This is a genomic window from Rhizobium sp. 32-5/1 (assembly GCF_029537235.1).
GTDB lineage: Bacteria > Pseudomonadota > Alphaproteobacteria > Rhizobiales > Rhizobiaceae > Pararhizobium.
Genome location: NZ_CP120638.1, coordinates 2532501 through 2647843 on the forward strand (window position 1 = coordinate 2532501; position 115343 = coordinate 2647843).

Below are 115343 nucleotides of genomic sequence, written 5' to 3' on the forward strand. Positions count from 1 at the left end.
AAAGGATGGGTTGTAAAAGGTAACCCGTTCGTTTGTTCGTCCTTTATCGTTAGGGGCGCGCAGCCCATCAGCGGCAATCGCAAGGTTGTCCGGATGGCCGGATTTGGCACCCCTCTGAGCGCAAGCGAAGAGGACAAGGTTTACCAAATCAAACAGATGATGAGCATTGGCAATGAGAACGATCAAGTGAAATAAGGGCAATTGGTGGATGCCTTGGCATGCACAGGCGATGAAGGACGTGATACGCTGCGATAAGCCGTGGGGAGCTGCGAATAAGCTTTGATCCATGGATTTCCGAATGGGGAAACCCACCTTAAATACCTAGAAAGTTTAAGCCGTTCGCAAGAACGGTTTAGATTTCTAGGTATTATCATAAGGTATCTTACTTTCGAATACATAGGGGTAAGAAGCGAACGCAGGGAACTGAAACATCTAAGTACCTGCAGGAAAGGACATCAACCGAGACTCCGTAAGTAGTGGCGAGCGAACGCGGACCAGGCCAGTGGCAATGAGGAATAAAGTGGAACGGAATGGAAAGTCCGGCCGTAGCGGGTGATAGCCCCGTACATGTAGAACACTCATTGTCCTAGAGTAGGGCGGGACACGTGAAATCCTGTCTGAACATGGGGAGACCACTCTCCAAGCCTAAGTACTCGTGCATGACCGATAGCGAACAAGTACCGTGAGGGAAAGGTGAAAAGCACCCCGACAAGGGGAGTGAAATAGAACCTGAAACCGGTTGCCTACAAACAGTCGGAGGGCGCAAGCCTGACGGCGTACCTTTTGTATAATGGGTCAACGACTTAGTGTGACGAGCAAGCTTAAGCCGATAGGTGAAGGCGCAGCGAAAGCGAGTCTGAATAGGGCGTTCAGTTCGTCGCATTAGACCCGAAACCGAGTGATCTAGCCATGAGCAGGTTGAAGGTTGGGTAACACCAACTGGAGGACCGAACCCGCATCTGTTGCAATAGATTGGGATGACTTGTGGTTAGGGGTGAAAGGCCAATCAAACTCGGAGATAGCTGGTTCTCTGCGAAAACTATTTAGGTAGTGCGTCGATCGAATACCTCAGGGGGTAGAGCACTGGATGGGCTATGGGGACTCACCGTCTTACTGATCCTAACCAAACTCCGAATACCTGAGAGTACTAATCGGCAGACACACGGCGGGTGCTAACGTCCGTCGTGAAGAGGGCAACAACCCTGACCTCCAGCTAAGGTCCCCAAGTCATGGCTAAGTGGGAAAGGATGTGAGGATCCCAAAACAACCAGGATGTTGGCTTAGAAGCAGCCATCATTTAAAGAAAGCGTAACAGCTCACTGGTCTAAATAAGGGTCTTTGCGCCGAAAATGTAACGGGGCTAAAGCCATGCACCGAAGCTGAGGATCAACTGACTTGTCAGTTGGTGGTAGCAGAGCGTTCCGTAAGCCTGTGAAGGGGACCCGTGAGGGCCCCTGGAGGTATCGGAAGTGCGAATGTTGACATGAGTAACGATAAAGGGAGTGAGAGACTCCTCGCCGAAAGACCAAGGGTTCCTGCTTAAAGTTAATCTGAGCAGGGTTAGCCGGCCCCTAAGACGAGGCAGACATGCGTAGTCGATGGGAACCACGTTAATATTCGTGGGCCTGGTGGTAGTGACGGATTGCACAAGTTGTTCTTTCTTATTGGATTGGAAGGGCAGCGGAGCGGTTCCAGGAAATAGCTCCACCAATATAGACCGTACCCGAAACCGACACAGGTGGTCAGGTAGAGTATACCAAGGCGCTTGAGAGAACTATGCTGAAGGAACTCGGCAAATTGCACGCGTAACTTCGGAAGAAGCGTGACCTCTTTTTACGCAAGTGGAAAGAGGTGGCACAGACCAGGGGGTAGCGACTGTTTATCAAAAACACAGGGCTCTGCGAAGTCGCAAGACGACGTATAGGGTCTGACGCCTGCCCGGTGCTGGAAGGTTAAAGGGAGAGGTGCAAGCTTTGAACTGAAGCCCCAGTAAACGGCGGCCGTAACTATAACGGTCCTAAGGTAGCGAAATTCCTTGTCGGGTAAGTTCCGACCTGCACGAATGGCGTAACGACTTCCCCGCTGTCTCCAGCATAGACTCAGTGAAATTGAATTCCCCGTGAAGATGCGGGGTTCCTGCGGTCAGACGGAAAGACCCCGTGCACCTTTACTATAGCTTTACACTGGCATTCGTGTCGGCATGTGTAGGATAGGTGGTAGGCTTTGAAGCTTGGACGCCAGTTCAGGTGGAGCCATCCTTGAAATACCACCCTTATCGTCATGGATGTCTAACCGCGGTCCGTTATCCGGATCCGGGACAGTGTATGGTGGGTAGTTTGACTGGGGCGGTCGCCTCCGAAAGAGTAACGGAGGCGCGCGATGGTGGGCTCAGAACGGTCGGAAATCGTTCGTCGAGTGCAATGGCATAAGCCCGCCTGACTGCGAGACTGACAAGTCGAGCAGAGACGAAAGTCGGTCATAGTGATCCGGTGGTCCCGCGTGGAAGGGCCATCGCTCAACGGATAAAAGGTACGCCGGGGATAACAGGCTGATGACCCCCAAGAGTCCATATCGACGGGGTTGTTTGGCACCTCGATGTCGGCTCATCGCATCCTGGGGCTGGAGCAGGTCCCAAGGGTTTGGCTGTTCGCCAATTAAAGCGGTACGTGAGCTGGGTTCAGAACGTCGTGAGACAGTTCGGTCCCTATCTGCCGTAGGTGTAGGAATATTGATAGGATCTGCCCCTAGTACGAGAGGACCGGGGTGGACACATCTCTGGTGGACCTGTTGTCGTGCCAACGGCATAGCAGGGTAGCTATATGTGGAATGGATAACCGCTGAAGGCATCTAAGCGGGAAACCAACCTAAAAACGAGTATTCCCTTGAGAACCGTGGAAGACTACCACGTTGATAGGCCGGGTGTGGAAGTGCAGCGATGCATGAAGCTTACCGGTACTAATAGTTCGATTGGCTTGATTGTTCTCATTGCTAGTGCTCATCAGAGCGCCTCCGGCGCTTTAATGATCCCTTTCTTTATGTCCTGGCGCGTGAAAAACGCTCCGGACGGGCCGCGTCACGAGACGCGACGGCCGCTTGGCCTTGCGGAGCTTTCGCTCCGGATGGGCCCAAAGCAGCTTAGAAAAAGACGTGTTCAAATAGACTAGTCACTAACGACTAATCCCTAATCACTCCTAGAGTGAACCAGCTTCTCATTTGGTTTTGCGCTGTCGCCAGCGCAATTCTTGCCCTTAGTTGACCTGGTGGTTATTGCGGGGTGGCTGCACCCGTTCCCATTCCGAACACGGCCGTGAAACGCCCCTGCGCCAATGGTACTCCGTCTTAAGACGCGGGAGAGTAGGTCGCTGCCAGGTCTATTAAAGGCAAGAAAATACCAAACCATCTTCTCTTCATCCTCGGCCAAAGCCGAAACAACGGGCCGCCATCAAGCGGCCTTTTTGCTTCGGTACGTTAAGCCGGATCAGAAAATCTCAGGGAGAAGCCGTCGCATGCGTGACGGTGCCTCCCTAACATGAGACAAATCCCAAGGGATTTGCTCAGGTAGTAAGTGTAACTGCAAAGCAGTTACACAATCGCGACATTCGGCAATGCCGAATGCGCTTGGCGCGGGGTGGAGCAGCCCGGTAGCTCGTCAGGCTCATAACCTGAAGGCCGCAGGTTCAAATCCTGCCCCCGCAACCAGATTACAACGACTTAGCTTTGAAAAGGCGTCCTCCGGGGCGCTTTTTTGCGTTTCGGGCTACATTCCGGGCAACGTCCAAGGACTCCGGGCATACCGATATGGCGCTGCCGGTCAAGGAACTGGGCAATCCGACTGGGACCCGGCACCGCTTGGCGGACGCTCGGTTCGGCCTGGATCACTGCGATACGACCCGTCATTGCGATTCGTTGTTGGTTTCCACGCGGAACTGAGCCGGTGGGGGTGCGGACGAAAACTTGGACCACCAGGAGGTAGTTCATGTATTCCTACGCAGACAGACTTCGAGCCGTTGAGCTTTATATCAGGCTTGGCAAGCGACTTAACGGGACCATTCGGCAGTTGGGTTATCCCACAAAGAATGCGCTGAGGGGTTGGTACCGCGAGTACGTACAGCATCTCGACCTGCGTATTCAGCCGGTAGCTCGAGCGCCAAAGTATTCCAAGAGTCAGAAGCAGGCGGCACTTGAGCATTACCGCACCCATGATCGTTGCATCTCTGCGACGATGAGGGCGCTCGGCTATCCTGGTCGAGGAACTCTGACCGCATGGGTACGTGAGGCCTTTCCGGAGACGCGAACATCGATGGTGGGTCGATCGTGGCGCCCTGCCTATCCCGCAGCGGTGAAGCCAGCTGGTGTCATCGGACTATGTAGTGGAGATGAAAGCGCCCAACAGGTGGCTGACCGGCTGGGCGTCTGCAGGCCGACGTTGTACAACTGGAAAGACCAGCTACTCGGTCATGAGGCTCCTTCCTCCATGAAACGCCGCAAAACCACCCCGCAGGCGCCGGAACGCGAGGAACTCGAGCGCCAGCTTGAAGCCCTCCAACGTGATGTTCGCCAGTTGCAACTCGAGCATGACCTCCTGAAGAAGGCCAATGAACTCCTAAAAAAGAACTGGGCGTCGATCTGCAGATCCTGAGTAATCGGGAAAAAACACAGCTGGTTGACGCCCTTAAAGATACCTATCGCTTGCCAGAACTGCTCGCCCAGCTGCAAATTGCGCGAAGCTCCTACTTTTATCATCGCACGCGCATGTGTCTGGCAGACAAGTATGCCGCCGTCCGGCACAGCCTTGCGGAAATCTTTGAAGCGAACCGTCGTTGTTACGGCTACCGCAGACTACAGGCGTCACTGGCCAGGAAGAGCGTGATCATCTCGGAAAAGGTTGTCCAGCGCTTGATGAAGCAGGAGCACTTGGTCGTGGCCAGACCGCGCCGACGGCGTTTCGGATCGTACTTGGGAGAAATAAGTCCGGCACCCGAGAACCTGATCAATCGCGACTTCCATGCGAAAGCGCCGAACGAGAAATGGCTGACAGACATCACCGAGTTCCAGATCCCAGCCGGGAAGGTGTATCTCTCGCCCATCATCGATTGCTTCGACGGAATGGTCATCAGTTGGTCGATTGGAACGCAACCAGACGCGCGGCTGGTCAATACTATGCTGGATGCAGCTATTGAGACCGTGACCGACGGCGAAGAACGGCCAATCGTCCATTCCGATCGCGGAGCCCATTATCGCTGGCCAGGCTGGCTAACGCGGATCAGCGAAGCGAAACTGGTTCGCTCAATGTCCCGAAAGGGCTGCTCACAAGATAACGCCGCATGCGAAGGCTTCTTCGGCCGATTGAAAACGGAACTATTTTATCCACGAGATTGGAAGGCCATCACAATCAAAAAGTTCGTTGCCGAGGTAGACGCCTATATCCGCTGGTACAATGAGAAGCGGATCAAGATATCGCTGGGATCACTCAGCCCGGTCGAATATCGCAAGAGCCTCGGCCTTAACTTATAAAGCTGTCCAACTTTTTATCCGCACCCCTTATGCGCCTAACCGGCTCAGTTCTGCGTGGAAACCAACAATCAACGCGATTTTTGCAACAGAGTCGGCTGAAATGGCAGACGTCCACCGGCTATGCCAAGCGAGCTTTGGTTGAAACCGCGATGGGTCGATACAAGGGCGTCATCGGCCCGCGGCTACGTGCTCGTTCATTCAGTGCGCAGCAGACTGAAGCTGCGATCGGCGTCGCCATCCTTAACCGAATGCTTGCCTGCGGACGCCCGAAATCCGTTCGTTGCCAAACCTCGACGGGAGCAACCAAATAATCGGCCCATGAAAGACCGACTCCCGCACATTTGCTGATCCCCCCACCAACGCCCAACTGATTGGCTCGTTCAGGCTGTGATCCCCGAATACGTTTCTAATTAATTCCGTAAATTTTTGCCAAATTGAACAATATTTGCTACAATTTCATATCATTGGCGTTTCGCTAATAAATGGCAAATTCAAATGTCCGGAAAACACATCTTTCTAGTTGATGATGACAAAGATGACATCTTTCTGATGTCAACCTCGCTTAAGCGGCTTGAAATAGAGGCTGCTACGCGGGTTAAGATCACTGTTTTTTATAGTGGCCAGGATGCATTGGATTTTTTGATACATTAGGCGAACAAGAAAACGAACTTCCGGATTGCATATGCGTTGACATAAACATGCCGGGTATGAACGGCTTGGAATTGCTGAAGCGCCTTCGTAGAATGAGGCGTCTGGACGTCGTACCAATCTACATTGTAAGCACAACCAACAGCGACAAGACACAACAACAGGCACTGTCCTTTGGGGCAAGCGGTGCATTCGCAAAGCCGGAAACAATGCTGGGCATGCAATCAATTCAAAGGGAATTGCTCGGCATTCCCGAATAGGGGATGGGCGAGGGCATGCTAGAAAAGTTTCTCCAGTACTTCGAGACAAACTCGTTCTTGGCCCACGGTTATTGCATGACGTGGCGAACGGATCTTATAGCCCTTCACGCGATATCCGACCTCGTCATATTCTCCTCTTATTTCATAATTCCCACGGCCATTCTTTATATCACCATTAGGCGGCCAGACCTCGTTCCCAGCCGCATAGCGCTGTTGTTTTGCGTGTTCATTTTCGCCTGGGGGATGACACATCTGGTCGGATTTATCACGCTTTGGGAGCCTGTCTATAGCTTCGAAGGCGTGCTCAAGGCGGCCACAGCGGTGGTATCCGGCGCGACTGCGGTGGCCAGTTGGACGCTGATGCCGTCGGCGCTGAAGCTGCCAAGTACAGTCATGCTCGAGCAAAAGAACGATGCACTCGCGAGATCGGGCCAGGAGCAACAGCGTGCATATGCTGAATTGGAGCAGATAAAGTTGGAACTGGAACTCCGTATCCAGCAACGAACCCAGGAACTGCGGGATAAAGCCGATGCGCTCGAGCAAATGAACACGAGCCTGTCACAATATGCCCATTTCGCGTCTCACGATCTCCAGGAACCTTTACGCAAAATCGTCTCTTTCTCGGAATTGGCCATTGAGGAGGATACAGCCAGAGGTCCGGACCTCAAAATGTTCCTTGAGACAATCAACGAATCCGCAAAGCGGGCACGCAATCTTGTCCGCAACATCCTTCAACACGCTGAGCTAGATCAGCACACAGCCGTTATTCACCAATTGTCATTGAAGGAGGAAACGAAACACGCGTTGGAAACGCACGAACTGTCCATCCGTGACCGTAAAGGCGAAGTCAAAGTTGACATTCACGATATTCGCGTTCGCGCTGACCCAACGCTGGTCTCACAGATTCTCGAAAATCTCATCAGTAACGCAATCAAATACACACCCGTAGACCGCACGCTGAGGGTATCGATAATCACCCAATTGTCGGACGAAGGCATGGAATATGTCATAACGGACAACGGTATTGGCTTTGATCCGGTGTTTAAGGAGAAAATCTTCGAACCATTTACCCGTCTCAATCCGGGAAACGGTGTGATTGGCACTGGCATGGGGCTAGCAATCGTCGCCAAGGCACTGAAACAACTTGGTTGGAGCATCGTTGTCGAAACCGCACACATGCAGGGAACAAGTTTTAGAATTACAATTCCTGCTGATCAGATTGTTCAGGATGAACAAGAATAGGCTAGGCCGTAGACGGAACCGTAAAGTTAACCTGTCGGCGATCGACCTGTGCGATCTTTCAGCATGACCCAAGTCGCTCGTGATCGCCTTTATCCCGCCATCGGTATGGCTTTTACTTCCCGCTTTCAATAGAAGCGCCAGACTGAAAGTCCAGCCCGCAATTTTGATCTAACGAGTTTCACTCGGAGCAGGGAGGGAATGTCCAGAGCCCGGATGCCTTGGTGGTCTGCCCCCATGGGGTGATCCGGGTTTAATGTTAGTGCATGCTGGGTCTGGCCGCCACCGCTGGCGTTGACGTCGGGCCGTTTTGGCGAGGCCAGACAGCCGCTTCGGGTGCCGGTGACTTGTAGTTCAGTGACGAGTGCGGACGCACGGTGTTGTAGTGCCCCCGCCAGCCCTCGATGATGATCTTCGCTTCTTTGAGCGTGTAGAAGATTTCTCCGTTGAGCAGTTCGTCCCTGAGCTTCGAGTTGAAGCTTTCGCAATAACCGTTCTCCCATGGGCTGCCCGGCATGATGTAAGCCGTTTTGGCACCGACCGTTGCAATCCACTCCCTCAGCGCCTTGGCGATGAATTCCGGGCCGTTGTCGGAACGAATATGCGCCGGGACGCCCCGCAGGATGAACAGGTCTGAGAGGACGTCGATGACATCCACAGCCTTCAGCTTCCTCTCGACCCTGATGGCAATGCATTCCCGCGTAAACTCATCGATCACATCAGCGCAAATGCAAAGCGTTTGTCGCGAACATGCGTAGCTTTCTGCCGCTGTGGGTCCGGTCCTCGACAAAATCGTAGGACCAGACATGGTTGGGATATTCCGGCCGAAGCCGGATGCACGCGCTGTCGTTCAGCCAGAGCCGACCGCGTTTGGGTTGCTTGGATGGAACCTTCAGCCCCTCCCGTCGCCATATCCGCTCGACCCGTTTGACGTTCACGATCCAACCCGCCTGATGCAGCATCGCCGTGATGCGACGATAGCCATAGCGGCCATATTGGAGAGCGAGCGCCGTGATGTCGGCGGTCAATGCCGCTTCGTCATCTGGTGTCTTTGCGATTTTGCGGCTCACGTGGAACGATGCTGGCCGAGAACCCGGCATGCCCGTCGTTCGGACACGCCCAGTTCTGCGGTGACTTGGTCCACACAGGCACGACGGCGAGCGGGGCTTAGACGTTTCCCCTGGCAGCCTCCGCAAGGATCATCTTGTCCAGGGTTAGATCGGAAACAGCCCGCCGGAGCCGCGCATTCTCGGTCTCCAGCTCTTTTAGGCGCTTCACCTGATCGCCCTTCAGGCCACCGTATTCTGCCCGCCAGCGGTAATATGTAACTTCCGTCACGCCTATCGACCGGATCGCCTCCGCCATCGATTTGCCCTGCGCATTCAGCACGTCAACCTGACGAAGCTTCGTGACGATCTCTTCCGCCTTGTGTCTTTTCGCTGCCATTTCAATGTCCTTCCTCGGCTCAGGAGCCATACTTCAAAAAGGACCACTTTTCAGGGGGAAGACCAGATGAGGCATTGCACGTCATCGCGACCAACGTGACGGGTACCGTTGCGCTTATTCATAAAATCGGGAACGAGATGCGCGCGCGCGGTGCGGGCAAAATCCTCATCACGGGCTCGATCGCAGGTTTCATTCCTGGCACTTATCAGGCCGTTTATAACGGCACCAAGGCTTTTCTGAACTCCTTCTCTTTTACCCTGCGTCACGAGTTGAAGGACACTGGCGTCACCGTGACCTGCCTTATGCCGGGGCCAACTGAGACCAAGTTCTTCGAACGAGCGGACATGCTCGACACCGAGGTGGGACAGGCGGAGAAGGATGATTCCGCCGATGTCGCCAAGGTCGGCTTCGATGCCTTGATGAATGACGAGGGTGACGTCGTCGGGGGCTGGAAGAACAAGCTTCATATGGTGATGGCAAACGTCACGCCGGCAGGGTTGTTGGCCAAACGACATGCAAAGATGGCAGCTCCGGGAACGGGCAAAATGAATAGCCTGCCTTTGGCCGGTCGTCATCTACGGCCCGTTCGGGACCGGCCTCTCCCTACCGCGGGCAGATGCTGATAGTCGCAACGCGGCGCGCGGCTGTTTCGCGTCGCACGGCACAGGTCGAGCGACGACGTCTCCTGTCATTCTGTTAGAGGGCTGTTCGGCACGCGGCCGCTATGGTGGACCGGATTGTCGGTCCCTTCCGCTTCCACCGGCTTCTCTTCTTCAGCTGACATCCCGGATCTAGCTGGGGGAATGTCGTTGTCATCATTCCCAAGCTCGGCTTCATCAGGCAGTGGCTGCGAATCCAGATCGAGAGCCGCCGGGTCCGGTTTCCAGGTTGAAGACGTCATCGGTTGGTCGGTCAGATCTTCGTTTTTCGGTTTCGTCATAGCCATGTTCCCGAGCGGTTTCATAACGTGCGAAGGGACTGTCGGATCGACTATCCCCTGAACTCCTCATCATCCGCATCGCGGTCGTCACTGTTGATATCCCAGTCTTCCACCGCTTTTTTGCCGGGTGGTGTCTTGTGCAATGTCGCATCATCGGAGCCTGTGATAACTCGCGGCTTGGCGCTTGCGACGCCATTATTGTCACTGCGTTCCAGACCCTTCGCATATTGCCCCGCGGCGTCACGGTGGATCTCTGAAACGGATGATTTTTTTGATCCGTTCGACCCCATTATACATCTCCCTCGTCTTGCCCGCATCCGTTACTTTGCGCCGGTCCGGATCATTCAGATTTTCTCCAACGGCGTCACGATCGGTTGCCGGATCGTCAGTCGCCGGGAGGTAACCGCGGGGGCGGGTCTCTTCGGGTCCCTCCCAACGGGGAGACTGTTCTGTGGTGCCAGCAGTACCGGGTTTCGGGGTTTTCTGTTCCATGATCGATCTCCTGATTGATGTTCAGAAAACGACCTCAGTCTGTAGAAGTTCCCTCTAACCGCAACGCGGATCAATCGAGAATTACATTGCAACGCCCGTCATCCGGCGGCCCCAACCTCAAGGGAAGGTTCCTCCGCTTGCCGGTCTTTGCGCGATGTCGAGCAATGCCGCTACCGCTTCCTCTCGCGTCCAGCCGACCCGACAAGCCTCTTCAAGCACTTGTTGCACTTTGCTTTCCAGCGCATCGCGGCATTCACCTGCTCGCTTGGGATCGCCTTCATCATGCTCAGGTGGTTTCACTGGCTGCATAGTCTTTCTCCCTTGTGAGTGTATACGCGTTAGTTCGCATAGGAATCATTCCGGCTTCACATCCGGATGCTACAAAAATGTTTCGACAGACCTCACCGCCGATGACACCTTCCAGAGCTTCCATGCAGGCTGCTTTGCAATTAATAAGCTGCTCGCTGGTCTGATCGGGCCAGATGGTTGTCAGGTAATCGAGTGCTTCGCGAGGGCCGGCTACATACACTTTACCGCTTCCCGCGATATCAAGCTCAACGGGGGTCGCCAAACGGTTTGCATTCCTGCCCTCCTTCTTCGACTCTGACACGAGTCGCGATGCACACCGACCTTTTCCTCGGGTGGCGCATATCTCACGGGCGGGCCTCGCTCAGTGCATCAGATTTGCCTCTTTGGCAGCCCCGATGAACTGAACGCGAGCGTCCTCTGCATCTCTTCTCCCCGCAATCGCCGCTCGGCACATGCTGCGGGCGCGTACGTATCCTGCGCCACGCAGGTCGGGCCACTCGTCCATCAAAACCACCAGTGCTTCAAAGGGCCCTGTAACCTGTACGCGGCCACTGACTGGCGCATTGATGATGACGGGTTCGTTCCAGCGTGCCGGCATGCGTTTCTCCAAATGAAAACTATCTTTCTACGGCGCTATAACTGGAATCTTTTTAAATGGTTCCGATTAACTCTCCTAAGCAATGGGCGACCTTTAGCGCCTTAGAGCGGTGCCGGAAATTAAAGCGACATCGTCCAGAGCAAGGAGGTTTGCAAGCAAACCATGGCTACTCTCAATTCCCGCTTGTCCGGATATCACGTCAAGCGCGAGGCCCCGCATTACCAGGGGTATTTCCAGCCGGGTGTCCTCCCAAAATCCAGATGGAATCCGTTCGTTTTTTTCGTCGATATGTCCGAAAACCAATCTTGGTACGATTGTCACGCAGTAGCGACTTTCGAATACTCGCGCAAAGGCGACAACATTTTCTCTCCGTCGACCGACAACCGGGATGGGAAGGTAGTCACCAAGATCGAAGAGGGTCTTGTTTTCGTTACGAAACGCCAGCCCGTGCCTGATTATCTTTCTTTTTCGATGTTCGAACTTCAATCGTTCCGGTGAAGGAGTGTCCTCATCACAACGGGCGCAATTCGAATTGAGAGGATGGCGATTATCCGGATCAACAAGACTGAAGTCAGGTCCATCCGTACCCTGGTAGAAATCGGGCACCCCTGGAGCTGTCAGTTTTATCAGCGTTTGAGACATACTGTTCAGGAAGCCGCAACGGATGAACGGCCTAAGTGTGGCGCCGAAGTCTTCCCGGAATTGCATACTCTCTGCGGAAAGCAAATTTGCCGCAAATGCCATCACAGCTTTTTCGTAGGCTTCGTTCGGATTCGCCCAGTTGGTTCTGAGTTTTGCTTCTCGAAACGCCTTTTCTGTATAGCGCACGAACCTTTCCTGCAGGTCGGAGCAATCGCATTCCGTCATTCGCTCCGGCCATATTCCCGCCAGAGACTGATACAACATCCATTCGATATTGAGTTCGGGTGCTACGCCGTCGGAAAGATGGGATCGTGCGGATTTGTTCATCCTGTTCCAGCGCTTCACGCCTTCGACCCACAGGGGCGCGCCTTCCGAAATTGCATAGAGACGCGCTCGCGCGTCCTCTCCGCGTTTTGTGTCATGGGTTGCCGTAGCCGAGAGGCCGTTTGCCTGGCTTTCCAGGCGTTTCGACATTGTCGCGTGAAATGCCTCGATGCTTCCGCATGCTTCGTTTGGAGAGCCCCCAACTTCATTTGTCGCGAGGAAGCGATTGTACCGATAGAAAACTGTGTCCTCCAGCGATTTCGCCATCACTGGACCGCTCAGTTGCTGGAAGCGAACTTGAAACTCGGCCGCAGGGTCGCCGGTAATGTTGCCGAGCAAAATGTCCTCTACAAGGTTCAGGGCGTCGTTGTCCTGAACCTTGGGCCGTGCCCGATCGAGCGCGCCCGTCAGAATGTTCCTGTCGCGATCATTCAATGGGCCGCGGAAACCATAGGTCCGATAGACGTCAAATGCGATCAGAAGTTCCTGGATGGCATTCTGGATAATCTCTTGGCCAAATCCTTCATCTACCGACCGGCAAAGTTCGGATAGTTTGCGAACCTCACCTTCAAAATTCCTTGTAACCATCAGCTGCTTTGCTTCGCGCAACGCCGTTTTATAATCGGCTGCTGTCGGATCGATACCGGTATAGGCGGCATCGAGCTTTTTGAGCCCGGATTCCTCTACGAACAGCTGGGATAGCGCTGCGATGAACTCGTAACCTGTCGTGCCCGAGACCGGCCAATGGCGTGGAAGCTCTTCATCGGGGCCGAGGATTTTCTCAACGACAATGTAGGTGCCGTCTCCAACCGCGGCGCGAAGGCGATCTAGATATCCCGAAGGGTTGGCAAGACCGTCCACATGATCGATTCGAAGACCTTGCACCTGCCCCGATTTTACGAGTTCGAGGATGAGCCGGTGGCAATCCTGAAAAACGGCCTCGTCTTCCATCCTGACGCCGACCAGACCGGTCACCTCGAAAAAACGTCTGTAGCTGAGATGGGAGGGTGCATTCCTCCAGGGAATGAGTTGCCAATGCTGTTCGTCCAGCAGACGCCTGATCGCGAACTGCTCGCCCGGAGATTTGGCAGCAGCCGCGTCGAAAGCTCCCACTTCTTCCGAGCCTTTCTGCACACTTTCCGCCCTGAGAGGCAGCCTCAAACCCGAATAATCAAGCGCCAGAGAACCATCGGCCAGACTGCCTGAAATCTTGAGATCCCCGTCAGCGATGACGGTTTCGAGAGGTGCCCCGAGGATCGGCAGAGTGATTTTTTCCGACCAGTCGATATCGAAGTGGTTGGCAAAGGGGCTGGTTTTCCCCTTTTGCAAAACGTCCGTCCACCAGGCGTTCTCGACAGATGCGGCCATATGGTTGGGAACGATATCGAGGATGAGGCCGATATCTGCTTTCCGCAGTGCGTCGGACAGGCGGCTGAAGCCCCCGCGCCCGCCAATGGCGGGATCGATCTCATTGACATCTATGATGTCGTAACCGTGCGTCGAGCCTTCCGTCGCAGTGAAGATCGGTGACGCGTAGAGATGGCTGATGCCGAGGCCACGCAATTTTTCTATCAGCTCTATCGCAGTGTCGAATGTCACGCCGTTCCGAAATTGGAGACGGTAGGTTGCAGAGGGGATCATGGTTGTTTCCCGTAATGGACGCTGTAAACAAGGAGAAGATTTTGATCCCGTCTACGATGGGACAGGACTTGACATCGTCAGGCGACGGATCCCCTGTATAGGCGTGCATCCGACGCCACGTCTCTGTGAAGTTCGGAATAAAGATCCGCATAGCGGGCGGCGCTGCGATGCCATGAGAAGTCGGCCTTCATGGCCTGATTTTGGAGCCTTCGGCAAAAGGATGGGCGCTCAAAACCGGTCAATGCGCGATCAATGGCATGATAGAAACCTTCTACCGAACCCGGTTGGAACTGAAATCCGGTTGCCACGCGCGCAGCCATCGCGGCTTCGTTGGCATCAATGATCGTTTCCGCCAATCCACCCGTCCGCGCGACAATGGGTATTGCGCGACTAGATCATGATTTCTCCACCGGTGACGGGAATGACCGCGCCGGTCATGTAGCTCCCTTCATTCGAGGCCAGCAGGACGTAGGCGCCGGCAAGTTCCGCAGGCTGTCCTGCACGACCGAGCAACGTCTGTTTTCCGAAGGTTTCGGATTTTTCAGGCGGCATCGTCGATGGGATGAGAGGCGTCCAAATGGGGCCGGGCGCAACCGCGTTGACCCTGATGCCCTTCTCAGCAACCATTTCGGCAAGGCCCGCCGTGAAGTTCGATATAGCGCCCTTTGTGGCGGCATAGGCGAGCAGGTGGTACGAGGGCTGGCGCGACTGGATCGACGTCGTGTTGATGATCGAACTCCCAGGCCTCATATGGGGTATTGCGGCTTTCGAAAGATAGAATGGCGCGTAGATATTGGTGCGAAAGGTCTCGTCCCACTCCGTCGCGTCAATGTCTTGAATGGAGGAATAGGTCCGCTGAAACGCGGCGTTGTTGACCAGAATGTCTATCCGGCCCAACGCGCCCACAGCCTTTTGCACCAAGGCGTTGCAATGTGCCTCGTCCTTGATGTCACCCGGCACGGTAAGAGCTTTACGACCTGCGCGCTCGACCCAGCCGGCGGTGTCCTCCGCATCTTCATGTTCGTTCAGATAGGAAATCAGGACATCCGCGCCCTCACGCGCGAAGGCGATCGCAACCGCACGGCCGATCCCTGAATCGCCGCCTGTAATCAGGGCCACTTTTCCGCTGAGCCGCCCCGAGCCCTGATAGGAGTCTTCTCCATGATCCGGAATCGGCGTCATAAGCCCGGTCTCGCCGGGAGGCGTTTGTTCTTGACGGGGCTGCGGAGGCTTTGGATGGTGAGTGTCTGACATTGTTGGACTCCTGAAGTTTTCCAATGCAATGAACTTTCGGATGTCGGGGAAGTTCCGGAGGTCTTCACTTTATCCTTGGAAAGGACACGAGCCGAATTTTGGCGCGGGGCAAGCCCGTGTCGCTTTTAAAATCGAGCCGCGAACAGGTGTCGCCGCAGATATCGCTATGGGGCGCAAATATCGCTCCGGGATTTTTTGGAACAACATTACGGAACTCAAGTTTTACGGCCATCGAAACGGTTCGAAACAAGGAGCTGACATGGCTGAGAACGAAACACGCGATATTTTCATCACCGGCTTGCGCAATGCGCACGCCATGGAAAACCAGGCGCTCTCCATCATGAAGCCGCAACTCGAACGGATTGAAAACTATCCGGAAGTGGCCCAGAAGCTCCAGCAGCATATCCAGGAGACCGAGGGTCAAATTGATCGGCTCGATCAGATCTTGCAGGATCTCGGGGAGGACCATTCCGCGTTCAAGGATTGGGCTCTTTCCTTTGCCGGCGGAATGGCGGCGATGGGTCACACGATGGCTGGCGATGAAATCCTCAAGAATTCCTTGGCGAATTTTGCCTTCGAAAATTATGAGATCGCCGCCTACAAATCGCTTCTGACCATCGCTGACGCCGGCGGCTATGTCGCCGCCACGTCGGGCCTGCGCGCAAACCTCGCCGAGGAGCAGACCATGGCCGCCTGGCTTGACGAAAATTTAGCGCAGGTCACCACCAAATTCCTCTCGCTGAAAGAGGCCGAAGTTACGGCAAAAATCTGAGCGTGAACATCTTGTTGCGCCGGCCGGCACCGTCAGCCGGCTCTAAAACTGCATAGCGTCAAACACACCATACGCGAAGGATGATTGGCATTAGCGTTCGGTCAATGGCTCTGGAACTTTTTTCGAACGCCCAGCGGCCCAGGTTGCGGGGGCCTTGATCGGCGCGGAGTTCCTTGTGCAGGGGATTGGTGGCGTTATCGTGGAAACGGAAGCTTACGGCTCCGACGATCCGGCATCCCACAGCTTCAAAGGGCAGAACGTCCGAAACAGTGCAATGTACGGCTCGCCGGGGTCCGTCTACGTGTATCGATCCTATGGCCTGCATTGGTGCCTGAATTTTGTCTGCCTCCGCGGAAGCGCGGTTCTGCTTCGGGCTATCGAGCCCAAAGCGGGTATCGCGCTTATGATGTCCAGACGGAACATCGAAAATCCCTTGCTGCTCTGCTCCGGTCCCGGGCGCCTGTGTCAGGCCCTTGCTGTAGACGACAGGCTTAACGAGCAATCCCTGGCGCATTCCCCATTCCATCTCACCCTTCCGAAAGAGCCCGCCTCCTTGTCCGTGGGCACACGCATCGGCATTTCCAAGGCGATCGATCTGCCGTGGCGTTTCGGCCTTAAAGGTTCACCTTTTTTAAGCAAACGGTTCTGAACGGTGGAGCGAAAAGTGGGCATTTTCCGGATCACCTCTTTTTCCCCAAAACCATGCAACTCTTCACGGCTAAGTGAGTTCATGGGCTGCTGATAGCGAGGATTTTTATGATCGGTTACCACGCATCCCATGAGCAGTTCAGTCCGGCTGACCTTGCCCGTTTCGTCCGCGCCGCCGAGGCCGCAAATTTCGGGGCCGTCATGTCATCTGATCATTTGGCGCCCTGGAGTGTGCGTCAGGGAAATTCAGGCTTTGCATGGTCCTGGCTGGGTGCCGCGATGCAGGCTACCGCCCTGCCGTTCGGCTCGCTGGCCATTCCCACCGACGGCCGTTATCACCCGGCACTTATAGCACAGGCTGCGGCAACGCTCTGTGACCTGTTCCCCGGCCGGTTTCGCTGGATTGCTGCCGGCAGCGGCGAGGCTCTCAACGAGCGGCCTGTCGGAAAGGGCTGGCCCGACAAGGACGAGCGGAACCTTCGCTTGTTCGAAGGCGTATCCATGATCCGCAAGCTCTGGCGCGGGGAGACCGTCTCATCGACGTCGTTCATCAAGGCCGAAAATCTCAAATTGTGGTCCTTGCCTTCGACTTTACCGAAAATCTACGGCGCTGCGTTGAGTGCCGAGACAGCGAGGTGGATGGGCGAGTGGGCCGATGGACTGATCACCGTGCGAAGCTCGCCGGAAAAAACAAGGGAAATCATCGCGGCATTCAGAGAGGGCGGCGGCGAGGGTAAACCCGTCATTCTCCAGTTCCAGCTAAGCTGGGCCGCAGGAACACGGGAACAGGCTGTCAAGGATGGCTGGGACCAGTGGCGATGCTGCGCGCTTGATGCCGACCAGCTTGCCGATCTTGCAACGCCTGAACAGTTCGACGAAGCAACCGCGGCGGTGACGCTGGAAGCGTTCGATGAGGGTCTGTGTGCTTCGACCGATGCGGGCGATCATATCGACTGGATCCGGCAATATCAGGCCATGGGCTTCTCGGAGATCTACCTCCACAACCGCGGACGCAATCAGCTTGAATTTATCGATTTTTTGGACGCGAGGTGCTCCCCGCCCTTGCAAGGCCGACTCAGTGAAGAAGGTTTTGAACCCGCTCGAAATGCAACCCCGTTCCGGAACGCTTCTGGAAGAGAGATGAATGAACGACTGGCGACACATCTGCGTTGATATGCAACGTCTTTTTGCAGAAGACACACCCTGGCACGTTCCCTGGATGGCATCGGCACTGCCGCCCGTCGAGGAGATGGTTGGTCGCTTCCCGGATCGAACAATCTTCACACTGTTCACACCACCCGATGATCTCAGTGAAGCACCTGGAGCCTGGCGTGCGTATTACGAGAAATGGTCGGCCATGACCGGCGACCACTTGCCCGCTCAAATGACGGATGTCGTTCCGCCCTTGAAGTCCTTCATTCCGCCTGCTCGAACTTTCCGCAAATCCACCTATTCGCCATGGATCGATGGACGTCTCAACCGGATGCTGAGGGCCCAGCGTGTCTCTCGCCTGGTGATTACGGGGGCGAAACGGATGTTTGTGTTCTTGCCACCGTGCTTGGCGCCATCGACCTCGGCTATGCGACGACCGTGCTTCGGGATGCCGTCTGCAGTGGTGTCGATGAAACCCATGATGCCTGCTTGAAGCTTCTGGGCGATCGCTTTTCTGTACAGCTTAAAATTCAATATACCGAGGAGTTCCTGCGACATGGATAGCCTGCTGATACCCGAAACACGCGTAGTGCAAACCTGCGGCAATGCCTGGGGGCCTACTGTTACCGGCGAGGGTATATGTTTCCGGATTTGGGCACCGGCCGAAAAGAACGTCACCCTTCGCTTGTCAGATGATCATGTCATGACGCCCGTCGGAGACGGATGGTTTGAGGTTGTTGTCGAAGGGCAACCTTTCGGCTCGGCCTATGGCTTTGTATTAAGCGACGGCCGGGTGGTTGCCGACCCCGCCTCCCGGCAGCAGGTCTCCGACGTTTCCGGTTTGTCCGTCCTGACAGATCCGCGTGCCTACCAATGGCAGGACGGGGATTGGCTGGGTCGTCCCTGGCACGAGACCATTATCTATGAGCTCCATATCGGGACCTTCACGCAAGAGGGCACGTTTCAGGCGGCGGCGGGCAAGCTTGCACGTTTGGCCGAATTGGGATTTACGGCGATCGAACTCATGCCCGTGGCGCATTTTCCGGGCGACAGGGGATGGGGATATGACGGCGTCCTGCAGTATGCGCCGCACAGTGCCTACGGAACGCCGGACGACTTCAAGGTGTTTGTCGATCTCGCCCACGATCTGGGTCTGATGGTCTTTCTCGATGTTGTCTACAATCATTTCGGACCTGTCGGAAATTTCCTCGACCAGTATGCGCCCGGCTTTTTCCGTGAAGGCAAGGAGAACGACTGGGGTGCGCAAATCGCTTTCGAGGAAGAGCCGGTACGCCGCTTGTTTATAGACAACGCTCTGTACTGGCTTGAGGAATTTCATCTCGACGGCCTGCGCTTTGATGCCATCCACGAGCTCAAAGACGATAGCAAACCGCACGTTATCGAGGAATTATCGACAATCATTCGCGCGCGGATCACGGACCGCCATGTTCATCTTGTGACGGAAAATCCCCCGAATGGAACAGATCTGATGGCGTCGGGTCTGTTCACGGCGGATTGGAATGATGCTTTTCATCATGTCATCCACGTTATCGCAACCGGAGAAAATACCGGTCTTTTCGAGGATTTCGGTGATGCGTCTTTTGACAAGCTCAGAAAGGTATTGTCCGAGGGTTACCTGGAGGCTGGTCAATCCATCGTCGGTAAGCCGCTCCCGCCAAGCGCCTCGCTGCCTCCTGTGGCATTTGTGCATTTTCTGCAGAATCATGATCAGGTCGGAAACCGGGCGCTCGGCGACCGCTTGCACATGACGATCGACGAGCAGTTGCATAGCGTCCTGACAAGTACACTTTTGCTCTCACCGCAAATCCCGCTTCTGTTCATGGGCGACTGCTTCAAGGCAACAACCGCTTTTCATTTTTCTCCGATTACGAGGGCGAGATTGCCGACGCCATCCGCAAAAATCGTGCTCCACAGGCCGAAAACTTCGGTGGTTATCCCCGGGGATCTTCAGCGGCCGATATTCCCGACCCGAATGTCGAGACAACCTTCATTAGCTCGAAACTGGATTGGCGCCAGGCCGAAACCGAGCAGGGGAGGGAGTGGTCATCCTGGCTTCAGCGTTTGCTCAGCCTGCGCCGCGATAAAATCGTTCCGCATTTGTCATCTGCAAAAGGACACTCGGCAACTCTGTTGAAGTCGCCGGAGGAGTGCGTTTTCGTGGACTGGACGCTGGGCGAGCTTGTCCTCCAGCTTCGCCTTAATCTGTCTGCCCACGACGTGAAACTTGCAGGGCCGTTGGGCGAACGCATATGGGCGGAGCCCGAGGTGATCAGTTCACAAATTCTGACCGCAAGGTCGGTTCAGGTCTTCTGGCTGGAAAGCAGCGGGTTGTGATTTCCACGAAAGGGCATTGAGATATGGAGCCTCTGCAAGCAGAGGCTCTAATCGGCGGTCCATGTGTTGTTCATGGTCAAGCTTGCCCGAGAAACCGTCTTTCCCGTGTCGTCGCGCACGGTGACGGTCACGTTCATATGATCGATACTTCCCATCTCGTCCTGGGCAACGTCCAGCAGGATTTTTGCAATTTCCAGATTGATCGCCTTTCGTGAAGGAAGCTCTCTGCCTTCATCGTCCTTGGTAAATCCATCACCGTTTTGAAGATCAAAAAAAGCGTTGCATACGGCACCTCAGTTTCAAGCGACAATTCAAAGCCCCTGGATTTTGTTCCTGGTTTGCCCATGTGATAGGAGAGAAATCGAACCGGGAATTAGTGTATTGATCGAACCACCTGCAAGCCCGCGATTCAGTCTCTGCCCGGGAGGCTGAGGTTCTGCGCTCCATGATCGTCCGAGAGCATAGATTTGCTGTCGGCGAGGACATGGTCACTGAAGGATCAAGACCGAGCTATAGCACTTTGCTGCTCGACGGCATTGCAGCGCGCTATAAGGTTCTGGAGGACGGACGCCGACAGATCACGGCACTTCATGTGGCTGGTGATTTTGTCGATTTACATGCCTTCCGCTGAAAACGATGGATCACAGTATCGTGGCGCTGTCTGCGTGTCATGTTGGCTTCGCGGACCACGGTGATTTGAAACGGGTCACGGAAACCGAACCTCACCTGACGCGACTGCTTTGGCTTTTGACTGTGATAGATGGCGCAATTCATCGGGAGTGGATCGTGGCGATGGGCCGCCGTTCCAAGAAGTCACATATGGCGCACCTCTTCTGTGAAATTTTCATGCGGCTTCAGGTGGTCGGAAAAACCAACGACAACAGCTTTTCCTTTCCTCTCACGCAGGCAGAACTGGCCGATGTCCCGGGTATATCGCTGGTTCATCTCAGCAAGACCCTGCGACTGTTGCGTGACGAAAAGGCGCTGGACTGGGTGTCGCGCACGGTAACCATACACGACTGGCGCGAACTGGTGCGCCTTGCGGAGTTCGAGCCGACCTATCTCAATTTTCATGCGGAGCCGCGATAAGCGGCAGTCCTCAGGATTGTTCTTGGGCAGCAATTCTAAGCTCTCTAAGCCAAAACCGTGTCGCGCATGGCCCCGAGGTTTTGACATCAAGCGTAAGCAGCGAAAAGAACTCCAGGACAAAAGCGGCCGTCCTTATTTCTCGACCCAGTCTCCGGAATTTTCCTGTTTTGCCAGACGCAAAGCCCGCAGTCTTTCACTCTTGTGGCGCTGTTCCTTTTGAGCCGTCAGGATCAGTTCGGTCGCCACAGTCTTTGTCACCCCAAATTCGCCCCATGCCGATGTCCCCCGCGGGCGACGCGGTTCTTTCTTCTCAACCATGCAGTTCTCCGTTGCTGAAGTCTCCTCATGGTGAAAGCGACAGGCAGCATCGGCAATAAACTATTTAAAAAACTGGCAGGAAAATTGGTTTCGTGAACCGGCGGGATATTTCAGCTTTTCGCCGCCTCGAACGAAAGGTGGAACTTCAGGCCATCCGGTGCGAACTGGCTCTCGGTTTTCGGCTCCAGGCTTGCCGGAAAGGCGCTATGGATGAGCTTTGTCCCGAAGCCTTTCCCGGTCGGGGGAACAACAGCCGGCCCATCAAACTCTCGCCAGAAGAATTCAATCCGTCCCTTGGTGGTTTCCCATTCGATTTCGACGCGGCCTTTGGCCTCGGCCAGAGCGCCGTATTTCAGGGCATTCGTCGCCAGTTCATGGACGACCATGGAAAGTGCGCTGACGGCCTCGGCGTTTATCAGGCAATTTGGACCTGAAACGGAGATGGCGTTTTCCACACCGCCACAAACGGGACGGAGCGCCCGCTCCACCACTTTTCCAAGTTCGGCGGCGTCGTGGTCTTCCGACATCAATATGTCATAGGCGGTTCCAAGGGCACTGACCCGATCCGCAAACGCCGTATTTTGCTCGTTGAGGTTTTTATACGTCTGCCGCGCGATCGCCTGTACGACGGCCAGGGTATTTTTCACACGGTGAGAGAGTTCGTTTGCCATAAGCTTGCGCTTTTCCTCAGCGCGGACGCTCTCGCGTCGCCGCACCTCGAGTTCGTCAAGAAGACCGTCGACGGAAGCACCGACCTGTCCCAACTCGCCATGGCGTCCCTGCATTTGTGTCCGTGCGCCAGTATCGCCGTTTCGCCAGCGCTCAAGGACAGCAACAATGCGATTGATGGGATCGAGAATGAAGCGGTTCCCGACGAAGACCGCAGCGGCCAATGCAAGAACCGTCCCAAAGGCAGTCATTACAAGCCCTGTCAGGGTGGCGCGATTAATTGGCGCAAAAGCAATGCTTCTTGAAAACCCGGCGCTCACATAGAGCGGATTTTCCGCGGACACGGGAACATAGCCCATGATCCGTACGGTGCCATCCTGGCTGAGCACTTCCGTCGTACCGGGCTTGGCGGCGACGATCAGATGTTGATAGCCCTTGGGTATTGTGGTGCCTACAAATCTGCCCGGATCCGGATGGCGTGCAAGGATAACGCCTTTGCGATCGGCGATCGTTATCGCACCGCCAGGTTCTACGCCCCGTGCCTGTATCTGTTCGCCCAGCCAATCAAGCCTGACGCCCGTCGCCAGAACGCCGACGGTATCGCCATTTTCTTTAAGAGCCATCGCCAGTGGCAGAATAGGCACGCTCGAAACGCGGGCGACGGTATAGTCGCCGACGACGAGCCTGTCCGTCTTCAGTGCCCTCTGGACATAGTCACGATCAGCAAAGCTGGTCCCCGCTGCCCAGTCGTGGCTGTCACAGACCAGCTTTCCATCTCTGTCCAGCACAATGATATTGCCAATGTGTGCCAGCTTGCTCGCTACGGATTTGAGCACATCGTTACAGGAGGCTGGATCCCGTGCGGCAATCGCTGGAATTGCAGAGGTTGCGATCAGGATGCCCCTGATTCCGTCGATTACGCTCGCAATGTTGGATGCACCCTGACGGGCAATTTGCGCAGCATGCCGATGTACTTCCCCGCTACGTTCGGAGCGGGCCGAAAACTCGTTGTAGGCGATCATTCCCAGTGTGGGCGTCAGCGCAGTCAAAGCTACGGCAAAAAGTCGCTTTTTCACCTTCTCGCCTCCAGCTGAGACCGATTGCTTCCCCTCAATCGGTTTAATTCGCGCTCTTCCAAAGCATACGTCGTTGGCGAAAAACACTCTAGACAACTACTAACGACATAGGAATACCCGCCAAACGTACAATCCTCAGGGTTATAGAACCGGCCGAATTTTCTCCCCGCTTGGAACAAAGCGGTTGTTTTCAAGTTTTGTGACCTGAAGAAGAGTAACTGGGGAGAGAAAATGATGGCGTCCGGACGGTCCAAAACTTCAGCAAAGGCAAGATTTTCCGCCCCGACAGAGGCGGTTATCCACGACCAGACGCTTTTGCGGGGAAAAGGCGGCGAACTCCATCAGACGGCGGATGGTGGCGAGGTTCTGACCACGGCACAGGGCGCGCCGATTGCAGATGACCAGAATTCGCTTCGCATCGGTGCCCGCGGGCCGCTTGTCATGGACGACTTCCACTTTCGTGAGAAGATGTTCCACTTCGACCACGAGCGCATCCCCGAGCGGGTCGTTCACGCGCGTGGCTATGGAGCCCACGGCTATTTCGAGACGTATGAATCGCTTGCTGCTTACACCAAGGCAGACCTCTTCCAGCGACCGGGAGAGAAAACACCCGCCTTTGTGCGGTTCTCCACGGTGGCGGGAAACAAGGGGTCGGCCGATCTCGCTCGCGATGTCCGCGGGTTCGCGGTCAAGCTTTATACGCAGGAGGGCAACTGGGATCTCGTCGGCAATAATATCCCGGTGTTCTTCATTCAGGATGCCATAAAATTCCCCGATTTGATCCACGCCGCCAAGCAGGAGCCAGACCGGGCTTTTCCGCAGGCCCAGACCGCCCATGACAATTTCTGGGATTTCATTAGCCTCACCCCGGAAAGCATGAACATGGTGATGTGGATCATGTCGGATCGCACTATCCCACGCTCTTTCCGTTTCATGGAGGGCTTTGGCGTTCATACCTTCCGTCTGGTCAACGCGAAGGATGAATCCACCTTCGTCAAGTTTCACTGGAAGCCTAAGCTTGGCCTTCAGTCGGTTGCCTGGAACGAGGCGGTCAAGATCAATGGCGCCGATCCGGATTTCCACCGCCGTGACCTGTGGCAGGCGATCCAGTCCGGAAACTTCCCGGAATGGGAACTCCAGGTGCAGCTGTTCGATCAGGAGTTTGCCGACAGTTTCGATTTCGACGTGCTCGACCCGACAAAGATAATCCCAGAGGAAATCCTTGCGCCGAAGGCGATCGGGCGACTGGTTCTGGACCGCATGCCGGACAATTTTTTTGCTGAAACGGAGCAGGTGGCGTTCATGACGCAGAATGTGCCGCCGGGGATCGATTTTTCCAACGACCCGTTGTTGCAGGGCCGCAACTTCTCCTATCTCGACACCCAGCTGAAACGTCTCGGCGGCCCGAACTTCACCCATATTCCGATCAATGCACCGAAATGTCCCTTCGCCCATTTCCAGCAGGACGGGCACATGGCGATGAGAAATCCATCTGGCCGTGTCAATTATCAGCCGAACTCCTGGGGAGAGGGACCCCGCGAGGATCCTGTGCGGGGATATCGGCATTTCGAAGCGGAAGAGCAGGGTCCCAAGGTCAGACTTCGGCCGGAAAGCTTTGCCGATCACTACAGCCAGGCAAGGCAATTCTTCCACAGTCAAACATCGCCCGAACAGCGCCATATCGCGGCGGCTCTGACCTTCGAGCTGAGCAGGGTCGAAACGCCCGCCATCCGTGAACGCATGGTTGCTCATCTCCTCAATATCGATGAAACGCTTGCCAAAACAGTGGCCGAAAAGCTCGGGATCACCACAATGCCCGAACCGGCCGACGCTGCGGTACAGCCGCGGGACGACCTGGATCCGTCGCCGGCGCTGAGCATCATCAAGCGCGGACCAAAGAGTTTCGAGGGGCGCAAGCTCGGTATCCTCATCACCGACGGTGTGGACGGGGACATGCTCCAGGGTTTGATGAAGGCAGTCACGAAGGCCAAGGCACAGTTCGAACTGATTGCCCCCAAGGTGGGTGGCGTGACCGATTCCGGAGGCGAACACGTTCCGGCGCATTACATGATCGACGGCGGTCCATCCGTGCTTTTCGACGCAGTCGCGATTCTGCCTTCCAAGGCAGGCATCGCAGACCTCCTGAAGGAAGCGACCGCGCGGGATTTCGTCGCTGATGCTTTTCAGCACTGCAAGTTCATCGGGTATGCCGAGACCGCGATGCCGCTGCTCGAGAAGGCAGGAATAGCGCAAGACCTCGACGAAGGCACAATTCCTTTGTCCAGAAAGGCCGGCTTTGCCGATTTTGTGGAGAAGCTTGGAAAGCTGCGCGTGTGGGCGCGCGAACCTTCCGTGAAGCTCGGGAAGGCGTCCGTCCCATTGGACGACTGACCGTGATGCACATGACTTATCCCACCCAACCAGCAACAGGAGTTAAAAATGGCTGAGAAGACATTGAACGACCTTTTCCTCGACACGGTGAAGGACATTTATTTCGCTGAGCGTCAGATCCTGAAAGCGCTTCCCAAAATGGCGCGGGCGGCGCAGTCGCCGGAGCTGAAGGCCGCTTTCGAAAAACACAAAGACGAAACCGAAACGCACATCGAAAGGTTGCAACAGGTCTTCGATCTGCTCGGTAAGGCGGCCCGCGGCAAGACCTGCGAAGCGATTCAGGGCATCATCGCCGAAGGCGAGGAAATCATGGAAGAGTTCAAAGGATCACCGGCACTGGACGCCGGCCTTATTTCGTCTGCCCAGGCCGTGGAGCACTATGAAATCACGCGTTACGGCACCCTCAAGTCCTGGGCTCTCCAGCTCGGCATGAAGGAGGCGGCGCAGTTGTTTGAGCAGACGCTCAGCGAGGAAAGTGCCACCGACGAGGCACTCTCGTCTCTTGCCGAGGCTTCCGCGAATGTGAAGGCCAAGTCGAAGGCCGCGTGATCAGCCATCCTCGAGTGCTGTCGTCGCCGGCAGCACTCGTCATGGGGGCCCATTCAGCGTGGCGAGGTCGAAGTAATGAGGTTCCCGCGGCGACAACCGTTCGGCGATTAATCCCGTCTTGGCTTCTGTTTTGATGCTTGGCGGCATGCCGTTCACTGGTCGCTGGCGCATAATCAAGAGCGGCGGGAGCTTTTAGGTCTCGGACTGCGTCAAGCCGCGGGAATTGTTTGGGCAGGCAAAAGTCACCCAACCGACCATCGCTGCTGTCCCGACAGCCATCGTCAAAGGCTTGGGGAGGGCTTTGATGCCGAGGTTTATGAGCTTTGGCAAATGCGCAGTACTTCACCATACAGCTTACATGGTCAAATCCGCCACGACCATCTGATCCGGCAACCAAATTCGCCCCCCTGAAGTCCGTATTCGCGCCGCAGGGATGGTGATGGAACACGACAGCGCATCCCTCACGCTGGCCTGCTATCTCGATCACGGCCTATCGGACGCCGGGCACGGCGCAACACAGTCTTGAGGATCGAGATGCACCGGACGCTCAACCTGAACTAGTGTGCAGATATCATCACAAAACGGCATCGTGTCATCATATTCTTTCATTTATCGATCCACGCAATCGCTTGACCCTTGGCAGTTTTCGCTTCTAGATGATGTTGTCTGACATCTTACAAAACGGGAACGTTGGCAAAAGCTGACAAACGGAGGATAGCATGAGACGGTTTTTGCACATCTGGCACTCGGTGCAGCCAGCCTTGCGTTCATCACAACGGCGCATGCCGGCGAAACGCTTGATCGCGTGATGGAGAAAAAGCAATGGTCGTTGCCACCAACAGTGGTTGGCCACCCCAGAGCTATCTGGACGACAACAACGAGATGGTCGGGTTCGATATCGACGTCTCCCGCGAAATCGCCAAACGTCTTGGCGTCGAGGTAAGCTTCGATACGCCGGACTGGGCAACGCTTACTGGCGGCCGTTGGCAGGGACGGTATGATTTGGGCGTCGGTTCTGTCACGCCCACAAAGCCGCGTGCCCAGGTCATCGATTTCGTCGGCGTCTACTATTACAGCCCCTACGTCTATGTTGTTCACAAGGACAGCCCTGCAAAGACCGTTGCCGACCTCAACGGCAAGATCATCGGTGTTGAAACTGCAACGACATCGGAGGACTTCATCCGCCGCCAGCTTGAAATCGACGCGCCTGGTCTGCCGCCGATCGAATACAAGATCGAGCCCGGCGAAATCCGGACATTTGCCGATTCCATGCTGCCTTTCGACGACTTGCGGCTTGGCGCCGGCGTCCGTCTGGACTCCGTCATTGCGCCGGAACAGACAGCGCAAAACGCCATCAAGAACGGGTATCCGCTTCGCGTTCTCGAGGGCGAATATGCGTTCAAGGAGCCGCTGGTGGTCATCGCCGAGAAGGTCGATCCGGAATGGACCGCAAAGGTCGGTGCGATCATCGCGGATATGAAGACGGACGGCACCCTCAAGACCCTGACGACCAAGTGGTATGGCAAGGACTACGCAGCCGACTGAGTTCGACATGAGCGCGGACGAATCCTCGTCCGCGCTTTCTTCAAAGTAGCCCTGCACGAGCATCCGATGTCATATCCCGATACCTACTACAGCCGAACAATGAGCGACAAGAAGGTCAGACCTGTGCTTGAAGGTCGGGCAGATTGCGATACGGTTATCATCGGTGCAGGGCTCGCTGGTCTGACAACTGCAGTCCAGCTGGCGCGGGCCGGTCATTCCGTCGTCGTGCTTGAGGCCGAAAGCATCGGCTTTGGCGCTTCCGGACGAAACGGCGGTTTCGTCAGTCCCGGATTTTCGACCGGGGGTGAGGATATTGCCCGCGCGGTCGGCGCTGATCACGCTCGAAAACTGCATCATCTATCGATCGAAGGCGTCGATTTCATTCGAGATACCATCCGCGATCTCGGCATCGAAACAGCGCGTTCGCAGCCAGGCATCCTGAGTGTGTTGCGTCACGACGGCGGCCCCGAACTGAAGGCCCATGCCCAGCATATGGAGCGGACATTCGGCTATCAGCTCGAATACCTCGAACGCGAGCAGGTCCAGTCGGTTCTGAAATCCGACCGCTACTATCAGGGACTGCGGGATGCGAAGGCCTTTCACTTGCATCCGCTGAACTATCTGCGTGCGATTGCTGCGGAATTCGAGCGGTTGGGCGGTCGAATTTACGAAAACTCGCCGGCAACCGCGACTGCCTTGGATGCTTCGGATAAAGTGGTTCAGACCGCGACCGGCCGGGTTCAGGCACGCCATGTCGTGTTCACGACCGGGGGCTACACCGGTTCGCTCGATGGCCGCCTGAAGCGCGCATTTCTGCCCATCGCCACCTATGTGATGTTGAGCGAGGAAGCTCCGGATTTGATACGCGAGGCGATCGCGACGACCGATGCTATCGGCGACAACCGGCGTGCGGGCGACTACTATCGTCTTGTTGACGGTGGCAAGCGCATCCTTTGGGGTGGGCGCATCACCACGCGGGCTGCCTCAACCGCAGCACTTGCCGGTGAACTGCGTCGCGAGATGACAGGAACATACCCGCAGCTTTCCGGGCTGAAAACGGAACTCGCCTGGTCCGGCCTCATGTCCTATGCGCGCCACCTCATGCCCCAGATAGGCGAGATGCAGCCGGGCGTTTGGCATTGCACCGCCTTTGGCGGGCATGGGCTCAATACGACGGCGATCGGCGGCAAACTCGTGGCTGAAGGCATCCTCGGGCAGAGTGATCGGCATACTCTGTTCAAGCCGTTCGGGCTGAGCTGGGCCGGTGGCATTGCGGGCCTTGCCGTGGCGCAACTCACCTATTGGAAACTGCAGGCACAGGATCGGTGGCGCGAACGCGCGGCCTGACTGGAAAGAGTGAACATGATTGGCCGTTTGATACTCAGCTACCCCGATGCCGCAAGGCGCACGGGCGTCGCTTTCATCCTTTTCGCAATCACAGCGGGCCTCTATGCAATGGGCATAAGCTCTGCATGGATCGGCTATCTGATCCCCGCAAGTTCAGGGTGGCTTGCCGATAACAACGGTCTCGGACGCTTGCTTGCAGCCGGCATGATCGCACTCATCCTTGCTGCCAACTGGATTGCCCTTCGCCAGCTGACACGCCGACAGCAGATCATCGGCGTCTGGTTGGAGCTTTTCCTGCTGTTGATGCTTTTCTTCTATTCCTTCAACCTCTCTCTGCCGTTTATCGCCAAGAAAATCGGATACATGATCTCGCAAGGGGTCGTGACCACACTTTACATCTCTGCGATTGCCATCGTGCTTGCCACGGGGATCGCGTTGGCGGGGGCGATCGCGAAACTGTCGAAGAACGGCGTGATTTACGGACTTGCCACGTTCTACACATCGCTGTTTCGCGGCCTGCCGCTTTTGATGCAGATCTACATCATCTATCTCGGACTTCCGCAGGTCGGCTACGTCATCGGTGCGGTTCCGGCAGGCATCCTGGCGCTGTCCCTGTGCTACGGCGCCTACATGACCGAGATTTTCCGGGCGGGTATACAAAGCATTTCGCGCGGACAATCCGAAGGCGCGACTGCGCTGGGATTGAGTTCCAGCCAAACCATGGGGCTGGTCATTCTGCCCCAGGCAATGCGGGTCATCATTCCCCCGACCGGCAACCAGTTCATTGCCATGCTCAAGGATTCGTCACTCGTATCCGTCGTCGGTGTCTGGGAAATCATGTACTTGGCGCGGACGCAGGGGCAGACCGAATTCCGGCATATCGAGATGTTGATCACCGCATCGATGATCTACTGGATCCTGTCGATCGGACTGGAATTCCTGCAGTCGCGCATCGAAGAACGTTTTGGACGCTTCAATGTCCGTTGAGGCAACGGCGGATAGGACACAAAGCCTTCCGGACGCCCGGTCCAATCTGCGGGCCGTTCTGGTGGTCCTTGTGGCTTTCTGTGCATTCTCCGCCACAGACGCCTTGGTCAAACTCCTGGCGCAGCGCTTTGCCGTGCCGCAAGTCACCTTCATGGTGACGGCCGCGGCGCTGGCTTTGATCGTGGCGCAGGCAGGGCTTACCCGCAATGCCAACGTCCTACGGCCGCGCTACCCTGGTCTTGCTTTGCTGCGGGCGCTTCTCCTTGCGGCAGATACGCTTCTTATCCACTACGCCTTTGCCACTCTGCCACTGGCCGAGGCTTATCTTCTCGCTTTTCTTACGCCCGTCATGGTGGCCATTCTTGCCTTTGCCCTGTTGGGAGAACGTCTGTCGACGCTTGCCTGGTCGGGCGTGCTGATCGGTTTCCTAGGCGTGGCGGTGGCATTGAGGCCTGGCGTCGCGCCACTGAACCTTGGTCATGCGGCAGCCGTCGGATCGGCACTTCTCTTTGCGCTGTCGCTCGTTCTTCTAAGACGCGCGAGGACGGACGAGTCCGACAGCGCGCTTGTGGCGACGTTGCTCGCAATGCTGACGATGATCGCGCTCGCCATTGCGTTGATCAATGGAGGCCTTGCGCCGGTGAGTGGCAGGGACGTGGCGTTGGCATGCCTCGCCGGTGCCTTGATGTTTGTCGGTCATATGCTGCTCGTCCGGGCTTTTCGTATCGGCGATGCCTCGATCGTCGCTCCATTCCAATACAGCCAGATCATCTGGGGCATGGTGTATGGCGCCGTTCTGTTTGCGGCGCCGGTGGAGCTTCATACGCTGGCTGGCGCCACGATCATTATTCTGTCCGGCTGGCTTGTCCTGAAATAATTTTTGGAGGAACACCATGAACTCTCAGCTTCCCCTGGATAAAGCCGAAATCGTGCTGCGTGGCGTCCACAAATGGTACGGCCAGTTCCATGCACTTGACGACATCAACCTCTCGATAGCGCCCCGCGAAAAAGTGGTGATCTGCGGACCGTCCGGATCGGGAAATCCACGCTGATCCGGTGTGTCAATCGGCTGGAAGCCCATCAGCAAGGTCAAATCCTTGTCGGCGGCGTCGAAGTCGATGATGACGAACGAAAGGCTGACATCATACGGCGCGGCATTGGGATGGTGTTCCAGCAGTTCAACCTCTTTCCGCATCTGACCATTCTGGAGAACTGCATTCTTGCACCGATGTGGGTCAAGAAGCTTCCGCGTCAACACGCTATCGATATTGCAATGACCTTCCTGGAACGGGTTCGCATTCCCGAGCAGGTTCATAAATATCCAGGCCAGCTTTCCGGCGGTCAGCAGCAGCGTGTCGCCATTGCCCGTGCGCTCTGCATGAACCCGAAGGTCATGCTGTTCGACGAGCCGACCTCGGCGCTCGATCCGGAGATGGTCAAGGAAGTGCTCGATACGATGGTGGAACTGGCCGGAGAAGGCATGACGATGGTCTGCGTGACGCATGAAATGGGTTTTGCCCGCCAGGTCGCCGACCGGGTGATTTTCATGGATCAGGGCCGCATCGTCGAGGAAGGCAAGCCGGATGATTTCTTCGCCCGGCCGAATACCGACCGCGCCAGCCTCTTCCTCAGCCAGCTTCTGCACTAGGAACAATGATGCCGTCAGAGTGGCGCGGGGGCCTGCGGAAAGCCGCCGACATGCCCGCAGGTCAACGCGGCATGATCCCTTCCAGCCTCAAGGCAGGCCTCAAGCGTCATTCCGCCGATCCTGGCCGAGAGGAAGCCGGCGATGAAGCTGTCGCCGGCACCGGTGGTGTCGATCACCTCGACCGGCATGATGCCCGTTGAAGCGTGCTCGCGGCTATCGCCTGCGATGGACCCTTTGCACCTCTCGTGATCACGGCAAGGCCTGCGCCCTGTTCAAGGAAGTCGCTGACCATGCGTTCGGCAGGTCCATCCTCTTCGCCGGCCGAACCGAATGCGATGCTCAGGCCATCGACGCTGCGATTGACAGCTTCGGCATTGACGGAGATATCCTGGGAGACGCTCACCCCAGCGGCGGACAGGGCGCGCTTCAGCGCTCCGCCATCGTCCAGCCATCCGATATGGACGTGATCCATCGATTTCAGGGCTTCGACTTCCAGGGTAGAGGGCGCATAGCCGGCGCAGGCGCCGAAATCCTCATAAGCAAAGACACGTTCGCCTGATTCCAGAACGTCAATGTTGGTATAGGCCGTGACGCCTGGTCGCCCCTGCAGATAGTCAGTCCGAACCCCGTTCGACTGCAGGATGTGTCTTGTTCTCTGCCCATCCTGATCTTTTCCAACAGCGCCAAAATAGAAGGATACATGTCCAAGCCGCGCGAGCTGCACCGCAACGTTGACGGCATTTCCGCCGATCAGCGATTGGCCGACAGGCGGCTGGAAGCGGTCGATGCAGTTGTCGCCGACGGATGCGAAGCGGAGTTGTTTCATGCAGGCTTCCTGTCAGGGCAGTGAAGAGGGTAGAAGCGATTTCGCAGGCTGCTCAGTAGGCGACCTGCTTGTAATAGCGGCGCGTCGTGAGCGGATGATCGCGCAGCACTTCGAGATGGGCGCTGATGCGCTCCAGCACCGTGGCGAGAAGGACCGGCGAAATCATGGCGCGAACTTCGGAGGAAATGCCCGGCAGGTCGAACTGTGCCGTGTCCAGCACCGTCAGCTTGTCTGTATAGTTAGGGGCAAAATTCTCGATGCGTTCAGCCAGCGGACGCAGGGCATCCTCGCCCTTGAACAGGATGACGCTGACGTCCTTTTCGACAAGCTCCAGCGTTCCATGGAAAAAGTCAGAGGCGTGCACGGGGCGAGTGCGGATCCATTGCATTTCTTCCAGGATGCACATGCCGTAGTAGAAGGCCTGCGGCCAGACGTTTCCGGCACCGGTGACGATATGATAATCGGATGCCGCCAGCGTCCGGGCGAAGGCTTCAGCCTTCGGCTCGTATGCGCGCTTGACCTCTATGAGGAGCTTCGGGAGTTGCGAAAGCTCGGTCGCCAGTTGTTCGTAGTTTGCGATCTCACCGCGGTGTTTCATGATCGAAAGAGCGATGAAAAGCGACTGCAGATAGAAGGACTCGCAGGATGTGTCGTCCTCGGCAAAGTTGACGAAGACATGGTCTCCACCCTTGCCGAGCGGTGTTTCCGCGTGGCCGACAAGTGTCAGCACGGTCGCGCCGATCTCCTTGAGCTTGGCGAGAAGAGCGACGCTTTCCTTTGTCGTGCCGGATAGCGACGGCATGACGACGATCGACTTTTCGGTGAGGTTGGCCGAACCGGTGATCACGAGTTCGGCGGGCAGGCCGACGAACGCTGGAAAGCGGGACTTGGCCTGCAAAAGCTGGGCTGCCGGCTGCATCAGGATTGCCGCCCCGCCAGTGCCAAGGAAGAACACATTTTCCGCACCGGCCGAAAGGCAGGACGCGATCACCTGATCCAGGCGCGTCCGCAGTGAGACGGCTCCGGTCTGGATGCGCAGGAACCTTTGTTCGTCAAAATTCAGCATGGTCGTGTCTCGCTCGATTTGGGGCACCGATGCCCCGTTGCATTTGAAAATGTTGTAAGACAACTGACATCTTGTGTTTTTGTTGTCAACGATCGGGTTGTGCTGATTTTTCATAGCATCATGCCCGAGCGCCATCGACAGCAGACTAGGGCCTCAAGCGCCGATGGTTGACCTTCGTAAATTTGTCAGACAAGAACAATTAATGCCACTCAAGCTTCAGATGAGGTCACCGTTGGACGAGCCTATCCGCGATACACGCACATTGGTCATTCAGCTGCGCGATCGTATCGCCAACCTGATCAAGGATGACGGCTTGAAGCCGGGGGACAAACTTCCCACCGAAGCGCAATTGACGCAGCGCTTCAAGATTTCACGGCCCGCGCTGCGGGAAGCACTCAAGCTTCTCGAACAGGATGACATCATTTTTGTAGAACATGGCCGCGGCCGTTTTGTATCGGCAATGTCGGCGGTGACGGTCGAGCGGCCGATTACCGTCTTTGAAAGCGTCACGGACATGACGCAGCACTACGGCTACAAGACCGAGAACCGGGTCCTGTCCATCGCAGAGGAGCTTCCCGATGCGACGGTAGCCGGGCATCTCAAGCTTGCGCCGGGGAAAGAGTAATCCGGCTTGAGCGCCTGCGGCTGCTGAAAGACGAACCGATCATGTACTGCATCGACTATGTGCCGCGGGAAATCATTCCGGCACGATTGTTTGACGTCGACTGGAGCGGTTCGCTTCTGGCTCTGCTCGAGCGTTATCGCAACCGGCCGCGCATGTCGGCCGCCCGGGTTTCGTCTGTCATGCTCCCTGATGATGTTGCAGAGCGCAACGATCTGCGTGGTTTTGGTCCAGCGCTGCTCATTCAGGAAACTTGCTATAATGCGGCAGGCACCCCGGTGATCCACGCCGTGGACTATCACCGCGGCACACACTTCTCGTTCAGCCTGGTGCGGAAATAAGGGGTGCGATCACTCCTTTAATGGAATTTTCGACGAAATTCTCACGCGTTCAAGGTGGTTTATGGAACGAACTGAATACAGCGGGCCGGCGGAATGAAAATGAACTGGCCGTTGGACAATACGGGTTACAATAGTCGTCGTAGCGCCTACATCAGTTGAAGTCTCCCTCAATGATTGATCCGCGCCCAATGCTGCTGTCTATACGAAACGTCAAAAAATCCTATACGACCGCCGAGGGGCGCCTGGAAATACTCAGGGGTATCGATTTCGATCTCGACGCTGGCGAGAGCGTGGCACTGACCGGCGAGTCAGGCAGTGGCAAAAGCACGCTACTCCATCTGGCTGCTGGCCTTGATCATGCCGACGGTGGCGAGATCGTCTCCAGCGGACACGCGCTGGCCGATCTCGATGACAAAGGGCGGGCCGAATATCGGCGCACGTCGGTGGGGCTGGTGTTCCAGCAATTCAACCTCATTCCATCCCTCGATGTGGGCGCCAATATTTCCTTCCACGCCAAGCTTGCCGGTCGCTACGATCCTCGCTGGGAGCAAGAACTCGTGACACTGCTTGGCATCAAGATGCTGCTTTCACGTTATCCGGAACAACTTTCCGGCGGCCAGCAGCAGCGGGTCGCAATCGGCCGGACCTTGGCTGCAAAGCCGCCGCTGGTGCTTGCGGATGAGCCGACCGGAAACCTGGATGAAGCGACGGGAGATGCAGTCCTTGCCCTGATGCTGTCGCTGACGAAGAGTGCGGGGGCGGCATTGCTTTTGGTGACCCATTCTTCAAGGCTCGCGGCGGCTCTCGACCGGCGGGTTCACCTTCGCGGCGGAAAAGTCGTCTGATGCGCTGGACTGCCGCGACGGCCCTTCTCTCACATTGGCGGCGCCATCCCCTTCAACTTGTCACCCTGCTTTTCGGTCTCTCGTTGGCGACAGCGCTTTGGTCCGGCGTTCAGGCCATAAACGCCGAAGCGCGGGCAAGCTATGCACGCGCCGCTTCGGTTCTGGATCAGAACGAACTGACACAACTGGTGCCGCGGGATGGCGATGGCATACCGCAAGGTACCTATGCACGATTGAGACGAGCAGGCTGGGACGTGTCGCCGGTTAGTGAGGGCGAGTATCGCTTTGGTGCCGTGCGCTTGCGGATCATTGGTGTCGATCCCCTGACCATGCCTGCGACGGCAGGAGGTTTCGAAGAGGCAACATCTGATCTGACTGCGTTCATATCAGAGCCCGGTATGCTCATGGTTTCGCAAGCGACCGCATTGCGGCTTGAGGGAAATACGGACATGCGGCTGAAGGTGTCAGTTGACGTACCTGATGGAGCGGGATTCGTCGATATCAGCATCGCTGATCGATTGCTCAAAAAACAAGGCGAACTGACCCGTCTCGTCGTTGCCGCGGATCAAAGGCCCGATCTCCCGTCCATCGACAGCCTGGCACCCGAGATCGTCGTCCAACCTCCTGGCGAACGGCCCGACGTCGCCCAGTTGACCGACAGCTTTCACCTCAATCTCACGGCGTTCGGGTTTCTCGCCTTTGCGGTCGGTCTCTTCATCGTTTATGCCGCGATTGGTCTGGCCTTCGATCAACGACGGGCAACCTTCCGGACTCTGCGCTCCCTTGGCCTTTCGCTGTCTTCGCTCACTCTGCTGCTGATCACAGAACTTTTGGCGCTGGCATTCCTGGCCGGGCTCATCGGTGTCGTGATGGGATATTTCGTTGCTTCCTTTCTTCTTCCGGGCGTCGCGGCGACCCTTCAGGGCCTTTACGGCGCCAGCGTGCCCGGAACGCTTTCGATCCGGCCTGAATGGTGGGCAACGGGTCTCGGGATAGCGATCGCCGGCACGATCGTCTCCTCGGCGCAAGGCCTTTGGCGGGTTTACCGGATGCCCTTGCTGACGGCTGCGCAGCCGCGCGCCTGGGCGCGCGCTTCAGCCAATGGCATCAGGCTGCAGCTTCTCATGGGCTCAGGTCTGCTTCTTGCATCGGTCCTTCTCGCAACCTTCGGGGATGGTCTCGCGGTCGGCTTCGCCGTGCTGGGGTCGCTGCTTTTGGGGTCGGCACTGGTGCTTCCGGGTGTGCTGGCGGGCGGTCTTGTTATCATGCAAAGACGGTCGTCGGGTGCCTTGGCTGGCTGGTTCTGGGCCGATACGCGGCAACAACTGCCCGCCCTGTCGCTTGCCCTTATGGCCTTGCTGCTGGCGCTCGCCGCCAATGTCGGGGTCGGAACGATGGTCTCCAGTTTCCGCCTCACCTTTATCGGTTGGCTCGACCAGCGGCTTGCCGCCGAGCTTTACGTCACGGCCCGCAACGAAGAGGAGGCTGCGCGGCTACGGGCCTGGCTTCCGAACCATTCGATATCGGTGCTGCCGATCTGGAGTGTGGAGGGTGAGGTGCTGGGAGAGCGCCTGCAGATTTTCGGTGCGGCGGCAAACGACCCCACCTACCGCGACAACTGGCCCTTATTGTCGGGCACGGCGGATGTCTGGGATCGCGTCGCTATGGGTCAAGGTGCGCTGGCGAACGAGCAACTCTGGCGGCGCAAGGGACTAGCCATCGGCAACACACTCGCCTTGCCTGGTGGATGGAGCATCCCGGTCGTCGGCGTCTATTCGGATTACGGCAACCCCAAGGGGCAGGTTATCGTCGGTATCGATAGTCTGACGGAACGCTACCCCGATGTTTCCAAACTTCGATATGGCGTTCGCATCGCCCCGGCTAAGGCAGCCGCCTTGCAGGAAAGTCTGACGGCCGAATTTGGTCTTCCCGCGGAGAACATTGTCGATCAGGCCAGCCTGAAGCGCCAGTCGCGTGCGGTGTTCGACCAGACATTCGCCGTGACCGGCGCGTTGAATGTCTTTACGCTCGGCGTTGCGGGTTTTGCGATGTTTTCGAGCCTGTTGACGCTGTCAGGTATCCGGCTGCCGCAACTTGCTCCTGTTTGGGCGATGGGTATCCGGCGTCGCGATCTTGCCATGCTGGAAGTGTTGCGCACGCTCGTGCTTTGGCTCGCAACCTTTGCCGCCGCCATCCCCGTCGGCCTGGCGCTTGCCTGGGTGCTGCTCACAATCGTCAATGTCGAGGCTTTCGGCTGGCGCCTGCCGATGCGGATCTTCCCCATGGACTGGCTGATCCTTGGGCTGGTGGCACTCGCAGCAGCGATCCTGTCGGTTTTTATCCCACTGCGCCGACTGGCGACGATCGGTCCGGCGGAACTGCTGAGAGTGTTTGCGAATGAACGCTAGACAAATAATGGTCGTGCTTGCTGCCATCATGCTCACGGTGGCCTTCCCCGTTTCTGCAATTCCACAGGGTTTTGCCGGACTGGGCTCGACCGCTGACGGCTTCGCAATTCCGACGGCCGGCCGGCAGTTCCTGTTTCCCGCCGATCACGGCGCGCATCCCGATTACCGGATCGAATGGTGGTACGTGACAGCCAACCTGCAGGCCGAAGATGGAACACAATATGGTGTCCAATGGACATTGTTCCGTTCGGCGCTTGCCCCTAAAACAGAGCCCGGCTGGTCGGACCCGCAGCTGTGGATGGGCCATGCGGCGCTAACCACAAAAGACCGGCATTTCGTTGCGGAGAAGCTTGGCCGTGGCGGCGTCGGCCAGGCCGGCGTCGTGCTAGAACCATTCTCCGTCTTTATCGATGACTGGGAAATGAAAGGACTGCTTCCTTCAGGAAACGATCCGACCGCCAAAGTGAGCCTGAACGCCGCCGGCAAGGATTTCAGCTATTCGCTGACGCTGACAGCCAATGGTCCATTGGTCTTGCAGGGTGATCGCGGCCATTCGGTCAAGTCTGCCGAGGGGCAGGCCGGCTACTACTACTCGCAACCATTCTACGAGGCTTCGGGCACGCTCGACATCGGCGGAACGACCGTCCGCGTCACGGGCAAGGCTTGGCTTGATCGGGAATGGTCGTCGCAGCCCTTGGCCAAGGATCAGACCGGTTGGGAGTGGTTCTCGCTGCACCTGGACTCCGGCGAAAAGCTAATGGTATTCCGGCTGCGTGACGGCGGAGCGGGCTATACATCGGCAAACTGGATCTCCCTTGATGGAACGCCGACGCTTTTGCCGCCGGGATCTTTGGAAATTTCGCCTGTTCGTTCTGCACAGATCGGAGCTCGCACCGTTCCAGTTGCGTGGCGCGTCCGCATTCCGGAACGAGATTTCGATGTGACGACAACGCCGTTGAACGATCAGGCGTGGATGAACACTTTTACACCCTACTGGGAGGGACCCCTCACCTTTGAGGGTAGTTCCAAGGGCCAAGGCTATCTGGAGATGACCGGCTATGACTGAGACCGAGGCTTTGGTCTTCTTGGGATCACGCAGTCCCCCCAAACCAAGCTAACACCAGTTTTCCGGGGAAAAGCCGTCCATTCCATCCCGGACTCCGGTGAAATTCTCACAGGAGTCCGGGGGATGGACGAGCATGTGAGGCGGCGTCGCTGCTGGTTTGCGAAATCTGCCTCGACCGGAACCGGTTCAGCCTTGCGGTGCATCCGGTACGAATTTGCCTTCATACCGGACGCGAAAATTGCGCCGCTCAGCCTCTTCCCGGAAGCACACGAAAATCAGCTCGAGATCATCTTTGTTGTCGATACGTCCGAGCAGGCAAAGAGTGATGACGGCTGATTCGCGATAAGCGCTGCTCAACCTGATGGCTGCGTTTCTGATCTCGTTGATGCCAAGATCATTGCGGCTGTCGCTACGCTGGTAGACCAGCCAGAAACGTGCCTTCTGCCAGGCCGACCGCAAGGCGTCCGTCACCTGCTCCTTAAACTCCCCGGCACTTGTGGCCGGCGTCCAGGACAGGGTAATCTCGTCGTCTGCACCAAATACATTGAAGTATCCGTCGAAATCGGTGTCGCTCGAGAGCCGTTCCTCAATCATCTCGAATGCTGTGGTGTCGATGATGGACGTTCTGAAAAATACAGCCATGGACGCCCAAACGGTCGGTAGACAGGATTGCTACGATTGTGTCGCAATCGGCATCAAACCCGAGAAAAGACGGATGGTTCGAAGAAAAGAACGCTTATGGGGTCGGCTTCTTTTTGGAGCCGGCAGAAGGCCATCGCGCTGGAGTTGTTTGCGCGCAAGCTTGCGCTGACGGCTAATAGCCTCGGACTTCTGGCGCGCCCTCTTCACGGACGGCTTTTCGAAGGCTTCCCGCAAGCGCATTTCACGGAAGACGCCTTCGCGCTGGAGCTTTTTCTTCAGGACACGAAGCGCCTGATCTACATTGTTATCGCGAACCAATACCTGCATTTTAATCCTTTCGATGCTTGCAATTCCGCAAGGGCCGGCGGCAATTTATAGTTTTTCCTGGATTTTGCCAGCGGTTAGCGCCACGATTTTCGCAATCAAGGTGCAATGTTCGCCGAAATCAGGAAGATTGGACACTTTCTGCGTGCGCTCTGCTCAATCCATAAGGCGTTTTCTCTCGGTTTTCAGATTATAGCCGGCTCAGACGGCCTACAGAAATCGAGTGTCCTCAGCAAAACCCATTCAATTTAAGGATTTTATACGCCTCGATCGATGCGCGAAGCTCGTCCTCGGAGGTGCGGTTGCCCTGGTTGGCGTCGGGATGGTGCAGCTTGAGCCTTTCTTTATAGCGGCTCTTGATTTCCTCAGGTGTCGCCGCGCCTGAAAGACCAAGTGTTTCGAAAGCCTTGGCTTCGAGCACCTTGAGTTTTCGTTCTGGGAGATTGCTGTTTTGCGTCTGGCGCGTAGCAGCAGTTCTGCGGGCGTTTAATGTTTTGGCAGAGCCGGAGCGAACAGTGGACGGCAGCGGCATTTCAGTCGCTTGTTTTACCCTGCTGCCAATCGTCGGACGACTGCCGGTTGTCGCTTCCTTTTGATAGCGCGCAACGTCGGCGTTTGATGGAGCCGTCGTGTAACTGTATCCCTTGTTGTATTCTTTCACGTGTTCGATACAGAACAACAGATAAAGACCTTCGGCGCCGGGCCCGACAGGGGCGCGATGCGTGCCCACGCGATCACAACCGTCCCATTGGCATTTCGGGCCAGTAGGCTCGCTGGCGGAGGCCGACTTTTTGCGAGCGGATTTAAGACCCACGAATATTTTCGAATCAAGCGTCATTGCCCCTGTATGGAGGCCGTTCGTCGCCTCCGCAAGATTTAACACATCGCTGGCCAACTTCTGTGGATTACCTGTGGGCTTATCGCTGCATTAACACGGACCTGAAGACAAGAATGCGTCGAGTGCGTGGCTGAACCTTGGCTATTTCGGCGCATGCGGGAAGAGCTAAGGCCAGAGGGCTTTGATGTCGCCCGCCGCACCGTTTGAAGACTATGGAACCGGGCTGGCCGGAGAGGGTCTTCCCGGTCACGAGTAGCCGTTTTCCGGGGCCAGCACTGACAGGAAAAGCTACGTCCCTAATCCGCCAAGTCACCACGCAAAAAAGCGAATGTGAATTCTGGGTTATGACCCACCGAAACTTGCCATATCGGGTGCCGGTGTGAGTTGAAAACTCAGAGCCTTGTCCCAATTTGCATAGAGAACCGTAAGGATATCCTATGCAAACCAATATTGAATCTGAGGCTGACGCTATTCCGATCTCTTCCGGTGTGCCGGGGCTTGACCATGTGCTGCGCGGCGGTTTTGCCCGAGGCCGCTCGCATCTCGTTGAGGGTAGGCCGGGGAGCGGAAAGACGACGATTGGCTTGCAGTTTTTGATTGATGGTCGTGATGCCGGCGAACGATGCCTCTATATCACGCTGTCCGAGAGCAAACGTGAATTGCGTTCCGTTGCGTCCCGACACGGATTTGATTTAACCGGCATCGAAATATTCGAACTGATCCCACCCGAACTGAGCCTTGATCCCAGACATAGGCAGACCCTCGTTCATTCGTCTGATCTGGAACTCGGCGAGACTGTCGAGATGGTATTGGCGGAGGTTGATCGTCTCAAACCAGACCGTGTCGTGTTCGATTCCTTGTCGGAAATTCGGCTTTTGTCACAAGGAACGCTCAGATATCGACGCCAGGTTCTCGCCCTAAAAAGTTTTTTCCTTCTTGGCAGTAGCACCGTTCTGATGCTCGACGATCTCACTGGCGGGCAGGATGATCTCAATCTTCACAGCGTCTGCCATGGTGTCCTCCGGCTGGAACAACTTGTGCCAATCTATGGTGGGGAGCGGAGGCGTCTGCGCCTCATCAAAATGCGCGGTGTAGAAATCCGCGGCGGTTATCATGATTTCGTTATCCGCCACGGAGGGGTAACTGTGTTTCCGCGTCTTGTGGCCGCTGATCATTCTGTTGAGGAAGGGGGAATGACGCTCGCAGCAACACGGATCTGGATGTTCTGATGAAGAGTGGTCTGGCACGGGGCACGACCACGCTGCTCATGGGTCCATCGGGCACCGGCAAGTCATCGATTGCCCTTACCTATGTGTATGCTGCACTGCAGAGAGGCGAACCGTGCTACTTCATGGTTTTTGACGAAACTCTTCGGGTCGTGAAGAAACGCGCTGCAGGCATGGGGATGCCGTTAGAGGCGTATCTTGCAAGCGGTCTGTTGAAGCTCGATCAGATTGACCCGGCCGAACTAACGCCTGGGGAACTCGCGAGCCGCATACAATTTGCCGTCGAAGTTCAGGCCGCCAAAATCGTGGTCGTTGATAGCCTGACAGGCTACCTCAATGCGATGCCGGAAGAGCAATACCTCGTTTTGCAGATGCACGAAATCAGCACCTACCTGAACCAAAAGGGGATTGCAACGTTGCTGCTGCTCGCCAATCACGGCCTGGTGGGACAAATGAATACACAAGTGGATCTCACATACCTCAGCGATACCGTCATTTTGGTTCGTTACTTTGAGGCTCAGGGCCGGATTCGGCGCGCTGTATCCGTGATTAAAAAACGTACCGGCACGCACGAAGACACAATCCGGGAATTCACCCTGTCCGCGGCGGGCCTCTCTGTCGGCAAGGCGCTCGATGAATTTTCCGGCGTTTTGACGGGCGTCCCGAGATATCATGGAGCCAGAGATGATCTCATGGGAAATCGACAAAGCGATGCCTGAGATCAGCGACGCGATTATTTTGGCCCCCGTCGGTCGTGACGCAGCCGTTGCGGCTGGAATTCTGGCCGAAGAGGGACTGACCTCCGAGATCTGTAGCAGCGTCAATGAATGCATCGACCGGTTCAAGTCTGCCTTTTGCTTCATAATAACCGATGAAGCGCTCCTAAACGAAAATCGGGTTCGGCTCGCAGAATGGGTCAGCGTTCAACCGCCATGGTCGGATTTTCCAGTGATCCTTTTGACACACCGAGGCGGCGGACTTGTCGATCCTCGCCTGAGTTTTTTGAGCGAGTATGCGGTCACTCTTGAGAGACCGTTTAGTCCACAGGCCTTGGTAGCGGCCGTGCGTTCTGCCGTTCGCGCGCGTCGGCGCCAACTTGAAGTCAAGACCCTCCTCGATGAACGTGACCGCTCGGATGAGAGGCAGCGACTTCTTATCCGTGAGTTGCATCACCGCGTGAAAAACACGCTCGCCAACGTTCAAGCGGTGTTGGGTGCCACTGCGCGGTCGTCAGCGACGATTGATGTTTTCTACAAGACTTTTTCAGCCAGAGTTCAATCACTCGCACGGACTCATGCGTTTCTAACGGATGATTATTGGCAAACAGCTTCGCTGGGCGAAATACTCGCCGCGGAACTGGCGCACTACAACGACGGCGACAGAATTCAGCTACACGGCCCCCAGGTGGCGCTGAATGCCGATCAAGCTGTCCCGCTTGGCATGGCACTCCATGAGCTGGCGACAAACTCAGTCAAACATGGTGCTCTGTCCGTCGCAACGGGTGTGTTGGAAATCGACTGGACCGTCATGTCCGGTGAAGACAATGACCAGCTTACTCTAACATGGAGGGAGCGGGGAGGACCGCTGGTCGAAACTCCGACCCGAAAGGGGTTCGGCAGCATGCTTTTCGAGCGAGTGCTTGCGGTTCAACTCGCAGCAAAAGTCACGATGGACTTTTCGCCGTTAGGATTTAGGCTTGCCCTCACTCTCCCCTCACGCGTGATCGCCTCGTTCCACGGTACAACAATTAGCAGTTTCATTCCAGATTTCCCGAGCCAGCTCTCTACCTCGCGAGAGACGATCCGCCTTCAATGCTATAGCATATGCGCGCGCTCGACCACAAAACGGTGGCGGCCCAACATCGCTTACCTTGCACCGTTAGCCTCTGACCAAATCGGCTGCCCGCTCAGACGGGCAGGGGGCTCGCTAACGACTCGCGACCAAGACTCCGGCTCCCACCATCAGCGCCCCGGAACCTCGGTTCAAAAGACCGATTTTCTTCGGGTCACTTAGCGCATTCTTTGCCTTGAAGCCGATGAAGACATGCCCTCCGATGACGATCACTTCAATCAGAGCGATGATCACCAGCAATTCCACCGTATCGTAAAACGTGAGCGGGCGAATGCCCAGGACGCCGGGAAGAAGCGCCAAATAGAATATCGGCATCTTTGGATTGCTGATGTTGAGCAGGAACCCCGTCAGGAAGAGGCGAATCAGGCCGCCGCGCATAATCCGGGGCTTTATGTTCGGTTTCGCGCGCCACATCATGATGCCCGTATAGATCAGATAGATGGCGCCGACATACTGGATGAAGCGCAGGTTATCGTTCATGTACTGAGCCACGGCGTTGAAACCGATCGCGGCCAGAATGACGAACAGGAAGATGCTGAAAACGACACCAACGCCATAGGCAATTCCATGCGCGGGGCCGCTGGAGACCGTTTTCGACAGGATCGTGAGATTGTCGGGTCCAGGACTCGCTGCAAAAACGAAAAATGCAAAGCAAAATGTCAAAACGGTTTGTAGGTCCATCAGGCGCTCCTTTGCTCGGTCAGCATCATGGGTCGATAATCCTATAGTTGTGCAAAAATTCAGTTTCCCTCCGACGCCATAATATTATCATCTTCGCTCGGGGCCTAATTTCGCAGTCCCGCCTGCTTTAGGGAGAGAATTTTATGGCCAATCTTGCGATGCTGACGATAGCCCAATCACGGAAAGGCCTAAAAGATAAAGAGTTTACGTCTCGGGAACTCACAGAAGCGGTTCTTACCAACATTGCTTCGGCTAACAACGCCTTGAACACCTATGTGGCCGTGACTGGCGATCTGGCCTGTACCATGGCTAAAGCCTCCGACGAGAGAATAGAAAGAGGCAATGCTGGCGCTTTGGAGGGAATTCCAATTGGCATTAAAGATCTCTTTGCTACCAAACATGTTCACACTCAGGCCTGCAGTCGAATTCTGGCGGGCTTCAAACCACCCTATGAATCGACTGTCACGGCTAATCTCTGGGCCCAAGGCGCGGTTATGCTCGGTAAGCTTAACATGGATGAGTTTGCCATGGGTTCCTCCAATGAGACTGAATAGCCCCGAGTTTTGTAGACACCCTCGGGTTACGTTTTTTGCTGCTTTTCGAACTCGACGGGTGACAGCATCCCGTTCCTGACGTGTTTGCGTTTCGGGTTGTAGAACATTTCGATGTAGTCGAACACGTCCTGGCGAGCTTCATCGCGTGAACGGTAGACCCTGCAACGTATCCGCTCTCGCTTCAGAAGATTGAAGAAGCTTTCGGCCACCGCGTTGTCATGGCAGTTGCCGCGTCGGCTCATCGAGTGAACCAGATTGTGGTGCTTGAGGAATGAGGCCCAGTCCATGCTGGTGAATTGCGAGCCCTGATCCGAGTGGATTAGCACTTTGTCCTTCGGTTTACGTCGCCACACCGCCATGAGCAGAGCCTGCAATACGACGTCGGTGGTTTGGCGGCTCTGCAGTGCCCATCCGATGACCCGGCGGGAATAGAGGTCGATGACGACGGCCAGATAAGCAAAACCTTCGCAAGTTCGGATGTAGGTGATGTCCGTGACCCAGACCTTGTCCGGAGCCGCTACGTCAAATTGCCGGTCGAGCGTGTTGTCGATAGCGACGGCAGGCCTGCCGCCGTAGATGCCGGGACGGCGTTTGTAGCCAATCTGCGCCTTGATCCCGGCGAGGCGGGTCAGGCGCGCCACCCGGTTCGGGCAACATGTCTCTCCCTGATCGAGAAGGTCGTCGTGCAGCTTGCGATAACCGTAGACCTTGCCACTCTCTTCCCACGCCTTCAGGAGCAGATCGGTCTGTCGCCTGTCCTCGTTGGCCCGCCCGCTCTGCGGGTTCTTCAGCCAGGTGTAAAATCCACTGGGATGAACCCGCAGAAGGCGGCACATCGTCCGCACCGAAAATTGCAAGCGATGCAGGGCAATGAACGCGTACTTCACTTTGCATCCCTGGCGAAATACGCGGCCGCTTTTTTAAGATGTCGCGCTCCTCGGTGACGCGAGCTAGTTCCTTCTTCAGCCGCCTGATCTCGTCGACCTCGTCGTTGGCCTTGCCGTTCGATGTGCCGAACTTCTTCTTCCACTCATAGAGCGAATGCTGGCTGACCCCCAGCCGCTGCGAAACCTCCGTTACCGGATAGCCCCGCTCGGTGATCTGACGCACCGCGTCACGCTTGAAATCTTCTGTGAAATTGCCTTTGCCCATGTAGGCCTCCTGCCTCAAATTTAGGGGAGAAGGCGTCTATAAATCTAGGGGCTATTCAGACATCCTGTTATGGCGGCGTCATTAACCCATGGCGAAAAACGCGTTCAGATCAGAATTTGGTTCCCGGCGGTTCCTCCGGCGGCTCCGCCGCTGCAGTCGCTGCCCATCTTTGCATGGGCGCGATCGCCACTGATACCGGCGGCTCCATCCGGCAGCCCGCAGCCTTTACCGGTACGGTTGGAATCAAACCGACTTATGGTCGGTGTTCAAGATGGGGCATCGTTGCGTTTGCCTCTTCTCTGGATCAGGCTGGTCCGATCACTCGCACGGTACAAGACAGCGCAATCCTGCTGAAATCAATGGCTTCCGTTGATCCGAAAGATACCACGTCGATGGATATTGCCGTGCCCGACTACGAGGCTGCGATCGGCAAATCGATAAGGGGGCTGAAAATAGGAATCCCGACGGAATATCGCGTTGATGGCATGCCAGCAGAGATTGAAGAGCTTTGGCGGAAGGGCGCCGACTGGCTGAAGGATGCTGGCGCAGAAATTGTTGATATTGCTATGCCTCACACCAAATACGCTCTCCCTGCTTACTACATCGTTGCTCTCGCAGAAGCTTCATCCAATTTGGCCCGCTACGATGGTGTTCGTTTCGGTTTGCGCATTCCCGGCGCGGACGTTTTAGAAATGTATGAAAACACTCGCGCGCAAGGGTTTGGCGCGGAGGTGAAGCGGCGCATTCTGATTGGCACATATGTGCTCTCAGCCGGTTACTACGATGCCTACTACCTGAGAGCTCAGAAAGTTCGCACTCTTATCAAGAGTGACTTTGATCGTGCTTGGCAAAGTGGTGTCGATGTCATCTTGACCCCAACGACGCCGGTATTACCTTTTGCTCCCGGTGAAATCACCGACCCGGTCGCCATGTACCTGAACGATATATTTACTGTAACAGTGAACATGGCCGGTCTTCCCAGTATGTCTGTTCCATCGGCGTTAAACAAAGACGGCTTGCCCCTTGGCCTCCAACTTATTGGCAGGCCATTCGATGAATGCACTCTGTTTCAGGTGGGGCATATTCTCGAAAGCAATGCCGGGCACTTCAAGCCGACAAGATGGTGGTAATCTGAACGCCGTGATCTGGAGCGATGTGTTATCGACGGGGGCTTCATCTTCCGGTTGGTCTGCGCCGCATTTCCCGGGCGAGTTCGGCAAGTGGCCTGTTAGCCGGAGCGGCGGGGATTTTTCAATCTCGCCTGCCTATGGCTCTCCAGAGCGGTGAAAACCGTTTTCCGAGGACCGGACGATCTGGCACTGATAGACAACCAGAGCAACGGCAAGCTGCTGCACTGGCTACACGGCGACTTGCGTTTAGAAATGACCTTCCCGGCGCACACTGGCCTCGATTTCCATTTCAACCCGCGTGCGAGCCCCGGAACAAAGCCTCATTTTCTGCCGGCGATGATATTCTTCCGTCATCGCATTCAGGCCAGCCTTTCACCGGCTTTACCGAAGAAATGCAGGCTCTGCGCGCCGGCTTGTACGGTCATGACATCGTCGATGACGATGCGCGAGCGACCGGGCACACGGAAGGCGATCTGCTGCTGATCGGGCAGGATGGCGTGCACGTAGCTTTCGGCGCCGACCAGTTCGACGGCCAGGACTTTGACGTTTACGCTGAACGCGCTCTCCGGTGTTTCCGGTTCCGGCAGGTACAGGTCTTCCGGCCGGACCCCGAGCGTTATGGTACCTGATGGTACGGCAAGGCTGTCTGCGACCGACCAGTGTTTCGAGGTCTCCATCGGCAAAAGGTTCATCGAGGGCGATCCGATGAAAGTCGCGACGAAGGTCGTTGCCGGCTTTTCGTAGAGTTCGATCGGCGTTCCCACCTGCTCGATGCGGCCGGCGTTCAAGACGACGAGCCTGTCGGCGAGCGTCATGGCTTCCATCTGGTCATGGGTGACGTAAACGCTCGTGGTTGCAAGCGCCCGCTGCAGCCGCTTGATCTCGACGCGCATCTGCACGCGCAGTTTGGCATCGAGGTTCGACAGGGGTTCGTCGAAGAGGAAGGCGGCAGGTTCGCGGACGATCGCCCGACCCATGGCAACGCGCTGGCGCTGACCGCCGGACAATTGCCGCGGCTTGCGATCAAGAAAGGGCTCGATTTCCAGCGCCTTGGCCGCAGAGGCAATCCGCCGGTCGATTTCCGCCGGCGGCGTTTTGCGGTTCTTCAAGCCATAGGCCAGATTCTGGCGCACCGTCATATGCGGATAGAGCGCGTAGTTCTGGAAGACCATGGCGATATCGCGCTCGGACGGTTCGAGGTCGTTGACGGTGCGGCCGCCAATGGCGATCGTGCCGGCTGTGATGCTCTCGAGCCCGGCAATCATCCGCAGGAGTGTGGACTTCCCGCATCCGGACGGACCGACGAGCACCAGCATTTCACCATCGGCAATATCGAGCGAAATGCCTTTGATGACCTCCGTCGCGCCATAATTCTTGCGAACGTCTTTCAGGACGATATTGGCCATTATTTCTCCGTCTCCACGAGACCTTTGACGAACCATCGCTGCATGAGCACGACGACGAGAATGGGGGGATGATGGCGAGGATCGCCGTGACCATCACATAGTTCCACGGGGTGGAGGCATCGGTGAAATCGACCATGCGGCGCAGCCCGATAATGATCGTGTTCATCTTGGCGTCGTTGGTCACCATCAGCGGCCACAGATATTGCGTCCAGCCATAGATGAACAGGATCACGAACAGGGCTGCGATGTTGGTGCTCGACAGGGGCAGCAGGATATCGCGCATGAAGCGGAAGGGGCCGGCATTGTCGATGCGCGCGGCCTCGACCAGTTCGCCCGGAATGGTCAGGAAGAACTGCCGGAACAGGAAGGTCGCCGTCGCCGAGGCCATCAGTGGAAGCGTCAGGCCGGCATAGGTATCGATCAGCCCGAGATCGACGATGACCTTGTAAGTCGGCAGAATGCGGACCTCGACCGGCAGCATCAGCGTCAGGAAGATCATCCAGAAGAAGACCATGCGGAACGGGAAGCGAAAGAAGACGATGGCAAACGCGGACAGGAAGGAAATGACGATCTTGCCGACGGCGATCGCGATCGCGACGAAAAACGAATTGAAAAGCAGCCGCTCGAGGCTGACGCCGACAACCCGCTCGACGCCGCCCGACATCGCTTCCGTATAATTTTCCAACATATGCCCGCCGGGCAGGAGCGACATGGGCGGCCGGATAATCGCCTCCGACGTCGTCGTCGAGGCGATGAAGGTATAATAGATCGGAAAGGCAACGATGATGATGCCGATGATCAGGATGAAATGGCCAAAGAGCGAAGCGATAGGGCGTTTTTCGATCATGTCTTGCTCTCAACCATAATGCACGCGCTTCTCGACGAAGCGGAACTGGAAGGCCGTCAGGGCGATCACGATGATCATCAGGATGACGGACTGCGCCGCTGATGAACCGAGGTTGAGATTGACGAAGCCATCATTGTAAACTTTGTACACCAGGGTTTCCGTCGCCTTGGCCGGGCCACCGCCGGTGACGGAATGGATGATGCCGAAGGTGTCGAAGAACGCATAGACGGTGTTGACGACGAGCAGGAAGAAGGTCGTCGGCGCCAGAAGCGGGAAGACGATCGTCCAGAAGCGGCGATTTCCCCGCGCGCCATCGATCGAGGCTGCCTCGATCAGCGATTTCGGAATGGCCTGCAGTCCGGCGACGAAGAACAGGAAATTGTAGCTGATCTGCTTCCACGCCGCGGCAACAACGACCAGCGCCATGGCCTGATCGCCGTTCAGGAGCGGATCCCAGGCAAAGCCGTTGCGGCGCAAGAGATAGGCGAGTGTCCCCATCGCCGGATTGAACATGAAGAGCCAGAGCATGCCGGCGACGGCCAGGGCCACTGCGTAGGGCCAGATGAGAAGCGTGCGGTAGAAACCCTGGCCGCGCACGACCTTGTCGGCGGCGGTCGCAAGCAGCAGGGCAACAGCCATCGACACGAGAGCGGTCAAAAGGCTGAAAACGAGGGTAACCTGCAAGGCGTGGATATAGCTCGGATCGGCAAGCACGTTCCTGAAGTTTGCCAGACCGACGAAACCGCTTTTGAGACCGAAGGGGTCCTGTCGAACCATGGACTGGTACAGGGCCTGGCTCGCTGGCCAGAAGAAAAATATGACCGTCAGGATAATCTGCGGCGCAAGAAGCAGGTAGGGCAGAATCTTGTTCGGAAATGCGACGTTGTGCACGAAATTCTCCTCAGGCGGCACGGCCAAGCGGGGGTGTGGGCAGGATGCCGTGCGACACGGCATGCGAACGGCATCCTGCCCGTCCTACTTAGTTGCCGACTGCTTCTGCAATCGCCGCATTCCCGCGCTCGACGGCCTTGTCGAGGGCCGCCTTTGCGTCCTGCTGTCCGGCGAGCATGGCTTCGAATTCCTCGTTCATGATGTCACGAACCTGCGGCAGGTTGACGAGGCGCACGCCCTTGGAGTTTTCCGTCGGCGCCTTGCCCATCATCTGCAGGATCGGCGTTTCGCGGGCCGGATTCTTGTCGTAGAAGCCGGACTTCTTGGTTTCCTCATAGGCGGCATTGGTCACGGGCATATAGCCGGAGACCTCATGCAGGCGCACCTGGATCTTGGTCTGCGAGAGAAAATTGAAGAACTCGGCGACACCCTTGTATTCCGCGTCGCTCTTGCCGCCAAAGACCCAAAGGCTGGCGCCGCCGGGGATCGTGTTCTGCGGTCCGTTTCCTTCGTAATAGGGCAACTGGCCGATGCCATAATTCACACCTGATTTGATGATGTCGCCGAGGCCACCGGACGATTCGGTCAGGATGGCGCATTCACCGGACATGAAAAGCTGCTTGGCCTCGGAGGTGCGGCCGCCGTAACGGAACGTCTGGTCCTTGGCGAGGTCTGCGATCGCCTGGAAATGCTGGACGAACAGTGGGGAATTGAATTCGAGCTTGACGTCGCCGCCGCCCAGGCCGTTTTCATTCGTGGCATAGGCAACATTGTTCCAGGCCGCGAAGTTCTCGGTCTGGATCCAGGTCAGCCATGTCGAGGTCAGGCCGCAGGCGCCAGCGCCGCTTGTCTTGATCTTCTTGGCGGCTTCGAACACTTCCGGCCAGGTCTTGGGCGGGTTCTCGGCGTCGAGACCGGCCTTCGCGAAGACGTCCTTGTTGTAATACATGATCGGCGAGGACGAGTTGTAGGGGAAGGACAGCATGGTGCCGTCGGGCTTGGAATAATAGGCCGCGATGCCCGCGAGATATTGCGATTTGTCGAAGGTGTAACCACCCTTCTGCAGAACCTCCGCGGCCGGTACGATCGCGCCCTCGGCGCCCATCATGACGCCGCTGCCCGCGTCGAACACCTGAATGATGGCCGGGGCCTGCTGTGAGCGGAATGCGGCGATGCCCGCGTTCAACGTCTCCGGATAGGTGCCCTTGAAAACCGGCGTGATCGTGTACTCGCTCTGGCTTTCATTGAATTCCTTGGCCAACTGGTTGACGACTTCGTTGTTGGCGCCGGTCATCGCGTGCCACCATTGCAGCTCCGTGGCGGCGTTGGCGCCGGTCGGCAATCCGACGGACAGAGCAAAAAGTGCCGTCGATGCGGCCAAAGAACGTTTGAACATGATTTCCTCCAATGATGATGAATCGTGGTGATAGACCGCAGTACCGCGGTTTTTTATCGATTCGATGACAACCCTCCTCGTTGCATCGAATACCGGCTCCGGCTGTGCCGGAGGACGCCAACTCTCCTCAGAGAAGAACATAGAAGCGTTGTCATATTTGTCCAGAGCATCCGCGATAGCGGATGCGCGCATGGATTTCATCATCCTGTCGTCCTCCTGCGACGAAGCGGCGCGCGGTATGGATCGAAGGCGCGCCTGGTCAGCGCAAGGCTCGAAACCATGGTGCATGAACGCGCGCCGCCTGCTAAGGAATGGTCTCAATGAGAGTTTTTCTATTCGGTGCGGAATGTCCCATGAACGCGGCACGAGATTTCCTGGTCAGGCCACGGCTTTGAACGATGCAACGGCGTTGGCGGCTCTCGGCTGGTCGCGTTTTTTCGCCGAGCAGGTCGAGACGGATGAAGCGGGTTTCGTGCCGGCCAGGATTGCAAGGGTTCATCGCACGCGCCTGACGGCCCTGTCATTGGCCGGCGAGATCGAGCTCGAACTGCCAAAGCGCAGCAGCACGGCCGATTATGCCGTCGGGGACTGGGTCACCGTCGATGCGCAGAGCGGGATGCTGCTGCGTCGGCTGGATCGCCGAACACTTCTGCAACGGCGGACCGACGGGCGAATCGGGCAACAGCTCGCCGCCGCCAATATCGACACGCTCTTCATCGTCACCTCGTGCAATGCCGATTTCAATATCGCCCGTCTCGAGCGTTATCTCGCGCTTGCCAATCAGAGCGATATCGTGCCGGTCATGCTTTTGACCAAGGCGGATACGGTCGAGGATGCCGAGACCTACCGCATGGAGGCAATAGCGCTCCAGCGCGATCTTGACGTCATGGTGCTCGATGCCCGATCCGGGCAGGCGGGTGCCATTCTTGCGCCATGGTGCACGGCTGGCTCGACCGTCGCGCTTGTCGGGTCATCCGGCGTCGGCAAATCCACGCTTGTGAACACGCTTGCCGGATTGGAGCAGGATGCGCGCCAGAAAACCGGGGGCATTCGCGAGCACGACGCCAAGGGGCGCCACACGACCACGGCGCGCTCCCTTCATGCCATCAAGGGCGGGGGTGGGTCATCGACACACCGGGGCTTCGGACGCTGCATGTCAGCGATTCCGCCGAGGGGATCGACGCCTTGTTTTCGGAGATCACCGATCTTGCGCCCCAATGCCGGTTTCGCGATTGCACGCATGACCACGAACCCGGCTGCGCGGTCCAGGCGGCGGTTCGTGCGGGTACGCTCAACGCCGAGCGCCTCGAGCGCTGGCGCAAGCTGGGGCAGGAAAACCGCAGCAACACACCCGTGATGACAGGCCCCCGCGGCAACAAGACGAAAAAGCGCTAGGTGGGCACTCTACTTTGGTCTTGGCGATGTCCGATCTGGCAATCTGTGCCCGCGGAGTGATGGAAGGCCTGAGTGTCCAATACCTGCCGGTCGGACGCGTTCTCTTGGCTTCCCGAGGGTGGCGAATTGGTTGCAAGAGCAATCTTAGGCAGAAACCTGTCTGCAGAGTAAATATCGGCCTTAAGTCTTTCTTAGTGCGCGCGCCGTAATATCAATGGGTTAGCAGGTAAGGTTTTACCACTTTGACATGATGTCGGCTCGGAATGTCTTCTCAAGCCAGGGTTCTCCCATGCGTCATCTCGCGATTTCTCGCTTGCTGCTTGCTTTTGCCGTATTCGTCACCACCGGATTGATTGCTTCGATCGGCATCCAGTTTTACACGCTGGAGCGTTTGCGCGTGAATGGACCGGTCTATGGTATGATCGTGGACGGCAAGGACCTCATCGCCGACATTCTGCCGCCCCCGCTCTACGTTGTTGAAGCCTACATGCTGGCGAACGAAATCGTGGTAAGGCCGGAAAAGGCAGCGTTCGACATCGAAAAGATCGAGTCCCTGAAAGTGGACTATGACGCACGCCGGGCCTTCTGGGCTGCGTCGGATCTACCTGCGGACCTCAAGAGCAAACTGGCAACTGACGTGCTGAGCAAGGGCGACCTTTTCTGGCAGACATTCACGTCGCAGTTCAAAACGGCATCGCTCGGCGGCAATCTGGAGGAGATGCGGATCGCCCTTGGCAATCTGTCCACTCAGTTCTGGGCGCATGATGCGGCAATTCGCGAGCTTGTTTCGATGGCGACACTTCACCTTCAGAGCGAAGAAGCGATCGCCGACGAGACATCCTCCCGGCTTGGCCTGTTGGCAGGAATCGGAAGCAGCTTGTCGGTTGTCGCCTTTCTCGCCGGCATTTGGTTCATTCGCTTTCGGGCTATCGCCCCGCTTGGCAACATTACTCGTTATATGTCTGTCCTGGCGAGTGGCGACTTGTCGAAGGACGTACCCTTCTCGGGCCGGAATGATGAAATCGGGACCATGGCAAAAGCCGTCGAGGTCTTCCGCCAATCGGCGCTCGAGCGCAAGCGCCTGCGCCTCGAAGCTGAAGAGGCAAGGCTCGTCAGCGATGCCGAGAAGGCCGAGCGGCAACGTATGCGGCTGGAACAGGCGAAGTCTCTGCAGGTGGTCGTGGATACGTTGGGAGCGGGCTTGGGGCGCCTTGCGGAAGGCAACATCCGCATGACGATCGACGAACCCTTCGACTACCAGTTCGATGCACTTCGGAGAGACTTCAACAATGCGATTGGGGCATTTCAGTCGACACTGATCAACGTCCTCGACACCACAAAGGTGATCCATGACAACGGCATGGAAATGCGGACCGCCTCCGACAATCTCGCCAAGCGCACCGAACAGCAGGCCGCAGCGCTGGAACAGACATCAGCGGCTCTCGAACAAGTCACCGCGACCGTGAAGGGCTCTTCCGAGCGCGCGCAGGAGACAAGGGCCCTTGTGCTGGAAGCACGCGATTGCGCCGCCCAGTCCAGCGGTGTCGTCAACAGCGCGATCGAGGCGATGACGCGCATCCAGCGCTCGTCCGGAGAGATCAGCCAGATTATCGGTGTTATCGATGAAATTGCCTTCCAGACGAATCTGCTTGCCCTGAACGCCGGCGTTGAGGCCGCGCGTGCCGGGGATGCCGGCAAGGGATTTGCGGTTGTGGCCCAGGAGGTGCGTGAACTGGCTCAGCGCTCCGCCACCGCCGCGAAGGAGATCAAGACACTGATTGCCAATTCCGGGACCGAGGTCAATTCTGGCGTCAAACTTGTCGGCGAGACAGGCACGGCCCTTCAACGCATTGGAACCTATGTCACCACCATAACGCAGAATGTCGATGCGATCGCGAGAGCCTCAGCCGAACAATCGGTCGGTCTCCAGCAGATCAGTACGGCCGTCAACGAACTCGACCAGATGACGCAGCAGAATGCGGCAATGGTCGAGGAGACCTCTGCTGTCAGCCATACCTTGTCGGAGGGGTCGACCCGGCTGACAGAATTGGTGCAGACCTTCACCCTGAACCGTCGGACGGCCATTCGGGAGCCGGGATCGGAGCGACCCGGCAACCATGCGAGCAGCCAGCCGGTACGTCGGATTGCTTGAACTCGTCGTCCCGCCGGGCACCGCATCGGAACCACAGCACGGTTTAGTGGGGCGTCGTTTGCCGACATTGGGATATGTCGGCAAACACATTTCTGGTCCGGCCTTGATACAGATCAACGCGTCGGTGTGAGCAGAGACTATCCTGATGGGAAGCGGCAAGTCAGCCGTCGGAGGTCTCTATGGCATTCAAGTCAATTTTGGCTGTCCTTCGCGTCGGTCAGGCCGAAAATGATCTCGAAGCGGCTGTCGAACTGGCCCTCGAGTCTAATGTTCATCTCTCCGTTGTGGCTGTTCTGATTTGCTCGCCGCCGCCGACCTTCGACCAGCCATCCACCGTGCCTTTGTTCTGGGTGGAGGAAAGGGAAAAGGAGGCGCGCCAACTGGACGAATATGTGTCGAGGCTGTCGGCCTCCCTGGCCAGGAAACCTGTGCTTCACGATGTGCAGCGCCTGCACGTCGAAAGTGCTCTGGCCTCCGAGCGACTGAGCGAGCGAGCGCTTTATGCCGATCTGACGATCATCGGCGCCGACTTGCGACGGGATCTCGATCTGCATCGCATGGCGATTGATGGCTGCATGTTTCGTTCGGCACGCCCGATACTTTTCACGCCCGCCGAGATCGATACCTCCCTCAAGCCGCGAACCGTACTTCTTGCCTGGGATTGCAGTCTGGAAGCAGCACTTGCCGCCCGCGCGGCGACGGACATAATGGCAACGGCGCAAGCCGTGCATGCCACGCTCGTGGATCCACAGGCGATCGAGTCCGCCAGCGGCCAGGAACCGGGGGTGGATATTGCCACATATCTTGCTAGGCATGGGGTTAATGTGATCGTGGACCGTTTGCCATCCATGGGACGGCCGGTCGCGGATGTCCTGAAGCAGCATGCCGGGGACATCGGCGCGGATATGATCGTCATGGGCGCCTATAGCCATTCGCGTTTTCGCGAACGGCTCTTCGGCGGGGTCACACAATCGATGATCGAACATTGCGACGTTCCGGTCCTGATGATGCACTGACAATCGCAATGTTGTTTAGGCGTTCCGCATTTCCGGGTGCCCGTACATTCAACGCACTGCTCGTCGTTTTAATGCATTTTGCGTCGTCGCCATGCAGAATATCTGGATAAAATCAAAACGAATTATGGTGTGAATTTAATCTTATGCAATCTAAGATTGTCGACCTGCTTTCCAACAGATCGATCTTGGGTGCTTTTTTGTGTTATTTTTCGTTAATATGGTGTTAATCAATCCAAGCCAAATCTGCGGTTGCACAATTTCAACGGATGATCGATGCCTGTCAGCCCACTTTCACTTCTATCGCCCAACGCGCTTGACGCCTATATCGATCTCAGGTCTGTGCCGAAGCATCGTCATTTCGGACAGAATCCGATGGTGGACCGCCTTCGCCGGGCCGTACCGTTTGACTACATCGTGATCAGTGGTCTCGATGTAGAACATTTTCGCTTCGGCGAAGGGTTTTCTATCGATACAGATATACCTCCCGCGTTCCTTGAAGCTTATGAGGCTGATCGGCTTTATGAAGTTGACCCCTTTTTAATCGCGGCTAGATCGTCTTTGACGATGGTTGTCGAGAGCGATGCCTATGCAGCGAACGAGCCACCGCCGCGCCTCATCTATCTGCAACGCTTGTTCAATGTCCAAAACCGGGTTCTCATTCCTGTTTTGCGCGGCGAAACGATCTATGGCGCGATCAGTTTTTCGCGCTCGACAGCATTTTCGCCGGATGAACTTGCCTTCCTCAATCTCGTGTCGGAGCCGCTTCACTTTGCTTTTACGAAGCCGCTGATGGACCGTTTCGCAGCCGATCAGTTGCGGCTGACGAGGGGCGAACTTGCCTGCCTAGCCGAAGCGAGCCGCGGCCTGACCAGCGAGGCAATCGCTTTAGCGACAGGCTACCAGAATGACACGGTGAACAGCTATATCAAAGCGGCAATCAAAAAGCTGGGCGCCGCAAATCGCACGCAGGCCATAGCCGAGGCCATTCGCCGTAAGCTTATTGCGTAGAAGATGGAGCCGGTCCTGCGGGTTCTCATAATTGCCTGAGATGTAGGCGGATGAGGAAGCCGAGGCTGTCTATGCTGAAATATTCCCACCATCGGCCGCGTCGTATAGGGTATTTGCGTTGCCAGGATGGTCACTATCAGGGATGTATGGCCACCCCTGAAAACTAAGTGTACTGCCGCTTTTCGTGGGTTCCCCCATCAAGGCATTCAGCCGGTCGGAAGAACCCTGCGCTTCATCACGCCTTCGAGAAAACGTAATCCGTCTCCTGCTGCAGTGTTTCGCCCGGACGAAGAATGGCCTTCGGGAAACCCTCATGATTGATGGCATCCGGCCAGATCTGTGTTTCCAGGCAGAAGCCGGCGAAAGGGCCGTAGGTCCGGGCTTCCAGGCCCGGGACCGGGACATTCATCTTGAAGCCCGTGTAGAGCTGGATGCCGGGCTCCGTCGTGCGCACTTCCATCGAGACACCAGAATTGATGCTGCGCACCAGTGCGACGGTTCGTTTCGCTACTCTTTCCGCCGAGAGGCAGAAATTGTGATCGTAAGGGGCGCCGTCACTTTCCAGTTGGCGGCGCATCGCCGTCATAGTTCGCAGGTCGAAGACGCTTCCCTCTACCGGCGCCACTTCACCAGTCGGAATTTGTCGTGCGTCTGTCGGCAAATAATGATTGGCACCGATCATGATGTCGTGGCCAAAGGTGTCGGGCAGTCCGTCGAGGTTGAAATAGCTGTGCTGGCAGACATTGGCGATGGTGGTGCGATCGGTCGTGCTCTCATAGACGACGGACAGCACGCCGCCTTCACTCAGGCGGTAGGTGCAGGTGATCGTGCAATTGCCGGGATAGCCGGCGCGACCATCAGGATCGACGATCTGCAGCGTGACGCTGTTTTCGGACTGGCTGAGGATCGTCCAGTTTTGCCTGGCGATGCCGTTGCTGCCGCCGTGCAGGTGCGAGACGTCATTCTCGTTCAGTTCCAGCTGGTAGGCCGTTCCGTCGATGCTGAAGCGGCCACCGCCGATGCGATTGGAGTTGCGGCCCGGCGTTGCGCCGAAATAGGGCGAATGCTCGAGATAATCGGGGAAGGTTTCGAAACCGAGCACCAGGGGTGCCGCATGCCCATCAAGGCGCAGATCCTGGATGATTGCGCCCCAAGTGAGGACATTGGCGGTGAGCCCGCCGCTCTTGATAACGACGCGAAGGACCGGTTCGCCGGATGGCGTCTGCCCGAATGTTTCAGTCTTTGTATTCACGGCCTTGATCCTCCCGGTATCCGTCGCGCGGCAAACTGCGTCATTTCGAAGATTGCGGCAACAGAAAAGTCATACAATTCATGGTGCTGAGTCGGCCCGTCCCGTTCTTCTCACTCAATATTTGTGGCCAGCACGGCAAAACGCTCAAAAGGTTTTCTGGTAGATGATGAAAGGGGTCTTGTCGGCGATCCGGTCATAGAGTTTGCGCGCCGTGGCGTTGAAGTCCTGCGTCATCCAGTAGACTTCTTCGCTTCCTGCGTCTTTGGCTCTTGCATAAACCGCCTCGATTAGGGCCCGGCCAATGCCTTGGCCGCGGATCCCCGGATCTGCGAACAGGTCCTGGAGATAGCATATCGAATTGCGGTGCCAGCAGGACCGGTGGAAAAGAATGTGCGCGAGGCCGACCGGCCTTCCATCGAGGATGGCGAGCAGGCCGGCATATTCATTGATGTCGCCGCTCAGCAGCCGGGAAAAAGTGAGCGTGTATATGTCTTCGGGCAGGGTGGTTTCATAGAAATCGAGATAGGCCGTCCAGAGCCGGCGCCAGTCCTGCTCGTCGCTGGCCTGAACCGGCCTGATCTCAAGATTTCCGCTCATTGCTGATCCGTCCTCGTATCCTTGCCGATATCATCGAGATCATAGGGTGTCGTCTGGTAAATGGCGTTGATCCAGTTGCCGAACAGAAGATGCGCATGGCTGCGCCAACGGTTCTGCGGCGGCAGCGACGGATCATTGTGCGGGAAATAGTTGCGCGGCATCTTGATCGGCACGCCCGCATTTACATCGCGGAAATACTCGTCCGACAGCGAGGTCGAATCATATTCGACATGGTTGAAGATGTAGAGCCGGTTGCCCTTCTTCTCGTGCAGCAGACAAACGCCGACTTCATCGGATTCCATCAGCGTTTCCAACTCCGGCACCTTGTCGATGTCGGCACGGCGGACTTCGGTCCAGCGGGACACGGGAATCTGGAAATCGTCTGAGAAGCCGCTGAGATAGGCGGAAGAGGGATTGAGGTTGTGGTGACGGTAGACGCCGAAGGCCTTTTCCTTGAGCGCATATTTCGGCACGCCATGGAAGTGATAGGCGGCCGCCATCGCGCCCCAGCAGACGTTCAGCGTCGAATGCACATTGGTCTGCGTCCAGTCGAAGATCTGCTTCATCTCGTCCCAATAGGTGACGTCCTCGTATTCCAGCGTCTCGATCGGAGCGCCGGTGATGATGAAGCCGTCGAACTTGCGATCCCTCACCTCTTCCCAGGTGTCGTAGAAGGACAGGAGATGGTCCTCCGATGTGTTCTTGGCCTTGTGGCCGCCGACGCGCACGAGCGACAGCTCGACCTGCAGCGGCGAGGCGCCGACGAGGCGGGCGATCTGCACCTCGGTCTTGATCTTGTTCGGCATGAGATTGAGCAACCCGATCTGCAGCGGCCGGATGTCCTGGCGTATGGCGGCCGTTTCGGTCAGCACGCGCACACCCTCCTTGACGAGGGTTTCGACGGCGGGCAGAGAATCAGGGATCTTGATGGGCATGGCTTCACTCGAACGGACATGGACGCCGACCGAGGAAGGGATGCGGGTGCTGTGACACCCACGGCCCTTTAGCGATTTGTTTAACGTGGCTGCAAGCCGGCCGGCCAAATCACCACGATGTCTAGATAACGCCTGTCGGGGCGGGAATCAATATGTGATCCACTTCCGCTTGTATCCTGAAACTCTAAAGAGACATCAGCCGTTACCCTTCCATCTCGGGAGGATGCGCGATGTCGAGCTTGGCCTATCAAATCAGCCCCAAGGATTTCCGGCAGCGGCGTATGCTGCAGGCGACGATCGCCGTTCTGGCCCTGCTGCCGGTTTCCGCCGGACTGGCTGGCGTCCTGACAGGTGCGGGATTTCTCGGATTGAACGTTGTGCCTGTTGATCTCGACAGCCATATCCGTTTTCTGTCCGGATTGTTCCTTGCCTTCGGTATTGGCTGGTACAGCTGCATTCCGGCAATCGAGAAGAAGGCAGAGCGGCTCCACTTTCTGGCAGTTCTGACCTTTTGCGGCGGGCTGGCGCGTCTTGCCTCGCTGGTCATCGCCGGCCGGCCATCGACGGGGCATATGCTTGGATTGGGCATGGAGCTCGTGGTGGTGCCTTGCCTCGTGCTCTGGCATCGGCGGGTGGCGTCGCTTGTCAAAGGCCACATTTGATCGAAGATGAGCAGTCCTTCGAGATTGCAGTTAACTCTGACGTCATCAAAGTCCCGGTTTGCAGCGTAACCGGCAATTCCGGGCTTGACGGGGCTTGTGCGGGACATATTTCGATATCATATTCTATTCACGCATGCTGGAGCCCCGCAGCGGCGCCTGGTTCGTGAAGACGACGTGCTTGAACATGTCTCCGGTCCGCACCTGACACCGTAACCTAAATGGGGCTTGAAAGAGGAAACTATGGCTGATCTTCGTAACTACCAAACCCGAGTGTCGCCTGCCGGCGCGCAGGCGGGGGCAGTGATCGACCAGGGTCTGCGCACCTATATGCTGAAGGTCTACAACCTGATGGCGCTGGGTCTCGCGATCACGGGTATCGCCGCCTACGCAGCATTTCAATTTGCCTTTGCCGACGGACAACTGACGGCATTCGGCCAGGCGATCTATGTTAGCCCGCTGAAGTGGGTCGTGATGCTCGCTCCGCTGGCGCTCGTCTTTTTCTTAAGCTTCCGCATCAATTCCATGAGCGTTTCTGCGGCGCAGACAACCTTCTGGATTTACGCGGGTCTGATGGGTCTCTCGCTGTCGTCTATCTTCCTGATCTATACCGGCCAGAGCATCACCCAGACGTTCTTCGTCACGGCGGCCTCGTTCGGCGCCCTGTCTCTCTTCGGCTATACGACGAAGCGTGACCTGACGGGCATGGGCTCGTTCCTGATCATGGGCCTGTTCGGCCTGATCATCGCCTCGATCGTCAATATCTTCCTGGCCTCTTCGGCGCTAGAGTTTGCGATTTCCGCAATCGGCGTTCTGATTTTTGCTGGTCTCACCGCCTACGATACCCAGAAGATCAAGGAAATGTACTACGAGGCAGATAGCGTCGAAGCTGCGGGCCGCAAGGCCATCATGGGCGCGCTGACGCTGTATCTCGACTTCATCAACCTGTTCCTGTTCATGCTGCGTTTCCTCGGAAACCGCGAATAGTCTGAACCGGACGCGATTTGAAAAGGCGGCTTCGGCCGCCTTTTTTGTGGCCAGTGGAAAGCTTGAACCAAGAGCCCTGTCGTGTCAGAGAACAGGGATACTGAACATGTCTGGACAGATGCCGTGACCTTATCCCTGCGCGATGCCATCCTTGCCGATCTTCCTGTTATCACGGCCATCTATAGCGAATCGGTCATGAACGGGGTGGCGAGTTACGAGATGACGCCGCCGGACGAAACGGAGATGGCGGAACGTTTCGCGACGATTACCGGCAACGGCTATCCCTATATCGTGGCACAGGACGAAGCGGGCAAGGTTCTTGGATATGCCTATGCCTCGGCTTTTCGCACCCGCGCTGCCTATCGTTTTCTGGTCGAGGATTCGATCTACCTGGCGCCGGAAGCCCGCGGCAAAGGCGTTGGAAAGCGTCTCCTGGCGGACCTTATCGAACGGTGCACGGTTCTTGGTTTCCGGCAGATGGTTGCCGTTATCGGCGGCGCGCACCCCGCTTCGGTCGCCGTACACCTTGCTGCCGGCTTCGAGCATGGCGGACTGATGAAGGGCACCGGCTTCAAGCACGGCCGCTGGCTAGACACGATCATCATGCAGTTGGCATTAGGCGGGGGCACGCAGAGCGATCCGCAGCTGGACGTCTATCCCGATACGCTCCATCGTCGCTGAAGATTTGCGGCGAACAAGGCGCCACGGGCTGGTTCAGGTGTCGATCAGCTTTAAAGCCTTGTCGAAAACCTTGAGGACCTGGGGCAATTCCTGGCCGCGCTTCAGAATCCGGCCGTTGACGTCAATGACGCAAAAAGCACCTTGCTTGGCGGCGAGCTTCGGGTTTTCTCGATCCGGTACAGCGGGGTTTCCCCTGATCGCTTGAACACGGAGAAGACCGCCCGGTCCTTCAGGTGGTCGATGGCGTAATCGCGCCAGTCGCCTTCGCCGACCATGCGGCCATAGATCCGCAGGATAAGGTCCAGTTCCCGACGATGGAAGGTGATGGGCAGCGGGTCGCGGGCATGGCGGTATTCGTGCAGATCGACGACGACGTTCGATGCGGTCTCACGCTCCGACCGCGTATCACCACGCGGCAAATCCGGCTGATCTGTCATTCTTTTTCCGGCCTTGTATTGTGACAGGACCGTTACAGTGTGCCTGACCTTGACCGAAAATCAAGCCGCAAGCCCATTTGCTTTTTTACATCCGCCCTATTTCAGCCAAAACCATGCCCAGATTGACCGCAATATTGCGAGGTGTCGCCCGTGGACGGTCGGTTGCCACCCTGTCCATTGCGGCACCATAGCCTGTTGGAGGCATTCGCTCTTCAAGACTATGGTTGGTTCGGTCCGGTACCTTCGAACCCTCAGCCCCAGCCCCTCGTTGTTACCGGGCCGAACCGATTGTCATGCGAAGCAGCCGTCAGTTGGCCGTGTCACCGGCCAGGATGGTGGTCGCGCCGAGGATGGCTCTTGGCTTTTGGCCGTCCTCGACCGTTTGCAACAGGATCGCACAGCCCCCGCTTTCGCCCTGCTTCAGCACCGAAGCCGGCAGGACGAATTTCGATGCCTTGCCATTCCACATACCGATCGTCTGGACGTCGCGCACGGCATGCCAATAATCGACGCGCTTGCCGCTGTTTTCGCCCTTTTCGATATCAACGGTTTGCCGGCGATTAAAATAGACCACGACGACATCCGCCTTGCCTTCACCGGCTCCGACATCGATGTCGATCTCTTCGCGGCCGATCCGGGCGCCGATCTTGACCGTGAGGCCTTCGCCACCGGCAGCCATCGTTTCGACCCGCGTCTTGATGCCGGCAAGATCGGAGCCGTTGACATGGTCGCGTCCGTTGATCACCGCTTGCGGCGTATAAACGCCATTGCGACCGAGCGCCTTTGCATAGGCATATTGGCGGGCCGTGTTTTCTTTCGAACCGAGCGTGTCCTGCCAGCCGAGATAGTTCCAGTAATCGACATGATAGGAAAGGGCGACAACTTTTCCCTCTTCGACCAGGCGCTTCAGCGCGGCATCGGCCGGCGGGCAGGACGAGCAGCCCTGGCTGGTAAAAAGCTCAACCACGCCGGTTGGCGACACGTCATCGGCAAAGGCAGGCAGGGAGGCGGTCACACCGAAACCCAGGGCCATGAGCAGGCGACGGACGTTGCGCGTTCCAGACATCAGACGTTCCATTCCTTCGCGCATACCATCAAGAGGCGTCTGGAACATATATCCCAGCGCAGGTAAAAAATCGGTGAGACCGCATGGCTCTTCGAGCACGACGATCCTGTGTTCGGAGGAGTTCCCTTCTCGGCCCTGTCATACGCCGCATGCACTTCAACAGAAAGTCACGTTGGAGTGAGCCGGTGCGCTCTTTTCCGGAAACGAAAAAAGCCGGGGCGTTGGCACCCCGGCTTCATCAAGATATTACAAGGGTCGATCAGGCAGCGAGGTCGCGCAGAACGGTCTGCAGGATGCCGCCATTGTTCATATAGGTCACTTCGTCCAGCGTATCGATACGGCAGACGAGCGGCACTTCCTTCACGGATCCATCGCCATAGGTGATGACCGCGACGCGCTTTTCACGCGGCTGGACATTGCCGAGATTGTCGATCGTGACGCTCTCGTCGCCCTTGAGGCCAAGCGATTCCCAGGTTGTTCCTTCTTCGAAGACGAAGGGCACGATACCCATGCCGACGAGGTTGGAGCGGTGGATGCGCTCGAAGGACTGGGCGATCACGGCCTTGACGCCGAGAAGATTGGTGCCCTTGGCCGCCCAGTCGCGCGACGAGCCGTTGCCGTATTCGACACCGGCGAAGATGACCAGCGGAACGCCTTCGGCCTTGTACTGCATGGCGGCGTCGTAGATCGACATCTCTTCCTTCGAAGGATAGTGGATCGTGTAGCCACCTTCCTTGCCGTTCGGTCCCATCATGTGGTTGCGGATGCGGATATTGGCAAACGTGCCGCGCATCATCACTTCATGGTTGCCGCGGCGCGTGCCGTACTGGTTGAAGTCGGCAACGCCGACGCCATGGCCGATAAGGTATGCACCGGCTGGCGAGGCCGCCTTGATCGAACCGGCCGGCGAGATATGGTCGGTGGTGATCTTGTCGCCGAACAGGCCAAGAACGCGGGCGCCCTTGATGTCGGAGATGCCCGAACCGGACTTGCCCATGCCGATGAAATAGGGCGGGTTCTGGACATAGGTCGAGTTGTCATCCCAGGCATAGGTCTGGCCTTCCGGAATCTGGACGGCCTGCCAGTTGACGTCGCCCTTGAACACGTCGGCATATTTCGATGCGTAGAGTGCGCGGGTGACGTATTTCAGGATGTATTCCTGGATTTCCTGCGAGGTCGGCCAGATGTCCTTGAGGAACACCGGCTGTCCGTCGCTGCCGATACCGAGCGGTTCGGTCGTCAGGTCCTTCTGGACGGTGCCGGCGAGCGCATAGGCGACGACCAGCGGCGGCGAGGCGAGATAGTTCGCCTGGACGTCCGGCGAAATGCGGCCTTCGAAGTTGCGGTTGCCCGAGAGCACGCCCGACATGATCAGGCCTTTCTCGTTGATCGTCTTGGAAATCGGCGCCGGCAGCGGACCGGAATTACCGATGCAGGTCGTGCAGCCGAAGCCGACGAGGTTGAAGCCGAGCGCGTCGAGATCCTTCTGAAGACCCGACTTTTCGAGATACTCGCCGACCACCTGGGATCCGGGTGCGAGCGAGGTCTTGACCCACGGGGCCGACTTCAGGCCCTTGGCGACCGCGTTGCGGGCAAGAAGGCCGGCAGCGATGAGGACGCTCGGGTTGGACGTGTTGGTGCAGGACGTGATGGCGGCAATGGCGACGTCGCCATGGCCGATATCGTAGTCGGCACCTTCGACGGCGTAGCGCGCATCGAGCTGGCCCGGCTTCTTGTATTCGCCTTCCAGCGAACCGGCGAAACCGGATGCGATGTTTTCCAGCGGAATGCGGCCTTCCGGACGCTTGGGGCCGGCCATGGCAGGAACAACCTGGCCGAGGTCGAGTTCGAGCGTGTCGGTGAAGACCAGATCGGCGCCGTCGCCTTCACGCCACATGCCTTGAGCCTTGGAATAGGCTTCGACCAGCGCGATGCGCTGTTCTTCGCGGCCGGACATGGTGAGGTAGTTGATGGTTTCGCTATCGACCGGGAAGAAGCCGCAGGTCGCGCCATATTCCGGGCCCATGTTGCCGATCGTTGCGCGGTCGGCGAGCGTCATGTTGTCGAGGCCGGGGCCGAAGAATTCGACGAACTTCGAGACGACGCCCTTCTTGCGCAGCATCTGCACGACCATCAGCACGAGGTCGGTGGCGGTGACGCCTTCCTTGAGCTTGCCGGTCAGCTTGAAGCCGATGACTTCCGGCAGGAGCATGGAGACCGGCTGGCCGAGCATGGCCGCTTCCGCCTCGATGCCGCCGACGCCCCAGCCGAGAACGCCGAGGCCGTTGATCATCGTCGTGTGGCTGTCGGTGCCGACGCAGGTATCCGGATAGGCGGTGATCTCGCCGTCTTCTTCCTTCGTCCAGACCGTCTGGCCGAGATATTCGAGGTTGACCTGATGACAGATGCCGGTGCCCGGAGGAACGACGCGGAAATTCTTGAAGGCCTGCTGCCCCCACTTCAGGAAGCGGTAGCGCTCGCCGTTGCGCTCGTATTCGAGTTCGACGTTGCGGGCAAAGGCGGTCGGGGTGCCGAATTCATCGACGATAACCGAATGGTCGATGACGAGGTCGACGGGAACCAGCGGGTTGATCTTTTCCGGGTCGCCACCGAGATTGACCATGGCGTCGCGCATGGCAGCCAGATCGACCACAGCCGGAACGCCGGTGAAGTCCTGCATCAGCACGCGGGCGGGGCGATAGGCGATTTCGTTTTCAGCCGTGCCCTTGTCGGTCAGCCAGGCGGCGATATTGAGGATGTCCTGCTTGACGACGGAGCGACCGTCCTCGTTGCGCAGCAGGTTCTCGAGCAACACCTTCATCGAATAGGGCAGCTTGGAGACGCCGGCGAGGCCATTCGCTTCGGCTTTCGGCAGGCTATAGTAGACGTAATCGACGCCATTTACGGTGAGAGTCGAACGACAATTAAAACTGTCAAGGGATTTGGACACTGGTTACCCCGTTCCGTTTGATCGCCAAGAACTGACGTACGAACGCCCTTGCGCTTTGGGAGCGCGAATTGGGATGCGGGTACGGCCATTTCCGCTGTCCGTACGTGGAAAACTTCCATGTTCGGGCGCTAGGATGAAATTCACGCCGACCGCTGGCGTGTTGGGGCGTTTATAGATAATTTCTCAGAAACGTGCCAGACCAACTCTCCTCAAATTGAGACAATTTTTTCGCATTGCGACGAACGTCGTAAAGGGATCGTGAATGCCGGTGAAACTGCATGTGGAAGATTTGGCTGCCAGACGCGGTGAGGACCTGATTTTCCACGATATTTCCTTTGTTCTTAGGGCCGGCGAAGCGCTTGTCGTGACGGGTGCGAACGGGTCGGGAAAGTCGACGCTCCTGCGCGCCCTGTCGGGGCTTTTGCCGCCGGAAACGGGCAGGGTTCGGATCGAGGGTGCCGGGAGCCCCAACCTTGCCGAATCCAGCCACTATCTCGGGCATCGAAATGCAATGAAGCGCGAACTGACGGTCGGCGAGAACCTGGTTTTCTGGCAGGACTTCATGGGTGATTCGCCTGATGGTAACGGCCTGCCGGTTGACGTGGCGATTGAGGCTCTGGGTCTGTCCGGTATCGGCCACCTGCCATTCGGCTATCTCTCCGCCGGCCAGCAACGCCGCATGGCGATGGCGCGGCTGCTTGTCGCCTACCGTCCTGTCTGGCTGCTGGACGAACCGACGGCTGCGCTCGATGCCAGCGCCGACCGCATGTTTGCAGGCCTCGTCCGCATCCATCTCGAAAAGGGCGGCATCGTCGTTGCCGCAACGCACCAGCCGCTGGGGATCGACGGCGTTCGGGAGTTGCGGATGACGGGGTTTGCGGGTGTGGGGGACGTGATTTGATGTCCGTGTTTGCGGCGACTACCCCTCTCTGTCACTACGTGACATCTCCCCCACAAGGGGGAGATCGGCCGAGACTGTCGAGCGTCCCTCACCCTCAACACGGGAGCGGTTAGGGAAAAGAATAATCTCCCCCTTGTGGGGGAGATGTCGGCATGGCCGACAGAGGGGGCGAAACTTTCCGCGCGGGAGGAACCTACCGATGATCGCCCTTTTCCTCCGCGACCTCAAACTCTCCGTGCGCGCCGGTGGCGGGGCGTTGATTGGCGTCCTGTTCTTCATGACGGTGGTTGCCGTCATTCCGTTCGGGGTTGGCCCTGATCTCAATCTTTTGTCGCGCATCGGGCCGGCCATTCTCTGGATCGGCGCGTTGCTTGCCTGCCTTCTCGGGCTCGACCGGCTGTTCCAGGCCGAACGCGAGGACGGGTCGCTCGATGTGATGCTGATGCAGGAAACGCCTTTGGTGCTGACCGTTCTCGTCAAGTGCCTGGCCCACTGGACGGCCTCCGGGCTGCCGCTGGTGATTGCCTCCCCGCTGCTTGGGCTTTTCATGAACATGAACGAAGTGGCGATCGGCGCGACCATGCTGACGCTGCTGGTCGGCACGCCGGCGATCACCTTCATCGGTGCGGTCGGGGCTGCCGTGGCGGTGGCCCTGCCGCGCGGCGGATTGCTGGTGTCGATCCTGGTCCTGCCGCTTGCCATTCCGGTGCTGATTTTCGGCGTCAGTGCGGCCTATGCAGCAGTCGAGGATCCGGCGCCGTTCCTGCCGCCGTTCCTGATCCTGATCGCCATCACCCTGTTTTTTGCCGTCATCGGTCCGCTGGCTGCGGCGGCAGCGCTTCGCTCGTCGTCGGACTGACAAAAACGTGATCGTGCCGGGTTGATTGAAGATAAACCTCTTCCGCGTTAAAGAAGCATCATGAGCGAACAAAGCCTTGCCATCCGCAAATTCAGCGACCTTGCCAATCCCACCCGGTTCATCGGATTGGCGGAGCGTTTGCTGCCGTGGTTTTCCGGTTTGACCGCCCTTCTGTTTGCCGTCGGCCTCTATCTCTGTTTTACCACCGAGGGCGATTACCAGCAGGGCGAGACGGTGCGCATCATGTATGTGCACGTGCCGGCCGCCTGGCTGTCGATGATGTGCTACACCGTGATGGCGCTTTCGGCGCTGGGAACACTGGTCTGGCGCCATCCGCTGGCGGATGTGTCGGCCCGGGCGGCGGCGCCGATCGGTGCCTGCTTTACCTTTCTCGCATTGGTCACCGGTTCGCTCTGGGGCAAGCCGATGTGGGGCGCCTGGTGGGTGTGGGATGCGCGACTGACCTCCGTCTTTGTGCTGTTCCTGATGTATCTCGGCCTGATCGCGCTCAACCGCGCCATGGATGATCCGGGCAAGGCGGCAAAGGTCTCGGCGATCCTTATTCTCGTCGGCTTCGTCAATATTCCGATCATCAAGTTTTCCGTCGAATGGTGGAACACGCTGCATCAGCCGGCAAGTGTCCTGCGGCTTGACGGTCCGGCGATCGATCCGGAATTCCTGCGGCCGCTGCTTGTCATGGCGCTCGCCTTCACAATGCTGTTTTTACCCTGCACATCGCGGCCATGCGCAACGAAATCTGGCGCCGGCGGGTGACGTCGATGCGTCGCCAGGCCGCACGCGCGGTCGGCATGGCCGATGCCGGTGGTATGGAAGGACAGAAACGATGATGAGCCACACCGGTTATGTGATCGCCAGCTACGGTATAGCGGCCTTCACCGTCGCGGGATTGATCCTCTGGGTGCTCGCGGATGGCCGCGGTCGTCGGCGCGAGTTGAAAGCGCTTGAGGACGCGGGCATTCGCCGCCGGTCCGCATCAACAGCAGCCGGAGAGGCGCAATGACGACCGAAACGCCGGCTCTGCCGGAAGAGAGCCGCTCGGGCAAGATGCGTATTGTCTTTGCGTTGCTGCCCCTCATTATATTCGCAGCGCTCGCCGCCATCTTCTTCAGCCAGCTGCAATCCGGCAAGGATATCAGCGAGATCCCGTCTGCGCTGATCGGCACCAAGGCGCCGACGCTCGACATGCCGCCTCTTGCGGGTGCGATGTTCGGTACCACGCCGATGCCTGCGCTGACCGATGCGTCAATCAAAGGCAAGCTGACGCTGGTCAATGTCTGGGCATCCTGGTGCATTCCCTGCCGCGAGGAAAACCCTATTATCCTTGAACTTGCAAAAGACAAGCGGCTGACGGTGGTCGGCATCAACTACAAGGACGAGACCGCCAACGCACTACGGTTCCTAGGAGAACTCGGCAATCCGTTCTCCGCCATCGGCGTCGATCCGCGCGGCAAGGCGGCCATCGACTGGGGCGTCTACGGTATTCCGGAATCCTATCTGGTCGATGCCAACGGCATGATCGTCTACAAGCGCGTCGGCCCGTTCGACCAGCGCAGCCTGCAGGAAGGCCTGCTTCCGGCCATCGAAAAGGCAGCGGCAGGACAGGCGGCAGCGCCAGCTGCGGGCAGCTAAACGCCGCCCTGCCAGGCCTTGACTGCATCGAGCGGCCAGACCAGCATCAGCACGTTGAGCGTCAGGTTGTCGCGGATCAGCCAGCCGGTGAAAAGCTCGAAGATGATGGCGACGACGAGAGTCACGGCGACCGGCATGCGCGCGGCAAACAGGAAACCGAGCATCATGAAGATGGTGTCCATCGCCGAATTCAGGATGCTGTCGCCGAAATAATCGAGCGAGATGGTCGCTGCCCTGTAGCGATCGATGATCAGCGGCGTGTTTTCCAGAATTTCCCAAGCGGCTTCGATGACGGTGGCCAACAGCAGCTTGGCCGATAGCGGCTTGGCGCGCAGCAGGAGATGTCCAAGGCCGTAGAACAGGAAGCCATGGATGATGTGCGAGGGTGTGTACCAATCGGCGAGGTGCTGCGAATTGCCTGGGCCATTGGCAACGGGCTCGAACAGTTTGATGTAGCCGCATTCGCAGATGGGGACGCGGCCCATGAAATATTCGGTGACGATCTGGACCAGGAGGACGGCGAAACTCGCGATCAGGAAAAACCGCGAAGCCGAAGGCTGTTGTCCGGAAGAGGCGATATCGCTCACGGCTTGGCGGCTCCGTCTTCAGTCGTTTCGGTGCCGTGTTTCATGATCAGCGGCATCTGGGCCAGCGTGAAGAGGATGGTGATCGGCATGGTGCCCCAGACTTTGAAGGCGACCCAGAAATCGGTCGAGAAATTGCGCCAGACGACTTCGTTCAGAACGGCGAGGAACAGGAAGAACAGGCCCCAGCGGATCGTCAGCTTGCGCCAGCCGGCATCGTCGAGCTTGAAGGCGGCATGGAAGACGTAGCCGAGCAGCGATTTGCCGAAGAGCAGACCGCCGAGCAGGATGGTGCCGAACAGGGCGTTGACGATGGTCGGCTTGACCTTGATGAAGGTGTCGTTCTGCAGGTAGAGCGTCAGCGCGCCGAAGATGAAAACGACGACACCTGATATCAGCGGCATGATCGGCAGCGACCGGGTCAACAGCCAGGACGCGGACAGAGCAATCGCGGTTGCGATCATGAAAAGACCGGTGGCGATGAAGATCGGGCCGCCGAAATCGGTTAGCACCGGAAAACGCGCAGCCAACCATTCGCCGCGCGCATTGGCGAAGAAGAAGACGACCAGGGGCCCGAGTTCCAGCACCATCTTGAGCAACGGGCTGATTTCCTTGCGCGGCTTGACCGCTTCGATCGATGACATGATGTCGTTCCTAAAGTCATTGCGTTGCGTGCCCGGTGCGCGGCTTCATTCGTCTGTCTCGTCGTCATCCTCAGGTCAGGCCCTAGGATGACGGGTTACGGTCTCTAAAACACCAGCAAAATGGCAAAACGATATCCGGGTCAATGGGCAAGTCCGGCGATGGCTTCGGCGAAATCCTTGGCTTCGAAGGGTTCGAGGTCATCGATGCCTTCGCCGACGCCGATGAAATAGACCGGCAGCTTGTGCTTGGCGGAGATGGCGACGAGGATGCCGCCGCGCGCGGTGCCGTCGAGCTTGGTCATGATCAGTCCGTTGACGCCCGCGACATTGCGGAAGATTTCCACCTGGTTCAGGGCGTTCTGGCCGGTCGTCGCATCCAGCGTCTGCAGCACGGTATGGGGCGCATCGGGATCGAGCTTGCCGAGCACGCGCACGATCTTTTCAAGCTCGGCCATCAGCTCCGTCTTGTTCTGCAGGCGGCCGGCCGTGTCGATGATCAGCACGTCGCTTTTTTCAAGCGCGCCTGCTCGAAGGCCTCATAGGCAAGGCCGGCCGCATCGGCGCCGAGCTTGGAAGAGACGATGTCGGATTTCGTGCGTTCGGCCCAGATCTTGAGCTGCTCGATGGCCGCGGCGCGGAAGGTGTCGCCTGCCGCCAGCATCACCTTCAGCCCCGCGCCTGAGAGCTTTGCGGCCAGCTTGCCGATGGTCGTCGTCTTGCCGGTGCCGTTGACGCCGACCACGAGAATGACATGCGGCTTGTGGCTGAGATCAAGCTGCAGCGGCTTGGCGACCGGTCCAAGAACCTTGGTGATCTCGGCGGCCATGATCCGCGTCACGTCCTCGCCGCTGACATCCTTGCCGTAGCGCTCGGATGACAGGGTGTCGGTGATACGCAATGCCGTCTCAAGCCCAAGATCCGCCTGGATCAGAAGATCCTCCAGATCCTGCAGCGTTTCTTCATCCAGCTTGCGTTTGGTGAACAGCGCGGTGATCTGGCCGGTCAGCTGCGACGATGTGCGGGCAAGGCCTTGTCGCAGGCGCTGGTACCAGGTGAGTTTTTGTGCTGGTGCAACGGGTTCCGGTTCGAGGTCCGGGCCGGTGGCGAAGCCCTTGGGGAGGATGGGGGCTTCAATCGGCGTGTCTGAGATTGAGGACGCTTCACCCCCTCTGTCGGTTGCACCGACATCTCCCCCACAGGTGGGGAGATTGGACTCGCGGCCATCTCTGGCGCTTCTCCTGACAGTGCTTGTCCGGTGGAAGGTTCATCAACCTCGATTTGATCTCCCCCTTGTGGGGGAGATGTCCCGGAGGGACAGAGGGGGTATCTCAATGTCAGAAACTTCCGCCGCTTCGGCTTCAGCCTCCAGCAGCGACAGCGGAATGAGCCCGAGATCGCCAATCTGCTCGGTGGCCGGGAGGATTGCCAAGGTTTCGTCTTCCGCGGTCGGCGCCGTAGATCCGTCGTCCTCGATGTCGGCGGAAGGCCCACCTGCCGTTTCCATTTCCTGCGGATGCACCGGATCGGAGGCCAGGGGCAGGGTCTCGCTGCGGGAATGGGGTTCGAGTTCGGCTTCTATGGCGCGCGTTTCCGACGGGCTGAAGGCGGATTCGGCAAGATCCATCACCTCATCGACAATGGGCGTTGCGGCGGGCTCCGCTTGCGCCGGCTTGTCCTTGCCGAAGGTGAAGACCTTTTGAAAAAGCTGAGCGCCATTTGGAGTCCGTAAGCTCGGGCCGCTCAAGCGGCCGTCTGTTGCATCGTAAGGTGCCGGCCATTGTGACCGGTGATTGTTGCCTGCAAAATGGCACGCGGCGCGAGCCCGGGAACGGCGACCAGTGTGAAATTTTCGGTATGCGCCAGGCCGTTGTTCTCGACGAGCAGGCTTTGCTGGGTTCCGACCATGCTGTCAAGATGGGCTTCGTGCAGCCGAAGTCCAGTGGCGCGCAACCTTGCGGCCCGTTCCTTCACCAGCGCCCGGTCGAGTTGCGGCATCCGGGCTGCCGGCGTTCCTTCACGCGGCGAGTAGGGAAACACATGCAGATGGGCGATGCCGGCTTCTTCCGCGAGATTGGCGGCATTTGCAAACATCTCTTCGGTCTCGGTCGGGAAACCGGCGATCATGTCGGCACCGAAGCTCACCTCGGGACGTAGTTTTCGTACATCCTCGATGAAACGCAGGGCATCCGTGCGGCTATGGCGGCGCTTCATGCGCTTGAGGATCATGTCGTCGCCATGCTGAAGCGACAGGTGCAGATGCGGCATGAAGCGCGGCTCGTCGGCGATCAGGTCCATCAGATGGCTGTCCACCTCAATGCTGTCGATCGAGGAGAGACGCAGACGCAGGATTTCCGGCACCTGTTTCAAAAGGGTCTTGGCCAGTAGCCCGAGCGTCGGCGTTCCCGGAAGATCGGCGCCATAGCTGGTGGCATCGACGCCGGTCAGCACGATCTCGCGATAACCGTTTTCGGCAAGCTTGCGCGCCTGATCGACCACCGCACCCATCGGTACCGAGCGCGAATTGCCGCGTCCATAGGGAATGATGCAGAAGGTGCAGCGGTGATCGCAGCCGTTCTGGACCTGGATGAAGGCGCGTACATGGCCTTCGATCAGCTTCACCATCTGCGGCGCGGTTTCCCGCACGCTCATGATGTCGTTGACGCGCAGCTTTTCCTCGGCCGAAACGCCGAAATCGGGCAGGGCGCGGTAGGAGGCACTTTTGAGTTTTTCTTCGTTGCCGAGAACCGTGTCCACTTCCGGCATGTCTGCGAAGGCTTGGCTTTCGGTCTGCGCCGCGCAGCCGGTGACGATGATGCGGGCATGCGGGTTTTCGCGCCGTGCACGGCGAATGGCCTGGCGGGCCTGGCGCACGGCCTCACCGGTGACCGCGCAGGTGTTGACGAGGATGGCGTTGTTCAGCCCGGCCTTTTCGGCCTCGCTGCGCATCACTTCCGATTCGTAGGTATTGAGCCGACAGCCGAAGGTTATGATGTCGACGCCGCTCAAAGCGCGCGGGCCTGTTCGCTCGCTGTCGCATCACTTCGCATCCAGGCGCCGGTCGAGGGATCGACCGTGCCGGACCATTCCCATTCGGCGGGGCCGGTCATGACGACATGATCGTCACTTTCACGCCATGCAATCGACAGCATGCCGGGCGGTGTTGCGCTGGCAACCTTGATGTCAACGGTGCGGCCGGTTCTGCCCGTGCGCGCGGCAGAAACGGCGGCAGCGCAGGCGGCCGAGCCGCAGGCAAGCGTCAGCCCGGCGCCGCGCTCCCAGGTGCGTGTGGTCAGCGACGTTGGCGAAGTGACCTGCGCTAGCGTGATATTGGCGCGCTCGGGAAACATCGGATGGTTTTCGAGCAATGGGCCGAAGCGTTCGAGATCGAACGACATGACGTCACGATTGACCCAGAAGATCGCATGGGGATTGCCCATCGACATGACCGAGGGCGAATGCAGGATCGGCGCATCGATCGGGCCGATCTGCAGCTCGATACGGCTGGTATCGTAGAATTCTTCCGAGAGCGGAATACGGTCCCACTCGAACACCGGCTTGCCCATGTCGACGGAAATCGTGCCGTCCTCATGCTCCTGCGCATTGAGGATGCCGGCGACCGTCTGGAAGGTGAAAGCCTTGCGGCCGGTCTCCGCCGAAAGCGCCTGGACGACGCAACGCGTGCCGTTGCCGCAGGCCTGCGCCTTGGTGCCATCGCAGTTGAGGATGTCGATCCAGGCATCGGTGCCGTCGGCCTTTGGATCGTGGATCGCCATGATCTGGTCGAAGGCGGTATCGGGATGGGCGTTGAGCACGATCGCCGCTTCTGGCGTCACACGATCCTTGCGGCCACGCATGTCGATCACCAGGATCTTGTTGCCAAGTCCATTCATCTTCGCAAATTCGACCGTATCGCCCATGACGCCCATTCCACTGCCTGTTGCGGTGTATATGGCGGAAAAGCGCGGAAATTACCAGTGGGGCGGCGCGTGGCTAGGGGGCCGGAACCTCAAACACGTCGCCCGGCGACAAGGCGCGGAACCGGTCGCGGGCGATGCCCTTTTCGTCGAGGGCGGTTTCCAGGGCCCGGGCAGGGTCGTGCATGCCCTCGTTGGTCAGGCGGAATGTGCCCCAGTGATGGCCGACGGCGTATTCCGCGCCGCAGGCGATCAGGCCCTCGACGGCCTCTTCAGGGTTCTGGTGCTGGGCTTTCATGAACCAGCGCGGCTCATAGGCGCCGATCGGCAGATTGGCGAGGCGGAAGGGCCCGTATTTCTCGGCCGCTGCGCGATAGTTGATGGCATCGTGAAAGCCCGTATCGCCGATGTGATAGATCTTGCCGGCGGGCGTGGTCAGGATAAAGGCGCTCCACAGCGCCATGCTGCGATCGAAGGAGCCTCTGGCCGACCAGTGATGGCAGGGTTCACAGTAAAGCGCGACACCATCGATGACATTGATGCCGTCGCCCCAATCCATTGTGGTGATTTCCGCATCGGGGAGAGCCGGATCGATGATCGCGTCATTGCCGAGTGGTGTGATGATGCGCGGCTTGAAGCGGGCATGCAGGGCGCGCAGCGTTGCGATATCCAGATGGTCGTAGTGATTGTGCGTGACGAGAACGACGTCGATCGGCGGAAGGTCGTCGAAGCGAATCCCGGCTTCCGTGGCGCGCTTCGGGCCGGCGAAGGAGACGGGGCTGGCACGTGTTGACCAGACCGGGTCGGTGAGGATGTTCAGACCCGCGACCTGGATCAGCAGTGTGGCATGGCCGACCATGGTGACGCGCAGGCCGGCGCCGCCGATCATCGTGTCCGGCTTTGTTGGCAGGGCTGTGAGTGCGTGGGACTTGGGCCAGGCGATCTTGCCGCCGCCAAACTGCCAGCGCAGAAGGTCGCGAAAGCCCTTCGGGGCCTCGCCGCCCGGATTGAAGAAGCGCACCCCATCGAAATGGTCGGAAACAGGGCCTTGGTAATAAGGATTGCCTTGCTTCGCCATTGACCACCTGTCCTGAGTGGCCGCCTCAATTGCAGCCCAACGCAAATCCCTGAGGTAATCTACACAGGCCGTTTCCGTCTCGCCAGAGCCTGCCGAAAACGTGATCGCGCCGATTACGACAGCAGGGTTGACACAATCCGGTTAGCATCCAATGAAAGTGGATGGTAAATTTGGCAATGCCGGCCATTGTCCCGGTGCGGAAATGGCCGCGGTCTTGACTTATCCGCCATTTTCCTGTTTACCGCCGCCATCAGCTGACAAGTGAACAGACTTGAAGCCGCCGACCGGGACCCGTCAAAGGTATAAAGAGATCCCGGAGGTCAACACCCGACAGCGCGCTGCGCCCTCGGGTGCTTTTTGGCTTTGCGTCTTGTTTTCGAAGCTGGTGATACCAACGTTTCGGGATACGCGAACGCACCCCGAAAAAGGATGAACGGATGTTTGAAAGTCTCCAGGACCGCCTTGGGTCAATCCTGAATGGATTGACCGGCCGTGGCGCGCTGTCGGAAGCCGATGTCTCGGCTGCCCTGCGCGAAGTGCGCCGTGCGCTGCTGGAAGCCGACGTCGCGCTCGAAGTGGTTCGCCAGTTCACCGATAAGGTGCGTGAAAAGGCCGTTGGCGCTGCCGTCCTGAAGTCGATCAAGCCCGGGCAGATGGTCGTCAAGATCGTCCATGACGAGCTGATCGAGATGCTCGGCTCGGACGGCGTGGGCGTTGATCTCAATGCCGCGGCCCCGGTTGTCATCATGATGGTCGGTCTGCAGGGCTCGGGTAAAACCACGACGACCGGCAAGATCGCGCTGCGACTGACAACGCGCGAGAAGAAAAAGTCCTGATGGCGTCGCTCGACACGCGCCGTCCGGCAGCCCAGGAGCAGTTGCGCCAGCTTGGCGTGCAGACCGGCGTCGATACACTGCCGATCATTGCCGGCCAGTCGCCGACCGATATCGCCGCGCGCGCCGTGCAGGCCGCCAAGCTCGGCGGCCATGATATCGTCATCCTCGATACGGCCGGCCGCACCCATATCGACGAGCCGCTGATGATGGAGATGGCGGAGATCAAGCGGAAGTCCAATCCGCACGAAATTCTGCTGGTGGCGGATGCGCTGACCGGTCAGGACGCTGTCAATCTCGCTCGCAATTTCGATGAGCGCGTCGGCATTACCGGCCTTGTGCTGACCCGTATGGACGGCGATGGCCGTGGCGGTGCCGCCCTTTCGATGCGTGCCGTGACCGGCAAGCCGATCAAGCTGATCGGTGTCGGCGAAAAGATGACGGAACTCGAGGAGTTCCATCCGCGCCGCGTCGCCGACCGCATCCTCGGCATGGGCGACATCGTCTCGCTCGTCGAGAAGGCTGCCGAGAACATCGATGCCGAGAAGGCGGCGGCCATGGCCGCCAAGATGAAGACCGGCAAGTTCGATCTCAACGACCTTGCCGACCAGTTGCGCCAGATGCAGAGCCTTGGCGGCATGGGCGGGATCATGGGCATGATGCCCGGCATGGGCGGCATGAAGGACAAGATGGCGTCTGCCGGTCTCGACGACCGCATGTTCGGGCGTCATCTCGCGATCATCTCCTCGATGACCAAGGCCGAGCGCGCCAATCCCGATATGCTGAAGCATTCGCGCAAGAAGCGCATCGCGGCGGGTTCCGGAACGGATGCGAGCGACATCAACAAGCTTTTGAAAATGCACCGCCAGATGGCCGACATGATGAAAATGATGGGTGGCAAGAAGGGCGGCGGCATGATGAAGCAGATGATGGGCGGCCTTGCCGGCAAAATGGGTTTGGGTGGCGGGATGGGCGGAATGAGCGGCATGCCTGACCTGTCGAAGTTGGACCCGAAACAGCTCGAAGCCCTGCAGAAGCAGGCGGAAGCCGCCGGTCTCGGCAAAGGCATGCCGGGCATGGGTGGTGGCGGACTGCCTGGGCTTGGCGGCATGAAACTGCCTGGTCTCGGCGGATTGCCGGGCCTTCCCGGCCTGCCGAAGAAGAAGTGAGGGTTTGGGGACGATGATTGATCCCGAGATCAAAAGAGAACTTTCGGGCTACCGCCAGTCGATCGACAATATCGATGCGGCGCTCGTGCACATGCTGGCTGAACGGTTTCGCTGCACCAAGGCGGTGGGCGTGCTGAAAGCCAAACATAATTTGCCGCCGGCGGACCCGGCGCGCGAGGAATACCAGATCGCCCGTCTCAGGCAGCTTGCCGAGGACGCACATCTGGACCCGGATTTCGCGGAGAAGTTCCTGAACTTCATCATCCACGAAGTTATCCGGCATCATGAAGCCATTGCTGCCGATCTCAAGGATTGACCAGCTTTAAAACAAACGAACTTGCCGCTCAACGCGGTGAAATTATCTCAAGGAGTACATGACATGGCACTGAAAATTCGTCTCGCCCGCGGTGGTTCCAAGAAGCGCCCGTTCTACCAGATCGTTATCGCCGACGCCCGTTCGCCGCGCGACGGCCGCTTCCTCGAAAAGGTCGGTTCCTGGAACCCGATGCTCAAGAAGGACGATGCAAAGCGCGTTGAACTCAACAATGAGCGTATCGCCTACTGGATGTCGAACGGCGCGCTGCCGACCGACCGCGTTCTGCGCTTCCTCAACGAAGCCGGCATTGTGACCCGCGAAGCCCGCGTCAATCCGACCAAGGCGCTGCCGGGCAAGAAGGCGCAGGAGCGCCTCGCGGAAGCCAAGCAGAAGGCCGAAGACGCCGCTGCAGCCGCTGCCGAGTAATCGCTCGAAAAACTGATATTGCGAACGGGCAGCGTTTCCACGCTGCCCGTTTTCGTTTATGAGCCTTTGCAATTGCGAAAACTGGACCCGGACTTATGAGCAAACTGACGAATCCCGTCCTGATGGCGACGATAGGTGGTGCCCAAGGACTGCGCGGTGAAGTGCGGGCCAAATCCTATGCAGAGGATCCGGTTGCCCTTGGTGACTACGGCCATCTGCACAGTCTGGACGGGCGCTCTTTCGAAGTGCTGGAAATCCGTGAAGCCAAGACTGTCGTCGTCGTCCGCTTCCGCGGCGTCAACGACCGTAACGCGGCCGAGGCCCTGAATGGTCTCGATCTCTACATCGAGCGCGACAACCTGCCCGATGACGATCTGGACGAGGATGAGTTCTTTTATGCCGACCTCGAGGGGCTGGAAGCCATCGATGGCGAAGGCAAGAGTTATGGCACAGTCACCGGCGTTTTCGATTTTGGTGCCGGCGACCTTCTGGAACTGAAAGGCCCCGGTAAGCGTCCGGTACTCATCCCGTTTACCGAATGGTCGGTGCTCGAGATCGACCTTGAGGCCGGCACGATGCTGGTTGATCCCCTGGCCGCCGGCCTGATCGACGATCCGAACGACAAGCCGGAAAGCCCCTTCACGGCTCAGGGTTCGAAGCCGCCGAAGGGCAAGTGAGCGCCAGGCTATGGTCTTTCGTGCAACAGTCCTGACGCTTTATCCGGATATTTTTCCAGGGCATCTGGCGCAGTCGCTTTCGGGCAGAGCGCTGGAGCGCGGGGACTGGGCGATCGATACGCTTCAGATCCGCGATTTTGCCGAGGACCGGCACCGCACGGTCGATGATACGCCGGCCGGCGGCGGCGCCGGCATGGTGCTGAAACCCGATATTCTCGCAAAAGCAATCGACCATGCCTCCGCCGGGGACGATCGTCCCCGTCTTTTGATGAGCCCGCGCGGCAGGCCGCTGACGCAGGCGCGCGTGCGCGAACTTGCGGCCGGGCCGGGCGCCATCATCGTCTGCGGCCGCTTCGAAGGCGTCGATCAGCGTGTCATCGACGGGCGAAAGCTCGAAGAGGTCTCGATCGGCGACTACATCCTTTCCGGGGGCGAGCCGGCGGCGCTGATCCTGCTCGATGCCATCGTCCGCATCCTTCCGGGCGTCATGGGCAATGATCTGTCCGGGGTGCATGAGAGCTTCGAGGGCGGACTTCTGGAGCATCCCCACTATACGCGACCGCAAGTCTTCGAAGAGCAGGAGATCCCGGCGGTGCTGACCTCGGGCAATCACGGTGCGATCGAGAAATGGCGCAACGCCGAGGCCCGCAAGCTCACAGCCGAGCGGCGGCCGGATCTGCTGAAATCCTGACTTCTGTCATCGCAGACGACCTGTGAGTTGCGCGGCTGGCCTAAGTTCGCCACGCTAAAAATGCTGCTTCCGTCTTTTAGACGTCTCAAATGTTGGCCTTGCGGATCAAGTCTTCGTTAACCGGTGTGAAGCATCCTTCATGCGGTCCCGTTGGGAGGAATACAGGAACATGACCAGCAGGGTCTTTGGAAAATCATCCGTAGAAGCGCAGCAGCGCGAAACCGAGCGCTTGGCAGCCTTGGAAAGCCTGGATCTTCTCGACACACCACGGGATGCGGGTTTTGACCGGATCGTCAATCTGATCAAGGAAATCTTCACGGTCGATATCGGTCTCGTCACGCTGATCGATGCACATCGCCAGTGGTACAAGTCCTGCTCGGGACTGCCATCCGACGAGGTCCCGCGTGGCGATACGTTCTGCCGTCACGTCGTTGACTGCGAAGAAGCGGTGGTCGTGCAGGATGCCAGCAAAGACCCGCGCTTCTCGCAACATCCGGCCGTGACGGGTGATACGCATATTCGCTTTTATGCGGGCGTACCGCTCACGACGAAGGACGGACATATCATTGGAACTGTCTGCGCGATCGATCGCCGGCCAAGATCGTTCAGCGACCGCGATGTTGGCTTGCTCCACGAACTAGCCGCTCTGGCGATGGACCGGATAGAGTTGCTGCAATCAGCGGCAACCGACAGCCTCACCGAAGCTTTGACACGGCGCGCCTTCAAGCAGGAGGCCGAGCAGCTTATCTCGCTTGCGCTGCGCCACCAGCATGATCTGTCCTGCCTGACGCTCGACATTGATTATTTCAAGAAGGTCAATGACACCTATGGCCATGCCGCAGGGGATGCGGTTCTCAAAAGAGTTGCGGCAACATGTAAGGCTGCGTTGCGGGCAGGGGATCTGTTCGGCCGTCTCGGTGGCGAGGAATTCGCGATCATTCTTCCACATGTCAATCGGGAGAGTGCAGCCGCGGTGGCTGAAAAGATCAGAGAGTTGATTGCGTCCCGCCCGATCGACGGTGATTTTGGCGCGCTCGATGTGACGGCCAGTTTCGGCGTTTCGACCCTCACGTTGGTCAGCAAGGACATCGAGACATTGCTGGCGCAGGCGGATGCGGCCATGTACCAAGCCAAGCATGAAGGCCGCAAGCGTTGCGTTTCCTGGGCCTCGCTTCAGGCGGCGCAGGGAACAGGGTCGCGGCGACGCGTCCTGAAAGCCGGTACGATCGTTTTCAACGATCGGCGCTCCAGTATCGACTGCACCGTCAAGTCTTTTGGCTCCGACAGCGCCGGCCTTCAGGTTTCCAGTTCAGCTGGCATACCCTCAGAATTCGTTCTGTCGATCAAAGGCGAGGGATTTGAGACGCGGTGCCATGTGATTGCCCAGGACCGTCAACATCTGGAAGTGGCTTTCAGGTAGCGTTTTGAATGTCACCGTCCGCTGTTCGGCTTGCAGTCCCGCAGGCAGGATCATCCCGTCACGAAATAATAGACCGCCAGCAGCAGCCCTACGGCGACGACCAGCGCGCGGATGATCGCCTGCGGTACGCGGCGGGCGAGCCAGACGCCGGCATAGCCGCCAAGCGCGCCGCCCGGGATCATCACCGCAGCTTGCAGCCAGGCGACGACATTGCCACCAGCAAAAACCACGATGGCGACGGCGGCGATGACCATGGCCAGCACGTTCTTCAGCGCATTCAGCCGGTGATAGTCGCCGCCCTTGGAGAGCCCGAGCCCCGCCAGCATCATGATGCCCATGCCGGCGCCGAAGAAGCCGCCATAGATTGCGGTAACGAACTGGATCGCCCAGCCGAGCGGGCCGGATGGCGTGTCCTGTGTCGAGGCCTTTGGACGCAACAGCGGGCCAGCCGCGAAGATCGCTGTGGCTGCCAGCAAAAGCCAGGGCACCATGGCGCGGAAGGATGGATTGGAGAGCGACAGGAGAATCAGCGCGCCAGCGAGACCGCCGACCAGGGAGATGGCGCCGAGCACCAGCACCTCGCGCATGTCCTTGCGGATTTCCTTGGCATAGGCGAGTGCGGAGGTGACATAGCCGGGGAACTGCACGATCGAGGAGGTGGCATTGGCGACGATCGGCGGCAGGCCGGCCAGCGTCATGGCGCCAAAGGTCAGAAACGTTCCGCCGCCTGCGATCGCATTGACGGCGCTCGACAGGAAGCCGGCCAGAAACAGCATGATGATGGTGGATATGGACACGGCGCTCCTCCAGCGTTAGAATCGGACATAGCCCGCAGGCCTGTCGGCGGCAAGACGCGTGAAGGACATTCCGCGGTCTTGGCGGACGAGAATTTTTGCGGCCTGGGGATGACAAAGCCTGCTGTTTGGTGTATTCGCCCGACCGGTTCGGGAAAAATCCCGTCACCTTAAAACAAAGAATAGTGAATTCGCTCCTGTCCTTTTGCCGGGACAACGCTTGGAGGCATCCTTATTGGGATGGTCCAAAAAGCTGCCGGGCGCTCTGGCTGTTTCAGAAGAACTTGAAAAGGTTAGACAATGAACATCATTCAGCAGCTGGAAGCCGAACAGGCCGCCAAGATCGCCGCCAAGCGTACGCTCCCGGAATTTTCCGCAGGCGACACTGTGCGCGTCAACGTCCGCGTTACGGAAGGCACCCGTACCCGCGTTCAGGCCTATGAAGGCGTTTGCATCGCCCGTTCCGGCGGCGGCATCAACGAGAGCTTCACCGTTCGCAAGATCTCCTACGGCGAAGGCGTCGAGCGCGTATTCCCGGTTTATTCGCCGATGGTCGAAGGCGTTGAAATCGTTCGCCGCGGTAAGGTTCGTCGCGCCAAGCTCTATTACCTGCGCGATCGTCGCGGCAAGTCGGCTCGTATCGTTGAAGATACCGGCACGCGCGCCCGCAAGCTGAACGACGCAGAACGCGCTGCCGTTGCCGAGGAAAAGGCACGCATTGAAGCTGAAAAGGTCGCAGCAGCGCAGGCGCTGGCCGCCGAAAAGGCAGCAGCCGATGCCGCAGCCGCAGAAGCAGCAGCCGCCAAGGCCGCTGAAGAAGCAGCCGCTGCAGCCGCAGCCGAGCCGGCAGCAGAATAAGCTTCATTCCTTTTGGATTGACGGAAAAGGCGGTCTTCGGGTCGCCTTTTTTGTTTTTGGCACACCGGGAGCTGCGCGGTCGGCCCGCGGTCTCCGGGGTGATGATTCGCTCGGCAGCGGGGTTTCATTGGAAGGGCATGAGCGGGTAGCAGATCAATCTCTGCTGCCTCGCCTGACCTGCATTCACGGAGCGTGATTTAGCTTACGGCTTGGTTGCCGGGTCCCAATGTTCGTCCGCTTTTCCGTCTTTTATCCGCCAGGTGTCGTACCAGGTGGTCGTGTAGGACTTGGCGGGATCTTTCTCATCCTTCACTTCCCGAACAAGGCCGACTGTCACGAGGTCGCCTTCTGCCGTCACAAAGGCAACAGGCGTCTTGATCTTTTCGGGAATGGGCGATGGTGTGGTCTTAAGGACCTGTGTGAAGTACGCCACCACGCCGGCCCGGCCGGAGGCGGCGTTCGGATTGTGTTGAATGTAGCGCTCGGTCAGATAACGATCGGCCTTGTCCCAGTGATTGGCTTCGAGCAGATCGCGAATGATGCCGTAGACAACCTGCTTGTTGGCATGGAGCTTTGGGTCGGGGCTTGTAAACAACGATTCCGGGTCAGATGCCGCGACCACGGCTTCCTGCGCGCGAACAGGCATTGCTGCCATTGTCGATCCCATCAGCAAAAGTGCGAATGCAGTCGAGATTGTGGTTTGGTTCATCAAACTTCCTTTCAGGCGATGCGGGAACCGCGGGGCGGAGGTTGGCCAGAGCGCCCTCCCGTGGAGAGGACCGTACGGGCAAGCGCGCCGGGCGGAAAGGAGGCAGTTTTTCCGCTGATGGTGCCCAAAAGATAACCATGTTCCGTGCGCGCTGTTCCGCTGTTCCGCTATTTTGAAATTGTGACTGTGAAACAGGCCTGTAGAGCAGCTCATCTCTTGCCAGCCCGTCAGAATTTGTGACAGGTTCCAACCGCCATAATTCAGGAGCTCGCCATGTTTTCCCGCCGCCTTGTTCTCGCCGGTCTGACCGCCATTGTTCTGTCGCCCTTGAGCGCTTCCGCCGCCGATCTGCCTGATCTTGCCGGAAAGAGCGTTGTCGTGGTCACCGAAAATGCCTATCCGCCGCTGCAGTTCGTTGATCCGAAGACCGGCCAGGCAATCGGCTGGGAATATGATGCGATGAACGAGATCGCCAAGCGGCTGAACTTCAAGGTCGAATACCAGAACACCTCATGGGACGCGATGATCCAGTCGGTTTCCGACGGCCAGTACAATATCGGCATGACCGGCATTACCATCAAGGACGAGCGCAAGGAAAAGGTGGATTTCTCCGATCCCTATATGCGTTCCGAACAGTTCATGCTGGTGCGCGGCGATGAGACCCGCTTTACCGATGCCAAGAGCTTCAAGGACTTTGCCGATGGCCTCGTCGGCGCGCAGCCGGGCACGACGCCGTTCTACACGGCTGTCTATGAAGTGCTTGATGGCAACGAGCAGAACCCACGCATCAAGCTGTTCGAAACCTTCGGCGCGACCGTTCAGTCGCTGAAGACGGGCGATGTCGATGTCGTGCTCACGGACGGTACGGCCGGCAAGGGCTATGTCGATTCGTCCAATGGCGAGCTGAAGCTCATCGGCGGACCGCTCGGCACCGAGGATTTCGGCTTCATCTTCCCGAAAGGCTCCGACCTCGTCGCGCCCGTGAATGCCGCCATTGCCGCGCTCAAGGCGGACGGCACGCTGGATGCGCTGAACAAGAAGTGGTTCGTCGATTACAAGATGGGTCAATGATCGTCCGTCGATGACGCCTGCCCATCCCCAAAATTCCACGCCGAAGGGCGACTATCCCTGGTGGCTGGTCGCCCTTGTCGTGATTGCCGTGGTTCTTGCCGCGGTCATCATCGCCAATGACGTCTATTCCCAGGTCTTTGCCGTCGTTTCTGCCGGCATCGGCATCACCGTCTTCGTGACGCTTGTGGGCTTTCTACTGGCAACGGCCCTTGGGTTGGGCATTGCGCTGATGGCGCTGTCCGACAGTGCCTTTCTGCGGCAGACGGCACGCTTCTACACGGAGGTGATCCGCGGCATCCCGGTGCTCGTGCTGCTGTTCTATATCGCCTTTGTCGGCGCTCCGGCGGTTGTGACGGTGATCAACTTCCTGCTGACGCCGCTGATCGACAGCGGCTATATCGAGCCGATGCTGGTGCGCGATGTATCCTTGATGTGGCGGGCGATCATCGCGCTGACGATCGGCTATTCGGCCTTCATCGCCGAAGTGTTTCGCGCCGGCATTCTGTCGGTCGACAAGGGACAGGTCGAGGCGGCCAAGGCGCTGGGGCTTTCGCGATACCAGCGCTTCCGACTGGTGGTCTTTCCGCAGGCGGTGCGGGTCATCCTGCCGCCGCTCGGCAATGATTTCGTGGCCATGGTCAAAGACTCGTCCCTCGTCTCGGTGCTGGGCGTCGCCGATATCACCCAGATGGGCAAGGTCTATGCCTCCGGCTCCTTCCGTTTTTTCGAGACTTATTCGATCGTGGCCTATGTCTATCTGCTCCTGACCATAGGTCTTTCGCTGGGTTTGAGAAGGCTGGAGCAGAGGCTGCGCAAGGGGCGCGGGCATACTTGACCCCGCTGCAAAGCGGCGTGACGGCTTTGCCTGACTGCCGTTTCTGACGAGCGATCACGAAAACCGTACAAGCCCTTATATCCCTGCTCTCATCGGAAAAGATATGCTTTGCGCGTCAGTTCACCGAAAGAATCGGGGGAGAGGATTTTCCTGTTGTAGCAAATGAAATTTCTGATTTACTGGAACTTCGCTTGATGGCTTTAGGGGATATTGCCGATGGTGGGGACCCGCAGGGATATTCTGCTTGGTGGTTTGGCATTGCTTGGCGCCGGCGCGGTCAAAAGCCCGGCATTGGCGCAGGCGGCTTCGTATTTTTCCGGCACCATCCTCGACAATGGCGTGACCTTCCGGGCAACCAACTTCGCCAAGATCGACAGGAAATGGCACCGGCAGGTTGTCAAATATTTCAGCAGCGAGCCGATCGGCACCGTTGTCGTCGATACAAGGCATCATTTCCTCTACCTGATCATGGAGAACAAGACGGCCATCCGCTACGGCGTCGGCGTCGGTCGCGAGGGCTTCAAATGGTTTGGCCGCGCCACGATCGACCGTAAATCGCTCTGGCCGCGCTGGACGCCACCGCCGGAGATGCGCAAGCGTCATCCCGAACTGCCGGAATTCGTGGAGGGGGCTCCGCCAAAAATCCGCTCGGGCCTCGCGCCATGTACCTGCTTCGCGATGGTGTCGATACAGGCTACCGCTTCCACGGTACGCTGGAGCCAGGCAGCATCGGCAAGGATGCCTCCAGCGGCTGCATCCGCATGTTCAACGAAGACGCGATCGATCTTTACCAGCGTTGCCCCATCGGTACCGCCGTGCAGGTTCTGCCGCATATTGCCGACCAGGCGGGAAATACCGCTGAGGTCAGCGCCGCAACTCCGGTCGAATAGGAAAATCATCTGATGTCTTCTACGACCGGATATACAAAATGCCTTGCGGCTACAGCCATGCTTTTGGTGCTCACCTCTTGCAACACCACGGACATTGCCTCCGTGGAGGAACCTGCCGCCGTACCGATGACCGGCCAGACGAATGACCCCGCGCCGGGTTTCGAGAACGTCAAGCTTGGCAGCGAGGAAGACTTCATCCTCAATGTCGGCCGGCGGATCTACTTCACGCAGGACTCTGCCACGCTTGATTCCGTGGCCAGGGTAACCCTGGATAGCCAGGCCAGTTGGCTGAACAACAACCCGAATTGGCTGCTCAAGCTGCAAGGATTTGCCGATGATTCCGGCTCGGAGGCACAAATGAAAGCGCTGTCGCAAAAGCGCGCCGATGCAGCGATGGCCTATCTCGCCTCGAAGGGGTGGATGCAAGGCGCATGTGGGCGAAGGGTTACGGCAAGGACCGCGAGGTCCGCGACTGCGAGGATCGCTCCTGCAAGGTGCAGAACAGGCGTGTCGTTTCAATCTGCGCGCCCAGCGCGACGCGCTCTGATCGCAGATTGGGACAATAATTCTCAATCCCGGCCGATATTGCCGGTAATTCACAAAACTGCTATATGCCCGACCATGGAATCCAAATTCGGATGTTTACCGCAGAATATCGTCGTGCTGCAGGACCACAAGCGTCTGCCGGCACGCTTTTTGCGTGCGTTTCCGGCGCGCTCAACAACCGACTTCGGTAGTTTCCGGGGCGCAAGTCCCGAGTGGGTTTCCGGCGCCCCTTGGCCGGCAGTTTTCCTGATTTCCTTCTTCAAAATGGATGCACAGCCATGAGCGCACCGCGTACCCTCTACGATAAAATCTGGGACGACCATCTGGTCAATCAGCAGGATGACGGCACCTGTCTTCTCTACATCGATCGCCATCTCGTCCACGAAGTGACGAGCCCGCAGGCGTTCGAGGGCCTGCGCATGACCAACCGCACGGTGCGCGCGCCGCAGAAGACGCTGGCCGTCGTCGACCATAACGTTCCGACCTCGCCGGATCGCCATCTCGGCATCAAGAACGAGGAAAGCCGCATCCAGGTGGAAGCGCTTGCCCAGAACGCGGCTGATTTCGGCGTCGAATATTATTCGGCAAGCGATATCCGCCAGGGCATCGTCCACATCGTCGGACCGGAGCAGGGCTTCACCCTGCCGGGCATGACCATTGTCTGCGGCGACAGCCACACCTCGACCCATGGTGCCTTTGGCGCGCTGGCCCACGGCATCGGCACGTCCGAAGTCGAGCATGTGCTTGCCACCCAGACGCTGATCCAGAAGAAGGCCAAGAACATGCTGGTGCGTGTCGACGGCGTTTTGCCGGAACATGTCACCGCCAAGGACATCATCCTTGCCATCATCGGGGAGATCGGCACCGCGGGCGGCACCGGAAGTGTCATCGAGTTTGCCGGCGAAGCCATCCGTGCTTTGTCGATGGAAGGCCGCATGACCGTCTGCAACATGACGATCGAGGGCGGTGCCCGCGCCGGCCTGATCGCGCCTGATGAAAAGACCTTCGAATACATCAAGGGCAAGCCCCGCGCGCCGAAAGGCGAAGACCTCGAAAAGGCAATCGCCTACTGGAAGACGCTGCAGACGGACGAGGGCGCTCATTATGACCGCGTCGTCGTGCTGAACGCCGCCGATCTGCCGCCGATCGTTTCCTGGGGCTCCTCGCCGGAAGACGTCATTTCGGTACAGGGCATCGTTCCGAACCCGGACGAGATCCTGGACGAGAACAAGCGCACCTCCAAGTGGCGGGCGCTCGACTATATGGGCCTGAAGCCGGGCACGAAGATCACCGATATCGCGATCGACCGCGTCTTCATCGGCTCCTGCACCAATGGCCGCATCGAGGACCTTCGCGAAGTTGCCAAGGTCGTCGAGGGCAAGACGGTGGCCTCCACTGTGTCGGCGATGATCGTGCCTGGTTCCGGCCTCGTCAAGGAACAGGCGGAAGCCGAAGGTCTCGACAAGATATTCAAGGCGGCCGGTTTCGACTGGCGCGAGCCGGGCTGCTCGATGTGCCTTGCCATGAACGACGACCGCCTGAAGCCGGGCGAACGCTGCGCCTCGACCTCCAATCGCAATTTCGAAGGCCGCCAGGGTTTCAAGGGCCGCACGCACCTGGTGTCGCCGGCCATGGCTGCTGCAGCAGCGGTATCGGGGCACTTCGTCGATATCCGCGAGTGGAAGTAAGACGTTCACCCTCCCCTTGAGGGGGAGGGTCGGACCTGATGGTCCGGGGTGGGATGATCTGCGGCAGATGCGGTTTGCATTGCAGGTCGCGGCTGTCACCCCCACCGCCGTCATGCGGCGACCTCCCCCTCAAGGGGAGGTGCTAGCCAACCACCCGCACCAGCGTCCCTCGTCGCATGAACCGTAACAGCCGCCGCATCGCCGGCAGGCTCACGGCGACACAGCCCTCGGTCGGTTTGTATCCTGGCTTGGCGAGGTGGAAGAAAATCGCGGAGCCGCCGTTGCGTTTGCGGCTTTTGATGTTCCAGTCCATCACCAGGCAGATATCGTAGAGCCCATCGTCGCGCATCATTCGCTCGTGGCTCGGCTTGAACGGCGCGGAGATGGGCCTGTTGTAGGCGGCATGCCGCGGTTCGTCGCACCAGAGCATGGTGGGCTGGATTGCTTGAAGGCTCAAGGCAGTGGCCGGCGGCGTGATGCGGTCGGCGCGGATATAGCCGTGCAGAAGCTGCATAGCGGCGATCGGGGTTGCGCCGTCGCCTTCGCGTTTGCGTGAAGACATGCCGCTGCGGCCGATGGCGGCCTGCTCGGTGCGTCCGCTGAACGAGACGAGGGCCTTGCTGCGATGGCCGGGCTTTGCCCTGACGACCACCATCTGCGATTTTTTCCGCTTTCCGTCCGTCTTGACGCGCATTTTACTCACAGTTTTTTGCGTTGTTCGTGATCCGAAACCCCAGCATAGCACTACACAATATGTAACAAGCGGGTGAAGAGCGGCATTGCTTGTTTAAGGCGGCGATTTCGCTAATGTTAGGCCGTACGACAGGAGGACGTTTCCCATGACCACGCGCACCATTCTTCTGGTCGATGACGACACTGATCTGCGCGAAACTCTGACGGAGCAGCTCTCCCTCTACGAGGAGTTCAACATCCTGCAGGAGCCGACAGCAGCCAAGGGCATCGCCACCGCCCGTGCCCAGCAGATTGCGCTTCTGGTCATGGATGTCGGTCTGCCGGATATGGATGGTCGCGAAGCCGTCAAGCTCCTGCGCAAGGGTGGTTTCAAGCCGCCGATCATCATGCTGACTGGCCATGATACGGATAGCGATACGATCCTCGGGCTCGAAGCCGGCGCCAATGACTATGTCACCAAGCCCTTCCGCTTCGCCGTGCTTCTGGCGCGAATCCGCGCGCAGTTGCGCCAGCACGAGCAGAGCGAGGACGCGACCTTTACCGTCGGTCCCTACACCTTCAAGCCCGGCCAGAAGCTCTTGACGCTGGACAACGGCCAGAAGATCCGGCTGACCGAGAAGGAAGCGGCGATCATCCGCTATCTCTACCGTGCCGACCAGAAGGTGGTAACCCGCGATGTGCTACTGGAAGAGGTCTGGGGCTACAATTCCGGAGTAACGACGCACACGTTGGAAACCCATGTCTACCGGCTGCGCCAGAAAATCGAGCGGGACCCTTCCAATGCCGAGATTTTGGTGACAGAGAATGGCGGTTACAAAATCGTCCCATAATGACATGGGGCAGGGTGCCGCGCAGGATCGATGCCGGTATCACGTCCATCCCGGGGTTTCGCTTTGGCGCTGAATGACGACATTGCCCTGCTTTCCATCGTCCCGCTGTTTGCGGAAATCGGTGAGGATAAGCTGCGTCTGATCGCCTTCGGTGCCGAGCGCCGGCGTCTCAGCCGCGGCCAGCAGTTGTTTCGCGAGGGTGCACCGGCCGATTGCGCCTTTGCCGTCGCCAGCGGTGCGATCAGCCTGAGCCGAACGGTTCGTGACGGCAGTGTCGAGGTGGTGCAGACCGTTGGGCGCGGAACGCTCCTGTCCGAACTCGCGATGATCTCCTTCGTGGAACGAAAGTTCACTGCGACCGCCGAGGAAGAAAGCGAAGTCATTCGTATCAACCGCCAGCTCTTTCGCCGCATGCTGGAAGAATATCCAGAGGTCGCAGCCATCGTCGAATCCCGCATCCGTGACAATCTGCAGACGATGATTGCCCGGATGGAGAAACTGGCGCCGAAGTTCGGCTAGTTGTTTCTTCCCGGAGACAGTGTGTTTCGGCGATGCCCGCAATGCGGCCCTTCCATGCGTTGAGCTCGGCTGCCATATCAGTGGCACGATATTGCCCGCACCCATCATCAGGATAACACGCAATGAAGAACATCGGCTTCCTATCCTTCGGGCACTGGAACCCTTCGCCGCAATCGCAGACCCGCTCCGCCGGTGACGCTCTGCTTCAGTCGATCGACCTTGCCGTGGCAGCCGAGGAACTGGGTGCGGATGGCGCCTATTTCCGTGTTCATCATTTTGCCAGGCAGCTTGCCTCGCCCTTTCCGCTTCTGGCGGCTGTCGGCGCTAGGACATGCCGGATCGAGATCGGCACAGCAGTCATCGACATGCGCTATGAAAACCCACTCTACATGGCCGAGGATGCCGGTTCCGCCGACCTGATATCGAAGGGCCGCCTTCAGCTTGGTATCAGCCGCGGGTCTCCCGAGCAGGTGATCGATGGCTGGCGCCATTTCGGCTATGCGCCGCAGGACAGCACCTCGGACGCGGATATGGCCCGCAGTCATACGGAAGTCCTGCTTGATGTGCTCAAGGGCCAAGGGTTCGCGGCGCCCAATCCGCGCCCGATGTTTCCCAATCCGCCAGACCTTCTGCGCCTGGAGCCACACTCGGAGGGCTTGCGCGACCGCATCTGGTGGGGCGCCAGCTCAAACGCAACGGCGGTCTGGGCAGCGAAGCTCGGCATGAACCTGCAGAGCTCAACACTGAAGAACGACGAAACCGGTGAACCCTTTCACGTCCAGCAAGCCGCACAGATCCGCGCCTACCGGGACGCCTGGAAGGAAGTGGGCCATGCGCGGGCGCCGCGGGTGTCCGTCAGCCGCAGCATCTTCGCACTGGTGAACGACCGCGACCGCGCCTATTTCGGCGGGGCCAGCAAGGAAAGCGATTCGATCGGCTACATCGATGACCAGACGCGGGCTATCTTCGGGCGATCTTATGCGGCGGAACCCGATGCTCTTGTCCGGCAGTTGGCTGAAGACGAGGCAATACGCGAGGCCGATACGCTCCTACTGACCGTGCCGAACCAGCTGGGTGTTGAATACAACGCCCATGTCATCGAGGCGATCCTGAAGTATGTCGCGCCGGCGCTTGGCTGGCGTTAATTCTTCGACGGTATTCGATCCTTAGAGATCGAAGTGCGCGATCACCGGTACATGGTCCGACGGCCGTTCCCAGCTGCGGGCCTCCTTGAGGATCTCGACTTTCGTGAGATGCCAGGAGAGGTCGGCGGACGACCAGATGTGATCGAGACGGCGGCCGCGGTCGGCGGCCTCCCAATCCTTGGCGCGGTAGCTCCACCAGGTATAGAGCTTTTCCGGTGACGGCCTGTGCTGGCGCATCAGATCGACCCAGGCGCCACCGGTCATGACTGCGGTCAGCCCTTCGGTTTCGATGGGCGTATGGCTGACGATTTTCAGGAGTTGCTTGTGCGACCAGACATCATGCTCCAGCGGAGCGATGTTGAGGTCGCCGACAAGGATGGACGAGATGCCGGCGTCTGCCTCGGCATGCAGCAGCTTCATTTCCTCGACGAAATCCAGCTTGTGACCGAATTTCGGATTGATCGTCCGGTCCGGCTCGTCGCCACCGGCGGGCACGTAAAAATTGTGCAGGCGGATCGTCTTCCCGCTCTTCTCGAACATCACCGAGAGATGCCGGGAATCGCCGACGCCGCAGTAGTCGCGGCGGTCGGTGAGTTCATGCAGAGGCAGTCGCGAGACCGTTGCGACGCCGTGATAGCCCTTTTGGCCGTGGATGGCGATGTGTGCGTAGCCAAGTGCCCGCAGCGGATCAAACGGGAAGAGGTCGTTCGTCACCTTGGTTTCCTGAAGGCAAAGGATATCCGGCGCCCAGGTTTTCAGGAAATGCTCGACGAGCGGCATGCGCAGTCGCACCGAGTTGATGTTCCAGGTTGCGATCGACAATGCCATATTCGGGAAGCCTTTTAAAACTGTGTTTGCGCCTGCATCACGGGATGCGGCAAAGCTCTTTAGCAGTTTTTCCATTTCCGGCCATGCTGAAAGAGACAGGCAGACATCAACTGCGAAGGCGCGAAATAATGTCTGCAACACAGTCTTCGGCGGCTCTTCCAGCGGTGTCGATGCTGATCGGCGGCCTGTCCCAGGGATGGAAGTCCCGGCCGATCACCTGCTGCCATGTCGGCTGCACGAGACCTTCGATATCGTTGTGACGCGTCTCGATCCGGTTTCGATGCTCATGCCGGTCGGAGCAGGCGATTTCGATCTCGTTCAGTGTAAGAGACGCACGATCCGCCACCTGCCGCCAAGCATTTCTGGTTATCTGCAGAGGGTTGACGGAATCGGCAATCACCGTCTGGCCGTTGCGGAGGTTTTCCGCAGCCAGTGCATAGCCGATCATGTAGCCGGCTGGCCCGACATCGGCCTTGAGCATGCCGGAAGCGCGCAGCGTCTGTTCGATCGTGTCGATGCGCAGATGTGTCGCGCCGAGCTTTTGCGCGAGAAGACGGGCAATGGTCGATTTGCCGGCGCCGGGCAGTCCGGCGAGTGCAATCAGCATCTGATTTCCCCAACAGTTTCGAAAGAGCGAAAGCGGCGATCAACCGCCCCTGTTGTGAACCTGGTCGTAAGGGATCTGGAAAACCTTCTCGTCGAGCTCGAGACCGTTCTTGACGTTGAAGATCATTACCGACGTATCCTTCTTCTGCGCATCGGTGATCGTCCACTGGCGCAGGTCGTAGGTTTTCGGGTCAAACATCATGGTGATCGTCGAATCGCCGAAGATACTCTTGTCGCCGAGAACGATGGTGATCAGGTCGGCCTCTTCCTTGACGTCGCGGACCATCTTTCCGGAGAGATCGATCTTGTTGGACAGAAGCAGATTGAGCGGCGTCTTTGACAGCGGATAGATATCCCAGGTCTTCAGCTTCTGGTTTCCGATCACCACCGACTTGCCGTCGGCGATCACCCGCATGGGGGAGGGGGCCTCATAGTTGAAGCGGATCTTGCCGGGACGGCTGATATAAAACTTGCCGCCGGTCTGCTCGCCGCGCGGACCAAACTGTACAAACTCGCCACTCATCGTTTTCACAGATGCGAAATGGTCGGCGATCTTCTGTGCGGCGCCCGTTGCCTGCGCTTCAGCCCGGTCAAGCGGCAGGCCGGTCATTGCCAGTGCCGCAATAAGGGTAAGACCGCAAACGAAGGAACGTCGGGACATCGCTGAGGAGCCGTTGCCCGCATGCGGTTGGCGTGTCTGGTTGTCGATCATCGCAGTCTCCTTCAAACTTAGTGTGATGTGGAGCGCAAGTACGGCACCTTCAAGGCCTTACGCCCGGGGGCACTTGCATTTGCTCCAGAAGCGACGCGAACGCCCCTCAGCGTCCGCTGATCTCGTCTTCCGTCGGGACGAGGATTTCGCGTTTTCCGGCATGGTTTGCCGGGCTGATGACGCCTTCCTGTTCCATGCGTTCGATCAGTGACGCCGCCCTGTTATAGCCGATGCCAAGGCGGCGCTGGATGTAGGAGGTCGATGCCTTGCCGTCGCGCAGCACGATGGCGACCGCCTGGTCGTAAGGGTCGTCCGAATCGGCGAGGTTGGACGTGCCGGCCGGGCCGCCGCCTTCGTTGTCCTCGTCGTCATCTTCCGTGATCGCCTCCAGATATTGGGGCGATCCCTGCGTTTTCAGGTAAGCAACCACTTCCTCGACTTCGGTGTCGGAAACGAAGGGACCATGGACACGCTGGATGCGCCCGCCGCCGGCCATATAGAGCATGTCACCCATGCCGAGCAGTTGTTCGGCACCCTGTTCGCCCAGGATGGTGCGGCTATCGATCTTCGACGTCACCTGGAAGGAAATGCGGGTCGGGAAGTTGGCCTTGATCGTGCCGGTGATGACGTCGACGGAGGGGCGCTGCGTTGCCATGATGACGTGGATGCCGGCGGCACGGGCCATCTGGGCAAGGCGCTGAACGGCGCCTTCGATATCCTTGCCGGCGACCATCATCAGGTCGGCCATCTCGTCGATGATCACGACGATATAGGGCATCGGCTGCAGGTCGAATTCCTCGGTCTCGTAAACGGCCTCGCCGGTCTGGCGGTCGAAGCCGGTCTGTACGGTGCGGCTGATCTGCTCGCCCTTGGCCATGGCCTGTTCGACGCGGCTGTTGAAGCCGTCGATGTTGCGCACGCCGATCTTCGACATTTTCTTGTAGCGCTCTTCCATCTCGCGCACGGTCCATTTCAGGGCGACGACGGCCTTCTTCGGATCGGTGACGACGGGAGACAGCAGGTGCGGGATGCCGTCATAGACGGATAGTTCGAGCATCTTCGGGTCGATCATGATCAGGCGGCACTGTTCCGGCTTCAACCGGTAGAGGATCGACAGGATCATCGTGTTGATGGCGACGGATTTGCCCGAGCCGGTAGTGCCGGCCACCAGGAGATGCGGCATTTTCGCGATATCGACGATGACAGGCTCGCCACCAATGGTCTTGCCGAGCGCCATGGCAAGCTTGGTCTTGCTGGTTTCGAAATCGCGCGAACCGATGAGTTCACGCAGGTAGACGGTTTCGCGGCGGTCGTTCGGAAGTTCGATGCCGATGGCATTGCGACCAGGCACGACGGCGACGCGGGCGGCGATGGCGCTCATCGAGCGGGCGATATCGTCGGCGAGGCCGATGACGCGCGACGATTTGATGCCGGGGGCTGGCTCCAGTTCGTACATGGTCACGACGGGGCCTGGCCGGACATGGATGATCTCGCCCTTGACGCCGAAATCCTCAAGCACGCCTTCGAGCATGCGCGCGTTCTGTTCCAGCGCATCTGCCGAAAGGGTGGAATCGCGGGCGACGTTCTTCGGCTCGGCGAGGAAATGCAGCGGCGGCAGGATGAAGCTTTCATCGTCGGCGACCAGCGAGGCCTGCGCTTCACGCTCGATGCGCTGGCCGGTCTTCGGGCGGGGTGCCGGCGGAACAACGCGGGTATTGCCTGACGTCACCGGTGCCGTCTTGCGCGGGGCGGGTACGGGCGCCCAATCGGCAGCCACATCGTCCTCATCCTCTTCGTCCGCCAGGATGCCGGCCGGTCGGCGCGCTTCCATATCGAATGCGGCATCGTCGTCGTCATCTTCATCGACCGACATCGGTGGTGCGGAAACGATCCGGCGCTCGCTGCGATCAAGCGACGGCTCGACGCGGGTCATGGGAGCAGCGGACTTTGCGCGTGTCGGTTCGTTCAGCGTGCCGAACTCGTCGCCGTTGAAATCATAGGGCTCGTCGAAATGGCGCGGTGCACTTTTGCGGCGACCGGTGAGGCCGAACAGGCGTCGGATGCGGGCTTCGGCGGTAAACCGCATGTGCGTGAGCGCGCCGATCATCAGCATGATCGCGCCTTCGCTGTCGTCGTCCTCGGCTTCGTCGCCGACGGTGCGCGCCTTGCTCTGGACGACGGGCTCGTCGATTGCCATGTCATCAGGATCGCCGACGCCGATGAGGCCGGAGCTGTAGATCAGCATCCAGGCCGCAGGCACGGCGAAGATGGCGCCAAGCACTGTTGCGAACGTGCCGGTGGGATAGGTTCCGGTGAAGAGTGCGGGAAAGCGCAGGATCATGTCGCCGAAGACGCCGCCGAGACCGTTCGGCAGCGGCCAGGTCACGGGTCCCGGTATGCAGCTGAGAGCCGCGGAGGCCAATACGGCGCCACCGAACCAGGCGGCTGCACGCTTAAGGATACGGTCGAAGGGTTTGCCGGTGATCAGCACCAGTGCCCAGGCAACCACCGGCAGGAGCGCCACGACGCTGGCGATGCCGAAAAACTGCATGAAAATATCGGCGAAGGCAGCACCGGTATAGCCGAGGATGTTTCTCGGTTCGTTGGCCGTTGCAAAGGAGAAGCTCGGATCGGCGACGTTCCAGGTCGAGAGGGCGGCAACCGCAAAGCCAAGGGCAATGAAGATGGCAAAGCCTGTCAGCGCCGCGATCTGGCGCCAGACAAAGGTCGATAGCACGAACCGGTTGGGCCGACTGTCATATGCCGCCTGATTGCTTCTGCTCATGATACGCTGCCCGCTGATTGTCGTCATCGCTGAAGGGGCGCACAGAGCGCCCATGCCAGCAAACTAAACGCAATGGGGTTAATGTGACATTAACCATGGCGGCGGATCGGCCGTCGTCGCATCGCTAAATTTAACCAATCCATCGTCGGGGCCTTAGCAAGGCTAAACGAAAAAGGCCCGAACCATAGGTCCGGGCCAAAACGCAACATAAAGTTCTGAATTTGGTGCCGGCGGCCAAGGCCGCCGGACCGAACGGCTTAGGAGTGGTAAGCGGCTTCGCCGTGCGAGGACAGGTCGAGACCTTCGCGTTCCGCTTCGACCGGGACGCGCAGGCCGACGATGACGTCGACGATCTTGTAGAGGATTGCCGAGCCGATACCCGACCACAGCAGGGTGACGATAACACCCTTTGCCTGTGCCCAGACCTGTGTTGCCGTGCCGGCATATCCAGCTGCGAAGTCTGCCGTCGAGTAGTCCACGATGCCTGCGCCACCGAGAGCCGGGTTGACGAAGACGCCGGTGAGCAGCGCGCCGATGATGCCGCCGATGCAATGGACGCCGAAGACGTCTGCCGTGTCGTCATAGCCGAACTTGTTCTTCACCGTCGCGACGAAGAAGTAGCAGATCGGGGAGACGATCAGACCCATGACGATTGCGCCCATCGGACCGACGAAACCAGCTGCCGGCGTGATGACGACGAGGCCGGCGACGGCACCCGAAGCGGCGCCGAGCATCGAAGCCTTGCCGCGGGTGAAGGTTTCGAGGATCGACCAGGAGACGATCGCAGCAGCGGTTGCAACGAGCGTGTTGATCATGGCGAGGACGGCATAGGCGTTTGCTTCGAGGTTGGAGCCGGCATTGAAGCCGAACCAGCCGACCCAGAGAAGCGAGGCGCCGATCATCGTCATGGTCATGGAGTGCGGAGCCATCATGTCCTTGCCGAAGCCGGTGCGCTTGCCGACCATGATCGCGCCCACCAGACCGGCGATGCCGGCATTGATGTGAACGACCGTGCCGCCGGCGAAGTCGATTGCGCCGAAGCCGAAGATGAGGCCGGTCGGGCCGTCAAAGGCGCTCGGGCCACCCCAGAACCAGACCATGTGGGCCATCGGGAAGTAGATGAAGGTGAGCCACAGGATGGTGAAAAGGATCACGGCCGAGAACTTGATGCGTTCGGCGAAGGCGCCGATGATCAGGCCGGGGGTGATGGCGGCAAAGGTCATCTGGAAGATGACGAAAACCAGCTCCGGAATGGCAACGCCCTTCGTGAAGCTTTCTGCCACGGTCGTCACGTCGACGCCCGACAGGAAGGCCTTGGAGAAACCGCCGACGAAGCTGTTCAGCGAACCGCCATCGGTGAAAGCGAGCGAATAGCCATAGGCGACCCAGACGATCATCGCGACAGCGGCGATCATCAGAACCTGCATCAGGACGGAGAGCATGTTCTTGGTGCGCACGAGGCCGCCGTAGAACAGGGCGAGGCCCGGTACGGTCATCAGCAGCACGAGGATGGTGGACAGCATCATCCAGGTGGTGTCGCCCTTGTCGACGGTCATGGCAGGTGCTGCTGCGACGGCTTCGGCAGCAGCGGGTGCGGCTTCCTGCGCGAACGCGATAGCCGGGGCGAGGAAAGCTGCAGCAGCAGCGCCCAGGCGTCCGAGAGAGGTGGAAAGTTTAGTTGAGGACATAGAAAATAGCTCCCTGAACGGCCGTGACTTACAGCGCTTCTGAATCGGTTTCGCCGGTACGAATGCGAACGGCATGGTCAATCGAATAGACGAAGATCTTGCCGTCGCCGATCTGGCCGGTCTTGGCGGACGTGGCGATGGCCTCGACGGCCTTGTCGACGATCTCTGTCGGAACGGCGATCTCGATCTTGAGCTTCGGCAGGAAGCTCACCGCATATTCGGTACCGCGATAGATCTCCGTGTGTCCCTTCTGGCGCCCGTAGCCTTTGACTTCGGTCACCGTCAGGCCTTGGATGCCAACAGCGGTGAGGGCTTCGCGAACCTCATCGAGCTTGAACGGCTTGATAATGGCCATCACAATTTTCATCTGGTTTCCCATCCTTCGTGTTCATGTGCGGCTCGGCGGCCGTCTCCTCGCCGCCTGGCACTTTTCCCCGGCGACGTGCTATCCTATTCAAGGCGCGTGCCAGTTCGGAATGGGCGAAGTAACGTTATGAAAAGACACGGAAAAGTCATATTCTCGCGCGGCCCGTCGCGGGAATATTAAAAAATCGTCAATATTGCAGGCTAAAAATTAGGCAAATTCAAAAATTTGCATATTATTTATTCAGATGCCTTTTTCCGAATCAAACCTTCTTGTGCGACGGAGGCAATCAGCACGCCGGAGCGGTCAAAAAGGCTGCCGCGGGTCATGCCGCGTGCACCAAATGCGCTCGGGCTGTCCTGCGTGTAGAGCAGCCAGTCGTCCATGCGGCAGGGCCGGTGGAACCACATGGCATGGTCGAGACTTGCCACCTGCAGGTTGCGATCGAAGACGGAGGTGCCGTGCGCGTAGAGCGAGGTGTCGAGCAGCGTCATGTCGGAGATATAGGCAAGCACCGCCGCCTGGATATGGCGCTCGTCCGGCACGCTGCCGACCGCCTTGACCCAGACGTCCTGCGCCGGCTCCAGCTTGTCGCGGGAGAAATAATGCTTGAGCGAGACTGGTCGGATTTCGATCGGCCGCGGCCGCTCCCAATAGCGCCGGATGGCCTCCGGGGCGTTGATCAGGAATTTCTCCTTGATCTCCTGCTCGCCCAGAAGTTCTTCCGGCGGTGTCACCCGCGGCATGGCGATCTGGTGCTCGAAGCCGTCCTCGTCGAACTGGAATGATGCCGAAAGCGAAAAGATCGCCTTGCCATGCTGAACCGCGACAACCCGGCGCGTGGCAAAACTTGCGCCGTCGCGGATACGGTCGACGCTGTAGACGATGGGCACGGAGGGATCGCCGGGGCGCATGAAATAGGCGTGCAGCGAATGCACGAAGCGGCCTTCACCGACGGTGCGTTGGGCGGCGACCAGCGCCTGGCCGATGACCTGGCCGCCGAAGACGCGCTGCCAGCCGACCTGCGGGCTGCGGCCACGAAACAGGTCTTCCTCGAGCTTTTCGAGGTCCAGTGTTTCGAGCAGGACATCCATTGGTGCGGGCATCGGCGCGGGCATCGGGGCGGTGGCATCAGTGGGGCGCGACATTTTCGGCAGTCTCCGATGGTAGGAACACGAGCATTGATGATCTATATAGAGGACAGGAAATGCTCAAGAGCGATGGGAGAAGGCAGATGGTCGATGTGCTGATTGCGGGCGGCGGTTATGTCGGCCTATCGCTCGCCGTGTCGCTCAAAAAGCTGCGCCGCATCTGGATGTGATGGTCATCGATGGCGCGCCTGATGGCGTCTGGCAGAAGGACGAACGGGCTTCCGCGATCATCGCCGCCGCTTCGCAGATGCTCGACGTCATGGGCGTCTGGAGCGAGATCGAGCTGGAGGCCGAGCCGATCAAACGCATGATCGTTACCGATTCGAAGACGTCCGATCCGGTACGGCCGGTGTTCCTGACATTCGAGGACCAGGCGGTCGATGGACGTCCATTCGCGCATATGGTGCCGAATGTTGCGCTTGTCGGCGCGCTGCGAAAGGCTGCATCCGCACTTGGTGTGGCCATACGGCAGTCGACGGCGGCGCAGGGCTTCAAGAGCGGCGATCATGCTGTGGACGTGACACTGGCCAGCGGCGAGGCATTGCAGGCCCGCCTGCTGGTCGCCTGCGACGGCGTGCGCTCGAAGCTGCGGGACGCGGCCGGGATCAAGACGGTCGAATTCGATTATGGCCAGTCGGGAATCGTGACCACAGTGGAGCATGAGCGACCGCATGACGGAACGGCCGAAGAGCATTTCCTGCCTGCGGGCCCGTTTGCCACCCTGCCGCTGAAGAACAACCGTTCGTCGCTTGTCTGGACCGAGCGCACTGCAGATGCCGACCGGCTGGTGGCGGCCGACGATCTGGTGTTCGAGGACGAACTGGAGCGCCGCTTCGGCCATAAGCTCGGCGACCTTAAGGTGGTCGGCGGACGCCGGGCCTTTCCGCTCGGGCTGACGCTGGCGCGCGATTTCGTGGCACCGCGCTTTGCGCTTGCCGGCGACGCCGCGCACGGCATCCATCCGATCTCCGGCCAGGGGCTCAATCTCGGCTTCAAGGATGTCGCGGCTCTTGCCGAAACCATCGTCGAAGCGGACAGGCTCGGCCTTGATATCGGATCGCTGGCGGTTCTGGAGCGTTACCAGAGCTGGCGTCGCTTCGACACCTTCCGCATGGGGGTCACGACCGATGTGCTCAATCGGCTGTTTTCCAATGATATTACGCCGCTGCGGGTGATGCGCGATTTCGGGCTCGGCATCGTCGATCGCCTGCCGTCGCTGAAATCCTTCTTCATCCGCCAGGCATCCGGCCTTGCCGGCCAGACCGAGCCGCGCATGCTGTCCGGTCAGGCGATCTGATTTCAGAAGAAGGTCATGTTGTTCAGTCGATCGAGAAAAAGCGCCCAGAGCCATCCGGGTGCAGCGTCGACCAAACTTGTGAACCACTCCCAGCCGTTCGGAACGGACAGAATAATCGCCATCCCGCAAACGACCGTCCAGGTGCAGGAAATGCGCAGGTTCTTCAGGCTGAAGAACTCGTAGTATCCGTCGCTGTCATATTCCGTGCCGGCCACCATGTCCCAGAAGCCGTAATTGGCGCTCAACATATCGTCGATGGCGTGATTAGCCCAAAAGCGTCCCGGTGCCGCATTGAACCGGTCCGGGACGAAGTTGAAGGATGCGCGGAACACATGCGATGCGGTGCCAAGCACCATCAGCGTGAGAATAGCTGCAATGATGTGCCAGACGATCATGACTTCTCCCATGCGGCGAGACGTCAAATCCTAATGGAAAATCCTTGAACGATGATGAATCGAGAAGCATGAGGCTTCAAAAATAGCCTCAATCCTCGATCTTGCGGGCCTCGGAGATCAGCATGATCGGTATGCCGTCGCGGATCGGGTAGGCAAGGCGCGCCTTTTCCGAAACCAGTTCATTGTCCGCCGCGCGATAGCTGAGGCGCCCCTTGGTCAGCGGGCACACCAGAAGTTCGAGCAGCTTGGGATCGACCTTGCTGGTCTTGGCGTCCATTCTTGGGTGTCCTACTGCAGCCGGGTTTCGAAATCGCCGAAACTGCGGGCCAGCACGATCTCGGTAATCGCAATCAGTGTTTCGGCCCGCGTCTTCAGATCCGGTGCTTCCAGCAGCGCCTGCTTTTCGGCCGGGCCATAGGGCGACATCATCGCCATGGAATTAACCAGCGTCGTGTTGCTGGCGCGCCCGACACTTTCCCAGTCGGCTTCCAGCTTGTTGGCATCCAGATAGGCTTTGAAGGCAGCCAGAAGCGCTTCCCGATCGACCTGAGCCTCTTCGTCGGGTGTCGTCAGGTCCGCGGCAAACGGCGCGATGCGGAAGGAGCGATACCCTTTTGTCACATGCGCCTCTTCAAACAGGCGGAACCGACAGATACCGGTCAGCGAGACGATGTAGCGGCCATCCTCGATCTCGGTGAACGAGGTGATGCGGCCGACGCAGCCGATCTGGCAGAGCGCGACGAGCGAACCTTGCGGGCTCTCCACATGGCCTTCGCTGAAGGATGGTTGAACCATGCCGATCAGCCGGTTGCCGGCAAGCGCGTCATCGAACATGGCGAGATAGCGCGGTTCGAAAATATTCAGCGGCAGTTGCGCCCCGGGCAGCAGCAGGACGCCGGTCAGCGGCATGACCGGCAGGATGTCTGGCAGGTCCTGGGGCTTGAGGTAGCGCGCATTGCCCACTTGCATATTGGTTACTTTCCCCTCGCTTCAAGGCTTCCGGCATTTGGCCTTGTCTGGCCATTGCTCTCAACAGAGATGGTGCGCCATACCGAAATCTCAAGAGAGCGGATAACCCGCTTAAAAGAAGAGTTCCTCAGGAGAAAAGGCCCGCTCAGGAGAAGAGGATGGAAGAAAGCTTGCGCCGGGCCGCGAGCGTTGCCGGGTCCATTGGCCCCCAGACCTCGAAGAACTGCAGCAGTTCGCGCCGCGCACCATCATCCTGGAAGGTCCGGTCGCGCTTCATCACCATCAGCAGATGATCGGCCGCGGCCTGACGATCGCCTTCGACGTTTCGGATCTTGGCAAGCTTGATGCGCGCCTCGTGATCATCAGCATTGAGCGCCAGTTGCTGTTCGAGCGCGACAGGATCGCCGAGCTTGCGGGCTTCCTCGATCTGGCCGAGTTTCTTCAGGACAGCCACAATAGCCGCGTCCTTGGCGGTTTCTTCGGGAAGGTCGCTGAGAATTTCGCGCGCCTGCTCTATATCGCCCGCCTGGATCATGCACTCGGCAAGGCCGGCGATTGCTGCGGCATTTTCCGGATCGGCCTGCAGCACGGCGCCATAGAGGCCGGCGGCATTTTCAAGGTCGCCTGAAGCGAGGAAGGCCTTGGCATCGACAAGGGCGGCCTCGATCTGCGCCTTTTGGTCATCGACAACCGGCCCGGCGATTTTTTCGATGAATTGTTTGATCTGGCTTTCCGGAACCGCACCCATGAAACCATCGACCGGGCGTCCGCCGGAAAAGGCGACGACGGCCGGGATCGACTGGATGCCGAGCTGGCCGGCGATCGACGGATGGTCGTCGATGTTCATCTTCGCCAGCTTGACGCGACCGCCAGCCTCGGTGACGACCTTTTCGATAACCGGCGTCAGCTGTTTGCAAGGGCCGCACCAGGGTGCCCAGAAATCGACCAGAATAGGCTGTTCGCGCGAGGCTTCGATAACGTCGCGCGCAAAGGTCGCCGTCGTCGTATCCTTGATCAGGTCTGTTACGGGTGCCTTGGTGGCCGCCTGTGCCGGGGTGGCACCGTAGCTCGCCGTCGCCGTCATCTGGCTGCCATAGGCGCCTGCATAGGGATTGTCGCTGCCGCTCATCGTATCTCCTCGCGGACAATCGCGTCCGCCCGTCCTGTCTTCGCTGGGCTATGCCAGACCGCCGGATTTGTCCAAAGGATTGCCCGGCGTCGTCCCAAAGATCGTATGTCAGGCCGTCACTTTCAAGACAAGCGGTTCATGTCCGGTCGCCTCGATAAAGCGCAGCAGATCCCTGGACGCAATGGACGTGGTCGCGTCGTTCGTCAGCGGATGGCAGTTGATGATCTCGTCCCGCATCAGATCGGCGTCGATGATGATCTTCACGTTTCGGCCCGTATCGTTGAAGACGCCGAAGGCGGTGACGGCGCCGGGAATGACGCCCAGATATTCCATCAGCTTTTCCGGGCGCCCGAAGGAAACCTTGCTCGCCGCGCCGATGACCGTGTGCACGGTCTTCAGGTCTACCGTCGCATGCTCCTCGACGGTCAGCAGGAAATAATTGTCCTTCTTGTCCTTCACGAAGAGGTTTTTGGTATGCCCGCCCGGAATCTCATCCCTCAGAGCCACCGATTCGGCGACCGTGAAGACCGGCGCGTGACGCTTGGTCGTGTGGGGAATGCCAAGTCCGTCGAGAAACTGGAATAATTCGTCCTGCGTCTTCGGCTGCACAGCTGCTGGCGTGTCGTTCATGGCGATTCCTTATCCTTCGAAATATGCTTTTTCCTTACGGCTAAGGGCAGACAAGCGCAATATTCACGGCTGCACGCGCGGCAAAACGCCTTGTTTTCAGGGGCTTGCGACATTCTCAGCAAAATTTCTTCGATCCCGCGTCATTTCCCTGTTGCATTTGGAAAATGGCTGGGCCATATAGCGCCCGTCGCCGCAAGTTAGCGGGGACGCCACGGTCCACCGACTACCCCCGGACCGAGGCTGATGAGCGGGTGTAGCTCAGGGGTAGAGCACAACCTTGCCAAGGTTGGGGTCGAGCGTTCGAATCGCTTCACCCGCTCCATTTTTTCTCAGTAATATCAGATAGATACCGACAAATGCGAGTTCTCATCGCTGCAAGCTTTGCGGAGCGGGTAGCTCTGGGGCAGCACGCTTTTTTAGCTTAAATGGCGAGAAGTTTTACTCGGAAAATGCTCCGAGCGCGGCCATTGACCGTTTCATGGAGACTATAAGGGCCGCAGCCTTTCGTGCGGATCGCCGATCGAGTTATGCGCGATCCCTTACGTCGCCTAGCGCTACGGTTTGGCCTTCTGGCGTCAGCCGTTCGTACGGTATATCTAATCGGGGATGTATGCCCGTCATCTCTCCGATATTTTGCACCGTGCGCTCGCCCTGCCGGAAACGTTTGATAACACCCTCAAGCGTTTCGAAAAGTTGCGAGGATATAATCTAATACCGCGTGGACGTGGAAAAGCAGCAGTTAGGCTCACGGACACCGAGATCGCAAGCTCGGTCTTGGGGTTTGTCCCAACCTTGCCTGGATGGGCCGGACATGTATCGCTCTGCCTTGGCGGCTTGGTTGCAGTCGGCGGACCAAGGGCTTCCTTCCAGCAAACCAAAACTCTGTTGGAAACCGTTGCCGCCGTGATTGCGAGCGATGAGGCGTGCCAGTCGATCGTCAGCATTTCACTCTCCATTGCACGCGAACAGAACGGCGACGAGTACTACGCTAAGGCAATTTTTGACGCTGACGGCGCGCGCCAGACAGTTTCCTACGTCTCCGAAATGGCGCTAATGCTACAGAGAGAAGCCGCGGAAAAGGGCTACGACCACGAAAAGATTCATGCGCCTTCCGCGCGGCAGCTCGTGCTGGCTAGCCAGTTTTTTGTGCGCCTTCGGGGAGAAATCGTTTTGTCCCGAGAACTCAATCTGCCGCTGAAGACTGATTGGCAGGAATATGAAACCGAGGAAGAACGCGACGCTTTTCATCTCAGATTAGGCGCACGTCCCAACTCCCGCTTCTTAAATCTGAGGGTTGACGCTCAAGTCACGTGGCCGAGCGAGCCGACACGTGTGCATTTCGCCGGGCATCACTTCGTGATGTTTCCCAGGACCAAAGACAATTCCACGTCAATTAGTATCGATCTGGCTAATGAGCGCCTCGCGATAGAAGATGCAAAGACACTATTAAATCGCTTCCTCACTCTATTGAGCTGGTGCGACGACAGCCCCGCTATGCTTGAAGACGGGTGGTCGGGTAATCCAATACCGGTCCCTGTCCGGCGTAACGAGAGCGCGTTCTCCACAGCCGCACAATGGATATTCTCGCGATCTATTCCCGCCGATCCAGAACTACTTCAGCGCCTCGCGTATTACCGCGAGGGGCTTAACGCCCGCCAGGCGGGACTTGTGGCTTTCGCAGTGATAAGCTTTTACAAGGTATTCGAAAACAGAACGGCATCAGCGAAGGGGCAGCCCAACCTGACAAAGCTCTGGCTGAGAGATGTTTTCTCAACGGTCGCTACGTCCCTCAGCCCCGATATCATCAAGCGATTCGATGCTGATCGCAATGGGAAAGATGTTGAGAAATATGTGTTCGATAACTGCCGGGTCGCGACAGCCCATGCGTCAGCGTCTTTCCCTTCTGACGCGGACGCGTCCCCCGAAATCCGTCGGCTTTATTCGGCGGCGGAGGTGATCCATGCACTCGCTCGCCACTTTATTCAAACTGAATACAGGCTTTCCGACCTATATTACTCGGATGAACTGGCGAATGTCGATGAGTAGCCCTCGGAGGGCGCCTTCGCGCGCTGATCCCTGTTGCTGCTGTGAGAGAGCCGGCGAGCGGGTAAATGGCCGCCTCTAGGGAGTCTTACCGCGACCGACATTCTTTTAATCATTCGTTTTCGACAGCTCCGGACTGTGCGGCACTGCGCTGAAAGGCTTCCCGGTAAGCCACGCCTGGCCGCCGGTTCATTGCCGATCGTATCATCTCGACGGAGTTGGGTTCGGTAAACAAGTCGGCCAGCTGACGCATGTTGTTGCGTTGGGTCGCTTGCGTCATCGCGTTGCCGATATTTGTGCCGAAGCTCGAAATGGTCTTTGCGCCGGTCCGGAAAGGTGTTGCCAACATCGAACCGGTTCCCAAATCGCTCTGCAGTGTGCTGTTGAAAGCGGTGGCGCTGCCGATCGGCTTTCGCCGGCCGGTGGCCTGCAGCACGTCCAGGAGCTCGGGCATCGTCGTGGCCGCGCGCTGATCGGGCAGGGCGGACATTGCCGCGTCCAGCGTCTGGCGGCGGGGCACGTTGCCGGCAATGTCCTTGTGGAATTTTGCGCCGACAAATTCGTTCGCGCCTTCCTGCGTTTCTGTGGCCGCGCGGTGGAACCGATCGGCCAGGTTCTGCCGGATAAGCCCCGTCGTCGTAGCGGGGTCCTGGTCAATCAAACGAGTAATTGCGTCGATCGTCTCGTCGCGTGATCCCGTGAGCGGGTTCAGGGGCAACAGTGCATTGCCTGCGCCAGCTGTGTCCGTCGCACTAGCGACCCGCCCAACAGGCCCTTGCTGAAGCGGCTCCAAGATGTCGCGGCGCATTCGTGCTTGCTGCTGCAATGCTGCGTCGTAATCGGCCGATCCGCCGCGGGCTGGGTCGCGGGCGATGTCTCGCGCGTTCGCCGCACCGGACGTGTTGCGCGCACCAGCCTCGGGACCGTAGAGCGGGTTAGCCCTATTTGCGAGTGCTTCGCCGCGTGAAAACATATCCTTCGTTACCGCGTCGACGACGCCAATCGCGTTGTCGGGCAGCGCGGCATAATCCGGCGCCAATTCAGGATTGGCACGCAAACGGGCCAGCGCGGTCTGAAAACGTGGATCGCTGTTGATCTCAATAAACCGGGCGTCGGGAATGGTCTGCGTCGCAGCGGCATCGTAAAGCGGCCGTGTGGTCGCGTTGATGCGTTGTCGGGCCCGATCGATGACACCCTCGGCGGCCGTAACCGCACGAGGCCCGAGCAAGGACGGGTTGTCGCTCTGCGCGGCGATCAGGTTCAAGACCTCGTCGACAGCGTTGTGAACTTGGCCAGGGCGTGCGCTGAAGAACGGGGCGGTTCTCGCACGGCCGTCGGCAGATCCTTCGACGACGCGCTGCAGGTTGGGGAGGGCGGTCCCTCCATTGGTAGCCTGTGTGATCGCCTCCGGACCAGTCAGCGTGACGCCGCGTCCATTGTTCTGCAGCTGGACGGCACGTTCCCAATCGATGGCTTCGGGATCGCCGACAGCTCGCCGGATAACCGCTTCCGGCGTGCTGGCGGACCGGGCAGCGGCCACGCCTGCATTCCCCATCACTGCGCCGGCAATACGGGCCGCCGGCTCGTAGGCCGTGCCCTCGGTCATCTGTCCAGCCGCTTCTGAGGCAAGGCCTGGAACGGCTGCGTTGCGCGTGACGTTAAACAGGCCCTCGCTGATTTTCCGCCCGAGCGTAGGCATGGCCCGCGCCGCCCGCGTCGGAAATCCACCAGGCGCAACGAATTCGCCGACGGTCTCGGCGTACTCACCCGCTGTCGTCTTCGGTGCATACAGATTGTCATCCATGACGCCGCGAATGGCGTCCTGGCCGCTGTTGATCGCCGTTCCGGTCGGGTCGTATTTCGCCATGTTGGCGCGGGCCTCGGCCGCACGACCGATCGGGCGCTGTTCCGCGCCGACGGCCGAGCGAATGAGGCCTTCGCCCTTATCGACGAGATAGTCCAGGCCGCTTTCAATCATTCGCTTGCCCGTCATCGGCAACATGGCCAGTTCCGCAGCCCCGCGCACGACGCCAGACGCGCCGCTGTAGAGCATATCAGTCGCTGTCGATGGCGCGTCGGAGTTTGGTGTCGCGACGTTCAACGCGTCCCGCTTGGCCAACGTCTGTTCCTTGGCAACGCGTGAAATCACTTCAGGGGGCGTGTTAGCGGGAAACGTCAAAATCGTTCCGTCAAACAGCTTCGCGTGAAGTTTTCCGTCAGGCTGCACGACGCCGGTGGTCTGTCCACTAATTGCAGTCTCGGCAGCGGCGCGACGCATGCGTGCCCGAGCTAACGCCAGCGCTTTTTGTTGCTCTGGATTGAATTGGCGCGCTGTTTCGCCTTCGGTTCCGACCTTCTCCGCTTGGCTGCGTGCCCTTGCTCGCGCTATGGCTGCTTCCTGTTCGGGTGTCCACGCCATCGGTTAAATCCTTCTGTCTGGCGGCTTTCATCAACCTGCGATGCGCTGGAGCTGATTGACCGCCTGTCGAATTCGGGCGTGCTTTCGCTCATTGATGCGGTCTTGTAGATCGGCGTTGTCGATGCAGTTGCAGAGGATGCGCAAATGGTCGCGCATATCGTGGCAGACATCGGCCGAACGCACAGAGCGTTGCGTCTCAGGTTCGGTCCAGACGACAATCAGCCCCGCGACCGCTCGCATTCCAATATTCAAAATTTCGCGGTCGAAGGTGGCAGGCAACCGGGCCGCGGCTGTTGCGTGAGCGAGGATGGCAGCGTCAAGCATGCGCCGGCCAACGTTTCCGTCGATCTGATGCGTCAACGCCACCCGTCGGAACGTGCTTAAGGCAAGGCCCATTTCGAAGCTGAGACTGATTTCGGATACGTTTGCTATCTTGCAGAACTGAAAAATCAGACGTTCCGCCTCGTCTGTGATCTGGTCAATACTCATGCTGCGGGGCATTCGACGATCCTGTTGCAATTGATACGGCTAACGGTAGTCTGCCGTTTTCCGCCGAAATAGTCGCGAAACCGTGATTTCTGCATAATCTGCAAACTAGGAGGTGGCTCCATGCTTCCCATTGACCTTGTGCGCGTGAGGGCAAGCGCTTCCGCTCGGGTCTTGGCTCGGGCGATCGATGAAGGCCGCGATGCCGATCAAGTGGCGGCGCTGTTGTCGATCGTGCTGGAAGACGTCGAAATTCTTTCGTCTGCAGAGGTCGGGTTTCCGGAGGTCGTTTCGGCCGAGTTGCGCCCTACCAACATCGTATCGCTTGCGGATCATCGCCGCCTGCTACGTCGCACCTGACTTGACTCCTGCGTGTACCCTGTCACGTTGCTCCCATAGGGCGTGGGGACGTCCTGCAGGGGAAATGATGAAAAGTCGAATTGTGGGGCTGGCGTTCGCGCTCGGCATATCTAGCGTTTTGTCTGGCTGTTCGACAACACAAGCTCAGTTTCAGAAGAACCCTGAAGGGGTCAGCAAGGCCGCGCTTTGTAGGACATTCTTGGAAACGACAGATCAGCAATTTATGTATGATCTGACTGTCGAACTGGCTAAGCGCCGCATCGATCCGCAAGAGTGCGTTTTGATGGTCCAGCAACAAAACCAGGCCGCCGCTGCACTTTTCGCTGTCGCCCTCGTGGGAACGGCGGTCGCCGTGTGCGCGAACAACAATTGTAACGGTCCATCCTACCCGTCTTATCGAGGCAACTGCCAATACGATTGGCAAACGGATGCCGCGGGCAACCGTTGCGGGCGCCGGAGCGCCTGGTCGAGACCGGGCGGTTAGTGATTGACTATGCCATGTTGGAGGCGGCGGATATTATCCGGACCACTAAGATCGCACTGGACGGAAATATTGAAATTTTAAAGGGAAATTGATGGGAAACCTCGTCCAAGGCGATGACGGCATGCTGGCTGAAGAAGTCGGGAGCTGGGCAAAGCAAAAACACGAATACCTGGTGCGATATCTGGACATTTCCCGTGGCGTCCGGAAGAACTTCGTTGGACCCGATAAAGGGGGAACGACCTATATTGATCTCTTCTGCGGACCGGGACGGGCAGTTGTTCGCAAATCAGGCGAGTTCATTGATGGCAGTTGCGTCGCAGCGTGGAAGAAAAGCGTCGAAGGAGGCGCCCCATTCTCGAAAGTCCACATTGCGGACTCCGATGAAGAGCGGTTGCATCTGGCAGAGAAGCGGCTACGAGCCCTTGGCGCTCCGGTCGTGACACACTTGGGTCGTGCGACCGATACAGTGAAGGTGATCGTCAAACAGGTGAACGCTTACGGACTGCACTTCGCATTCGTGGATCCATTTAATCTAGGAGCCTTCGACTTTGCGATAGTGAATGAACTGGCGCGACTGAAAAGGATCGACATGCTAGTTCACGTAAGCAAAATGGACCTTCAACGTAATTTGGGAATGAATATTCGCGATCAACAAACCGCTTTCAACAGCTTTGCACCCGGCTGGAAGGAAGGCATTGATCTGACACAGGCGCAATCAAAAATCCGCCGTCACGTATTCGAGTATTGGCGCGGTCTGGTGTCGAAGTCCGGTATCGCAACGTCGGACCATGTCGATATGAAGCTGATCACCGGCAGTAAAAATCAGCCCCTTTATTGGCTCCTTTTGGCCGCCAAACATGAACTCGCCCATAGATTTTGGAAGACCGCGTCGGTCAGCGATCAACCAAGCTTCCTTTAGGCTGCCGCGGGCATTTCGTCCCACGTTCGGCCTCGATACGCGCGCCCCGCGGCCTTCTTGTTTTTTCCGCCCCACTGTTTGAAGAAGAATGCGGCACCCGCATCGGTGCACTGGTCGAATATTTCGTCGATCCAAGCCGGGTCCATGTGACGAGCGCCAGGACCGGACTCCCGCCCACGATCGCCCATTGGATGCCGTCGAGCTTACCACCATAGACGGAGCCGATCAGGGGCTCGTACGAGACGAACCTGATCGCTGCCGGCACTTGGCGAAGCTCATCAAGGCGGTAGAGTACGCGGCCATCCTCCACGCTCGTTCCGAGCCAGACGTTCGGGAGCACCGTAAAACCATCCCCCTGAGAATTTGGGCCATTCGATCGGGGCGCTTTGTCAATATCTGATAGGTGTGCCGGCGTGTACCGGCCATTGCATTCCAAACCTTGCGAATGAAATCCGTCGGCACGTCAGGGTGGAACAAATCCGACATTGAGTTGACGAATACGTTACGCGGCTTTTTCCACGAAGCCGGAACCGTCAACGCCTTCTCGTCCAGAGTGATCGCGCCGGTCCACTTTGCCCGGCCGCCCGTCTTGCGCGTTAGGCCTACGTATTTTTCAACGCCCATTGCTTCCAGTCGCGCCGCCATCCGCATCGCGTAGCAGTTCGTGCAGCCAGCGCTCATGATTGAGCACCCTGCAACGGGGTTCCAAGTCGCATCAGTCCATTCGATAGACGTGTCTGCCATCATAAGCCTCTGAAAACTATCGAAAACCTCAAGGTCGGACCTAATTATACTCCGTAAAGTGGTTAATTTATGAAGAAAATCAGCGGGTTAAGCGAGATGGTCTTGGCGCGCCCGGTCTGGACTGACTTACCGGCCGGTCAGAACGATCATTGCCCTCTAATTGATCTGTCGACAGCGTTGAGGCGGGCATTTATGTCATCGATTTTTTGAAGTAATTGGCCAGCCTCGTAACGCCTTTGTTCAGCGGACATGGATTCATCAGACGGCCCTGCCAAGTCTAGAAGAATTAGTTCTATGTAGTCCCGGACGTTACCCTTATGGCGGCGCAAAGTTCGCAGTTTGTCTAGCGCATCCAGCGTCAGAAATGACGGGCGTTGTGTGGCAGCTGCATCTACCACCAGTAGCGCTTCAGCAACTGGATCTTCCGATTGCTCGAAGCCCTTTAAGGCGCGATCTATGGCCTCTCTCTCCACTTCTTCACCGTTCGCCAACCTCACAATTAAATCTCTTGTGCGATCCTCAAAGAAAAATAGTGAGTGCAGCGCTTCGATCACCTTTTCGATTTTCACGCGCTCGCGGCCTGCAATTCCATGCTTCGCCGAATCGACCAAACTATTCACGAGCGATAGCCCGTTGGCCATTAATTCGATCGTCATATCAAACATCAGCTCCCCCAAATTGCGATACCCGAAGGTAGGCACGTCCGCGCCGGTTCGGTAGCGTGACGCGGAGTGCTCCATACAACAGTAGTTCATCAGTTGCAGCTACCAATGTTGATCCAAGGGAGACTACCCTAGTGTCAGCCGATAATCATACAAACCATCCGGACGCTCTCCGGTAGTGTACGTCACGGGAAGTCATTCACCTTGGCAACTGGAAGCGGTGGAGGGCCGACCGGTTTCTCAATTCCGGAATGTCAGAATACTTCTTCCACGTAGCGCCGAATGAATCGGTCCAGATCAGCTTGTCGTGATCGAAAATGATTGTCGGCGAGCGAGGCTTATATACGTACCGGCTCTAACGAATTGTGAGCCGATAAACGTTGATGCCTGCATACCCCGGATTTTCGAGGCGTCCGACGCCGCATTCATAGTCGCCCCGCAATAGCTGCGGATCGTTATTCACCACCGCCATATAGCGAACTATTTCTCTGCAGCCGGCGACGCCGGCAACGTCCATACTGTTCTGGCTGATCGTCAGATCGTTGCGGTTGGGATAGTAGAAGGCATCGACCGTTTCCCAGGGAGCAGCGTCATTTTCCCAGAACAGATTGGCGATTGTCTTTCCCGGGCTACAAGACGACAGAAAAATCGCGCCGGTCAGAGTTGAAAAGATTTTCGTCTTCAGCATGCTGTAGCTCCCGAGATGACCATCTGAGCATACTTAAATCCTTAAACCAGATTGCTGCATAGCTGGGACATGAAGGCAGCTGTTGATTGCTCTCGACGCGCGCAACCTTACGGTGCTTGTCCAAGGCGAAATGGTACTGCGAATTGGCCTCCAGCCCGGTAGGACAGATCGTGAAGCGTTACGCTGAGGCGGCCGGGCTCGATGTCGAGAAGCTATCCGGTCACTCGCTGCGCGCCGGCTTCGTCACATCGGCAGCCGAGAATCGGGCCAGCATATCGCGCATCATGGAAGTGACCCGGCATCGCGATCCGCGGACGGTGGAAACGTATGTTCGCCGGGCCGATCGGTTTAAGGATCATGCTGTGGATGGATTTCTCTGAACCCGCAACTTTAAGTTAATTCGATACTGGTAATTTGTGCCCGAGGATCCGGGGAAGAGAAATGCCAGACCAGTTCGAAGATATTTTGGGCGCCTCCAATGCCGAAGAAGTTAGCGCACCACTGTATGACACGACAGATTCTTTGGAGGGCTTTGCCGCTTGCGTTGCGGCCTTAGCGTCGAAAGACGGCAAACTTTGGTATCGCGGGACTAGGCAAGCGAACCACCATTTAAGCCCAAGCCTCTACAGACATCCGACGGTGAGAAAACCTGACGAACTTATAGAATTAGAATGGGAGCTGTTGTCAGAGTTTCGCCATCAGGCACCGCCTTTCGGCGGACGACTCCCTGAAAAGGATCTTGAGCTACTGTTTCTCATGCAACATTACGGCGTGCCAACGCGCCTTCTGGACTGGACTGAGAATCCTTTTGTTGCACTTTTTTTGCTTTAGAGAACGCGTTACAGGCGACGGCTAACGAACACGACGCCACGGTCTGGGTCCTTAATCCGCTGGAGCTTAATGCGCGTGCTACTCGGCACCGAGAAGCGTCGCAGAGAGTATTTGGGGCATATGCTGATGAGCTCGGGGGATATCAGCCTAGCTCTGACGGCAAAAGAGTAACCATGAAGCTGCCTTTGGCAATATTCGGCGTGCACAATAGCCCAAGAATTGTAGCACAGCGCGGAGCTTTTGTCCTTTTTGGAAAAGAAACTGAGGCCCTAGATAAGCACCCCGAGCTGAGTGGCGATCAGGGAGTGGTCGC

At 58.2% G+C, this 115343-nt stretch carries 93 protein-coding genes, 2 tRNA genes, 2 rRNA genes, 23 pseudogenes and 1 riboswitch (2 of these 121 cut by a window edge); of the genes and pseudogenes, 66 read left to right on the plus strand and 54 right to left on the minus strand.

Features of this window, described 5'->3' with window-relative positions:
• From P6U16_RS12865 to P6U16_RS12895, 7 genes and pseudogenes are all read left to right on the plus strand, one after another.
• Window positions 1-195, plus strand: the 3' portion of a protein-coding gene (locus P6U16_RS12865; protein ID WP_277700679.1) for a hypothetical protein. Its footprint begins 12 nt before the window's first position; the window shows 195 of its 207 coding nt (coding positions 13-207); the start codon falls outside the window, past its left edge; it ends in the stop codon at window positions 193-195.
• Window positions 181-2980: ribosomal RNA gene (locus P6U16_RS12870) — 23S ribosomal RNA — on the plus strand. Before P6U16_RS12865 ends, P6U16_RS12870 begins: the two co-directional genes overlap by 15 nt.
• Window positions 2981-3256: 276 nt before the next feature.
• Window positions 3257-3371 (plus strand): 5S ribosomal RNA (gene rrf, locus P6U16_RS12875).
• A gap of 251 nt (window positions 3372-3622) precedes the next feature.
• A tRNA-Met gene (locus P6U16_RS12880) sits at window positions 3623-3699 on the plus strand.
• Window positions 3700-3976: 277 nt separating this feature from the next.
• Window positions 3977-5514, plus strand: a protein-coding gene (locus tag P6U16_RS12885; protein WP_277700905.1) for an IS3 family transposase whose coding sequence is annotated in 2 segments (ribosomal slippage) — window positions 3977-4613 and window positions 4613-5514 — 1539 coding nt in all. Because the reading frame shifts where the segments join, the coding sequence is not laid out codon by codon here.
• Between the two features lie 92 nt (window positions 5515-5606).
• Window positions 5607-5825: pseudogene (locus P6U16_RS12890) on the plus strand (IS5/IS1182 family transposase); the annotation flags it as partial.
• A gap of 600 nt (window positions 5826-6425) precedes the next feature.
• Complete coding sequence (locus P6U16_RS12895; protein WP_277700906.1) at window positions 6426-7664, plus strand: HAMP domain-containing sensor histidine kinase; 1239 nt, start codon at window positions 6426-6428, stop codon at window positions 7662-7664.
• A gap of 256 nt (window positions 7665-7920) precedes the next feature.
• Here the strand turns inward: P6U16_RS12895 and P6U16_RS12900 are convergent.
• Window positions 7921-9107, minus strand: a pseudogene (locus P6U16_RS12900) (IS3 family transposase).
• Between P6U16_RS12900 and P6U16_RS12905 the strand changes: the two are divergent.
• Window positions 9101-9652 (plus strand): annotated as a pseudogene (locus tag P6U16_RS12905) (SDR family NAD(P)-dependent oxidoreductase); the annotation flags it as partial. The pseudogenes P6U16_RS12900 and P6U16_RS12905 sit on opposite strands and share 7 nt — an antisense overlap.
• 143 nt (window positions 9653-9795) lie before the next feature.
• On the opposite strand, the gene P6U16_RS12910 reads toward P6U16_RS12905, so the two are convergent.
• The 8 genes and pseudogenes from P6U16_RS12910 to P6U16_RS12945 all read right to left on the minus strand — a co-directional run bounded on the left by P6U16_RS12910 (window position 9796) and on the right by P6U16_RS12945 (window position 15307).
• Window positions 9796-10047: a hypothetical protein gene (locus P6U16_RS12910; protein ID WP_277700907.1), complete on the minus strand. Its 252-nt coding sequence runs from the start codon at window positions 10045-10047 to the stop codon at window positions 9796-9798.
• A gap of 50 nt (window positions 10048-10097) precedes the next feature.
• Window positions 10098-10337 carry a hypothetical protein gene (locus P6U16_RS12915; RefSeq protein WP_277700908.1) on the minus strand — a complete coding sequence of 80 codons (240 nt, stop codon included), beginning with the start codon at window positions 10335-10337 and terminating at the stop codon, window positions 10098-10100.
• A 10-nt stretch (window positions 10338-10347) separates the two neighbouring features.
• Window positions 10348-10539, minus strand: a pseudogene (locus P6U16_RS12920) (hypothetical protein); the annotation flags it as partial.
• A 117-nt stretch (window positions 10540-10656) separates the two neighbouring features.
• Complete coding sequence (locus P6U16_RS12925; protein ID WP_277700909.1) at window positions 10657-10848, minus strand: hypothetical protein; 192 nt, start codon at window positions 10846-10848, stop codon at window positions 10657-10659.
• Between the two features lie 361 nt (window positions 10849-11209).
• Entirely contained in the window at window positions 11210-11446 is a 237-nt protein-coding gene (locus P6U16_RS12930) for a DUF982 domain-containing protein (RefSeq protein ID WP_277700910.1), read from the minus strand.
• 93 nt (window positions 11447-11539) lie between these two features.
• Window positions 11540-14053 (minus strand): malto-oligosyltrehalose synthase, encoded by a 2514-nt coding sequence (treY, locus tag P6U16_RS12935; RefSeq protein ID WP_277700911.1) that lies wholly within the window; start codon window positions 14051-14053, stop codon window positions 11540-11542.
• 77 nt (window positions 14054-14130) lie between these two features.
• Entirely contained in the window at window positions 14131-14409 is a 279-nt protein-coding gene (locus tag P6U16_RS12940; RefSeq protein WP_277700912.1) for a hypothetical protein, read from the minus strand.
• A 34-nt stretch (window positions 14410-14443) separates the two neighbouring features.
• Window positions 14444-15307, minus strand: a complete 864-nt coding sequence (locus tag P6U16_RS12945; RefSeq protein ID WP_277700913.1) for an SDR family oxidoreductase — start codon at window positions 15305-15307, stop codon at window positions 14444-14446.
• 259 nt (window positions 15308-15566) lie between these two features.
• Between P6U16_RS12945 and P6U16_RS12950 the strand changes: the two genes are divergently transcribed.
• The 7 genes and pseudogenes from P6U16_RS12950 to P6U16_RS12980 all read left to right on the plus strand — a co-directional run bounded on the left by P6U16_RS12950 (window position 15567) and on the right by P6U16_RS12980 (window position 21323).
• A complete protein-coding gene (locus tag P6U16_RS12950; RefSeq protein ID WP_277700914.1) occupies window positions 15567-16079 on the plus strand; it encodes a ferritin-like domain-containing protein in 513 nt (170 codons plus the stop codon).
• Between the two features lie 154 nt (window positions 16080-16233).
• Window positions 16234-16728 (plus strand): DNA-3-methyladenine glycosylase, encoded by a 495-nt coding sequence (locus P6U16_RS12955; RefSeq protein ID WP_277700915.1) that lies wholly within the window; start codon window positions 16234-16236, stop codon window positions 16726-16728.
• Between the two features lie 107 nt (window positions 16729-16835).
• Window positions 16836-17900 carry a TIGR03885 family FMN-dependent LLM class oxidoreductase gene (locus tag P6U16_RS12960; protein WP_277700916.1) on the plus strand — a complete coding sequence of 355 codons (1065 nt, stop codon included), beginning with the start codon at window positions 16836-16838 and terminating at the stop codon, window positions 17898-17900.
• A pseudogene (locus P6U16_RS12965) lies at window positions 17872-18443 on the plus strand (isochorismatase family cysteine hydrolase). Before P6U16_RS12960 ends, P6U16_RS12965 begins: the two are co-directional and overlap by 29 nt.
• Window positions 18436-20034 (plus strand): alpha-amylase family glycosyl hydrolase, encoded by a 1599-nt coding sequence (locus tag P6U16_RS12970; protein WP_277700917.1) that lies wholly within the window; start codon window positions 18436-18438, stop codon window positions 20032-20034. The pseudogene P6U16_RS12965 and the gene P6U16_RS12970 overlap by 8 nt, the downstream one beginning before the upstream one ends.
• Entirely contained in the window at window positions 19998-20234 is a 237-nt protein-coding gene (locus P6U16_RS12975) for a hypothetical protein (RefSeq protein ID WP_277700918.1), read from the plus strand. Before P6U16_RS12970 ends, P6U16_RS12975 begins: the two co-directional genes overlap by 37 nt.
• Before the next feature lie 394 nt (window positions 20235-20628).
• Window positions 20629-21323 (plus strand): annotated as a pseudogene (locus P6U16_RS12980) (Crp/Fnr family transcriptional regulator).
• 132 nt (window positions 21324-21455) lie between these two features.
• Here the strand turns inward: P6U16_RS12980 and P6U16_RS12985 are convergent.
• Window positions 21456-21641 (minus strand): hypothetical protein, encoded by a 186-nt coding sequence (locus P6U16_RS12985; RefSeq protein WP_277700919.1) that lies wholly within the window; start codon window positions 21639-21641, stop codon window positions 21456-21458.
• A 110-nt stretch (window positions 21642-21751) separates the two neighbouring features.
• Complete coding sequence (locus P6U16_RS12990; RefSeq protein ID WP_277700920.1) at window positions 21752-23473, minus strand: HWE histidine kinase domain-containing protein; 1722 nt, start codon at window positions 23471-23473, stop codon at window positions 21752-21754.
• 147 nt (window positions 23474-23620) lie between these two features.
• On the opposite strand from P6U16_RS12990, the gene catE reads away from it, so the two are divergent.
• The 7 genes and pseudogenes from catE (at window position 23621) to P6U16_RS13025 (ending at window position 31853) form a co-directional block, all read left to right on the plus strand.
• Window positions 23621-25777, plus strand: coding sequence for a catalase C (gene catE / locus P6U16_RS12995; RefSeq protein ID WP_277703838.1), 2157 nt, complete (start codon window positions 23621-23623; stop codon window positions 25775-25777).
• Window positions 25778-25825: 48 nt separating this feature from the next.
• Window positions 25826-26326, plus strand: a complete 501-nt coding sequence (locus P6U16_RS13000; protein WP_277700921.1) for a ferritin-like domain-containing protein — start codon at window positions 25826-25828, stop codon at window positions 26324-26326.
• Between the two features lie 739 nt (window positions 26327-27065).
• A pseudogene (locus tag P6U16_RS13005) lies at window positions 27066-27871 on the plus strand (transporter substrate-binding domain-containing protein).
• Window positions 27872-27937: 66 nt separating this feature from the next.
• Window positions 27938-29218 (plus strand): FAD-binding oxidoreductase, encoded by a 1281-nt coding sequence (locus tag P6U16_RS13010; RefSeq protein ID WP_277700922.1) that lies wholly within the window; start codon window positions 27938-27940, stop codon window positions 29216-29218.
• A gap of 15 nt (window positions 29219-29233) precedes the next feature.
• A complete protein-coding gene (locus P6U16_RS13015; RefSeq protein ID WP_277700923.1) occupies window positions 29234-30205 on the plus strand; it encodes an amino acid ABC transporter permease in 972 nt (323 codons plus the stop codon).
• On the plus strand, window positions 30195-31082 hold the full coding sequence (locus tag P6U16_RS13020; protein ID WP_277700924.1) for a DMT family transporter: 888 nt from the start codon (window positions 30195-30197) through the stop codon (window positions 31080-31082). The genes P6U16_RS13015 and P6U16_RS13020 overlap by 11 nt, the downstream gene beginning before the upstream one ends.
• A 16-nt stretch (window positions 31083-31098) precedes the next feature.
• Window positions 31099-31853 (plus strand): annotated as a pseudogene (locus tag P6U16_RS13025) (amino acid ABC transporter ATP-binding protein).
• A gap of 14 nt (window positions 31854-31867) precedes the next feature.
• Here P6U16_RS13025 and P6U16_RS13030 read toward each other — a convergent pair.
• Both P6U16_RS13030 and P6U16_RS13035 read right to left on the minus strand, forming a co-directional pair.
• Window positions 31868-32679 (minus strand): annotated as a pseudogene (locus tag P6U16_RS13030) (PfkB family carbohydrate kinase).
• A gap of 52 nt (window positions 32680-32731) precedes the next feature.
• Window positions 32732-33745: an SIS domain-containing protein gene (locus P6U16_RS13035; protein ID WP_277700925.1), complete on the minus strand. Its 1014-nt coding sequence runs from the start codon at window positions 33743-33745 to the stop codon at window positions 32732-32734.
• Window positions 33746-33977: 232 nt separating this feature from the next.
• On the opposite strand from P6U16_RS13035, the pseudogene P6U16_RS28380 reads away from it, so the two are divergent.
• The 4 genes and pseudogenes from P6U16_RS28380 (at window position 33978) to P6U16_RS13060 (ending at window position 39027) form a co-directional block, all read left to right on the plus strand.
• Window positions 33978-34708, plus strand: a pseudogene (locus tag P6U16_RS28380) (GntR family transcriptional regulator).
• Window positions 34709-34896: 188 nt separating this feature from the next.
• A complete protein-coding gene (locus P6U16_RS13050; protein WP_277703839.1) occupies window positions 34897-35553 on the plus strand; it encodes an ABC transporter ATP-binding protein in 657 nt (218 codons plus the stop codon).
• On the plus strand, window positions 35553-37961 hold the full coding sequence (locus P6U16_RS13055; RefSeq protein ID WP_277700928.1) for an ABC transporter permease: 2409 nt from the start codon (window positions 35553-35555) through the stop codon (window positions 37959-37961). The genes P6U16_RS13050 and P6U16_RS13055 overlap by 1 nt, the downstream gene beginning before the upstream one ends.
• Complete coding sequence (locus P6U16_RS13060; RefSeq protein WP_277700929.1) at window positions 37951-39027, plus strand: lipocalin-like domain-containing protein; 1077 nt, start codon at window positions 37951-37953, stop codon at window positions 39025-39027. Before P6U16_RS13055 ends, P6U16_RS13060 begins: the two co-directional genes overlap by 11 nt.
• A 186-nt stretch (window positions 39028-39213) precedes the next feature.
• Here the strand turns inward: P6U16_RS13060 and P6U16_RS13065 are convergent, their stop codons facing one another.
• The 3 genes and pseudogenes from P6U16_RS13065 to P6U16_RS13075 all read right to left on the minus strand — a co-directional run bounded on the left by P6U16_RS13065 (window position 39214) and on the right by P6U16_RS13075 (window position 40831).
• Window positions 39214-39669, minus strand: coding sequence for a hypothetical protein (locus P6U16_RS13065; protein ID WP_277700930.1), 456 nt, complete (start codon window positions 39667-39669; stop codon window positions 39214-39216).
• A 93-nt stretch (window positions 39670-39762) separates the two neighbouring features.
• A pseudogene (gene rpsU / locus P6U16_RS13070) lies at window positions 39763-39996 on the minus strand (30S ribosomal protein S21); the annotation flags it as partial.
• A gap of 226 nt (window positions 39997-40222) precedes the next feature.
• Entirely contained in the window at window positions 40223-40831 is a 609-nt protein-coding gene (locus P6U16_RS13075) for a J domain-containing protein (protein WP_277703840.1), read from the minus strand.
• A gap of 437 nt (window positions 40832-41268) precedes the next feature.
• Between P6U16_RS13075 and P6U16_RS13080 the strand changes: the two genes are divergently transcribed.
• From P6U16_RS13080 to P6U16_RS13090, 3 genes are read left to right on the plus strand one after another with little or no spacing between them, the layout of a single operon-like run.
• Window positions 41269-42060, plus strand: a complete 792-nt coding sequence (locus tag P6U16_RS13080) for an ATPase domain-containing protein (protein ID WP_277700931.1) — start codon at window positions 41269-41271, stop codon at window positions 42058-42060.
• Window positions 42060-42776, plus strand: coding sequence for an ATPase domain-containing protein (locus tag P6U16_RS13085; RefSeq protein ID WP_277700932.1), 717 nt, complete (start codon window positions 42060-42062; stop codon window positions 42774-42776). Before P6U16_RS13080 ends, P6U16_RS13085 begins: the two co-directional genes overlap by 1 nt.
• Window positions 42742-44070: a sensor histidine kinase gene (locus P6U16_RS13090; protein WP_277700933.1), complete on the plus strand. Its 1329-nt coding sequence runs from the start codon at window positions 42742-42744 to the stop codon at window positions 44068-44070. The genes P6U16_RS13085 and P6U16_RS13090 overlap by 35 nt, the downstream gene beginning before the upstream one ends.
• Here P6U16_RS13090 and P6U16_RS13095 read toward each other — a convergent pair.
• Window positions 43984-44589, minus strand: coding sequence for a LysE family translocator (locus tag P6U16_RS13095; RefSeq protein WP_277700934.1), 606 nt, complete (start codon window positions 44587-44589; stop codon window positions 43984-43986). The genes P6U16_RS13090 and P6U16_RS13095 overlap by 87 nt on opposite strands.
• A 143-nt stretch (window positions 44590-44732) precedes the next feature.
• Between P6U16_RS13095 and P6U16_RS13100 the strand changes: the two are divergent.
• Window positions 44733-45137 (plus strand): annotated as a pseudogene (locus P6U16_RS13100) (amidase); the annotation flags it as partial.
• Window positions 45138-45169: 32 nt separating this feature from the next.
• Here the strand turns inward: P6U16_RS13100 and P6U16_RS13105 are convergent.
• Window positions 45170-46295 (minus strand): IS3 family transposase gene (locus tag P6U16_RS13105; protein WP_277700935.1). Its coding sequence is split into 2 segments (ribosomal slippage): window positions 45170-46058 and window positions 46057-46295, totalling 1128 coding nucleotides; the frame shifts between segments, so codons are not numbered across the junction.
• 56 nt (window positions 46296-46351) lie between these two features.
• Between P6U16_RS13105 and P6U16_RS13110 the strand changes: the two are divergent.
• A pseudogene (locus P6U16_RS13110) lies at window positions 46352-47425 on the plus strand (amidase family protein); the annotation flags it as partial.
• Between the two features lie 359 nt (window positions 47426-47784).
• Here P6U16_RS13110 and P6U16_RS13115 read toward each other — a convergent pair.
• The 4 genes and pseudogenes from P6U16_RS13115 to ugpB all read right to left on the minus strand — a co-directional run bounded on the left by P6U16_RS13115 (window position 47785) and on the right by ugpB (window position 51965).
• The gene (locus tag P6U16_RS13115) at window positions 47785-48831 is read right to left on the minus strand and encodes a sn-glycerol-3-phosphate import ATP-binding protein UgpC (protein ID WP_277700936.1); all 1047 of its coding nucleotides are present in this window, start codon (window positions 48829-48831) and stop codon (window positions 47785-47787) included.
• Window positions 48831-49678: pseudogene (gene ugpE / locus P6U16_RS13120) on the minus strand (sn-glycerol-3-phosphate ABC transporter permease UgpE). Before ugpE ends, P6U16_RS13115 begins: the two are co-directional and overlap by 1 nt.
• A gap of 9 nt (window positions 49679-49687) precedes the next feature.
• Window positions 49688-50569, minus strand: coding sequence for a sn-glycerol-3-phosphate ABC transporter permease UgpA (ugpA, locus tag P6U16_RS13125; RefSeq protein WP_277700937.1), 882 nt, complete (start codon window positions 50567-50569; stop codon window positions 49688-49690).
• Window positions 50570-50657: 88 nt separating this feature from the next.
• Window positions 50658-51965, minus strand: coding sequence for a sn-glycerol-3-phosphate ABC transporter substrate-binding protein UgpB (ugpB, locus tag P6U16_RS13130; protein WP_277700938.1), 1308 nt, complete (start codon window positions 51963-51965; stop codon window positions 50658-50660).
• 346 nt (window positions 51966-52311) lie between these two features.
• Between ugpB and rsgA the strand changes: the two are divergent.
• The 4 genes and pseudogenes from rsgA (at window position 52312) to P6U16_RS13150 (ending at window position 57536) form a co-directional block, all read left to right on the plus strand.
• Window positions 52312-53360, plus strand: a pseudogene (gene rsgA, locus P6U16_RS13135) (ribosome small subunit-dependent GTPase A).
• 289 nt (window positions 53361-53649) lie between these two features.
• A complete protein-coding gene (locus P6U16_RS13140) occupies window positions 53650-55512 on the plus strand; it encodes a HAMP domain-containing methyl-accepting chemotaxis protein (protein ID WP_277700939.1) in 1863 nt (620 codons plus the stop codon).
• A 179-nt stretch (window positions 55513-55691) separates the two neighbouring features.
• A complete protein-coding gene (locus tag P6U16_RS13145; protein WP_277700940.1) occupies window positions 55692-56528 on the plus strand; it encodes a universal stress protein in 837 nt (278 codons plus the stop codon).
• A gap of 372 nt (window positions 56529-56900) precedes the next feature.
• Window positions 56901-57536, plus strand: coding sequence for a LuxR family transcriptional regulator (locus P6U16_RS13150; protein WP_277700941.1), 636 nt, complete (start codon window positions 56901-56903; stop codon window positions 57534-57536).
• Window positions 57537-57771: 235 nt separating this feature from the next.
• Here P6U16_RS13150 and P6U16_RS13155 read toward each other — a convergent pair whose 3' ends face one another.
• From P6U16_RS13155 to metA, 3 genes are all read right to left on the minus strand, one after another.
• Window positions 57772-58788 (minus strand): aldose epimerase family protein, encoded by a 1017-nt coding sequence (locus P6U16_RS13155; RefSeq protein WP_277700942.1) that lies wholly within the window; start codon window positions 58786-58788, stop codon window positions 57772-57774.
• A gap of 144 nt (window positions 58789-58932) precedes the next feature.
• Window positions 58933-59385 (minus strand): GNAT family N-acetyltransferase, encoded by a 453-nt coding sequence (locus tag P6U16_RS13160; protein ID WP_277700943.1) that lies wholly within the window; start codon window positions 59383-59385, stop codon window positions 58933-58935.
• Complete coding sequence (gene metA / locus P6U16_RS13165; RefSeq protein ID WP_277700944.1) at window positions 59382-60320, minus strand: homoserine O-succinyltransferase; 939 nt, start codon at window positions 60318-60320, stop codon at window positions 59382-59384. Before metA ends, P6U16_RS13160 begins: the two co-directional genes overlap by 4 nt.
• 48 nt (window positions 60321-60368) lie before the next feature.
• Window positions 60369-60446, minus strand: a riboswitch (SAM riboswitch).
• Window positions 60447-60550: 104 nt separating this feature from the next.
• On the opposite strand from metA, the gene P6U16_RS13170 reads away from it, so the two are divergent.
• The 3 genes from P6U16_RS13170 (at window position 60551) to P6U16_RS13180 (ending at window position 62647) form a co-directional block, all read left to right on the plus strand.
• A complete protein-coding gene (locus tag P6U16_RS13170; protein WP_277700945.1) occupies window positions 60551-60982 on the plus strand; it encodes a DUF4345 domain-containing protein in 432 nt (143 codons plus the stop codon).
• 240 nt (window positions 60983-61222) lie between these two features.
• The gene (locus P6U16_RS13175) at window positions 61223-61966 is read left to right on the plus strand and encodes a Bax inhibitor-1/YccA family protein (RefSeq protein ID WP_277700946.1); all 744 of its coding nucleotides are present in this window, start codon (window positions 61223-61225) and stop codon (window positions 61964-61966) included.
• A gap of 123 nt (window positions 61967-62089) precedes the next feature.
• Entirely contained in the window at window positions 62090-62647 is a 558-nt protein-coding gene (locus P6U16_RS13180; protein ID WP_277700947.1) for a GNAT family N-acetyltransferase, read from the plus strand.
• A gap of 33 nt (window positions 62648-62680) precedes the next feature.
• On the opposite strand, the pseudogene P6U16_RS13185 reads toward P6U16_RS13180, so the two are convergent.
• From P6U16_RS13185 to acnA, 3 genes and pseudogenes are all read right to left on the minus strand, one after another.
• Window positions 62681-63084 (minus strand): annotated as a pseudogene (locus tag P6U16_RS13185) (DUF2794 domain-containing protein).
• Between the two features lie 307 nt (window positions 63085-63391).
• Window positions 63392-64117 carry a thioredoxin family protein gene (locus P6U16_RS13190; RefSeq protein ID WP_277703841.1) on the minus strand — a complete coding sequence of 242 codons (726 nt, stop codon included), beginning with the start codon at window positions 64115-64117 and terminating at the stop codon, window positions 63392-63394.
• 292 nt (window positions 64118-64409) lie between these two features.
• The gene (gene acnA / locus P6U16_RS13195) at window positions 64410-67100 is read right to left on the minus strand and encodes an aconitate hydratase AcnA (RefSeq protein ID WP_277700948.1); all 2691 of its coding nucleotides are present in this window, start codon (window positions 67098-67100) and stop codon (window positions 64410-64412) included.
• A 268-nt stretch (window positions 67101-67368) separates the two neighbouring features.
• On the opposite strand from acnA, the gene ccmA reads away from it, so the two are divergent.
• From ccmA to P6U16_RS13220, 5 genes and pseudogenes are all read left to right on the plus strand, one after another.
• On the plus strand, window positions 67369-68001 hold the full coding sequence (ccmA, locus tag P6U16_RS13200; RefSeq protein ID WP_277703842.1) for a heme ABC exporter ATP-binding protein CcmA: 633 nt from the start codon (window positions 67369-67371) through the stop codon (window positions 67999-68001).
• Between the two features lie 199 nt (window positions 68002-68200).
• Window positions 68201-68860: a heme exporter protein CcmB gene (gene ccmB / locus P6U16_RS13205; RefSeq protein WP_277700949.1), complete on the plus strand. Its 660-nt coding sequence runs from the start codon at window positions 68201-68203 to the stop codon at window positions 68858-68860.
• Between the two features lie 60 nt (window positions 68861-68920).
• Window positions 68921-69708: pseudogene (locus tag P6U16_RS13210) on the plus strand (heme ABC transporter permease).
• Entirely contained in the window at window positions 69705-69881 is a 177-nt protein-coding gene (gene ccmD, locus P6U16_RS13215; RefSeq protein ID WP_277700950.1) for a heme exporter protein CcmD, read from the plus strand. The pseudogene P6U16_RS13210 and the gene ccmD overlap by 4 nt, the downstream one beginning before the upstream one ends.
• Window positions 69878-70510 (plus strand): DsbE family thiol:disulfide interchange protein, encoded by a 633-nt coding sequence (locus tag P6U16_RS13220; RefSeq protein ID WP_277700951.1) that lies wholly within the window; start codon window positions 69878-69880, stop codon window positions 70508-70510. Before ccmD ends, P6U16_RS13220 begins: the two co-directional genes overlap by 4 nt.
• Here P6U16_RS13220 and P6U16_RS13225 read toward each other — a convergent pair.
• The 6 genes and pseudogenes from P6U16_RS13225 to P6U16_RS13255 form a co-directional block, all read right to left on the minus strand.
• Window positions 70507-71088, minus strand: a complete 582-nt coding sequence (locus P6U16_RS13225) for a DUF2585 domain-containing protein (protein WP_277703843.1) — start codon at window positions 71086-71088, stop codon at window positions 70507-70509. The two genes, P6U16_RS13220 and P6U16_RS13225, sit on opposite strands and share 4 nt — an antisense overlap.
• 5 nt (window positions 71089-71093) lie before the next feature.
• Window positions 71094-71738 carry a septation protein A gene (locus P6U16_RS13230; protein ID WP_277700952.1) on the minus strand — a complete coding sequence of 215 codons (645 nt, stop codon included), beginning with the start codon at window positions 71736-71738 and terminating at the stop codon, window positions 71094-71096.
• Window positions 71739-71878: 140 nt separating this feature from the next.
• Window positions 71879-73362: pseudogene (gene ftsY, locus P6U16_RS13235) on the minus strand (signal recognition particle-docking protein FtsY).
• Window positions 73363-73478: 116 nt separating this feature from the next.
• Window positions 73479-74744: a tRNA (N(6)-L-threonylcarbamoyladenosine(37)-C(2))-methylthiotransferase MtaB gene (gene mtaB / locus P6U16_RS13245; RefSeq protein WP_277700954.1), complete on the minus strand. Its 1266-nt coding sequence runs from the start codon at window positions 74742-74744 to the stop codon at window positions 73479-73481.
• A complete protein-coding gene (gene dapF, locus P6U16_RS13250; RefSeq protein ID WP_277700955.1) occupies window positions 74741-75655 on the minus strand; it encodes a diaminopimelate epimerase in 915 nt (304 codons plus the stop codon). Before dapF ends, mtaB begins: the two co-directional genes overlap by 4 nt.
• 73 nt (window positions 75656-75728) lie before the next feature.
• The gene (locus tag P6U16_RS13255) at window positions 75729-76730 is read right to left on the minus strand and encodes an MBL fold metallo-hydrolase (protein WP_277700956.1); all 1002 of its coding nucleotides are present in this window, start codon (window positions 76728-76730) and stop codon (window positions 75729-75731) included.
• A gap of 437 nt (window positions 76731-77167) precedes the next feature.
• Here P6U16_RS13255 and ffh point away from each other — a divergent pair.
• From ffh to P6U16_RS13285, 6 genes and pseudogenes are all read left to right on the plus strand, one after another.
• Window positions 77168-78732, plus strand: a pseudogene (gene ffh, locus P6U16_RS13260) (signal recognition particle protein).
• A gap of 13 nt (window positions 78733-78745) precedes the next feature.
• Complete coding sequence (locus P6U16_RS13265; RefSeq protein ID WP_277700957.1) at window positions 78746-79048, plus strand: chorismate mutase; 303 nt, start codon at window positions 78746-78748, stop codon at window positions 79046-79048.
• 63 nt (window positions 79049-79111) lie between these two features.
• Window positions 79112-79474 (plus strand): 30S ribosomal protein S16, encoded by a 363-nt coding sequence (gene rpsP / locus P6U16_RS13270; RefSeq protein ID WP_277700958.1) that lies wholly within the window; start codon window positions 79112-79114, stop codon window positions 79472-79474.
• Between the two features lie 95 nt (window positions 79475-79569).
• Window positions 79570-80151 (plus strand): ribosome maturation factor RimM, encoded by a 582-nt coding sequence (rimM, locus tag P6U16_RS13275; protein ID WP_277700959.1) that lies wholly within the window; start codon window positions 79570-79572, stop codon window positions 80149-80151.
• A gap of 10 nt (window positions 80152-80161) precedes the next feature.
• Window positions 80162-80842 carry a tRNA (guanosine(37)-N1)-methyltransferase TrmD gene (trmD, locus tag P6U16_RS13280; RefSeq protein WP_277700960.1) on the plus strand — a complete coding sequence of 227 codons (681 nt, stop codon included), beginning with the start codon at window positions 80162-80164 and terminating at the stop codon, window positions 80840-80842.
• Window positions 80843-81011: 169 nt separating this feature from the next.
• Window positions 81012-82262 (plus strand): sensor domain-containing diguanylate cyclase, encoded by a 1251-nt coding sequence (locus P6U16_RS13285; protein WP_277700961.1) that lies wholly within the window; start codon window positions 81012-81014, stop codon window positions 82260-82262.
• Window positions 82263-82312: 50 nt separating this feature from the next.
• On the opposite strand, the gene P6U16_RS13290 is transcribed toward P6U16_RS13285, so the two are convergent.
• Window positions 82313-83059: a sulfite exporter TauE/SafE family protein gene (locus P6U16_RS13290; RefSeq protein WP_277700962.1), complete on the minus strand. Its 747-nt coding sequence runs from the start codon at window positions 83057-83059 to the stop codon at window positions 82313-82315.
• Between the two features lie 297 nt (window positions 83060-83356).
• Between P6U16_RS13290 and rplS the strand changes: the two genes are divergently transcribed.
• Window positions 83357-83914 carry a 50S ribosomal protein L19 gene (rplS, locus tag P6U16_RS13295; RefSeq protein ID WP_277700963.1) on the plus strand — a complete coding sequence of 186 codons (558 nt, stop codon included), beginning with the start codon at window positions 83357-83359 and terminating at the stop codon, window positions 83912-83914.
• A gap of 202 nt (window positions 83915-84116) precedes the next feature.
• Here the strand turns inward: rplS and P6U16_RS13300 are convergent, their stop codons facing one another.
• Complete coding sequence (locus P6U16_RS13300; RefSeq protein ID WP_277700964.1) at window positions 84117-84623, minus strand: nuclear transport factor 2 family protein; 507 nt, start codon at window positions 84621-84623, stop codon at window positions 84117-84119.
• Between the two features lie 273 nt (window positions 84624-84896).
• Between P6U16_RS13300 and P6U16_RS13305 the strand changes: the two genes are divergently transcribed.
• The 5 genes and pseudogenes from P6U16_RS13305 to leuC all read left to right on the plus strand — a co-directional run bounded on the left by P6U16_RS13305 (window position 84897) and on the right by leuC (window position 89653).
• Window positions 84897-85694, plus strand: coding sequence for a basic amino acid ABC transporter substrate-binding protein (locus P6U16_RS13305; protein ID WP_277700965.1), 798 nt, complete (start codon window positions 84897-84899; stop codon window positions 85692-85694).
• A gap of 10 nt (window positions 85695-85704) precedes the next feature.
• The gene (locus P6U16_RS13310) at window positions 85705-86529 is read left to right on the plus strand and encodes an amino acid ABC transporter permease (RefSeq protein WP_277700966.1); all 825 of its coding nucleotides are present in this window, start codon (window positions 85705-85707) and stop codon (window positions 86527-86529) included.
• A 216-nt stretch (window positions 86530-86745) separates the two neighbouring features.
• Window positions 86746-87419 (plus strand): annotated as a pseudogene (locus tag P6U16_RS13315) (L,D-transpeptidase).
• A gap of 12 nt (window positions 87420-87431) precedes the next feature.
• Window positions 87432-87966 (plus strand): annotated as a pseudogene (locus tag P6U16_RS13320) (OmpA family protein).
• Window positions 87967-88243: 277 nt separating this feature from the next.
• Window positions 88244-89653 carry a 3-isopropylmalate dehydratase large subunit gene (leuC, locus tag P6U16_RS13325; protein ID WP_277700967.1) on the plus strand — a complete coding sequence of 470 codons (1410 nt, stop codon included), beginning with the start codon at window positions 88244-88246 and terminating at the stop codon, window positions 89651-89653.
• A gap of 142 nt (window positions 89654-89795) precedes the next feature.
• Here leuC and P6U16_RS13330 read toward each other — a convergent pair whose 3' ends face one another.
• Window positions 89796-90347 (minus strand): L,D-transpeptidase family protein, encoded by a 552-nt coding sequence (locus P6U16_RS13330; RefSeq protein ID WP_277700968.1) that lies wholly within the window; start codon window positions 90345-90347, stop codon window positions 89796-89798.
• Window positions 90348-90492: 145 nt separating this feature from the next.
• Between P6U16_RS13330 and P6U16_RS13335 the strand changes: the two genes are divergently transcribed.
• The 3 genes from P6U16_RS13335 to P6U16_RS13345 all read left to right on the plus strand — a co-directional run bounded on the left by P6U16_RS13335 (window position 90493) and on the right by P6U16_RS13345 (window position 92840).
• Complete coding sequence (locus tag P6U16_RS13335) at window positions 90493-91176, plus strand: response regulator transcription factor (protein ID WP_277700969.1); 684 nt, start codon at window positions 90493-90495, stop codon at window positions 91174-91176.
• A gap of 63 nt (window positions 91177-91239) precedes the next feature.
• Window positions 91240-91695 (plus strand): cyclic nucleotide-binding domain-containing protein, encoded by a 456-nt coding sequence (locus P6U16_RS13340; protein ID WP_277700970.1) that lies wholly within the window; start codon window positions 91240-91242, stop codon window positions 91693-91695.
• Between the two features lie 122 nt (window positions 91696-91817).
• Window positions 91818-92840, plus strand: coding sequence for an LLM class flavin-dependent oxidoreductase (locus P6U16_RS13345; protein ID WP_277700971.1), 1023 nt, complete (start codon window positions 91818-91820; stop codon window positions 92838-92840).
• A gap of 21 nt (window positions 92841-92861) precedes the next feature.
• Here the strand turns inward: P6U16_RS13345 and P6U16_RS13350 are convergent, their stop codons facing one another.
• The 7 genes from P6U16_RS13350 to tesB all read right to left on the minus strand — a co-directional run bounded on the left by P6U16_RS13350 (window position 92862) and on the right by tesB (window position 100941).
• Window positions 92862-93668, minus strand: coding sequence for an exodeoxyribonuclease III (locus P6U16_RS13350; protein WP_277703844.1), 807 nt, complete (start codon window positions 93666-93668; stop codon window positions 92862-92864).
• Window positions 93669-93774: 106 nt separating this feature from the next.
• On the minus strand, window positions 93775-94275 hold the full coding sequence (locus P6U16_RS13355; protein ID WP_277700972.1) for an AAA family ATPase: 501 nt from the start codon (window positions 94273-94275) through the stop codon (window positions 93775-93777).
• A 39-nt stretch (window positions 94276-94314) separates the two neighbouring features.
• Complete coding sequence (locus tag P6U16_RS13360; protein WP_277700973.1) at window positions 94315-94986, minus strand: outer membrane lipoprotein carrier protein LolA; 672 nt, start codon at window positions 94984-94986, stop codon at window positions 94315-94317.
• Window positions 94987-95092: 106 nt separating this feature from the next.
• The gene (locus P6U16_RS13365; RefSeq protein WP_277700974.1) at window positions 95093-97771 is read right to left on the minus strand and encodes a DNA translocase FtsK; all 2679 of its coding nucleotides are present in this window, start codon (window positions 97769-97771) and stop codon (window positions 95093-95095) included.
• A gap of 257 nt (window positions 97772-98028) precedes the next feature.
• Window positions 98029-99459, minus strand: coding sequence for an ammonium transporter (locus P6U16_RS13370; RefSeq protein ID WP_277700975.1), 1431 nt, complete (start codon window positions 99457-99459; stop codon window positions 98029-98031).
• A 28-nt stretch (window positions 99460-99487) separates the two neighbouring features.
• The gene (locus P6U16_RS13375; RefSeq protein ID WP_071831944.1) at window positions 99488-99838 is read right to left on the minus strand and encodes a P-II family nitrogen regulator; all 351 of its coding nucleotides are present in this window, start codon (window positions 99836-99838) and stop codon (window positions 99488-99490) included.
• A 224-nt stretch (window positions 99839-100062) separates the two neighbouring features.
• Window positions 100063-100941, minus strand: coding sequence for an acyl-CoA thioesterase II (tesB, locus tag P6U16_RS13380; protein WP_277703845.1), 879 nt, complete (start codon window positions 100939-100941; stop codon window positions 100063-100065).
• A 116-nt stretch (window positions 100942-101057) separates the two neighbouring features.
• Between tesB and P6U16_RS13385 the strand changes: the two are divergent.
• Window positions 101058-102271, plus strand: a pseudogene (locus P6U16_RS13385) (ubiquinone biosynthesis hydroxylase).
• Window positions 102272-102273: 2 nt separating this feature from the next.
• Here the strand turns inward: P6U16_RS13385 and P6U16_RS13390 are convergent.
• The 5 genes from P6U16_RS13390 to P6U16_RS13410 all read right to left on the minus strand — a co-directional run bounded on the left by P6U16_RS13390 (window position 102274) and on the right by P6U16_RS13410 (window position 105394).
• Complete coding sequence (locus P6U16_RS13390; protein ID WP_277700976.1) at window positions 102274-102666, minus strand: hypothetical protein; 393 nt, start codon at window positions 102664-102666, stop codon at window positions 102274-102276.
• Window positions 102667-102754: 88 nt separating this feature from the next.
• Window positions 102755-102943 (minus strand): Trm112 family protein, encoded by a 189-nt coding sequence (locus P6U16_RS13395; protein WP_277700977.1) that lies wholly within the window; start codon window positions 102941-102943, stop codon window positions 102755-102757.
• Between the two features lie 11 nt (window positions 102944-102954).
• Window positions 102955-103635, minus strand: a complete 681-nt coding sequence (locus tag P6U16_RS13400; RefSeq protein ID WP_277700978.1) for an LON peptidase substrate-binding domain-containing protein — start codon at window positions 103633-103635, stop codon at window positions 102955-102957.
• Between the two features lie 145 nt (window positions 103636-103780).
• Window positions 103781-104764, minus strand: a complete 984-nt coding sequence (gene trxA, locus P6U16_RS13405; protein WP_277700979.1) for a thioredoxin — start codon at window positions 104762-104764, stop codon at window positions 103781-103783.
• Window positions 104765-104872: 108 nt separating this feature from the next.
• Complete coding sequence (locus P6U16_RS13410; RefSeq protein ID WP_277700980.1) at window positions 104873-105394, minus strand: prolyl-tRNA synthetase associated domain-containing protein; 522 nt, start codon at window positions 105392-105394, stop codon at window positions 104873-104875.
• 247 nt (window positions 105395-105641) lie between these two features.
• On the opposite strand from P6U16_RS13410, the gene P6U16_RS13415 reads away from it, so the two are divergent.
• Window positions 105642-105716 (plus strand) — tRNA-Gly (locus P6U16_RS13415).
• 284 nt (window positions 105717-106000) lie between these two features.
• On the plus strand, window positions 106001-107440 hold the full coding sequence (gene mauJ / locus P6U16_RS13420; protein ID WP_277700981.1) for a methylamine utilization protein MauJ: 1440 nt from the start codon (window positions 106001-106003) through the stop codon (window positions 107438-107440).
• A 109-nt stretch (window positions 107441-107549) separates the two neighbouring features.
• Here mauJ and P6U16_RS13425 read toward each other — a convergent pair whose 3' ends face one another.
• Both P6U16_RS13425 and P6U16_RS13430 read right to left on the minus strand, forming a co-directional pair.
• Window positions 107550-109856: a hypothetical protein gene (locus P6U16_RS13425; RefSeq protein ID WP_277700982.1), complete on the minus strand. Its 2307-nt coding sequence runs from the start codon at window positions 109854-109856 to the stop codon at window positions 107550-107552.
• A 30-nt stretch (window positions 109857-109886) separates the two neighbouring features.
• Window positions 109887-110357, minus strand: coding sequence for a hypothetical protein (locus tag P6U16_RS13430; protein WP_277700983.1), 471 nt, complete (start codon window positions 110355-110357; stop codon window positions 109887-109889).
• Between the two features lie 108 nt (window positions 110358-110465).
• Between P6U16_RS13430 and P6U16_RS13435 the strand changes: the two genes are divergently transcribed.
• Together P6U16_RS13435 and P6U16_RS13440 are read left to right on the plus strand one after the other, a co-directional pair.
• Window positions 110466-110702 (plus strand): hypothetical protein, encoded by a 237-nt coding sequence (locus tag P6U16_RS13435; protein WP_277700984.1) that lies wholly within the window; start codon window positions 110466-110468, stop codon window positions 110700-110702.
• Window positions 110703-111307: 605 nt separating this feature from the next.
• Window positions 111308-112105: a three-Cys-motif partner protein TcmP gene (locus P6U16_RS13440; protein WP_277700985.1), complete on the plus strand. Its 798-nt coding sequence runs from the start codon at window positions 111308-111310 to the stop codon at window positions 112103-112105.
• Here P6U16_RS13440 and P6U16_RS13445 read toward each other — a convergent pair.
• From P6U16_RS13445 to P6U16_RS13455, 3 genes and pseudogenes are all read right to left on the minus strand, one after another.
• Window positions 112102-112849: pseudogene (locus tag P6U16_RS13445) on the minus strand (DUF5131 family protein). The gene P6U16_RS13440 and the pseudogene P6U16_RS13445 overlap by 4 nt on opposite strands.
• 146 nt (window positions 112850-112995) lie before the next feature.
• A complete protein-coding gene (locus P6U16_RS13450; RefSeq protein ID WP_277700986.1) occupies window positions 112996-113514 on the minus strand; it encodes a hypothetical protein in 519 nt (172 codons plus the stop codon).
• Between the two features lie 352 nt (window positions 113515-113866).
• On the minus strand, window positions 113867-114199 hold the full coding sequence (locus tag P6U16_RS13455) for a hypothetical protein (RefSeq protein WP_277700987.1): 333 nt from the start codon (window positions 114197-114199) through the stop codon (window positions 113867-113869).
• A gap of 170 nt (window positions 114200-114369) precedes the next feature.
• On the opposite strand from P6U16_RS13455, the gene P6U16_RS13460 reads away from it, so the two are divergent.
• The 3 genes from P6U16_RS13460 to P6U16_RS13470 form a co-directional block, all read left to right on the plus strand.
• Window positions 114370-114579 carry a tyrosine-type recombinase/integrase gene (locus tag P6U16_RS13460; RefSeq protein ID WP_277700988.1) on the plus strand — a complete coding sequence of 70 codons (210 nt, stop codon included), beginning with the start codon at window positions 114370-114372 and terminating at the stop codon, window positions 114577-114579.
• A gap of 61 nt (window positions 114580-114640) precedes the next feature.
• Window positions 114641-115030 carry an FRG domain-containing protein gene (locus tag P6U16_RS13465; RefSeq protein WP_277700989.1) on the plus strand — a complete coding sequence of 130 codons (390 nt, stop codon included), beginning with the start codon at window positions 114641-114643 and terminating at the stop codon, window positions 115028-115030.
• Window positions 115031-115203: 173 nt separating this feature from the next.
• Window positions 115204-115343, plus strand: the 5' portion of a protein-coding gene (locus P6U16_RS13470) for a hypothetical protein (protein ID WP_277700990.1). Its footprint extends 133 nt past the window's final position; the window shows 140 of its 273 coding nt (coding positions 1-140); its start codon is at window positions 115204-115206; its stop codon lies off the right edge, out of view.

What these genes read in the sequence shown, in the direction of transcription:
- P6U16_RS12895 (WP_277700906.1), top strand. Translation starts at nt 6,426, where the DNA reads ATGGGCGAGGGCATGCTAGAAAAGTTTCTCCAGTACTTCGAGACAAAC.
- P6U16_RS12910 (WP_277700907.1), bottom strand. Translation starts at nt 10,047, where the DNA reads ATGACGAAACCGAAAAACGAAGATCTGACCGACCAACCGATGACGTCT.
- P6U16_RS12915 (WP_277700908.1), bottom strand. Translation starts at nt 10,337, where the DNA reads ATGGGGTCGAACGGATCAAAAAAATCATCCGTTTCAGAGATCCACCGT.
- P6U16_RS12925 (WP_277700909.1), bottom strand. Translation starts at nt 10,848, where the DNA reads ATGCAGCCAGTGAAACCACCTGAGCATGATGAAGGCGATCCCAAGCGA.
- P6U16_RS12930 (WP_277700910.1), bottom strand. Translation starts at nt 11,446, where the DNA reads ATGCCGGCACGCTGGAACGAACCCGTCATCATCAATGCGCCAGTCAGT.
- treY (WP_277700911.1), bottom strand. Translation starts at nt 14,053, where the DNA reads ATGATCCCCTCTGCAACCTACCGTCTCCAATTTCGGAACGGCGTGACA.
- P6U16_RS12945 (WP_277700913.1), bottom strand. Translation starts at nt 15,307, where the DNA reads ATGTCAGACACTCACCATCCAAAGCCTCCGCAGCCCCGTCAAGAACAA.
- P6U16_RS12950 (WP_277700914.1), top strand. Translation starts at nt 15,567, where the DNA reads ATGGCTGAGAACGAAACACGCGATATTTTCATCACCGGCTTGCGCAAT.
- P6U16_RS12960 (WP_277700916.1), top strand. Translation starts at nt 16,836, where the DNA reads ATGATCGGTTACCACGCATCCCATGAGCAGTTCAGTCCGGCTGACCTT.
- P6U16_RS12970 (WP_277700917.1), top strand. Translation starts at nt 18,436, where the DNA reads ATGGATAGCCTGCTGATACCCGAAACACGCGTAGTGCAAACCTGCGGC.
- P6U16_RS12985 (WP_277700919.1), bottom strand. Translation starts at nt 21,641, where the DNA reads ATGGTTGAGAAGAAAGAACCGCGTCGCCCGCGGGGGACATCGGCATGG.
- catE (WP_277703838.1), top strand. Translation starts at nt 23,621, where the DNA reads ATGGCGTCCGGACGGTCCAAAACTTCAGCAAAGGCAAGATTTTCCGCC.
- P6U16_RS13000 (WP_277700921.1), top strand. Translation starts at nt 25,826, where the DNA reads ATGGCTGAGAAGACATTGAACGACCTTTTCCTCGACACGGTGAAGGAC.
- P6U16_RS13010 (WP_277700922.1), top strand. Translation starts at nt 27,938, where the DNA reads ATGTCATATCCCGATACCTACTACAGCCGAACAATGAGCGACAAGAAG.
- P6U16_RS13015 (WP_277700923.1), top strand. Translation starts at nt 29,234, where the DNA reads ATGATTGGCCGTTTGATACTCAGCTACCCCGATGCCGCAAGGCGCACG.
- P6U16_RS13020 (WP_277700924.1), top strand. Translation starts at nt 30,195, where the DNA reads ATGTCCGTTGAGGCAACGGCGGATAGGACACAAAGCCTTCCGGACGCC.
- P6U16_RS13035 (WP_277700925.1), bottom strand. Translation starts at nt 33,745, where the DNA reads ATGCTGAATTTTGACGAACAAAGGTTCCTGCGCATCCAGACCGGAGCC.
- P6U16_RS13050 (WP_277703839.1), top strand. Translation starts at nt 34,897, where the DNA reads ATGCTGCTGTCTATACGAAACGTCAAAAAATCCTATACGACCGCCGAG.
- P6U16_RS13055 (WP_277700928.1), top strand. Translation starts at nt 35,553, where the DNA reads ATGCGCTGGACTGCCGCGACGGCCCTTCTCTCACATTGGCGGCGCCAT.
- P6U16_RS13060 (WP_277700929.1), top strand. Translation starts at nt 37,951, where the DNA reads ATGAACGCTAGACAAATAATGGTCGTGCTTGCTGCCATCATGCTCACG.
- P6U16_RS13065 (WP_277700930.1), bottom strand. Translation starts at nt 39,669, where the DNA reads ATGGCTGTATTTTTCAGAACGTCCATCATCGACACCACAGCATTCGAG.
- P6U16_RS13075 (WP_277703840.1), bottom strand. Translation starts at nt 40,831, where the DNA reads ATGACGCTTGATTCGAAAATATTCGTGGGTCTTAAATCCGCTCGCAAA.
- P6U16_RS13080 (WP_277700931.1), top strand. Translation starts at nt 41,269, where the DNA reads ATGCAAACCAATATTGAATCTGAGGCTGACGCTATTCCGATCTCTTCC.
- P6U16_RS13085 (WP_277700932.1), top strand. Translation starts at nt 42,060, where the DNA reads ATGAAGAGTGGTCTGGCACGGGGCACGACCACGCTGCTCATGGGTCCA.
- P6U16_RS13090 (WP_277700933.1), top strand. Translation starts at nt 42,742, where the DNA reads ATGATCTCATGGGAAATCGACAAAGCGATGCCTGAGATCAGCGACGCG.
- P6U16_RS13095 (WP_277700934.1), bottom strand. Translation starts at nt 44,589, where the DNA reads ATGGACCTACAAACCGTTTTGACATTTTGCTTTGCATTTTTCGTTTTT.
- P6U16_RS13115 (WP_277700936.1), bottom strand. Translation starts at nt 48,831, where the DNA reads ATGGCCAATATCGTCCTGAAAGACGTTCGCAAGAATTATGGCGCGACG.
- ugpB (WP_277700938.1), bottom strand. Translation starts at nt 51,965, where the DNA reads ATGTTCAAACGTTCTTTGGCCGCATCGACGGCACTTTTTGCTCTGTCC.
- P6U16_RS13140 (WP_277700939.1), top strand. Translation starts at nt 53,650, where the DNA reads ATGCGTCATCTCGCGATTTCTCGCTTGCTGCTTGCTTTTGCCGTATTC.
- P6U16_RS13145 (WP_277700940.1), top strand. Translation starts at nt 55,692, where the DNA reads ATGGCATTCAAGTCAATTTTGGCTGTCCTTCGCGTCGGTCAGGCCGAA.
- P6U16_RS13150 (WP_277700941.1), top strand. Translation starts at nt 56,901, where the DNA reads ATGGTGGACCGCCTTCGCCGGGCCGTACCGTTTGACTACATCGTGATC.
- P6U16_RS13160 (WP_277700943.1), bottom strand. Translation starts at nt 59,385, where the DNA reads ATGAGCGGAAATCTTGAGATCAGGCCGGTTCAGGCCAGCGACGAGCAG.
- metA (WP_277700944.1), bottom strand. Translation starts at nt 60,320, where the DNA reads ATGCCCATCAAGATCCCTGATTCTCTGCCCGCCGTCGAAACCCTCGTC.
- P6U16_RS13170 (WP_277700945.1), top strand. Translation starts at nt 60,551, where the DNA reads ATGTCGAGCTTGGCCTATCAAATCAGCCCCAAGGATTTCCGGCAGCGG.
- P6U16_RS13175 (WP_277700946.1), top strand. Translation starts at nt 61,223, where the DNA reads ATGGCTGATCTTCGTAACTACCAAACCCGAGTGTCGCCTGCCGGCGCG.
- P6U16_RS13190 (WP_277703841.1), bottom strand. Translation starts at nt 64,117, where the DNA reads ATGGCCCTGGGTTTCGGTGTGACCGCCTCCCTGCCTGCCTTTGCCGAT.
- ccmB (WP_277700949.1), top strand. Translation starts at nt 68,201, where the DNA reads ATGATCGCCCTTTTCCTCCGCGACCTCAAACTCTCCGTGCGCGCCGGT.
- ccmD (WP_277700950.1), top strand. Translation starts at nt 69,705, where the DNA reads ATGATGAGCCACACCGGTTATGTGATCGCCAGCTACGGTATAGCGGCC.
- P6U16_RS13220 (WP_277700951.1), top strand. Translation starts at nt 69,878, where the DNA reads ATGACGACCGAAACGCCGGCTCTGCCGGAAGAGAGCCGCTCGGGCAAG.
- P6U16_RS13230 (WP_277700952.1), bottom strand. Translation starts at nt 71,738, where the DNA reads ATGTCATCGATCGAAGCGGTCAAGCCGCGCAAGGAAATCAGCCCGTTG.
- dapF (WP_277700955.1), bottom strand. Translation starts at nt 75,655, where the DNA reads ATGGGCGATACGGTCGAATTTGCGAAGATGAATGGACTTGGCAACAAG.
- P6U16_RS13255 (WP_277700956.1), bottom strand. Translation starts at nt 76,730, where the DNA reads ATGGCGAAGCAAGGCAATCCTTATTACCAAGGCCCTGTTTCCGACCAT.
- P6U16_RS13265 (WP_277700957.1), top strand. Translation starts at nt 78,746, where the DNA reads ATGATTGATCCCGAGATCAAAAGAGAACTTTCGGGCTACCGCCAGTCG.
- rpsP (WP_277700958.1), top strand. Translation starts at nt 79,112, where the DNA reads ATGGCACTGAAAATTCGTCTCGCCCGCGGTGGTTCCAAGAAGCGCCCG.
- rimM (WP_277700959.1), top strand. Translation starts at nt 79,570, where the DNA reads ATGAGCAAACTGACGAATCCCGTCCTGATGGCGACGATAGGTGGTGCC.
- trmD (WP_277700960.1), top strand. Translation starts at nt 80,162, where the DNA reads ATGGTCTTTCGTGCAACAGTCCTGACGCTTTATCCGGATATTTTTCCA.
- P6U16_RS13285 (WP_277700961.1), top strand. Translation starts at nt 81,012, where the DNA reads ATGACCAGCAGGGTCTTTGGAAAATCATCCGTAGAAGCGCAGCAGCGC.
- rplS (WP_277700963.1), top strand. Translation starts at nt 83,357, where the DNA reads ATGAACATCATTCAGCAGCTGGAAGCCGAACAGGCCGCCAAGATCGCC.
- P6U16_RS13300 (WP_277700964.1), bottom strand. Translation starts at nt 84,623, where the DNA reads ATGAACCAAACCACAATCTCGACTGCATTCGCACTTTTGCTGATGGGA.
- P6U16_RS13305 (WP_277700965.1), top strand. Translation starts at nt 84,897, where the DNA reads ATGTTTTCCCGCCGCCTTGTTCTCGCCGGTCTGACCGCCATTGTTCTG.
- P6U16_RS13310 (WP_277700966.1), top strand. Translation starts at nt 85,705, where the DNA reads ATGACGCCTGCCCATCCCCAAAATTCCACGCCGAAGGGCGACTATCCC.
- leuC (WP_277700967.1), top strand. Translation starts at nt 88,244, where the DNA reads ATGAGCGCACCGCGTACCCTCTACGATAAAATCTGGGACGACCATCTG.
- P6U16_RS13330 (WP_277700968.1), bottom strand. Translation starts at nt 90,347, where the DNA reads ATGCGCGTCAAGACGGACGGAAAGCGGAAAAAATCGCAGATGGTGGTC.
- P6U16_RS13335 (WP_277700969.1), top strand. Translation starts at nt 90,493, where the DNA reads ATGACCACGCGCACCATTCTTCTGGTCGATGACGACACTGATCTGCGC.
- P6U16_RS13345 (WP_277700971.1), top strand. Translation starts at nt 91,818, where the DNA reads ATGAAGAACATCGGCTTCCTATCCTTCGGGCACTGGAACCCTTCGCCG.
- P6U16_RS13350 (WP_277703844.1), bottom strand. Translation starts at nt 93,668, where the DNA reads ATGGCATTGTCGATCGCAACCTGGAACATCAACTCGGTGCGACTGCGC.
- P6U16_RS13355 (WP_277700972.1), bottom strand. Translation starts at nt 94,275, where the DNA reads ATGCTGATTGCACTCGCCGGACTGCCCGGCGCCGGCAAATCGACCATT.
- P6U16_RS13360 (WP_277700973.1), bottom strand. Translation starts at nt 94,986, where the DNA reads ATGATCGACAACCAGACACGCCAACCGCATGCGGGCAACGGCTCCTCA.
- P6U16_RS13365 (WP_277700974.1), bottom strand. Translation starts at nt 97,771, where the DNA reads ATGAGCAGAAGCAATCAGGCGGCATATGACAGTCGGCCCAACCGGTTC.
- P6U16_RS13370 (WP_277700975.1), bottom strand. Translation starts at nt 99,459, where the DNA reads ATGTCCTCAACTAAACTTTCCACCTCTCTCGGACGCCTGGGCGCTGCT.
- P6U16_RS13375 (WP_071831944.1), bottom strand. Translation starts at nt 99,838, where the DNA reads ATGGGAAACCAGATGAAAATTGTGATGGCCATTATCAAGCCGTTCAAG.
- tesB (WP_277703845.1), bottom strand. Translation starts at nt 100,941, where the DNA reads ATGCCCGCGCCGATGCCCGCACCAATGGATGTCCTGCTCGAAACACTG.
- P6U16_RS13390 (WP_277700976.1), bottom strand. Translation starts at nt 102,666, where the DNA reads ATGATCGTCTGGCACATCATTGCAGCTATTCTCACGCTGATGGTGCTT.
- P6U16_RS13395 (WP_277700977.1), bottom strand. Translation starts at nt 102,943, where the DNA reads ATGGACGCCAAGACCAGCAAGGTCGATCCCAAGCTGCTCGAACTTCTG.
- P6U16_RS13400 (WP_277700978.1), bottom strand. Translation starts at nt 103,635, where the DNA reads ATGCAAGTGGGCAATGCGCGCTACCTCAAGCCCCAGGACCTGCCAGAC.
- trxA (WP_277700979.1), bottom strand. Translation starts at nt 104,764, where the DNA reads ATGAGCGGCAGCGACAATCCCTATGCAGGCGCCTATGGCAGCCAGATG.
- P6U16_RS13410 (WP_277700980.1), bottom strand. Translation starts at nt 105,394, where the DNA reads ATGAACGACACGCCAGCAGCTGTGCAGCCGAAGACGCAGGACGAATTA.
- mauJ (WP_277700981.1), top strand. Translation starts at nt 106,001, where the DNA reads ATGTATGCCCGTCATCTCTCCGATATTTTGCACCGTGCGCTCGCCCTG.
- P6U16_RS13425 (WP_277700982.1), bottom strand. Translation starts at nt 109,856, where the DNA reads ATGGCGTGGACACCCGAACAGGAAGCAGCCATAGCGCGAGCAAGGGCA.
- P6U16_RS13430 (WP_277700983.1), bottom strand. Translation starts at nt 110,357, where the DNA reads ATGCCCCGCAGCATGAGTATTGACCAGATCACAGACGAGGCGGAACGT.
- P6U16_RS13435 (WP_277700984.1), top strand. Translation starts at nt 110,466, where the DNA reads ATGCTTCCCATTGACCTTGTGCGCGTGAGGGCAAGCGCTTCCGCTCGG.
- P6U16_RS13440 (WP_277700985.1), top strand. Translation starts at nt 111,308, where the DNA reads ATGCTGGCTGAAGAAGTCGGGAGCTGGGCAAAGCAAAAACACGAATAC.
- P6U16_RS13450 (WP_277700986.1), bottom strand. Translation starts at nt 113,514, where the DNA reads ATGTTTGATATGACGATCGAATTAATGGCCAACGGGCTATCGCTCGTG.
- P6U16_RS13455 (WP_277700987.1), bottom strand. Translation starts at nt 114,199, where the DNA reads ATGCTGAAGACGAAAATCTTTTCAACTCTGACCGGCGCGATTTTTCTG.
- P6U16_RS13465 (WP_277700989.1), top strand. Translation starts at nt 114,641, where the DNA reads ATGCCAGACCAGTTCGAAGATATTTTGGGCGCCTCCAATGCCGAAGAA.